Annotated in this window: 99 protein-coding genes, 1 tRNA gene, 1 rRNA gene and 1 pseudogene (1 of these 102 running past the window's edge); 60 read left to right on the top strand and 42 right to left on the bottom strand. The window is 67.5% G+C overall.

The annotated features are described in order from the left end of the window. Positions 1 to 370, top strand: the 3' end of a protein-coding gene (locus tag G3I17_RS31515; RefSeq protein WP_164601401.1) for an SDR family NAD(P)-dependent oxidoreductase. The gene continues 410 nt to the left of window position 1, outside the view; 370 of the gene's 780 nt are visible here — the last part of the coding sequence; its start codon lies beyond the left edge, outside the window; the stop codon is at positions 368 to 370. Positions 371 to 641: 271 nt separating this feature from the next. On the opposite strand, the gene G3I17_RS31510 is transcribed toward G3I17_RS31515, so the two are convergent. Both G3I17_RS31510 and G3I17_RS31505 read right to left on the bottom strand, forming a co-directional pair. Further along, positions 642 to 1,232: a hypothetical protein gene (locus G3I17_RS31510; RefSeq protein WP_164601399.1), complete on the bottom strand. Its 591-nt coding sequence runs from the start codon at positions 1,230 to 1,232 to the stop codon at positions 642 to 644. Positions 1,233 to 1,754: 522 nt separating this feature from the next. Continuing rightward, positions 1,755 to 2,699, bottom strand: coding sequence for an EamA family transporter (locus tag G3I17_RS31505; protein WP_164601397.1), 945 nt, complete (start codon positions 2,697 to 2,699; stop codon positions 1,755 to 1,757). 132 nt (positions 2,700 to 2,831) lie between these two features. Between G3I17_RS31505 and G3I17_RS31500 the strand changes: the two genes are divergently transcribed. The 5 genes from G3I17_RS31500 (at position 2,832) to G3I17_RS31480 (ending at position 8,935) form a co-directional block, all read left to right on the top strand. Continuing rightward, complete coding sequence (locus tag G3I17_RS31500; protein WP_164601395.1) at positions 2,832 to 4,136, top strand: phytase; 1,305 nt, start codon at positions 2,832 to 2,834, stop codon at positions 4,134 to 4,136. Between the two features lie 399 nt (positions 4,137 to 4,535). Continuing rightward, a complete protein-coding gene (gene pdhA / locus G3I17_RS31495) occupies positions 4,536 to 5,663 on the top strand; it encodes a pyruvate dehydrogenase (acetyl-transferring) E1 component subunit alpha (protein WP_343238483.1) in 1,128 nt (375 codons plus the stop codon). After that, a complete protein-coding gene (locus tag G3I17_RS31490; protein WP_203591026.1) occupies positions 5,663 to 6,640 on the top strand; it encodes an alpha-ketoacid dehydrogenase subunit beta in 978 nt (325 codons plus the stop codon). The genes pdhA and G3I17_RS31490 overlap by 1 nt, the downstream gene beginning before the upstream one ends. Beyond that, entirely contained in the window at positions 6,640 to 8,022 is a 1,383-nt protein-coding gene (locus tag G3I17_RS31485; RefSeq protein WP_164601389.1) for a dihydrolipoamide acetyltransferase family protein, read from the top strand. Before G3I17_RS31490 ends, G3I17_RS31485 begins: the two co-directional genes overlap by 1 nt. Before the next feature lie 262 nt (positions 8,023 to 8,284). Beyond that, positions 8,285 to 8,935, top strand: coding sequence for a DUF3558 domain-containing protein (locus tag G3I17_RS31480; protein WP_164601387.1), 651 nt, complete (start codon positions 8,285 to 8,287; stop codon positions 8,933 to 8,935). Between the two features lie 82 nt (positions 8,936 to 9,017). Here G3I17_RS31480 and G3I17_RS31475 read toward each other — a convergent pair whose 3' ends face one another. Then, positions 9,018 to 10,472 (bottom strand): S8 family serine peptidase, encoded by a 1,455-nt coding sequence (locus tag G3I17_RS31475; protein ID WP_164601385.1) that lies wholly within the window; start codon positions 10,470 to 10,472, stop codon positions 9,018 to 9,020. A gap of 372 nt (positions 10,473 to 10,844) precedes the next feature. Here G3I17_RS31475 and G3I17_RS31470 point away from each other — a divergent pair, with 372 nt between their 5' ends. The 4 genes from G3I17_RS31470 (at position 10,845) to G3I17_RS31455 (ending at position 14,739) form a co-directional block, all read left to right on the top strand. Continuing rightward, positions 10,845 to 11,480 carry a GntR family transcriptional regulator gene (locus G3I17_RS31470; protein WP_164601496.1) on the top strand — a complete coding sequence of 212 codons (636 nt, stop codon included), beginning with the start codon at positions 10,845 to 10,847 and terminating at the stop codon, positions 11,478 to 11,480. After that, complete coding sequence (locus G3I17_RS31465) at positions 11,477 to 12,820, top strand: MFS transporter (RefSeq protein ID WP_164601383.1); 1,344 nt, start codon at positions 11,477 to 11,479, stop codon at positions 12,818 to 12,820. Before G3I17_RS31470 ends, G3I17_RS31465 begins: the two co-directional genes overlap by 4 nt. Positions 12,821 to 12,922: 102 nt before the next feature. Continuing rightward, a complete protein-coding gene (locus G3I17_RS31460; protein ID WP_164601380.1) occupies positions 12,923 to 13,924 on the top strand; it encodes an ATP-binding cassette domain-containing protein in 1,002 nt (333 codons plus the stop codon). Continuing rightward, the gene (locus G3I17_RS31455; protein ID WP_164601378.1) at positions 13,921 to 14,739 is read left to right on the top strand and encodes an ABC transporter permease; all 819 of its coding nucleotides are present in this window, start codon (positions 13,921 to 13,923) and stop codon (positions 14,737 to 14,739) included. Before G3I17_RS31460 ends, G3I17_RS31455 begins: the two co-directional genes overlap by 4 nt. Positions 14,740 to 14,805: 66 nt before the next feature. On the opposite strand, the gene G3I17_RS31450 is transcribed toward G3I17_RS31455, so the two are convergent. Next, on the bottom strand, positions 14,806 to 15,990 hold the full coding sequence (locus G3I17_RS31450; protein WP_164601376.1) for a lipase family protein: 1,185 nt from the start codon (positions 15,988 to 15,990) through the stop codon (positions 14,806 to 14,808). Beyond that, complete coding sequence (locus G3I17_RS31445) at positions 15,987 to 17,567, bottom strand: AMP-binding protein (RefSeq protein WP_164601374.1); 1,581 nt, start codon at positions 17,565 to 17,567, stop codon at positions 15,987 to 15,989. Before G3I17_RS31445 ends, G3I17_RS31450 begins: the two co-directional genes overlap by 4 nt. A gap of 118 nt (positions 17,568 to 17,685) precedes the next feature. Between G3I17_RS31445 and G3I17_RS31440 the strand changes: the two genes are divergently transcribed. Continuing rightward, the gene (locus tag G3I17_RS31440; RefSeq protein WP_164601372.1) at positions 17,686 to 18,312 is read left to right on the top strand and encodes a TetR/AcrR family transcriptional regulator; all 627 of its coding nucleotides are present in this window, start codon (positions 17,686 to 17,688) and stop codon (positions 18,310 to 18,312) included. Here the strand turns inward: G3I17_RS31440 and G3I17_RS31435 are convergent. Beyond that, positions 18,295 to 21,669, bottom strand: a complete 3,375-nt coding sequence (locus G3I17_RS31435) for a BTAD domain-containing putative transcriptional regulator (RefSeq protein WP_164601370.1) — start codon at positions 21,667 to 21,669, stop codon at positions 18,295 to 18,297. The genes G3I17_RS31440 and G3I17_RS31435 overlap by 18 nt on opposite strands. Positions 21,670 to 21,753: 84 nt before the next feature. On the opposite strand from G3I17_RS31435, the gene G3I17_RS31430 reads away from it, so the two are divergent. Next, positions 21,754 to 23,097, top strand: a complete 1,344-nt coding sequence (locus tag G3I17_RS31430; protein ID WP_164601367.1) for a serine hydrolase domain-containing protein — start codon at positions 21,754 to 21,756, stop codon at positions 23,095 to 23,097. A gap of 183 nt (positions 23,098 to 23,280) precedes the next feature. Next, positions 23,281 to 24,003: an NYN domain-containing protein gene (locus G3I17_RS31425; RefSeq protein ID WP_164601365.1), complete on the top strand. Its 723-nt coding sequence runs from the start codon at positions 23,281 to 23,283 to the stop codon at positions 24,001 to 24,003. 140 nt (positions 24,004 to 24,143) lie between these two features. Here the strand turns inward: G3I17_RS31425 and G3I17_RS31420 are convergent. The 4 genes and pseudogenes from G3I17_RS31420 to G3I17_RS31405 form a co-directional block, all read right to left on the bottom strand. Beyond that, positions 24,144 to 24,485 (bottom strand): annotated as a pseudogene (locus G3I17_RS31420) (DUF664 domain-containing protein); the annotation flags it as partial. Between the two features lie 224 nt (positions 24,486 to 24,709). Further along, positions 24,710 to 26,254: a long-chain fatty acid--CoA ligase gene (locus G3I17_RS31415; RefSeq protein ID WP_164601363.1), complete on the bottom strand. Its 1,545-nt coding sequence runs from the start codon at positions 26,252 to 26,254 to the stop codon at positions 24,710 to 24,712. Between the two features lie 69 nt (positions 26,255 to 26,323). Further along, entirely contained in the window at positions 26,324 to 27,439 is a 1,116-nt protein-coding gene (locus G3I17_RS31410; protein WP_203591024.1) for a DUF5938 domain-containing protein, read from the bottom strand. Positions 27,440 to 27,441: 2 nt separating this feature from the next. Then, positions 27,442 to 28,245 (bottom strand): glucose 1-dehydrogenase, encoded by an 804-nt coding sequence (locus G3I17_RS31405; protein ID WP_164601358.1) that lies wholly within the window; start codon positions 28,243 to 28,245, stop codon positions 27,442 to 27,444. A 182-nt stretch (positions 28,246 to 28,427) separates the two neighbouring features. Between G3I17_RS31405 and G3I17_RS31400 the strand changes: the two genes are divergently transcribed. Continuing rightward, positions 28,428 to 29,048: a TetR/AcrR family transcriptional regulator gene (locus tag G3I17_RS31400; RefSeq protein WP_164601356.1), complete on the top strand. Its 621-nt coding sequence runs from the start codon at positions 28,428 to 28,430 to the stop codon at positions 29,046 to 29,048. Positions 29,049 to 29,246: 198 nt separating this feature from the next. Here the strand turns inward: G3I17_RS31400 and paaK are convergent, their stop codons facing one another. The 3 genes from paaK to paaI are packed head-to-tail and all read right to left on the bottom strand — an operon-like array spanning position 29,247 to position 32,234. Continuing rightward, positions 29,247 to 30,566 (bottom strand): phenylacetate--CoA ligase PaaK, encoded by a 1,320-nt coding sequence (gene paaK / locus G3I17_RS31395; protein ID WP_164601354.1) that lies wholly within the window; start codon positions 30,564 to 30,566, stop codon positions 29,247 to 29,249. 37 nt (positions 30,567 to 30,603) lie between these two features. Next, positions 30,604 to 31,809: a 3-oxoadipyl-CoA thiolase gene (gene pcaF / locus G3I17_RS31390; RefSeq protein WP_164601352.1), complete on the bottom strand. Its 1,206-nt coding sequence runs from the start codon at positions 31,807 to 31,809 to the stop codon at positions 30,604 to 30,606. Next, positions 31,806 to 32,234 carry a hydroxyphenylacetyl-CoA thioesterase PaaI gene (gene paaI / locus G3I17_RS31385; RefSeq protein ID WP_164601350.1) on the bottom strand — a complete coding sequence of 143 codons (429 nt, stop codon included), beginning with the start codon at positions 32,232 to 32,234 and terminating at the stop codon, positions 31,806 to 31,808. Before paaI ends, pcaF begins: the two co-directional genes overlap by 4 nt. Positions 32,235 to 32,307: 73 nt before the next feature. Between paaI and paaN the strand changes: the two genes are divergently transcribed. From paaN to G3I17_RS31340, 9 genes are all read left to right on the top strand, one after another. Further along, positions 32,308 to 33,978 carry a phenylacetic acid degradation protein PaaN gene (gene paaN / locus G3I17_RS31380; RefSeq protein ID WP_164601348.1) on the top strand — a complete coding sequence of 557 codons (1,671 nt, stop codon included), beginning with the start codon at positions 32,308 to 32,310 and terminating at the stop codon, positions 33,976 to 33,978. Further along, a complete protein-coding gene (locus G3I17_RS31375; RefSeq protein ID WP_164601346.1) occupies positions 33,971 to 35,362 on the top strand; it encodes a serine hydrolase in 1,392 nt (463 codons plus the stop codon). Before paaN ends, G3I17_RS31375 begins: the two co-directional genes overlap by 8 nt. Beyond that, positions 35,359 to 35,877 carry a flavin reductase gene (locus G3I17_RS31370; RefSeq protein WP_164601343.1) on the top strand — a complete coding sequence of 173 codons (519 nt, stop codon included), beginning with the start codon at positions 35,359 to 35,361 and terminating at the stop codon, positions 35,875 to 35,877. Before G3I17_RS31375 ends, G3I17_RS31370 begins: the two co-directional genes overlap by 4 nt. 22 nt (positions 35,878 to 35,899) lie before the next feature. Beyond that, a complete protein-coding gene (locus tag G3I17_RS31365; RefSeq protein WP_164601341.1) occupies positions 35,900 to 36,931 on the top strand; it encodes a zinc-dependent alcohol dehydrogenase family protein in 1,032 nt (343 codons plus the stop codon). Positions 36,932 to 37,127: 196 nt separating this feature from the next. Beyond that, positions 37,128 to 38,408, top strand: a complete 1,281-nt coding sequence (locus G3I17_RS31360; RefSeq protein WP_164601339.1) for an ABC transporter substrate-binding protein — start codon at positions 37,128 to 37,130, stop codon at positions 38,406 to 38,408. Positions 38,409 to 38,463: 55 nt separating this feature from the next. Continuing rightward, positions 38,464 to 39,363 (top strand): sugar ABC transporter permease, encoded by a 900-nt coding sequence (locus tag G3I17_RS31355; RefSeq protein ID WP_164601337.1) that lies wholly within the window; start codon positions 38,464 to 38,466, stop codon positions 39,361 to 39,363. Beyond that, entirely contained in the window at positions 39,360 to 40,265 is a 906-nt protein-coding gene (locus G3I17_RS31350) for a carbohydrate ABC transporter permease (protein WP_164601335.1), read from the top strand. The genes G3I17_RS31355 and G3I17_RS31350 overlap by 4 nt, the downstream gene beginning before the upstream one ends. A gap of 150 nt (positions 40,266 to 40,415) precedes the next feature. After that, positions 40,416 to 42,059: a hypothetical protein gene (locus tag G3I17_RS31345; protein WP_203591023.1), complete on the top strand. Its 1,644-nt coding sequence runs from the start codon at positions 40,416 to 40,418 to the stop codon at positions 42,057 to 42,059. A 261-nt stretch (positions 42,060 to 42,320) separates the two neighbouring features. Next, a complete protein-coding gene (locus G3I17_RS31340; protein WP_164601333.1) occupies positions 42,321 to 44,099 on the top strand; it encodes an NHL domain-containing thioredoxin family protein in 1,779 nt (592 codons plus the stop codon). A gap of 3 nt (positions 44,100 to 44,102) precedes the next feature. Here the strand turns inward: G3I17_RS31340 and G3I17_RS31335 are convergent, their stop codons facing one another. The 6 genes from G3I17_RS31335 to G3I17_RS31310 all read right to left on the bottom strand — a co-directional run bounded on the left by G3I17_RS31335 (position 44,103) and on the right by G3I17_RS31310 (position 50,618). Next, positions 44,103 to 44,351: a DUF6458 family protein gene (locus tag G3I17_RS31335; protein WP_164601331.1), complete on the bottom strand. Its 249-nt coding sequence runs from the start codon at positions 44,349 to 44,351 to the stop codon at positions 44,103 to 44,105. Between the two features lie 127 nt (positions 44,352 to 44,478). Continuing rightward, the gene (locus G3I17_RS31330) at positions 44,479 to 45,249 is read right to left on the bottom strand and encodes a DUF4097 family beta strand repeat-containing protein (RefSeq protein WP_203591022.1); all 771 of its coding nucleotides are present in this window, start codon (positions 45,247 to 45,249) and stop codon (positions 44,479 to 44,481) included. Positions 45,250 to 45,372: 123 nt separating this feature from the next. Further along, a complete protein-coding gene (locus tag G3I17_RS31325) occupies positions 45,373 to 46,617 on the bottom strand; it encodes a hypothetical protein (RefSeq protein WP_203591021.1) in 1,245 nt (414 codons plus the stop codon). A gap of 11 nt (positions 46,618 to 46,628) precedes the next feature. Then, a complete protein-coding gene (locus G3I17_RS31320) occupies positions 46,629 to 47,285 on the bottom strand; it encodes a hypothetical protein (RefSeq protein WP_164601329.1) in 657 nt (218 codons plus the stop codon). Next, on the bottom strand, positions 47,282 to 48,556 hold the full coding sequence (locus tag G3I17_RS31315; protein WP_164601327.1) for a hypothetical protein: 1,275 nt from the start codon (positions 48,554 to 48,556) through the stop codon (positions 47,282 to 47,284). Before G3I17_RS31315 ends, G3I17_RS31320 begins: the two co-directional genes overlap by 4 nt. Before the next feature lie 202 nt (positions 48,557 to 48,758). Continuing rightward, positions 48,759 to 50,618 (bottom strand): acyl-CoA dehydrogenase, encoded by a 1,860-nt coding sequence (locus G3I17_RS31310; RefSeq protein WP_164601325.1) that lies wholly within the window; start codon positions 50,616 to 50,618, stop codon positions 48,759 to 48,761. Between the two features lie 95 nt (positions 50,619 to 50,713). Between G3I17_RS31310 and G3I17_RS31305 the strand changes: the two genes are divergently transcribed. Continuing rightward, positions 50,714 to 51,235, top strand: a complete 522-nt coding sequence (locus G3I17_RS31305) for a histidine phosphatase family protein (protein WP_164601323.1) — start codon at positions 50,714 to 50,716, stop codon at positions 51,233 to 51,235. On the opposite strand, the gene G3I17_RS31300 is transcribed toward G3I17_RS31305, so the two are convergent. Continuing rightward, on the bottom strand, positions 51,232 to 52,158 hold the full coding sequence (locus G3I17_RS31300) for an endo-beta-N-acetylglucosaminidase H (RefSeq protein WP_164601321.1): 927 nt from the start codon (positions 52,156 to 52,158) through the stop codon (positions 51,232 to 51,234). The two genes, G3I17_RS31305 and G3I17_RS31300, sit on opposite strands and share 4 nt — an antisense overlap. Before the next feature lie 274 nt (positions 52,159 to 52,432). On the opposite strand from G3I17_RS31300, the gene G3I17_RS31295 reads away from it, so the two are divergent. From G3I17_RS31295 to G3I17_RS31285, 3 genes are read left to right on the top strand one after another with little or no spacing between them, the layout of a single operon-like run. Beyond that, positions 52,433 to 53,722, top strand: coding sequence for an MFS transporter (locus G3I17_RS31295; RefSeq protein WP_164601319.1), 1,290 nt, complete (start codon positions 52,433 to 52,435; stop codon positions 53,720 to 53,722). Between the two features lies 1 nt (position 53,723). Beyond that, entirely contained in the window at positions 53,724 to 54,890 is a 1,167-nt protein-coding gene (locus G3I17_RS31290) for an anhydro-N-acetylmuramic acid kinase (protein ID WP_164601316.1), read from the top strand. Between the two features lie 31 nt (positions 54,891 to 54,921). After that, positions 54,922 to 55,827, top strand: coding sequence for an alpha/beta hydrolase (locus G3I17_RS31285; protein ID WP_164601313.1), 906 nt, complete (start codon positions 54,922 to 54,924; stop codon positions 55,825 to 55,827). Here the strand turns inward: G3I17_RS31285 and G3I17_RS31280 are convergent. Then, positions 55,817 to 56,290 (bottom strand): AAA family ATPase, encoded by a 474-nt coding sequence (locus tag G3I17_RS31280; RefSeq protein WP_203591020.1) that lies wholly within the window; start codon positions 56,288 to 56,290, stop codon positions 55,817 to 55,819. The two genes, G3I17_RS31285 and G3I17_RS31280, sit on opposite strands and share 11 nt — an antisense overlap. 87 nt (positions 56,291 to 56,377) lie before the next feature. Between G3I17_RS31280 and G3I17_RS31275 the strand changes: the two genes are divergently transcribed. Beyond that, on the top strand, positions 56,378 to 57,424 hold the full coding sequence (locus G3I17_RS31275) for a MerR family transcriptional regulator (protein WP_164601312.1): 1,047 nt from the start codon (positions 56,378 to 56,380) through the stop codon (positions 57,422 to 57,424). 262 nt (positions 57,425 to 57,686) lie between these two features. Continuing rightward, entirely contained in the window at positions 57,687 to 58,004 is a 318-nt protein-coding gene (locus G3I17_RS31270) for a hypothetical protein (protein WP_164601310.1), read from the top strand. Between the two features lie 29 nt (positions 58,005 to 58,033). On the opposite strand, the gene G3I17_RS31265 is transcribed toward G3I17_RS31270, so the two are convergent. Beyond that, a complete protein-coding gene (locus G3I17_RS31265) occupies positions 58,034 to 58,621 on the bottom strand; it encodes a TetR/AcrR family transcriptional regulator (protein WP_164601307.1) in 588 nt (195 codons plus the stop codon). A gap of 183 nt (positions 58,622 to 58,804) precedes the next feature. Here G3I17_RS31265 and G3I17_RS31260 point away from each other — a divergent pair, with 183 nt between their 5' ends. After that, positions 58,805 to 60,472 carry a hypothetical protein gene (locus tag G3I17_RS31260; protein WP_164601304.1) on the top strand — a complete coding sequence of 556 codons (1,668 nt, stop codon included), beginning with the start codon at positions 58,805 to 58,807 and terminating at the stop codon, positions 60,470 to 60,472. A gap of 8 nt (positions 60,473 to 60,480) precedes the next feature. Here the strand turns inward: G3I17_RS31260 and G3I17_RS40110 are convergent, their stop codons facing one another. From G3I17_RS40110 to G3I17_RS31240, 4 genes are all read right to left on the bottom strand, one after another. Continuing rightward, positions 60,481 to 62,826: a nucleoside triphosphate pyrophosphohydrolase gene (locus G3I17_RS40110; protein ID WP_203591019.1), complete on the bottom strand. Its 2,346-nt coding sequence runs from the start codon at positions 62,824 to 62,826 to the stop codon at positions 60,481 to 60,483. 147 nt (positions 62,827 to 62,973) lie between these two features. Further along, on the bottom strand, positions 62,974 to 63,693 hold the full coding sequence (locus G3I17_RS31250) for a hypothetical protein (protein ID WP_164601302.1): 720 nt from the start codon (positions 63,691 to 63,693) through the stop codon (positions 62,974 to 62,976). Positions 63,694 to 63,696: 3 nt separating this feature from the next. Further along, positions 63,697 to 64,233, bottom strand: coding sequence for an HIT domain-containing protein (locus G3I17_RS31245; protein WP_164601300.1), 537 nt, complete (start codon positions 64,231 to 64,233; stop codon positions 63,697 to 63,699). A gap of 253 nt (positions 64,234 to 64,486) precedes the next feature. Continuing rightward, positions 64,487 to 66,964: a polysaccharide lyase family 8 super-sandwich domain-containing protein gene (locus G3I17_RS31240; RefSeq protein WP_164601298.1), complete on the bottom strand. Its 2,478-nt coding sequence runs from the start codon at positions 66,962 to 66,964 to the stop codon at positions 64,487 to 64,489. A gap of 124 nt (positions 66,965 to 67,088) precedes the next feature. On the opposite strand from G3I17_RS31240, the gene G3I17_RS31235 reads away from it, so the two are divergent. Continuing rightward, on the top strand, positions 67,089 to 67,775 hold the full coding sequence (locus tag G3I17_RS31235; protein WP_164601296.1) for an SDR family oxidoreductase: 687 nt from the start codon (positions 67,089 to 67,091) through the stop codon (positions 67,773 to 67,775). Positions 67,776 to 67,858: 83 nt separating this feature from the next. Continuing rightward, entirely contained in the window at positions 67,859 to 68,608 is a 750-nt protein-coding gene (locus tag G3I17_RS31230) for a DUF4097 family beta strand repeat-containing protein (RefSeq protein WP_164601294.1), read from the top strand. Here G3I17_RS31230 and G3I17_RS31225 read toward each other — a convergent pair. Next, on the bottom strand, positions 68,605 to 70,542 hold the full coding sequence (locus tag G3I17_RS31225) for a protein-arginine deiminase family protein (protein WP_164601292.1): 1,938 nt from the start codon (positions 70,540 to 70,542) through the stop codon (positions 68,605 to 68,607). The genes G3I17_RS31230 and G3I17_RS31225 overlap by 4 nt on opposite strands. Positions 70,543 to 70,739: 197 nt before the next feature. Between G3I17_RS31225 and G3I17_RS31220 the strand changes: the two genes are divergently transcribed. The 3 genes from G3I17_RS31220 (at position 70,740) to G3I17_RS31210 (ending at position 74,583) form a co-directional block, all read left to right on the top strand. Continuing rightward, positions 70,740 to 72,887 carry a (Fe-S)-binding protein gene (locus tag G3I17_RS31220; RefSeq protein WP_164601290.1) on the top strand — a complete coding sequence of 716 codons (2,148 nt, stop codon included), beginning with the start codon at positions 70,740 to 70,742 and terminating at the stop codon, positions 72,885 to 72,887. 90 nt (positions 72,888 to 72,977) lie between these two features. After that, complete coding sequence (locus G3I17_RS31215) at positions 72,978 to 73,805, top strand: hypothetical protein (RefSeq protein ID WP_164601288.1); 828 nt, start codon at positions 72,978 to 72,980, stop codon at positions 73,803 to 73,805. A 1-nt stretch (position 73,806) separates the two neighbouring features. Continuing rightward, the gene (locus tag G3I17_RS31210; RefSeq protein ID WP_164601285.1) at positions 73,807 to 74,583 is read left to right on the top strand and encodes a hypothetical protein; all 777 of its coding nucleotides are present in this window, start codon (positions 73,807 to 73,809) and stop codon (positions 74,581 to 74,583) included. 14 nt (positions 74,584 to 74,597) lie between these two features. Here the strand turns inward: G3I17_RS31210 and G3I17_RS31205 are convergent, their stop codons facing one another. Further along, positions 74,598 to 75,392: an SDR family oxidoreductase gene (locus tag G3I17_RS31205; protein WP_164601283.1), complete on the bottom strand. Its 795-nt coding sequence runs from the start codon at positions 75,390 to 75,392 to the stop codon at positions 74,598 to 74,600. A gap of 98 nt (positions 75,393 to 75,490) precedes the next feature. On the opposite strand from G3I17_RS31205, the gene G3I17_RS31200 reads away from it, so the two are divergent. The 4 genes from G3I17_RS31200 to G3I17_RS31185 all read left to right on the top strand — a co-directional run bounded on the left by G3I17_RS31200 (position 75,491) and on the right by G3I17_RS31185 (position 79,048). Then, positions 75,491 to 76,261 (top strand): hypothetical protein, encoded by a 771-nt coding sequence (locus G3I17_RS31200; RefSeq protein WP_164601281.1) that lies wholly within the window; start codon positions 75,491 to 75,493, stop codon positions 76,259 to 76,261. Beyond that, positions 76,258 to 77,085: a DUF4097 family beta strand repeat-containing protein gene (locus tag G3I17_RS31195; protein ID WP_164601279.1), complete on the top strand. Its 828-nt coding sequence runs from the start codon at positions 76,258 to 76,260 to the stop codon at positions 77,083 to 77,085. Before G3I17_RS31200 ends, G3I17_RS31195 begins: the two co-directional genes overlap by 4 nt. Before the next feature lie 65 nt (positions 77,086 to 77,150). Further along, on the top strand, positions 77,151 to 77,369 hold the full coding sequence (locus tag G3I17_RS31190) for a hypothetical protein (protein ID WP_164601277.1): 219 nt from the start codon (positions 77,151 to 77,153) through the stop codon (positions 77,367 to 77,369). Between the two features lie 122 nt (positions 77,370 to 77,491). Beyond that, a complete protein-coding gene (locus tag G3I17_RS31185) occupies positions 77,492 to 79,048 on the top strand; it encodes a hypothetical protein (RefSeq protein WP_164601275.1) in 1,557 nt (518 codons plus the stop codon). Positions 79,049 to 79,127: 79 nt separating this feature from the next. Here the strand turns inward: G3I17_RS31185 and dcd are convergent, their stop codons facing one another. After that, positions 79,128 to 79,703 (bottom strand): dCTP deaminase, encoded by a 576-nt coding sequence (gene dcd, locus G3I17_RS31180; protein ID WP_164601273.1) that lies wholly within the window; start codon positions 79,701 to 79,703, stop codon positions 79,128 to 79,130. A 159-nt stretch (positions 79,704 to 79,862) separates the two neighbouring features. Then, complete coding sequence (locus tag G3I17_RS41230; protein ID WP_164601271.1) at positions 79,863 to 80,303, bottom strand: MarR family transcriptional regulator; 441 nt, start codon at positions 80,301 to 80,303, stop codon at positions 79,863 to 79,865. A 235-nt stretch (positions 80,304 to 80,538) separates the two neighbouring features. Between G3I17_RS41230 and G3I17_RS31170 the strand changes: the two genes are divergently transcribed. Together G3I17_RS31170 and G3I17_RS31165 are read left to right on the top strand one after the other, a co-directional pair. Beyond that, positions 80,539 to 80,612 (top strand) — tRNA-Gly (locus G3I17_RS31170). A gap of 819 nt (positions 80,613 to 81,431) precedes the next feature. Beyond that, positions 81,432 to 82,577, top strand: coding sequence for a hypothetical protein (locus tag G3I17_RS31165; RefSeq protein ID WP_164601210.1), 1,146 nt, complete (start codon positions 81,432 to 81,434; stop codon positions 82,575 to 82,577). A gap of 80 nt (positions 82,578 to 82,657) precedes the next feature. On the opposite strand, the gene G3I17_RS31160 is transcribed toward G3I17_RS31165, so the two are convergent. Beyond that, positions 82,658 to 83,101 (bottom strand): GNAT family N-acetyltransferase, encoded by a 444-nt coding sequence (locus tag G3I17_RS31160; protein WP_164601269.1) that lies wholly within the window; start codon positions 83,099 to 83,101, stop codon positions 82,658 to 82,660. Positions 83,102 to 83,356: 255 nt separating this feature from the next. Here G3I17_RS31160 and G3I17_RS31155 point away from each other — a divergent pair, with 255 nt between their 5' ends. Then, positions 83,357 to 83,758 (top strand): hypothetical protein, encoded by a 402-nt coding sequence (locus G3I17_RS31155; protein WP_164601267.1) that lies wholly within the window; start codon positions 83,357 to 83,359, stop codon positions 83,756 to 83,758. A 590-nt stretch (positions 83,759 to 84,348) separates the two neighbouring features. On the opposite strand, the gene G3I17_RS31150 is transcribed toward G3I17_RS31155, so the two are convergent. Next, the gene (locus tag G3I17_RS31150) at positions 84,349 to 87,252 is read right to left on the bottom strand and encodes a M36 family metallopeptidase (protein ID WP_164601265.1); all 2,904 of its coding nucleotides are present in this window, start codon (positions 87,250 to 87,252) and stop codon (positions 84,349 to 84,351) included. A gap of 86 nt (positions 87,253 to 87,338) precedes the next feature. Next, entirely contained in the window at positions 87,339 to 88,340 is a 1,002-nt protein-coding gene (locus G3I17_RS31145; RefSeq protein ID WP_164601263.1) for a hypothetical protein, read from the bottom strand. Positions 88,341 to 88,576: 236 nt separating this feature from the next. Here G3I17_RS31145 and G3I17_RS31140 point away from each other — a divergent pair, with 236 nt between their 5' ends. Further along, positions 88,577 to 89,122, top strand: coding sequence for a hypothetical protein (locus tag G3I17_RS31140; RefSeq protein ID WP_164601261.1), 546 nt, complete (start codon positions 88,577 to 88,579; stop codon positions 89,120 to 89,122). A gap of 55 nt (positions 89,123 to 89,177) precedes the next feature. Here the strand turns inward: G3I17_RS31140 and G3I17_RS31135 are convergent, their stop codons facing one another. Further along, complete coding sequence (locus G3I17_RS31135) at positions 89,178 to 89,555, bottom strand: DUF779 domain-containing protein (protein WP_164601259.1); 378 nt, start codon at positions 89,553 to 89,555, stop codon at positions 89,178 to 89,180. Positions 89,556 to 89,560: 5 nt separating this feature from the next. Then, the gene (gene adh, locus G3I17_RS31130) at positions 89,561 to 91,084 is read right to left on the bottom strand and encodes an aldehyde dehydrogenase (RefSeq protein WP_164601257.1); all 1,524 of its coding nucleotides are present in this window, start codon (positions 91,082 to 91,084) and stop codon (positions 89,561 to 89,563) included. Between the two features lie 130 nt (positions 91,085 to 91,214). Between adh and G3I17_RS31125 the strand changes: the two genes are divergently transcribed. After that, positions 91,215 to 92,693 (top strand): helix-turn-helix domain-containing protein, encoded by a 1,479-nt coding sequence (locus G3I17_RS31125; RefSeq protein WP_164601255.1) that lies wholly within the window; start codon positions 91,215 to 91,217, stop codon positions 92,691 to 92,693. 175 nt (positions 92,694 to 92,868) lie between these two features. Here the strand turns inward: G3I17_RS31125 and G3I17_RS31120 are convergent, their stop codons facing one another. Further along, entirely contained in the window at positions 92,869 to 93,900 is a 1,032-nt protein-coding gene (locus tag G3I17_RS31120; RefSeq protein WP_164601253.1) for a LacI family DNA-binding transcriptional regulator, read from the bottom strand. A gap of 146 nt (positions 93,901 to 94,046) precedes the next feature. Here G3I17_RS31120 and G3I17_RS31115 point away from each other — a divergent pair, with 146 nt between their 5' ends. From G3I17_RS31115 to G3I17_RS31095, 5 genes are all read left to right on the top strand, one after another. Continuing rightward, positions 94,047 to 94,973, top strand: a complete 927-nt coding sequence (locus G3I17_RS31115; RefSeq protein ID WP_343238477.1) for an amidohydrolase family protein — start codon at positions 94,047 to 94,049, stop codon at positions 94,971 to 94,973. After that, the gene (locus tag G3I17_RS31110) at positions 94,970 to 95,533 is read left to right on the top strand and encodes a cysteine dioxygenase family protein (RefSeq protein ID WP_164601251.1); all 564 of its coding nucleotides are present in this window, start codon (positions 94,970 to 94,972) and stop codon (positions 95,531 to 95,533) included. The genes G3I17_RS31115 and G3I17_RS31110 overlap by 4 nt, the downstream gene beginning before the upstream one ends. A gap of 380 nt (positions 95,534 to 95,913) precedes the next feature. After that, positions 95,914 to 96,726, top strand: coding sequence for a class I SAM-dependent methyltransferase (locus G3I17_RS31105; RefSeq protein WP_164601249.1), 813 nt, complete (start codon positions 95,914 to 95,916; stop codon positions 96,724 to 96,726). After that, positions 96,719 to 97,282, top strand: coding sequence for a hypothetical protein (locus tag G3I17_RS31100; RefSeq protein WP_164601247.1), 564 nt, complete (start codon positions 96,719 to 96,721; stop codon positions 97,280 to 97,282). The genes G3I17_RS31105 and G3I17_RS31100 overlap by 8 nt, the downstream gene beginning before the upstream one ends. A 13-nt stretch (positions 97,283 to 97,295) precedes the next feature. Continuing rightward, positions 97,296 to 98,189, top strand: a complete 894-nt coding sequence (locus G3I17_RS31095; protein WP_164601245.1) for a MarR family winged helix-turn-helix transcriptional regulator — start codon at positions 97,296 to 97,298, stop codon at positions 98,187 to 98,189. Between the two features lie 42 nt (positions 98,190 to 98,231). On the opposite strand, the gene G3I17_RS31090 is transcribed toward G3I17_RS31095, so the two are convergent. Continuing rightward, positions 98,232 to 99,344, bottom strand: coding sequence for a TIGR03118 family protein (locus tag G3I17_RS31090; RefSeq protein ID WP_164601243.1), 1,113 nt, complete (start codon positions 99,342 to 99,344; stop codon positions 98,232 to 98,234). Between the two features lie 106 nt (positions 99,345 to 99,450). Continuing rightward, positions 99,451 to 100,089, bottom strand: coding sequence for a hypothetical protein (locus G3I17_RS31085; RefSeq protein ID WP_164601241.1), 639 nt, complete (start codon positions 100,087 to 100,089; stop codon positions 99,451 to 99,453). Positions 100,090 to 100,386: 297 nt separating this feature from the next. Between G3I17_RS31085 and kdpF the strand changes: the two genes are divergently transcribed. The 7 genes from kdpF to G3I17_RS31050 are packed head-to-tail and all read left to right on the top strand — an operon-like array spanning position 100,387 to position 109,208. Next, positions 100,387 to 100,476 (top strand): K(+)-transporting ATPase subunit F, encoded by a 90-nt coding sequence (gene kdpF / locus G3I17_RS42325; RefSeq protein WP_137256202.1) that lies wholly within the window; start codon positions 100,387 to 100,389, stop codon positions 100,474 to 100,476. Then, on the top strand, positions 100,476 to 102,137 hold the full coding sequence (kdpA, locus tag G3I17_RS31075; protein WP_164601239.1) for a potassium-transporting ATPase subunit KdpA: 1,662 nt from the start codon (positions 100,476 to 100,478) through the stop codon (positions 102,135 to 102,137). The genes kdpF and kdpA overlap by 1 nt, the downstream gene beginning before the upstream one ends. Before the next feature lie 5 nt (positions 102,138 to 102,142). Then, complete coding sequence (gene kdpB / locus G3I17_RS31070; protein WP_203591030.1) at positions 102,143 to 104,224, top strand: potassium-transporting ATPase subunit KdpB; 2,082 nt, start codon at positions 102,143 to 102,145, stop codon at positions 104,222 to 104,224. A gap of 15 nt (positions 104,225 to 104,239) precedes the next feature. Then, positions 104,240 to 104,887 (top strand): potassium-transporting ATPase subunit C, encoded by a 648-nt coding sequence (locus G3I17_RS31065; protein WP_164601235.1) that lies wholly within the window; start codon positions 104,240 to 104,242, stop codon positions 104,885 to 104,887. Positions 104,888 to 104,921: 34 nt separating this feature from the next. Next, positions 104,922 to 107,507: a DUF4118 domain-containing protein gene (locus tag G3I17_RS31060; protein ID WP_164601233.1), complete on the top strand. Its 2,586-nt coding sequence runs from the start codon at positions 104,922 to 104,924 to the stop codon at positions 107,505 to 107,507. After that, a complete protein-coding gene (locus tag G3I17_RS31055) occupies positions 107,504 to 108,181 on the top strand; it encodes a response regulator (RefSeq protein ID WP_164601231.1) in 678 nt (225 codons plus the stop codon). The genes G3I17_RS31060 and G3I17_RS31055 overlap by 4 nt, the downstream gene beginning before the upstream one ends. A gap of 10 nt (positions 108,182 to 108,191) precedes the next feature. Then, on the top strand, positions 108,192 to 109,208 hold the full coding sequence (locus G3I17_RS31050; RefSeq protein ID WP_164601229.1) for a magnesium and cobalt transport protein CorA: 1,017 nt from the start codon (positions 108,192 to 108,194) through the stop codon (positions 109,206 to 109,208). Here G3I17_RS31050 and G3I17_RS31045 read toward each other — a convergent pair. After that, the gene (locus G3I17_RS31045; RefSeq protein ID WP_164601227.1) at positions 109,205 to 110,089 is read right to left on the bottom strand and encodes an alpha/beta hydrolase; all 885 of its coding nucleotides are present in this window, start codon (positions 110,087 to 110,089) and stop codon (positions 109,205 to 109,207) included. The genes G3I17_RS31050 and G3I17_RS31045 overlap by 4 nt on opposite strands. Before the next feature lie 106 nt (positions 110,090 to 110,195). Here G3I17_RS31045 and G3I17_RS31040 point away from each other — a divergent pair, with 106 nt between their 5' ends. Continuing rightward, the gene (locus tag G3I17_RS31040; RefSeq protein ID WP_164601225.1) at positions 110,196 to 111,047 is read left to right on the top strand and encodes a hypothetical protein; all 852 of its coding nucleotides are present in this window, start codon (positions 110,196 to 110,198) and stop codon (positions 111,045 to 111,047) included. 10 nt (positions 111,048 to 111,057) lie between these two features. Here the strand turns inward: G3I17_RS31040 and G3I17_RS31035 are convergent, their stop codons facing one another. The 3 genes from G3I17_RS31035 to G3I17_RS31025 all read right to left on the bottom strand — a co-directional run bounded on the left by G3I17_RS31035 (position 111,058) and on the right by G3I17_RS31025 (position 114,071). Further along, positions 111,058 to 112,479: an aromatic amino acid lyase gene (locus tag G3I17_RS31035; RefSeq protein ID WP_203591016.1), complete on the bottom strand. Its 1,422-nt coding sequence runs from the start codon at positions 112,477 to 112,479 to the stop codon at positions 111,058 to 111,060. 237 nt (positions 112,480 to 112,716) lie between these two features. Beyond that, complete coding sequence (locus G3I17_RS31030) at positions 112,717 to 112,962, bottom strand: type B 50S ribosomal protein L31 (RefSeq protein WP_164601223.1); 246 nt, start codon at positions 112,960 to 112,962, stop codon at positions 112,717 to 112,719. Then, on the bottom strand, positions 112,959 to 114,071 hold the full coding sequence (locus G3I17_RS31025; protein ID WP_164601221.1) for a GTP-binding protein: 1,113 nt from the start codon (positions 114,069 to 114,071) through the stop codon (positions 112,959 to 112,961). Before G3I17_RS31025 ends, G3I17_RS31030 begins: the two co-directional genes overlap by 4 nt. Positions 114,072 to 114,204: 133 nt before the next feature. Here G3I17_RS31025 and rpmG point away from each other — a divergent pair, with 133 nt between their 5' ends. From rpmG to G3I17_RS31010, 3 genes are all read left to right on the top strand, one after another. Continuing rightward, the gene (gene rpmG, locus G3I17_RS31020; RefSeq protein WP_164601219.1) at positions 114,205 to 114,372 is read left to right on the top strand and encodes a 50S ribosomal protein L33; all 168 of its coding nucleotides are present in this window, start codon (positions 114,205 to 114,207) and stop codon (positions 114,370 to 114,372) included. Positions 114,373 to 114,379: 7 nt separating this feature from the next. Next, positions 114,380 to 114,685, top strand: coding sequence for a 30S ribosomal protein S14 (rpsN, locus tag G3I17_RS31015; RefSeq protein ID WP_164601217.1), 306 nt, complete (start codon positions 114,380 to 114,382; stop codon positions 114,683 to 114,685). Between the two features lie 572 nt (positions 114,686 to 115,257). After that, positions 115,258 to 115,343 (top strand): 16S ribosomal RNA (locus G3I17_RS31010); the annotation flags it as partial.

The raw sequence follows: 115,343 nt of genomic DNA, 5'->3' as shown, positions 1-115,343 counted from the left end.
TCCGGGCTGGTCGGCGTACAACGCGGGCAAGGCGGCTGTCGAGCACTGGGTGCGGTCGGTCGGGCTCGAGGAAGCCGCGCTGGACCAGGAGAGCGCCGACGCGGTGACCGGTGCGGCGCCGGGTGTGGCGGCCGGTGGCGTGCGGGGCTGCCGGGTGATCGCGGTGGCGCCGGGGGTGGTGGACACGGCGATGCAGGCGGAGATCCGGGCGGTGGACGAGCAGGACTTTCCCGCGGTCGAGAGGTTCCGGGAGCTCAAGCGCTCCGGCGGACTGATCACACCGGAGCAGGCAGCGGCCGGTTTGTGGGCCGTCATCGAGGCGAAGTACCCGACCGGCAGCATCCTCGACCTGCGCGATCTCCCCAGCTGACACAATCGCCCGGCCCCCGCTGGGACGGGGGCCGGGCGACCGGCGTCGTACGAAAGACCTGGCGCCGCGGGCCGCTGGAGCCATCCGCAGCCCCCGGGAGCCGGTGGCTCTCGAGACGGTGTTACTCACGAACATTTGTGCTCACTCACGAAGAAGCGGCATCGGGAAGTAGTGAGGCTTAGTTCCCGATGCCGCTTCGAGGTGTTACTACCGGGTGATCACCCCACCGAGGCGACCGGTCCGGTGTCCATCATCGCTGACCAGGGAGAGGTCAGTTGTCCTGCTCGGAGTCCTGCTCGCAGGTCTTCAGGATGTCCGTGGTGTTGTCGTCGTTGTCCAGGCCCAGGACACCGGCGATCGAGTTGACCGGCACGGCGCCGCCGATGACGTTGGCAGCAACGTCGTTGTGGCAGGCCTGGAACGGGCCGACGTTGTTGCGGGAGACCGACACGAGGCCGTCGTCGCCCACGCGGTACCACTTGCCACCGTGGTTGTTCTGCTTCGAGCCCTGCTCGCAGGTCTTGACGACAGTGGCCTGGTTGCCGTCGTTGAACAGACCAACGATGGCGACGACGTCACTGACCGGCACGGCGCCGCCGATGCCGTTGACCGCGGCGACGTTGTGGCAGGCCTGGAACGGGCCGACGTTGTTGTCGTCGACGTTCACCAGGCTGCCGTTGTCGCGGACGAAGTACCAGACCTTGCCGCCCTTGGAGTAGCCCTTGAGCGCCGAGGCGTCGGTGACACCGCCGGTGGCCTTGGTGTTGTCGTCGATCATGTTCGCGCTGACGACGGTGGCCAGGCCCAGCGTGGCAACGGTCGCCACTGCCGCTGCAGCGGCGATCTTGCGTGTTACCTGCATTATGCGAGGTTTCCTTTCGGGTATGACGGATTCGTCTTAGTGGGTAACGACGAGTGATGGGGTGGGTTACAGAATTCGTCGGCGGTTTTTTGGTTCAGGCGGGAATCCGTGGGTAACCCATACCAGGCGAATGATGGGTTGGTTGCCGCAGCAGGAATCTGTCTCTGACCAGGCAACTTGTCACCCAGGCGGCTCGCGCTCAGGGGAGCCGGAGGTGAGAACAATTCGTTTCGGCCAGTGCCGTAACCGATCGGCGGTTTCGTCGTTGTCTGATCGCGGGCGAACGATTGCTCGCGTTTCATGGGGTATTTTCGGCGGGCTCGGTGGCCGGCGAAATGGCATTACCATGACACGACGGATTGTCACGCACCATTGCCGGAGTTTCGCGCCGTGTTTTTTCGGGGCATGGCGCCGGCCTGGCAACACGGACCCGCTGCCGCGCGCATCGGCAGCGGTGGGAGACCCGGGCACCCCATGGGAGCCCGGGTCTTTCCCTTTCCAGGGGCCCGGCGTTCTGGCGGGCTAGACGGTCCGGCGGCGCTCGGCGCTGACGACCAGGGCGACGCCCACGACGACGACCGCGCCGCCGATCAGGATCTTGGCGGTGATGCGCTCGCTCAGGACCAGCCAGCCGAGCAGGACCGCGACCACCGGGTTCACGTAGGCATAGGTGCCGATCAGCGAGATCGGTGCGTTCGCCAGTAAGTAGGAGTAGGCCGTGTACGCGAGCAGCGAGCCGAAGACGACGAGGTAGGCGAGGGCGATCCAGCCCTTCGGCTCGATCGCGCCGAGGTGCAGACGGCCGGGCTCACCGCTCAGTACGCCGATCAGCACCATCGCGCTACCACCGACCAGCATCTCGTACAGAGTCGCCACCAGTGGGTCCTTGGGCAGCCCGAGTCGTGGCGAGAAGCGGGAGCCGATCGCCCAGCAGATCGTGCCGCCGACGAGGATCGCGACCGAGATCGGTTTCGCGCTCGTGTCGCCGCCGGATAGTGCGAGCAGGGCCGCGCCGGTGAAGCCGATCAGGACGCCGAGCCAGGTCAGCGGGCGCGGCCGCTCGCCGCTGCCGACGCGGAGCAGCATCAGCCACAGCGGTACTGCGGCGACCAGGAGTGAGCTCAGCCCGGACGGCACTGTCTTCTCCGCGACCGCGACAGCACCATTGCCCAAGGCAAGCAGTAGTAGCCCGACGACGCCGGCGCCGAGCAGTTCGCGGCCGGTGACCCGGAGGCGGCCGGTGCCCGACTTGAGCGCGAGGAACGCGGCCAGCAGGACGGCCGCGACCAGGAAGCGGGAGGCCATCCCGAGCATCGGCGGGATGTCGGCGTCGACGACGATCCGGATGGCGAGGTAGGTCGAGCCCCAGACGACGTAGACCACCGCGAGGGCCGACCAGATCATCGCCCCGGACGCCGGCTTGAGGGTGGCCTCAGGCGGTACTGCGGGCGCCGGTGCGATGGTCATCGCGATTTTCCTCCGATGTCATGGGTCAAATGCAAGAACGATCCTGACACTAGTCGCGCCCGGGTGCGGGCCACAAGAGACTCTTCACCTGGTGGTCGGCCACTGGACACCCGGGCCGGTGAGCCTGACCGCATGCGCATCCCACTCGCCGTTCTTCTGGCGGCCACAGCAGTAACAGCCCTCGCCTCGCCTCCGGCATCGGCACTGAAAGAAGAGTTAGTGGGGGTGCAGGCGAAAGAAGAGGTAGTGGGGGTGCGGGCGGTGGCCGAGACGGCGGCCAACTGGGATGACGAGGCCGGTGGGGACGCGAACGCCGACGACCCGGCGATCTGGGTCAACTCGGCGCGACCGGGGAAGAGCGTTGTGCTTGGGACGCTGAAAAACGGCGGGCTGACTGTTTTCGACCTGACCGGTCGGGAGCTGCAGCGGATCGCGACTCCGCCGGCGCCGGCTCCGGGGGACGAGGCCGGCCGGTTCAACAACGTTGACCTTGTTACTGGTGTCCTGGTCGGTGGAAAGCGGCAGGATCTGGCCGTCGTCACCGACCGTGGGCTGGACAAGCTCCGGGTGTACTCCGTCGACCAGCGTGGCGCCGACGCCAAGAACAAGGTGCTCACCGACGTCACCAGCCCCACCGCTCCTCTCGTCTTCAGCAAGAACTCCACGGAGGTCCAGGAGCAGCGCACGGCGTACGGCGTCGCCGCGCTCAACCTCGGCGGTCAGGCGTTCGTCGCCGTCAGTCGTCGCAGCGAGACCCGGATCGGGCTGTTCCGCCTGGTCGCCGACCGCGCGGGCAAGATCGGCTACCAGGCTGTGAAGCAGCTCGACCTGCCCTCAACCTTCCGGTTGTCGAACGGATCGACCTGGTCACCCTGTGAGGACCCGGGCGACCGCCCGCAGGTCGAGGGCATGGTCTTCGACCAGACGACGGGCACCCTGTACGCCGCGCAGGAGGACATCGGCGTTTGGACCATCCCGCTAAATGGCCGCAGTCCGCTGGTCGGCAAGCCGGCGCTGCTGGAGAAGACGCGCGAATTCGGCCAGCCCGGGGCGTACGACGAAGAGACCGAGGAGTGCGCGCCGACCGGCCCCGTCTCACCGGATGGCGGCAAGCACCTCAGCGCCGACGCCGAGGGCCTGACGATCGCCTACCGCGGTACCGCCAAGACCCTCTACGCGTCGAGCCAGGGCGACTCCACCTTCGCCGGCTACCGGATCACCGCGAAGGGCCTCGACTACCGCAATGGGTTCAAGATCGTCGACGGTCGCGCGGCGGACGGCGTACAGCACAGTGACGGCGCCGCGGTCACGACCAAGCCGCTCGGGCCGCTCTTCCCGCACGGCCTGCTCGCTGTCCATGACGGCGAGAACACCCCCGGTGACGGCGACCGCGAGGGGACCAACTTCAAACTGGTACGCCTGGAGCAGTTGCCCTGATCGACGTCGCTTTGTGACGTAGATCGCACGAAACCTCTCGGTACGGTGACAGTGGCGGGATTTAAGCCTGACAACGGTCAGAGATATGACCAGTGGCTGGACTGGTGTCTCAGCGCGAGACGCCTTTCGGTACCGCCGTACAAGTCGGCGTCCAGACAGTTAGCGCAACAGCAACCTGCTGGGTACGGTGTCCGGCAAGATGGGCAGTGATACCAGTGAGGAGGTTCACTGCCGAGCGGTGAGTACCACCCTGCATCAACCTGGATCCACGCGGTCCCGCCTGCGAAGCCTCACCCGGCTGGCTGGGCCGGGGCCCGTGCAACGTTGCGGTCGCGGCGATCCCGCGCTCGAACCCGAGGAGTGCATGTGAGTGAGTCGGTGCCGGGCCTTGCCCCGGAAGTGTTCGCGCCCGTCGAGGCGCCGGTCAGTCCCTCCCAGGCCTCCGAGGAGGTCGAGTTCGTCCAGTTGCTGACGCCTGAAGGTGAGCGCGTCGAGCACCCGGACTACTCGTTCGACCTCGACTACGAGGCGATCAAGGGCTTCTACCGGGACATGGTCATGGTCCGCCGGATCGATACCGAGGCGACCGCGCTACAACGTCAGGGCGAGCTGGGCCTGTGGGCCTCGCTGCTCGGCCAGGAAGCCGCCCAGATCGGCTCCGGCCGCGCGCTGAACACCAATGACATGGTCTTCCCGACCTACCGCGAGCACGGCGTGGCCTGGTGCAAGGGCGTCAACCCGCTGAACCTGCTCGGCCTGTTCCGCGGCGTCGACCAGGGCGCCTGGGACCCGCGCGACAACAACTTCCACCTCTACACGATCGTGATCGGCGCCCAGACGCTGCACGCGACCGGGTATGCGATGGGTCAGCAGCGCGACCACGCAGTCGGTGACGAGAACGGCGAGGCGACGATCGCGTACTTCGGCGACGGCGCCAGCAGCCAGGGCGACGTCAACGAGGCCTTCATCTACGCGTCGGTCTTCAACGCGCCGGTCGTCTTCTTCTGCCAGAACAACCAGTGGGCCATCTCGGAGCCGATCGACCGGCAGACCCGGATCCCGCTGTACCAGCGCGCGGCCGGCTTCGGTTTCCCCGGCGTCCGCGTCGACGGCAACGACGTACTGGCGACGTACGCCGTCACCCAGCAGGCGCTGAAGCGCGCTCGCGAGGGCAGCGGCCCGACCTTCGTCGAGGCCTACACCTACCGGATGGGCGCCCACACGACGTCGGACGACCCGACGAAGTACCGGCTGTCCGAGGACCTGGAGTACTGGAAGCTCAAGGACCCGATCGAGCGCGTGAAGGCCTACCTGGCTCGCTCTATCGGCGTCGAGCACGAGTTCTTCGACGAGATCGAGGCCGAGGCCGACCAGGTCGCCGCCACCCTGCGCGCGGGCTGCCTGGCGATGCCCGACCCGAAGATGACGGACTTCTTCCAGCACGCGTACGTCGAGCAGACGCCGCAGCTGGTCGAGCAGCAGGCGCAGTACTCGGCCTATGCCGCCTCTTTCGAAGGGGAGCAGTGATGACGAAGATCAGCCTCGGCAAGGGCATCAACATGGGCCTGCGGGCGGCCATGGAGGACGACCCCAAGGTCATCATCATGGGCGAGGACATCGGTAAGCTCGGCGGGGTTTTCCGGGTCACCGAAGGTCTGCAGAAGGACTTCGGCGAGGACCGGGTGATCGACACCCCGCTGGCCGAGTCCGGCATCATCGGGACCGCGGTCGGCCTGGCGCTGCGCGGCTACCGGCCGGTCTGCGAGATCCAGTTCGACGGGTTCGTCTTCCCGGCGTACGACCAGATCATCAACCAGGTCGCCAAGATGCACTACCGGTCGATGGGCAAGCTGAAGATGCCGATCGTGATCCGGATCCCGTTCGGCGGCGGCATCGGCGCGGTCGAGCACCACTCGGAGTCGCCGGAGACGCTGTTCGCGCACGTCGCCGGGCTCAAGGTGATCTCCTGCGGCGATCCGGTCGACGCGTACTGGATGATCCAGCAGGCGATCAAGTCGGACGATCCGATCGTCTTCTTCGAGCCGAAGCGGCGGTACCACGAGAAGGCCGAGCTCGACGAGAGCACCGGCCCGCAGCACCCGCTGTACAAGGCGAAGGTGGTCCGTGAGGGCACCGACGCAACGCTGTTCTGTTACGGCCCGATGGTGAAGACCTGCCTGCAGGCGGCCGAGGCCGCGGTCGAGGACGGCCGCAACCTGGAGGTCGTCGACCTGCGCTCGATCGCGCCGCTGGACCTGGCGACGATCTTCGCCTCGGTCAAGAAGACCCGGCGCGCGGTCGTCGTGCATGAAGCTCCGCTGTCGCTCGGTACCGGTTCTGAGCTGGCGGCCCGGGTGAGCGAGGAGTGCTTCTACCACCTGGAGGCGCCCGTACTGCGCGTCGCCGGATACGACACCCCCTACCCGCCGTCGCGGATGGAGGAGGAGTACCTGCCCGACCTGGACCGGGTGCTCGAGGGTGTCGACCGGGTGATGGGGTACTGATGGGGATCCAGCAGTTCCGCCTCCCTGATGTGGGCGAAGGCCTGGTCGAGGCCGAGATCGTCAGCTGGAAGGTCAAGGTCGGCGACACGGTCAAGCTGAACGACACCGTCGTCGAGATCGAGACCGCGAAGTCGCTGGTCGAGCTGCCTGTTCCGTTCGCGGGCGTCGTCACCGAACTCCTCGTCCCCGAGGGCGAGACGGTCGACGTCGGCACCCCGATCATCTCCGTCCAGACGGCAGACGAGGGCACCGGCGCGGAAGACCTGGTCCCGTCGATCCCCGACGAAGAAGCCATCGAGCCAGGCAAGATCGGCGGCGCAGCCCCCGGCGGCCGCACCGCCGTTCTGGTCGGCTACGGCCCGAAGACAACGGAAGCCAAACGCCGCCCCCGCAAGGGCGGCGCCCCGGCCGCAGCTGTCGTGGCGAGCCCCGCACCAGCCGCCCAGGCTATCCCTGCGGTCAGTGCTCCGGCTGCGCCTTCTGTTCCGGCCGAGGTTGCCGGAGGCAACGGGGTGAGTGTGCATGTGCTGGCTAAGCCGCCGGTGCGGAAGTTGGCTAAGGATCTTGGGATTGATCTGGCTGTTGTGACGGCGACCGGGCCGGGTGGAGTCATCACTCGTGGCGATGTGGAGAGCCACACGTCAGCTCCGGCAGCGGCTGTTGCTGCTCCTGTGGTGAGTGTGCAGGGGGACACCCGGATTCCGGTCAAGGGTGTGGTGAAGGTGATGGCTCAGGCGATGGTGAGTAGTGCGTTCACCGCACCGCATGTGACCGAGTGGATCACCGTCGATGTCAGCGCCACGATGGAGCTGGTCGAGCGGCTGAAGAAGGACAAGGCGTTCCGGGAGCTACGGGTCTCGCCGTTGCTGATCGTCGCCAAGGCGGTCACCCTGGCCGCCCGGCGGACGCCGATCATCAACGCGACCTGGGACGAGGCCAACCAGGAGATCGTGATCAAGGGCTCGGTCAACCTCGGGATCGCCGCGGCCACCCCGCGCGGGCTGATCGTGCCGAACATCAAGAACGCCGGCGCGCTTCCGCTGACCGATCTGTGCGCGGCGCTGAACAACCTGGTCGCGGTGGCTCGCGAGGGCAAGACCCAACCGGCCGACCAGGCCGGCGGCTCGTTCACGATCACCAACGTCGGCGTCTTCGGTATCGACGCCGGTACGCCGATCATCAATCCCGGCGAATCCGCGATCCTCGCCTTCGGTGCGGTCCGCAAGCAGCCGTGGGTGGTGGACGACGAGATCGTGCCGCGCTGGATCACCACGCTCGCGCTGTCCTTCGACCACCGGCTGATCGACGGCGAGAAGGGCTCCACCTTCCTCGCCGACGTCGCCGCCATCCTCGAGGATCCGGCCCGCGCGCTGATGTTCTGAGCCGGACGACCGGACGACCCAGGAGCGCCTTTCCTGGGTCGTCCGCTTTCGGACAGCTGGTTGTCGTCGCCACGCCCGAGGTGACCTGTACCTGAGCAGTCGTTGCCGATGGCCCGTTCTGCACGGGGGTCGATGCCGTCCGGGAGGATCTTGCTGCCCCATCGGGTCAGCTGGCGCGAGAACGCCGTTCGACGGCGTTCCGGGCGGCTAGCTTCGCTCTCGACTGTCCGTTCCGGGGCAGTGCTTCTCGAGGGAGATCGTGATGCTGACTGTTCACCGCGGGCGACTCGTCACCGTCGGCGCGAGCGTGCTGCTGGCCGGTGCGTTCGCGCTGACCGTCGCCGGGTGCGGCCCGGCCGATGCCGACAAGGCCGCCGCACCGCCGCCCACCACCCCGACCAGCCAGCCGTCGGACGACCCCGGTACGCCGACTGCGCAGCCGACCGAGCAGTCCTCGGGCGACCCGACCACCCCGACCCCGACCGGCGAGGCGGCCGGCGAGGCGGGTGACCTGCCGAACCCGTGTGAGGGGTTCACTGAGGCGGGCATCACCACCTGGACCGGCCTGCCGATCGCGCCGGACGAGGACGGCTTCCGGGGCGGACCCGATCCGTACGAACCCGGTGACACCCAGCGCGAGTGCGTCTACGGGCTCAAGGGCGGGCACTTCCTGGTGGGCGCTCAGCACACCAGTGCCGACGAGTTCTCCCCGCCCGGCGACGACGGCGAGCTGGTCGACGGGATCGGCGACCAGGCCTTCTTCATCAAGTCCAACAACGAGTTGCACGTCCGGAAGGGCGAGCTTGAGATCGTCGTGAACTTCACCAAGGATTCCAGCCCGTCCGGCGACCTGACCCTGATCCCGGTGCAGAAGACCATCGCCACCGCGATCCTGGAGAAGACCGGGGCCTGAGGCAACAAAAAGGAGAGAGGGGGTCCCGGGCGGGGGATCCCCTCTCTCTGTCTTTGCGGTCCTCAGTGGGGGACCGGTGGGATCAGTACTTCTTGACGCCGTCCAGCGCGTCGACGAGACCCTCACCGAAGAACGCGTTGTTCGCGGTGGTGCCGGTGCAGCGGGCGTCGACGACGGCCGGGCAGGCCTGGTCGTCGGCTTCGACGCGCAGGGCCTTCTCGATCTCGGCCGGCTTCAGCCACGGGCGGGACGACTTGATCAGCGCGGCCACACCGGCGACGTGCGGCGACGCCATCGACGTACCGCTCGCGATGCCGTACCTGTTCCCCGGCAGCGTGGACAGGATGCTGCTGCCCGGCGCGGCCACGTCGATCTTGTTCAGGCCGAAGTTGGAGAAGCCACTGCGAGCCTTGGTGTTGGTGGTGCTGGCGACCGTGATCACGCCCGGCAGTTCGGTCGGGATGTCCAGGCAGTCGTTGTTGATGGTCCGGGCGACCGGGGTGGTGTCGTTCGGGCTGGTGTTGTCGGTGGTCTTGTTCGCCAGGTCGTAGTTCGAGTTGCCGGCAGCCGCGACCGAGAGCACGCCCTTGCTGGTCGCGAACGCGACAGCCCGGCGGACTGCTTCCAGTACCGCGCCCTGGTCCGGGTCGTTCTTGCACCAGAAGGTGTACGGGTCGATGAAGTAGCTGTGGTTGGTGACGTCCATCTTGTGCTCGGCGGCCCAGACGAACCCACAGATCGAGTACTCCGGGTAGATGTAGCCGTCGTCGTTCACGACCTTCACCGACGCGATCCGGACGCCCGGGGCGACACCGACGATGCCGACGCCGTTGCGGGCGGCGGCGACGGTACCGGCCACGTGCGTGCCGTGCGTGCTGGTGGTCGGCCGCCACGCGCCGGGCGTGGTGTCCGGTACGCCGTTGTTGATGCAGTTGACCGAGTTGGCGGCGTCGAAGTTCGGCGCCAGGTCCGGGTGCGTGTCGTCGACGCCGGAGTCGTTGATGCCGACCAGAACGCGGTGGGTGCCGTCGGTGACCTTGTGGGCTTGGTCCGCCTTGATCTGGGCCATGTCCCACTGCTCGCCCTCACGCGGGTCGAGCACCGGGGTGGCCTCGCCGGCCTGCAGACCCTTGGGAGCGGCGTCCGCGGGCTTCGCGGCGCCGACCGGGCCCTCGGAGACGGCCGCGGTCCGGGTGGCGCCGACCGACTGGACGCTCTTGCCGTTCTTGCCGAGCTTCACGTCGGTACGGAAGGTGGTGCTGGTCGACTGGGCGATGATCACGCCGAGGTCTTCGTACGACTGGACGACGGTGCCGCCGGCCGCTTCGATCGCCTGCTCGGCCCGGTCGACGTGGATCGACACCGGCTTGGTGTTGACTACGTAGTTCATCAGGATCCCCGGCGCGGCCGCGACGGCGCCCGAGGCGGACGGAGAGACAGGTGTTGCGTGAGCAGCGGCGGTGCCGGCGCCGGCGAACGCCAGTGCAACGACAGCCAGGCCGGCGCTCAACCGACGGGTACGCGAGCGTGGGGTCAAGACAATCTCCTCATCAGGGGCGATCAGACGGGAACGCTGGCCGAACTCTAGAACGCATCGTGGCGCCACGGGCCGATCGACTCGGAAAGCACGGGAAACCCTGCGCTGGTCATTACCCAGTGTCCCTGTGCTCACTCTGTGTAGATCTCCATCCACAACGGCCCACATCTGTGGACCAACCTGTGGATAACTCGGTGGGAGGGAATCAATCGAGCGCTGGATTGTGTTGCGTGTAAGATAGATACAACAGAGATACGTGACGTAAGGGGTGTTGTGGGTAGCGGGGTGGCCGGCGAAGGTCCGGCGAGTGGGTTGGTACTGGGTGACGAGACAACGGAAATTGCACGGATAGTGGCGGACGCAGCGCCCGGGGTGGAGAAGATCCCCGCGGCGGAACGCGTCTACGCGTATGTGAAAGCGGCGATCCTCGACCGGGTCTATCCCGGTAACGAGTTGCTGACCGAGGGTGAGTTGGCGACCGCGGTCGGAGTCTCCCGTACTCCGGTCCGGGAGGCGCTGCTGCGGCTGGAGGAGTCCGGCCTGGTCAAGCTCTACCCGAAGAAGGGCGCGCTCGTCCTGCCGGTGCTGGCGCAGGAGGTCAACGACGTCCTGGAGGCGCGCGAGCTGATCGAGACGCACGCCGCGGCGAAGGTCTGGCCGCGCCGCAAACAGCTGGCCGAGAAGCTCGTCCCGCTGGTCCAGGAGATGCGCGCGCACCGCAAGGCCGGGGACGCGAAGAGCTTCCTGGTCGCCGACCGGGTCTTCCACGAGGCGATCGTCGGTGCCGCGGGCAACCAGATCCTCGCTAAGCTCTACAACAGCCTGCGCGACCGGCAGGTCCGGATGGGCGTGCCCGGGATCGAGATGCAGCCGGCCCGGATGGACAAGTCCATCGCCGCCCACCAGGAGATGATCGACGCCCTCGGTGGTACCAGCGCCAAGCGCTTCCGCGAGCTTGTGATCGACCACATCCACGTCGCCGCGACGGATCTGCGGGGCTGGCAGTGACCGAACTCGTCTTCCCCCTGGGCGGTCGGCGTGCCTGGGCGGTCTGGGCTACTGCTGTCCTTACCTACCTGGTCACCGTGCTGCACCGCGGCTCGATGAGCGTCGCCGGTCTGCAAGCGGCCGAGCGGTTCGACATCTCCGCGTCCGCGCTCGCCAGCTTCACCGTCGTCCAGCTGACCGTGTACGCCGCGATGCAGGTGCCGGTCGGCATTCTGCTGGACCGGTATGGCTCGAAGCGGCTGCTGATCGCCTCCTCGGGGCTGTTGTTCGCAGCGCAGGCGGCATTCAGCCTGGTCGACTCCTACCCGGCGGCGCTGGCCGCCCGGGCGGTGCTCGGCGTCGGCGACGCGCTCGTCTTCATCAGTGTGCTGCGGGTGGTGATGGCCTGGTTCCCCGCGCTCCGGCAGCCTGTGATGTCACAGGTGACCGGCATGCTGGGCGGGCTCGGCGCGATCGTGTCGACGGTGCCGATGGCGGCCGCGTTCCACGCGTTCGGCTGGACCCCCACTTTCGCCACCGCGAGCTTGCTCAGTCTGGTGGCCGGCCTGGCCGTCCTCTTCCTGCTGAAGGACAGCCCGTACGACGTGTCGCCGCATCGCGCGAAGCAGCCGATCGCCTTGGTCCGCCGGAATCTGCGGCGGGCCTGGAAGGAGCCAGGCACGCGCCTCGGGCTCTGGACGCACTTCACCACCAGCTTCTCGGGTGGCACGTTCGGTCTGCTCTGGGGGTACCCGTTCCTGGTCCAAGGGCAGGGCGTCGCGCCGACCACAGCCGCGGCGATGCTCATCCTGCCGGTGCTGGCGGGCTTCTGTTATGGCCCTCTGGTCGGCCGGTACGCCGCGAAGTTCCCGTACTACCGGTCCTGGATCGTGCTGGCCGTGATCGCCGGGTCGGTGCTGATGTGGACCATCGTACTGGCGTGGCCGGGCCGGGCTCCGATGCCGGTGCTGCTCCTGCTGATCGTCGTCCAGGCCGCCGGCGGTCCTGGGTCGATGCTGGGCCTGGACTACGCGCGGACCTTCAACCCGACGACCCGCTTCGGGGCGGCGAACGGGATGGTCAACACCGGTGGCTTCATCGCGATGCTGATCTGTATCGGGATGGTCGGGATCCTGCTGGACGCCTCGTCCGGTGGCGCCCCGCAGACGCTCGGTGACTTCAAGCTCGCGCTGGCCTTCCAGTACGTGCTGTGGACGATCGGAACGATCCAGATCCTGCGCTACCGCCGCCGTGCCCGGGCGACGCTGGCCCGGTACAACCCCGAGATCTACGAGGCGCTCCGGGCGAACCAGATCGTCCCGCTCAAGGCCGACACCGCGGAGTTCGCGAAGGTCAGCTGAGACAGCCTGGCACGGCCTGGCATGGGCTACCAGTCCAGTGCCAGGCTGGTGTCAGCGCTCGGGGGCACGGTTATCCCAGTAACAGTCATCTGGGAGGAACCAATGTCCACCACGAACCACGTCGCCATCTCGGCCGAGGGTCTGGTCAAGAAATACGGCAGCACCATCGCGCTGGACGGCGTGGACCTGAGCGTGCCGACCGGCACCGTGCTCGGGGTCCTCGGGCCGAACGGCGCCGGCAAGACCACCGCGGTCCGGATCCTCGGCACGCTGCTGCGCCCGGACGCCGGGCATGCCACCGTCGGCGGCTTCGACGTCGTCAAGGAGGCGCCGCGAGTCCGCGAGATCATCGGGCTGACCGGACAGTACGCCTCGGTCGACGAGGACATGTCCGGCCGCCGCAACCTGGTCATGATCGGCCGGCTGCTGGGGATGCCGGGGGCCCAGGCCAAGGCGCGGGCCGTCGAACTGCTGGAGCGCTTCGAGCTGTCCGACGCGGGGGATCGGATCGCCAAGACGTACTCCGGCGGTATGCGCCGGCGGCTCGACCTGGCCTCGAGCCTGGTCGGCAATCCGAGCATCCTCTACCTGGACGAGCCGACCACCGGCCTCGACCCGCACGCCCGCAACGGGGTGTGGGACACCATCCGCAACCTGGTGCTCGACGGGACGACGGTGCTGCTGACCACGCAGTACCTCGAAGAGGCCGATGCGCTGGCCGACTCGCTGCTGGTCTTCGACAAGGGCAAGGTCGTGGCCGAAGGCCGGCCGGCCGAGCTCAAGGCGCAGGCGGGCAAGCAGTCGCTCGACGTCCGGCCCGCCGAGCCGGGGCACCTCGAGCGCGTCGCCGCAATCGTCTCCGAAGCGGTCGGCACCCGGCCGACGGTCGACGTGGTCAACGCACTCGTGAGCGTGCCGGTCACGGACGGTTCGTCGATGCCCGTGGTGGTCCGTCGCCTCGACGAGGCCGGGATCGCGGTCACCGAACTGGCTCTGCGGCTGCCGAGTCTGGACGAGGTCTTCCTCGCGCTGACCGGCCACACAGCCGCTGTACAGGACACCGCCGGACAGGACTCCGTCGTACTGGAAGGAGCGGGCCGATGAGCACCGCCACACTCGAACCGGCGGCGGCCCACGCGGCCCGCCGCAACCGTCCGTTCGCCTGGGCGGAGCAGAGCCTGACGCTCGCCTGGCGCAACATCGTCCGGATCCGGCAGAACCCCGAAGCGCTGGCGGACGTGACGATCCAGCCGATCATCTTCCTGCTGCTGTTCCTGTTCGTCTTCGGCGGCGCGATCGCGGGGGGTGGCACCTGGCACGACTATCTGCCCTACCTGCTGCCGGGCGTGCTCGTGCAGTCGGTGGTGTTCTCGACGCTGGGGACCGGCGTCAGCCTGAACGAAGACTTCGCCAAGGGCGTCTTCGACCGGTTCCGCAGCCTGCCGATCGCCCGGGTGGCGCCGCTGATCGGGGCGGTGCTCGGTGATGCGGTGCGCTATCTGACCTCGATCGTGATCTTGATGACGGCCGGGTTCATCCTCGGCTTCCGGTTCGAGAACGGCGTCGGCAACGGGCTGCTCGCCTGCCTGGTGGTGCTGCTCTTCGCGCTCTCCCTGTGCTGGGTCTGGGTCTGGCTCGGACTGAAGCTGAAGACCGCGCAAGGTGTCCAGGGGATCGCCTTCCTGGTGATGTTCCCGCTGACCTTCGGCAGCAACATCTTCGTCAAGGCGGACACCCTGCCCGGTTTCCTGCAGGCCTGGACGAAGGTGAACCCGTTGACCTACCTGGTCGACACGATGCGCGGCCTGATGCTCGGCGGCGAGGTCCAGAAGCCGCTGCTGATCACGCTGGCCTGGATGGTCGGCCTGGTCGCGGTCTTCGCACCGATGGCCATCCGCGCCTACCGCCAGCGCACCTGAGCAAACAACGCTGAGTAGACAACGGACAGCCGGTGGAGCCCCCAGGGCCTCCACCGGCTGCATCGTTCAGCAGGTGCTCGGAGCCTTGAGGCCGAAGAATCGTGCACTCAGGTAGGCAACCGCTGCCGGAGCTCCGGTGACCGCCAGGACGTTGTGCTCGCTGGCGTGGTCGGTGTACATCGCGACCTTCGTGCCCTTGGCGCACCAGGCGTCGTTGAGGCTCTTGCCGACGGCCCAGGGGATGAGCTCGTCGAACTTCGAGTGGTACAGGTAGACCGGAGCCTTGGGTGCGTTGGCGCCCATCTTGTTGGTCGTCAGCACCTGCTGCGCGATCGGCTCGGCCAAGGGATCAGTGGAATCGCTGTACTGCTTGACGCTGTGGAACGCGTACAGCGCCTCCTCGACGACGCACAGATCGTCCATCGCCGCGATCAACTGCTGGCCCTTGGCATTGAAGATGCTCAGCAGTTCGGGGTACTCCCGGCTCACGCCGTTCGCCGCCGCGAGGAACAGCCCGGCGAACGGGCCGCCGTCCATCTGGCGTCCGGCCGCCGCCAGGTCGGCCGGAGTACCACCGGAGGCGACGCCCACCAGGTTCAGCTCAGGCGCGTACGTCGGTTGCAGCTCCGCCGCCCAGCCGGTCGCCAGGGCGCCGCCAGAGTAGCCCCAGATGCCAACCTTCGTCGTCGGGGTCAACCCGGCCTCGGGTGAAGCCAGCGTCGCCCGGATGCCGTCCAGTACTGCGTGCCCCTCCATCCGCCCGGCGCCATAGGCATCCCGGGGACCCTGGTAGTCCGTCACCACGACGGCCCAACCCTTGGCGACCCCGAGGGCCAGCAGCGGCAGCTCCTTCTCCAGCCCGGTCCGCAACGTGTACGACGGGTTGCACTGGTCGCCGAGCGAGTCGGTGGCCGGCTGGTACGACAACAACGGCCGCTGGCCCAGGTACGGGGTGAGTGGCACGATCACTGTGGAGATGACCGTCACCGGCCGGTTCTTCGAGTCCGCACTTCGTGACTGCAGCTGGAAAGCCTTGACTGGCAAGGGAATTCCGAGCCCGGTGACGGTGACCGGCCGCTTCTTCAGCACCGTGCCGGGCGGCTTGGACTCGTACCCAGGGGCGGCTTGGTAGAACGCGTCCTGGTCGGGCTCGGTGATAGCGGTCGCGACAGCTGACGCCGGTGGTGACATGGTCGCGAGCAGACCCAGTGAGACCGCGAGGGCGACGAGTACTTTCCTCTTGCGTTTCATGCGGTGTCCTTACCTTCGAGGTGGGGGCGGTAGACCTTGCCGGTGGCAGTGCGGGGGAGCTCATCGAGGAAAACGACGTCGCGGGGGACTTTGTAACGCGCCAGGTTCTCCCGGACGTGATTGCGGATCGTGTCGCTGTCGAGGGTCGCGCCGTCGGCCAGTACGACGTACAGGCGCAGGCGCTGGCCGAACTCCTCGTCGGGGACACCGAGCGACGCGACCTCCGCGACACCGGGCATCGCCTCGACCAGGTTCTCGACCTCGATCGGGAAGACGTTCTCGCCACCGGACACGATCATGTCGTCGTCGCGGCCGTCCACGAACAACCGGCCGCCGGCGTCGAGATGCCCGAGGTCGCCGGTGCTCAGCAGGCCGTCGATCGTGTCCTTTTGGCCGCCGCCGGAGTAGCCGGCGAAGCTGAGTCCGTTGCCGACGAAGATGCGCCCAGTGGTGCCGGGCTGCTCGACGAGTTGGTCGGCGTCGTCGTACAGGCGGACCTGGCAGCCGACCGGGGTGCGGCCCGCGGTGCCGGGTGCTGCCAGCCAGTCGTCGGGCATCGCGACGGTGGCGACGGCGCACTCGGTCGAGCCGTAGAGATTGTGCAGTACCGGGCCGAAGGTGGCCATCGTGCGGTTGCCCAGATCCATTGGCAGCAAGGCGCCTGCGCTCATGATCACCCGCAGGGAACTGGTGTCGTAGCGCTCCGGCTCGGCGGCCAGGATCCGTTGCAGCATGGTCGGTACGACGATCAGCGCGGTGGCCCGATGTTTCTGGACTCCTTCGAGCGTGGCTCGCGCGTCGAAGCGGCGGCGGACCACGATCGTCGAGCCGAGCGCGAGCGTCATGATGAACTGGGTGAGCCCGGTGCCGTGGAACGTCGGGGCCGCGATGAAGACGGTGTCGCCACGACGCAACGGCACCCGGTCGAGGAACTGCGCCGCCATCAACGGCGATCGCACCTGCCGGGGCGCGCCTTTCGGCGTACCGGTCGTGCCGCCGGTCAGCAACACCATGCCGGCCTGCTGCTTGGGCAACTTCAGTGGTCCGCCGTCGTTCGCGGCGATCATCGCTTCGAGGTCGCTTGAGGTACCCCAGGCAACAAACCGCCGGACAGCCGCCGGTACTGCGGACAAGAGGTCGTCGAACTCCTCGTCGTGGACGAGGGCCGAAACCCCTTCCCGGTGGGCGACATCGGCCAGCTGGACTCGGCTGAATCCCGTGTTCAGCAAGACGAGCCGGACCCCGAGCTTGCCGCAGGCAATCATCGAGTCGACGAAGCCGCGGTGGTCGCGGCAGAGCACACCGATCACCTGGCCCGGCTCGACTCCCGCCGCTGCCCAGCCGCGGGCCAGGGCGTTGGCGCGCTGGTCCAGCTCGCCGTACGTGAGCTCGCCCAGTTCGTCGATCAGGGCGAGATCTGTGGGATCGCGCCGGGCGGCGATGTGGGCGGCGCCGGCGATCGGCCCGAGCCGCCGCATCGCCAGCGAACTGGTCGCGGTGAGAACCGGATGGCTCAGATCGAGCAGCCCCGCACCGCGCAGGACCTGGACAGCACGCAGTTTGTCGGCCGGCCTCATCGGCGCCTCCAGGAAGTAAGTGAAAAGCAGTCTTTTCACTTAGGAACTGGTCAGTAATGTAGGACCGATCTGGCTAAGATGGCAAGAGTTCACGCACGGGGTATCGACAAGAGGTGCAATGAGCGAACCCTCCGCACGCCGTTACTCCGGCCGCTCCGTCGAGGAGTGGAAGGCGGCGCGCCGGGACCGTCTGCTGGACGCCGCGCTGGAGCTGTTCGGGACCGACGGCTACCCCGCGACCTCGGTGGAACGGCTGTGTGCACAGGCGAAAGTGTCGACCCGGCACTTCTACCACGAGTTCCAGAACAAGGAAGCCGTGCTGCTGGCCGTGCACGCCCAGGTGATCGAGTTGGCTGTCCGGAGTACCGGTGAGGCGCTCGCGGCGACCGCCGACTCGCCCGTCCGGGAGCGGATCGTGGCGGCCGTCGACGGCTATCTGCGCACCATCATGGCCGACCTGCGGCGGGCCCGGATCTCGTTCGTCGAGGTGGTCGGCGCCAGCCCCGCGGTGGAGGAGCAGCGGATCGCCTTCCGCGAGTTGCTGATCTCGAGCGTCGTCGGCGTCGGCGAGGTCGCGATCACCCGCAACGAGCTGACCCGCAAGGACTTCCGGTTCCTCGGCCTGTGTTTCATCGGCGCGGTCAACACGGTCGTCTACGACTGGATGCTGACCGACCCCAGGCCGCCGGAGCAGCAGGTCCAGACCGCGCTCCGCGACCTGGCCGTCTCACTCATGCTCAGCTGAGCCCGGCGTCCGCAAAGATCCCGTCGGGCCGGCTCCGATGCGGATCGAGCCCGTCGGCCGGCTCGAGCCGTCACGGCCCTGGATCAGGAGGCCGGCCAGACCCTGCGGATCGGCCAGGCCGAATCGTTTGCGGAGTTCCGCCGTCGCGTCCTCGCGGCCCAGCGCGGCGCCCGCCTCGTACGCGGTGGCGTAGCGCGCGTCGCCGAGTTCGGTGCGCAGCCGGTCGACGGTACGGCGTACGTCGGAATCCGGGACGGTCCGCATCCCGCGCATCGCGGCGGCGATGCCCAGGGTGCGGGCGGCGAGCTCGAGGTCGCCGGCCAGCAACTCCACCTCGGCGGCAGCCTCCACGACGCCAGAAGCCACCGGCATGTCGTCGGTGTTGAGCGCGAGGTCCACCGCGTGCTTGCTGTAGTCGCGGGCCTCGGCCAGCTCGCCCCGCGCGACAGCCACCCGGCCGAGGTGGCTGAGCACCACCGCCTGCCCGTGCGGCGCGATCCGCTCGGCCATCAGATCGAGCATCGCGTACGCCCGGTCGGCCAGCTCCTTGGCCTCGTCCAGCCGATCCTCGCGGCGGGCGAGCAGGGCGAGCCCGATCAGCGCCATCCCTTGCCCGCCACGGCTTCCTTGCTCCTCAGCGAGGTGTAGCGCCTGATGCAGATCGGTACGGGCGCCGTCGTGGTCACCGAGTTCGGCGCGGCTGAGGGCACTCTGGGCCAGCAGTTGCGAGACCCCTTCGGAGGTGCCGAGTTGCTCGATCAGGCCCAGTGCCTCGGTGATCGAGGTGAGCGCGCCGGCATGGTCGCCCTGACCGCTCTGGTAGCTGGCCAGCCCGCGCAGTGCGAGCGAGGTCCCCCACCGGTCGCCGAGGGAACGGAAACCGTCGAGCGCGGCCGCGAGGTCGACGGCCATTTCGTCGACCTGGCCCTCGTTCTCGCGGAACATCGCGGTCATCATCACGGCCATGTTCCGGGTCCACGGGTCCTCGTGGTGGCTGGCCGCCTCGAGCTCGCGGAAGCAGGTCGCCTTGTCCCGGCGGACCATCGCCCAGACGGCGTTCGTGAACCGGCCGACCCCCGACTCCGCGACGACGGCGTTCCGGCGGCTCAGCAACCGCACCTCGGCCAGACCACGGATCGCGCCACCGTACGACGCGGACGGATCCTCACCGTTCGACAAGGTGCCGAGCGAGTACATCATCAGCGTGCCTGCCCGCACCAACGGATCCGTCGGCCCCGGTACGGCGAGTGCCGCCTCGAACCAGGTGACCGCCTCGGCCGGGCGGCCGCGCATGTTCCAGTACTCGCCGAGTACCGAGACGAGCTCGAGCGCTGTCTGGGCGTCGCCCGCATCGACCGCGGTACGGAGTGCGTCGAGCAGGTTCTCGTTGTCCGCGTCGAAGCGGGCGATCCACTGCAGTTGCTCGCCGGTGTGCAGTTTGGGCTGGGCCTGGCGCAGCAGTTCGCTGAAGTAGGCCGTGTGGGCCTCGCGCACCTGGCCGAATTCGCCGGATGCCGTGAGCTGCTCGGCGCCGTACGCCTTGACTGTCTCCAGCATCCGGTAGCGGACGGACCGGTCGTCGGCAGCGGCGTCGACGAGCGATTTGTCGACCAGGGAAGCCAATACTCCGAGGACCGCCTCCGGTGGCAGGTCTGGTCCGCTGCAGACGTGCTCGGCAGCTTCGAGGGTCGCGCCGCCGGAGAAGAGCGACACCCGCCGGGCGACTGCCTGCTCGTCCGCGTCGAGCAGGTCCCAGCTCCACTCGACGACCGCGCGCAGCGTCTGGTGCCGGGGGAGCGCGGTCCTGGATCCGCTGGTCAGCAAGCGGAACCGGTCGGCGAGTCTCTCGACGATCTGCGGCGGGGTCAACGCCCTCAGGCGGGCGGCGGCCAGCTCGATCGCGAGAGGCATCCCGTCGAGCCGGCGGCAGATCTCCGCGATCGCCTGCCTGTTCGTGGCGGTGACGGCGAAGTCGGGACGGACCGCGCGGGCCCGGTCCACGAACAGCTGGACCGACGGGTACGCGTCGTCGACGCTGTCGATCGGCGGCAACCCCAGCGGGCCCACCGGATGCAGGTGCTCGCCGGGGATGCTCAGCGGCTCGCGGCTGGTGGTCAGCACGCGCAGCCGGGGGCAGGCGGCAAGCAGGGAGTCGACCAGGTCGGCGACCTCCTGGACGAGATGCTCACAGTTGTCCAGCACGAGCAGCACGCGACGACCCGCGACCACCTCGACGAGTCGCTGGGTGGCAGCGCGACTGCTCGGGAAGTGCTTCGGCGCGAGACCGAGCGGCAGATTGTCGACGTACTCGCTGGCGCCGAGCGCGCCGAGGATCGCGGGTGCCACGTCGGCCGCATCGGCGAGCGGGGCCAGCTCGACGAACCAGATGCCGTCGCCGGTCTGCTCGACCAGCGACCGGCCGGTCTCGGTGGCCAGCCGGGTCTTGCCGGCGCCACCCGGGCCGACCATGGTGACGAGTCGCGTGCCGTTGCTGAGCAGGCGGGCCAGCTCCGCCACGTCGTCCGCCCGGCCGACGAAGCTGGTCATCGGGGCTCGCAGGTTGTTCCGCGGCGCCGGCTCGCGGGCAGCCGGTACTACGGCGGCTGTGGCGACGGGGTCGATCGCGTCGCCGCGTAGTACGGACACATGGAGCTCGCGGAGCCGGGCGCCGGGGTCCGCGCCGAGCTCTTCGGCAAGGGTGGTGCGGACCCGCTCGTACGCCGCCAATGCCTCGGCTTGGCGGCCGTCGGCGTACAGGGCTCTGATCAGGAGTTCGTGGACGCGTTCGCGCAGTGGGTGGGTGGCGCTGAGGCGTTCGAGCTCGGGGGTCACCTCGCGGGCGTTGCCGCTGGCCACCGCGGCCTCGGCGAGATCCTCCGAGGCGCCCAGCTTCAGCTCCTCGAGACGGTCGGCCTCGATCGCGGCGAACGGGAGGTCGCGCAGATCGGCCAGCGCGTCACCGCGCCAGAGCCGCTCGGCCTGCGTGAGGAGCGCTTTGGCCTGGGCCGGATCGGTCGTGAGCAGGTCGCGGCCCCGGCGTACCAGCTCCTCGAACTGGAGCGCGTCGACGGACTCCGGCGAGATCGTCAGCGTGTAGCCGGCCGGGCCGGACTGGACCGAGATGCTCGACTCGGTCGCGGGCAGGCCGGCGCGCAGCCGCGAGACGAGGGACTGCAGAGCGTTCGCGCTGGGTGCCTCGGTGCCCCACAGACCGTCGACCAAGGTATCGATGCCGACCGGGCGGCCTGCGCTAAGCGCGAGCCTGGCGAGCAGTCCGCGCAGGCGGACTCCGCGGACGTCCAGCGGAGATCCGTCGGCCGCCCACATCGCGAGAGGTCCGAGCACCGCTATGCGCACGTTCCCACCTTCCCATAAGTGCCCGTCCACACCCCTGTCGTTTGTCACATCCGCTCAGACCTCGACATGCCTTACTGTCGATCGGTGACCGAGATCTCCGCTCAGACCCAGTCCGCGCTCAGCCGGATCGTCGCCGAACGCCAGGCCAAGGGGCGCGTCCCCGGACTCGTGGGGGCAGTCGCCCGCGACGGTGCGCTGGCCTGGTCCGAAGGGGCCGGCACGACCGACCTGGATCAGCCAGGCAGCGTGCCGACCGCCGATACCCAGTACCTGATCGCCTCGCACAGCAAGACGTTCACCGCGGTGGCGATCCTGGCGCTGCGCGACGAGGGCAAGCTCAGCCTCGACGACCAGCTCGACACTCTGCTGCCCGAGACCAAGCACGGTGGCGTCACCGTGCGGCAGATGCTCAGCCACGTCAGCGGTATGCAGCGCGAGCCGGTCGGCGACGTCTGGGACACGATGGCGTTCCCGAACCGCGAAGAGCTGCTCTCGGGCTGGAACGACGCCGAGCGGATCGGCAAACCGCATCACCGGTTCCACTACTCGAACCTGGTCTACTCGCTGCTCGGCGAGGTCATCGAGCGTCTTGACGGGCGCAGTTGGTACGAGTCGATCCAGGCGCGCATCCTGCGACCGCTGGAGATGGGCCGGACGACGGTCGGTTTCGACGGCGGGCCGGCGGCTCAGGGGTACTACGTACCGCCGTACACGGATGTGCCGGTGAAGGAGCCGGTGCTCGACATCGGCGCGATGAACGCGTGCGGTGGGCTCGCCAGTACTGCGGGGGACCTGGCCAAGTGGGCGATGTTCATCGCGAACCCGGTGGACGAGGTGCTCGCCGCGGACACCATCGAGGAGATGTGCCAGCCGCAGGTGATGGCGGACGAGCGCTGGGTGCTCGGTTTCGGTCTCGGCTTCATGCTGCTGCGGCTCGGTGATCGCGTCACGGTCGGCCACACGGGTGGCATGCCCGGCCACATCACCGGAACCTTCGTGCACCGCCCGTCGGGCACGGCCGGCATCGCGCTGATGAACGCCACCTCGGCCCCCGACCCGGCCGGCTTCGCCACCGACCTGTTGCTCAAGGTCCTCACCGACGAGCCGGCGAAGGCGTCGGTCTGGATCCCCGGCACCACCGTCCCCGACGACCTCACCGGCGTCCTCGGCACCTGGTTCTCCGAGGGCAGCCCCTTCGTCTTCTCAGTCCGCGAAGGCACCCTGCAAGCCGTAGCCCAAGGCGCCCCCGACTGGAAACCCCCAGCCATCTTCGAAAAAATCTCCACCGACCTCTACCGCACCACCTCAGGCCGCGAAGCAGGCGAACTCCTCCGCATCACCCGAGCCTCCGACGGCACCCCCACCACCCTCCACTGGTCCACCTACCTCTGCACCCGAGCCCCCCTCGCCTTCGGCGAGTGGCTCTGACTTTTGAACCCAGCGGTAGCCAACTGACCACGGTTGGCAGCGATCGTCGGTCGCGAGCTTCTCAGCGATCAGGCGCGAGGCCCCACTTCGGTGGGGCTTCTCCCTTTGTCGAGCTGTCGGGAGATGAGGCGGCAAAGCCGCCCAAACCGGTACGCAAAAAAGAACGGCCCCCAGAGGGGACCGTTGCAGCCGGGCGTACCGGCATTCGGTTTTCACCATACCACGCCGCGTACGCCATGTCCCGAACAGGAGATCCAAGGCGTGGGCACCGTCGCCGCTTACATAGATGGTTTCAACCTGTATTACGGCATGAAGAGCAAGTATGGCCGGAAGTACCTGTGGCTCGACCTGGTGAAGCTGGTACGCCAGCTCCGTCCCGAGGACGAACTGGTTCTGGTTCGCTACTTCACCACCATCGTCCGCGGCGAGCCGACGGCCGCTGCGAACCAGGTTCACTACCTGGACGCGCTGCAGGCGCACTCGGGAGACCTCCTCGACACTCACATCGGCTGGTTCAAGCGAGGGAGCCTGTCGCCGTGCAGGATCTGCGGTGAGCACTGGCAGTGCGAGTGCCCGCGGAGGCCACGGACCTTCGAAGAGAAGGAGACCGATGTAGCGCTGGCTGTGTCGATGGTCGAGGACACCGCCGCTCGCCTGGCGGACCGGACACTGCTCATCAGCGCGGATTCCGACTTCGCGCCCGCGGTGGCAGCGATCAAGCGGATGCGCCCCGGGCAGCCGGTCATCCTCGGAATGCCCGCAGGCAACATGCAGCCACACAAGCGCTTCGTTGACGTCGGACACTTCAACATCAACGAGACGCACCTGCGGCATTCGCAGTTGCCGGAGGAGGTTTTTGACCCGCTCAGGAAGACAAGTTGGCGCCGTCCGGAGAAGTGGATCTGAGCCTGATCGGGGTTGGTCCGGGCAACCTGAGGTTGCCCGGGCCAACGGGCTACTTGTCGTAGCTGGTGGTTCCGTCTATCAATTTCTCGGATGATGTCGAGGTGGCCGACGTGGCGGGCGGTTTCTTCGATCATGTGGCAGAGGATGTAGCGGGTGGAGGCGGCTCCGGTGTCGCGGAAGACGGCTTTTTCGACGTCGTCCAGGGAGACGCCGGCGACAATCTCGTTCGAGCGGGCGCACTCGGCGTCGTACTCGTCGAGGAGTTGGGTCAGCGGCACGTCGTCGACGAACATCTCGGCGTCGACGTGACCGTCCTCGGTCCACGGTGTCTGCCCGGTGTCGGGGACGCCGGCCAGGTTGAGGTGGAACCAGGAGTACTCGTTCCAGCGCAGGTGGGCCACCAATCCCGCCATCGTCATCAAGGGCGAGGTGGGTAGCATCACGCGATGCGCGTCGGCCTCGGTCAGGCCTTCGCATTTCATCCGGACGAAGGACCTCTGCAGGTCCAGCCAGCCGGTCAGTTGGGTCCGCTCGTCAGAGGTCAGCGGCGGACGGGATACCACGGTCATTGCAGCTCCAGAGGGTGAAACGGAGCTACCTGTCTCAGCCGCGGGTGCGTCGAGAAGGCAGCACGATGGGCGTACCAGACATCGCACTCACCTCCTCTCGCGTCAGCCCAGACCCTAGCGCCGACGCCGTGAGAGCACTACTCATTTAACAGGCGGGCCTTGACCTCGTTCTTCAGCACCTTGCCGACCTTCGAGCGCGGCAGGTCGCGCCAGACCTCCACCTGCTTCGGCGCCTTGACGCTGCCGAGCTTGCTCTTCACGTAGTTGCGGACCTCCGACTCGGTCACCGTGAGCCCGGGATGGAGCTGCAGTACGGCGGTCACCCGCTCGCCCCACTTCTCGTCGGGGAGACCGACGACCGCGCAGTCGCGGATCGCCGGGTACGTCATCAGCGCCTGCTCGACCTCTGCCGAGTACACGTTGAATCCGCCCGTGATGATCATGTCTTTCGCCCGATCCACTATGTAGAGGTAGTTGTCGTCGTCGAGGAACCCGATGTCACCGGTGTGGTGCCATCCGTACTGCGAAGCTGCGGCCGTCGCCTCGGCGTTGCGGTAGTAGCCGGCCATCACGAGCGACCCCCGGACGACGATCTCGCCGCGTTCCCCGGTCCCCAGCAGCCGCCCGTCGTCGGCCATGATCGCCACCTGCGTCAACGGCGACGGCCGCCCGGCCGACGCGAATCGCTCGACCGCCATCGACCCGTCAGCGTGGAAGTGGTCGGCCGGCGCCATCGTGGAGATCATCATCGGTGCCTCGCTCTGCCCGAAGAGTTGCGCCATCACCGGCCCGATCCGCGTCAGCGCCTCCTCCAGCCGGGCCGCCGACATGGGCGCCGCGCCGTACCAGAAGCACTGCAGTGAGCCGAGATCCGTGGTGGACAGCGAAGGATGCCCCAGCATCATGTAGATCAGTGTCGGCGGCAGGAACGTGTGCGTGACCCGATGCCGCTCGACCAGCCGCAGGAACTCGTCCAGGTCGGGCGCCGGCATGATCACGATCTCGCCGCCGAGCGTCAGTACTGGGAAGCACAGTACGCCTGCCGCGTGGGTGAGCGGCGCCAGCGCCAGGTAGACAGGACGCGAGGAGAACGGGTAGCTCATCAAGGTGATCGCCGACATCGTCTCCAGGTTGCGCTCGGTCAGCATCACCCCCTTCGGCCGCCCGGTCGTACCACCGGTGCCGACCAGCAGGGCGAGGTCGTCCAGCGGCTCCAAGGACCACGGCTCGGCCGGTACGCCGGTCAGCCACTCCGCCAGACTGATTGCCTCAGGCAATGAACCCTCGAGCGACTCCTCCAGACAGATGACCGTGGTCAGCTTGGGCAGCTCGGGGAGAATCTTCTGTACCAGCGGGAGAAACGCGCGCTGGAAGATCAGTGCCGAGCAGTCGAAGGCGTCGAGCAGGTCGCGATTCTCGGCGGCCTCGTTGCGCGGATTCACCGGGCACCAGATCGCGCCGGCCCGGGCGATCCCGAAGACGCAGGCGAACGAGATCGGGTTGTTCGCCGACAGGATCGCCACCTTGTCGCCCGGCAGCACGGCCGACCGGTGCAGGGCACGGCCGACCTGCCACGACAGTTGCTGCACCTCGCCGTAGCTGAGCGAAGTACCGTCCATCGTCAGGCAGGGTGCGTCGGCGCCGAGCGATGCGCCCTTGTCGAGATAGTCGTACAGCCTCACGCGAACTCCAGGTGGTACAGGTGCGGGGGGACCCTTGGGGGGTGAGAGTGGGGCCTCCCCCGCACCCGGTCAGTGATGGATGGTGACGACGGGCTCGAGGACCAGCCCGAAGCTCCGCAGTACGCCGAGCAGCTCGCGGTGCCCGAAGGCCTGGCAGGCCGAAGCCAGTCCGGCCCGACGCGGCGGTTGCTGCAGCAGCGAGTAGGCGGCGTACGCCTGCAGTGCGCCGGTCTGCTTGTAGTTGCTGTTGCCGTGGATGACGCAGTGCGCGCGTCCGAGCGGCCCGGAGGCGTGGACCGAGTCGAGGGACGTGTTGATCCGCGGGTTCTCGCGCGGCGGCATGCTCGCCTGGACCGACGCGGCGACCTCGGCCAGGGCAGCGTCCTGCTGCTCGACCGGGAGCGTCTTGATCTGCGACTCGACCATCTTCACGGCCTCGACCACACCCTGCATGACGGCCCGGTCGAAGACGCCGCCCGCGACCTTCACGTTGGCCACCCGCGGATCGCTCTTGAACCAGACCGGATGGCTCGTACCACCCCAGGGCAGCGCCAGTGCCGAAGCGTGCTGGCCAGGGACGTTCACCTCGAAGGTGGTGAGCGGGTCCCACTTCACCAGCTCGTTCTGCTCCAGGTAGTGCCAGTCAGCCTTGAGGATGGTGAAGATGGTCTGGGTCGATGCGTAGGTCGGGAATCCCTTCCACAGCACCAGGATGTCGAGGGTGTCGAGGCCTGGGGTCTCCAGACAGATGTTCGCGGCGATCTCACCGGTCGTGTACATCTGGGCGACACCCGGGGCGAGCAGCAGTCCCTCGGCGTTGAACTTGTCACCCCACCCGTTCTGCGCGTCCAGCAGCCAGTCCTGTTCACCAGTGGTGTCCAGGTAGTGGCAGCCGGCCGCCAGGCTCGCCTCGACGACCTCCGGCCCGTACTTGACGAACGGGCCGACCATGTTGCTGACCACCTTCGCGCCCCGGAAGAGATCCGTCAGTGCGCTCACCTCGTGCTCCACCTCGACGACCTCGTGGTCGACGGTGTCGATGCCCGGGACCTTGTCGAGTACTTCCTGGACGCGCTTCTTGTCCCGGCCGGCCGCGATGAACGGGACGTTGAACTCGCGCAGGTACTCGCAGACGAGTCGCCCGGTGTAACCCGAGGCGCCGTACACGACGACTGGTTTGCTCATCGTCACATCCCCATTCCGCCGTCGACCGGCAGGCCCGCGCCGGTGATGAACCGGGCCGCGTCCGAGGCCAGGAAGACGACCGCGTCGGCCATGTCGGCCACCTCGCCGAGCCGGCCCAGCGGGGTCAGCCCGATGACATCCCCGACAGCCGCCTCCGCGGACGGCCAGAGGCCGAGCGTGACCATGTCGGCCGCGAGCTTCATACCCATTGCGGTCGGCACCAGCCCGGGATACACGCAGTTCACCCGTACGCCGTACCCGAGCTTGCCGGCCTCCATCGCGGCCACCCGGGTCAGCCGGTCGACCGCGGACTTCGTCGCAGAGTACCCGGCGATACCGGGGAACGGGATCGTCGCCGCGACGCTGGAGATGTTGACCACCGAGCCACCAGTCCCGGCGGGTCCCTCCGGCCGCATCGCCCGGAACGCGTGTTTCACCCCCAGCGCGGTGCCGAGGACGTTGATCTCGAGCATCTTGCGGAGATCGGCCGGATCGAGGTCGACGACCAGACCGGACAGCTCGACGCCGGCGTTGTTGACCAGGATGTCGAGGCCGCCGAGCTCGGTGATCGTGGCGCTGATCGCCGCTTCCCAGTTCGCGTCGTCGGTCACGTCGAGGGGCACGAAGGCCGCGGTCGCGCCGCCGTCCTTCAGGGAGTCGGCGGTCGCCTTGCCGAGATCCTCCGCGATATCGGCGATCACGACCGACGCCCCGGCTCTGGCCAGGGCTTCGGCCATCCCGGCGCCGAGGCCCTGCGCGCCCCCGGTCACCAGGGCTTTACGTCCGGTCAGGTCGTACACGCTCATGAGGTCTCCCATCGCTCGGCTGCCTGCTGCGGAAGGGCCCGATCACCGGTGAGGTGCGGTGACCGGGCGATGAGCACAGCGTTACCAAATTCTGGACACTCGTCAAGACTTTCTTGGACACCTGTCAAGAAAATCTCCGATGCAGGTTAAACTTTCAGGAGATACCCCCCAGGAGGCAGACCGTGACCGAGGTGACGGACCGGATCTCGCGCCGCCAGGTGGACAAGTTCGCTGAGCGTCGCGCCCAGCTGGCGAGCTCCGCGCTGCGCACCCTGTCCGAGCTCGGCTATGCCCGGACGAGCCTGCGCGAGATCGCCCAGAACTCCGACTTCTCGCACGGCGTCCTGCACTACTACTTCCGCGACAAGGTCGAGCTGATCACGTACTGCGTGAAGCTCTACAAGGCCGAGTGCGTCACCCGGTACGACCAGATCGTCGCGACGGCCCGCGAGGCCGACCAGTTGCGCACCGACTTCGCGCAGGCGCTGGCCACCACTTGTGACGAGGACGGCTCGATGCACCGCCTCTGGTACGACCTGCGCAACCAGGCGCTCTTCGAGGAGAACTTCCGCGCGGACGTCCTGGAGATCGACAAGACCCTCGAGCTGATGATCTGGCGGATCGTGTCGACGTACGGCGAGCTGAGCGGTCGGCCGATCACCGTCTCCCCGTCGAACGCCTATGCCCTGTTCGACGGCCTCTTCCAGCAGGCGCTGCTCAGGAACCTGTCGGGCGAGCCCGGCGCCCTCGAGGACCTCCGCCAGGGCGTCGAGCTGACCCTCCCCAAACTGCTGATCGCCTAGCCCTCCCCCAAGCGTGTAGTCACCTCTACCCCTAACCGACTCATCATCGGTCCCTTGTGTCCCTCCACCGTTTTGCGTCCAGCTTGAGCATTGCGCGAGAGGAGGGACACAAGGGACCGATGATGAGTCGGCTGGGGTGAGGGTGAGCGGGGATGCGGGGGTTTTGGGGCGAGGGGGGGATGGGTGGATGGGGATGGGTTAGTGGGGGCGGTCGTCGCGGATTCGTTTGGCCTTGCCCAGGGAGCGTTCCAAGGCGTGCGGTGGGAGGACCTCCACGGCCGCGGTGACGCCTACTCGGTCTTTGATGCGGCGGGACAGGGCCAAAGCGGCGGACGCGTAGGACGAGACGGGGAGATCGGTGGCCGCCTCGACCTGGACGGTCAGTTCGTCGAGGCGGTTGGGGCGGGTGAGGATGCACAGGTAGTGCGGGGTGAGGCCGTCGACCAGCAGGAGCTGTTCCTCGACCTGGGTCGGGAAGACGTTCACGCCGCGGACGATCATCATGTCGTCGGTGCGGCCGGTGATCTTCTCCATCCGGCGCATCCCGGGCCGCGCAGTGCCGGGGAGCAGCCGGGTCAGGTCGCGGGTGCGATACCGAAGTACCGGGAAGGCCTGTTTGGTCAAGGTGGTGAAGACGAGCTCGCCGACCTCGCCGTCGGGCAGCACCTCGCCGGTGACCGGGTCGATGATCTCGGGGTAGAAGTGGTCCTCCCAGATGTGCAGGCCGTCCTTCGTCTCCACGCACTCCTGCGCGACGCCCGGCCCCATCACCTCCGACAGACCGTAGATGTCGACGGCGTGCATCCCCGTCTTGTTCTCCACCTCGGTGCGCATCTGCTCGGTCCACGGCTCCGCGCCGAAGATGCCGACCCGCAGCGTGGTTTCGTGCGGATCGATGCCGCGGGCAACCATCTCGTCGATGATCGAGAGGAAGTACGAGGGTGTGACCATGATGATCTCGGCGCCGAAGTCGCGGATCAGGTCGACCTGCCGCTCGGTCATCCCGCCGGAGATCGGTACGACGGTGCAGCCGAGCCGCTCGGCACCGTAGTGCGCGCCGAGACCCCCGGTGAAGAGGCCGTAGCCATAGGCGACATGGCAGACGTCACCGGCCCGCCCGCCGGCCGCGCGGATCGAGCGGGCGACCAGGTTCGCCCAGTTGTCGAGGTCGTCGCGGGTGTAGCCGACGACGGTCGGGCGGCCTGTCGTACCGGAGGAGGCGTGCACGCGCACGACCTCCTTGCGGGGTACCGCGAACATCCCGAACGGGTAGTTCTCCCGCAGGTCCTGCTTACCGGTGAAGGGCAGCCGGCTGAGGTCGGAGAAGTCCTGCAGGTCGCCGGGTTTGAAGCCCACGCCGTCCAGCGCCGCGCGGTAGTGCGGGACGTTCTCGTACGCCGCGCGCACGGTCGTCTGCAGGCCGGTCAGCTGCCGCGCCCGCAGTTCGTCGACGCCCAGCTTCTCGCCGTCGTCGAGCAGGTCGGCCGGGCAGGCCTCACCGAGAAATCTTTCGGTCATCACAGGACCTTCCAAAACCAAAGAAAAGAAGGGGTGGCTAGGGCCGGGCCAGCAGGGTCGCGATGCCCTGGCCGACTCCGATGCACATGGTGGCGAGCGCGTACCCGGCGTCGCGGTGGCGAAGCTCGAGGGCGGCGGTGAGGGCGAGACGCGCGCCGGACATGCCCAGGGGGTGACCCAGGGCGATGGCGCCGCCGTTCGGATTCACGTGCTCCGCGTCGTCGGGGAGACCGAGTTCACGCAGTACTGCGAGGGACTGGGCCGCGAAGGCCTCGTTGAGCTCGATCGCGCCCACCTCGGACAGGGCGACGCCGGCGCGAGCCAGTACCTTCCTGGTCGCGGGAACCGGACCGATGCCCATGATCCGCGGCGGTACCCCGGCTGCCGCCGTGGCGACGATCCGGGCCAGCGGGGTGACGCCGAGCCGCTCGACCGCCTCGCCGCTCATGACCAGCAGCGCGGCGGCGCCGTCGTTGACGCCCGACGCGTTGCCCGCGGTGACCGTTCCGGGATCCCGGAACGGAGTCTTCAACCCGGCCAGGGTCTCCAGCGACGTCTCGCGCGGATGCTCATCGACCTCCACGAGCGTCACCGCGCCACGCTTGCCGGGCACCTCCACGGCGACGATCTCTTCGGCCAGCCGCCCGTTCGCTGCCGCCTTGGCCGCACGCTGCTGACTGCGGAACGCGAAGAGATCCTGGTCCTCCCGCGACACCGAGAAGTCGGCGGCGACGTTCTCCGCGGTCTCGGGCATCGAGTCGATCCCGTACTGCTTCTTCAGCACCGGGTTGACGAACCGCCAGCCGATCGTGGTGTCGAAGATCTCCGCCTGCCGGGCGAACGCGCTCGTGGCCTTGGGCATCACGAACGGGGCCCGGGACATCGACTCGACGCCACCGGCCAGCACGATCTCGTTGTCACCAGCAATGATCGAGCGAGCGGCCGCGGCGACCGCGTCCAGCCCGGAGCCGCAGAGCCGGTTGATGGTCGAGCCCGGCACGCTGTCCGGCAGTCCGGCCAGCAGCAGCGCCATCCGGGCGACGTTGCGGTTGTCCTCGCCGGCCTGGTTCGCGCAGCCGAGGAAGACGTCGTCGATCGTCGCCGGGTCGAGGCTCGGGTGCCGGGCGAGCAGGTTGCGCAGCGCGTGCGCCGCGAGGTCGTCCGGGCGCACAGTGGCGAGCGCGCCGCCGTACCGGCCGATCGGGGTGCGGACGCCGTCCACCAGGTAGGCCACGCGGGTCATGAATCCTCCTTGACGATGGTGCCGGACAGCTGACGGCTCCGGCCGCGGAACTCGGCGATCACGTCGTCGCCGCGCCGGACCGTCACGTCGTAGATCCCGTTCTTCCCGTACTGCGTCCGCTGCCGCGCCTCGGCGGTCAGCAGGTCACCGCGCTGGGCGGGAGCGATGAAGACGATGTCGGCCGCCTGGGCGACGGTGACCTGGTTGCCCGAGTTGCAGGCGTAGGCGAAAGCGGAGTCGGCCAGCGCGAAGAGGAAGCCGCCGTGCGCGATGCCATGACTGTTCACCATGTCGTCGCGAACCTTCATCTCGAACACAGCGATGCCGTCGGACACCGAGGCGAGCCGCATCCCGAGGCCCACAACGGCCGCATCGTCGGCCCACATCGCTGCTGCGACCTTGGTCGCCAGTTCGTCGTTGCCCATTCGGTCACCCGGAAGTAGGGAGTGGTTGTGACACTCTAGCCCCGATCTGGTCAGGGACTGTAACATCTCAGACATGACTACTGACTGGCTGGCAGCCCACCGCGAACGGCTCGACGGCGCTCTTGGTGCGATCCGCAGCCGTGGCTACTACTCTGCCTTCCCGGAGTCGCCCAGCCCACGGGTCTACGGCGAGACGGCGGCCGAGGACGGCAAGGCCGCGTTCGAGGCGCACCGCGGTACGACGTACGCGCTCGAGACGCCAGGGGCCACCGGCACGGTCAGCTCCGAGGAGTCGCCGTACGGCGTCCCGCTGGACGTCCAGTACCCGCGAGCCACCGAGAGCGGCCTGGACGAGCTGATGGAGGCTGCCCGAAAGGGTCTGACCGACTGGCGAAAGGGCGGGATCGACGCCCGCACCGGCGTCACGCTGGAGATCCTCGACCGGCTGCACAAGCGCGTCTTCGAGCTGGCCAACGCGGTCCAGCACACCAGTGGCCAGGCGTTCGTGATGGCGTTCCAGGCCGGTGGCGCGCACGCGCTGGACCGGGCGCTGGAGGCGATCGCGTACTCCTACGAGGAGATGAGCCGCTACCCGGCGACCGCGATCTGGGAGAAGCCGGCCAAGGGCGACCCGATCCGGCTGGAGAAGAACTTCACCGTCACCGGCCGCGGCGTCGCGCTGGTGATCGGCTGCAACACGTTCCCGACCTGGAACTCCTGGCCCGGCCTGTTCGCCTCGCTCGTCACCGGCAACGCGGTCGTCGTCAAACCGCACCCGCTGGCCGTGCTGCCGCTCGCGATCACCGTCGAGGTGGCCCGCGAGGTGCTCGCCGAGGCCGGTTACGACCCGAACCTGGTCACCCTGGCCGCCGAGCACCCCGGTGACGGCCTGGCCAAGCCGCTCGCGCTGCGCCCCGAGGTCAAGGTCATCGACTTCACCGGCGGCACCGAGTTCGGTGACTGGCTGGAGCAGAACGCGACCCAGGCCGAGGTCTTCACCGAGAAGGCCGGCGTGAACGCGGTCATCATCGACTCGACCGACTCGTTCAAGGCGCTCTGCAACAACCTCGCCTTCACCCTCTCGCTGTACTCCGGCCAGATGTGCACCACCACCCAGAACCTGTTCGTCCCGGCCGACGGCATCGAGACCGACGAGGGGCACAAGTCCTTCGACGAGGTCGGCGCCGGCCTCGCGAACTCGATCAGCAAGCTGCTCGGCGACGACGCGCGCGCGGTCGAGCTGCTCGGCGGCATCGTGAACCGGGCCGTCGTCAACCGGCTCGACCTCGCCCCGGAGTACGGCGACGTCGTACTGGAGTCGCGGGCGATCACGCACCCGGCCTACGAGAACGCGGTCGTCCGCACCCCGCTGCTGGTCGCGATCGACGCGAAGAGCGAAGACGTCTACGGGAAGGAGTGCTTCGGGCCGGTGTCCTTCCTGGTCCGGACGAGTGGGACCGCGGAGTCGATCGAGCTGTTCCGGAGGACGGTCGAGGAGGGCGGCGCGATGACGGCCGGGGTGTACTCGACCGACGCGGCCGTGCTGGAAGAGGTCCGGGACGCGGCGCTCGACGTCGGGGTGGCCTTGTCGGAAAACCTGACCGGTCAGGTCTTCGTCAATCAATCGGCTGCTTTCAGCGACTTCCACGGCACCGGAGCGAACCCGGCCGCTAACGCCACGTACACGGACGGCGCCTACGTTGCGAGTCGCTTCCGCGTCATTCAGTCTAGGCGTCATGCCTGATGCCCCGGATGCCGAGAGTCTGAAGGAAGTACTCGCGTACTACGACCGCTGGCTGGCGTTCAACCAGCGCTATCAGCGGATACCTGGCGTTCAGGTTGCCGTTTTCGCGGAGGACGCGATCGCGTTCTCCGCGGCGTACGGGCAGGCCGACCTCGAGCAGGGGGTCGCGCTGACCCAGCAGCACCTGTTCCGGATCGCGTCGCACTCCAAGACGTTCACCTCGACCGCGCTGCTCCAGCTGGCCGAGCAGGGCAAGCTGCGGCTGGACGACAAGGTCTCGATGCACGTCACCGAGATCGTCGGTACGCCGCTGGGCGAGCGGACGATCCGGGATCTGCTCAGCCACGCGGGCGGCGTCATCCGGGACAGCGAAGAGGCCGATTTCTGGCAGCTCGAGACGGCCTTCCCGGATCGCGAGCAGCTGCTCCGGGTGGTCAAGGAGCCGGGCTCGGCGGTGTTGCCGGACAACGACCGCTTCAAGTACTCCAACATCGGCTTCGGCCTGCTCGGACTGGTGATCGAGGCAGTCGCCGGTACGTCGTACAACGCGTTCGTGCAGACCGCGATCGTCGACAAGCTCGGGCTAACCGGGCTCGGCCCGGAGCTCGACCCGAACCGCGCCGGCGAGTACGCGGTCGGCTACAGCTCCCTCGCGTACGCCGACCAGCGGGTGCCGATCGACCACATCGACACCGGTGCGCTCTCGTCGGCGACGGGCTTCTTCGGGACCGCCAGCGACGTGGTGAGCTACTGGTCGGCGCATCTGCCCGGCGACGACCGGTTGCTGACCGACGCGTCCAAGCGGCAGATGCAGCACCCGCTGTGGAAGACGGCCGAGGGCGACTGGCCGAAGTACGGGCTCGGCCTGATGGTGTCGAAGGTGGGCGAGCGGGAGCTGTTCGGGCACAGCGGCGGCTATCCGGGGCACATCACCTTGTCGCTGGTCGACGCCGAGCGCCGGATCGCGGTGGCGGTGCTGACGAACGCGATCGACGGCGCGGCGCGGCAGCTGACCGAGACTGCGTTCAAGCTGATCGAGCTGGCCTCCGCCAAGCCCCGCGGAGACGCGCAAGGCCTGGACCGCTTCACCGGTCGCTACGCGAACCTGTGGGGCGTGATGGACATCGTGCTGCTCGGCGGGCGGCTCTACGCGATCGACCCGAGTACGCCCGATCCGGCTGCGGACCCGACGATCCTCGAGCCCGACGGCGACGCTCTGCGGATCACCGGTGGTACCGGCTACGGGGCCTTCGGTGAGACCTACCGCTTCACCTTCGGCCCGGCCGGCGAGGTGGAGTCGGTGCGCGGTTCCAGCGGCCTGTCCCATCCGATCGACGGCTTCACGCTGCCCGACCGAGTGCGGGTGAGTAGCGTTCAGGCATGACCATTCACGGGGATCATCCGTTCCTGCCACCGGAGTCGGAGCGGAGCCCGGTACGACGGTTGCGCGGCCGGTTGCCGTCACCCGTCGGGTTGTGGACGACGCAGTACGAGGGGAAGCGGGCCGGGTTGACCGTCTCGTCGATGCTCGTCGCGGACGGCGAACCCGGGTTCGTGATCGGGCTGATCGACCCGGACTCGGACCTCTGGGAGACGTTGTGCAAGGCAAGGACCGCCGTGGTGAGCCTGCTCGGCAGCCCGCACCAGCAGCTCGCCGACGCCTTCGGGTACGTCGCACCGGCACCGGGCGGGCCGTTCCGGATGATGGACTGGACCGAGACGGAGTGGGGGCCGGCGCCCGTCGGGGTCACCACCTGGGCCGGCTGCCGCCTCGTCACGCCGGATCCGCCCGAGGTCGGCTGGGCGCTACAGGTCCAGCTGGAGATCGCCCACGTCGAGCTGGCGGCAGACGAGATCCCAGCCATCGTGCACCGCCGAGGCCGATACCTCGTTGTCTGAAGTCCGTGCTTAAAGTGAGGACATGCGAGCGACCACGATCCACGCGCCTTTCGACGTCCGGCTGAGTGAGGTGCCGGATCCGGTGATCGAGAAGCCGACGGATGCCGTCGTCAAGATCGTCGCGGGCTGTATCTGCGGGTCCGACCTGTGGCCGTACCGCGGCGAGAACAAGATCACCCCGGGCAGCCGGATCGGCCACGAGTACGTCGGCATCGTCCAGGAGGTCGGCGCGGAGGTCCGTACGGTGAAGCCGGGTGACTTCGTTGTCACCCCGTTCGTGGCCAGCGACGGCACCTGCCCGAACTGTCTGGCCGGGTACCAGACGGCCTGCCAGAACCTCGTCGGCATCGGTAGTGACAAGGCCGACGGCGGTCAGGGCGAGTTCGCGAAGGTGCCTTGGGCGGATGGCACGCTGGTGGCGACTCCCGGCGTACCAGATGACGCACTGGTCCCATCGTTGCTTACGTTGTCGGACGTGATGGGGACCGGCTGGCACGCGGCTCGGTGCGCCCGGGTGAAGGCCGGCGACACCGTCGTGGTGGTCGGCGACGGGGCGGTCGGGCTCTGCGGCGTACTGGCCGCTGCCCGGATGGGCGCTGAGCGGGTGATTGCGCTTTCCCGGCACGAATCGCGGCAGGAGATCGCCCGGCAGTTCGGCGCGACGCACATCATCCCGGAGCGCGGCGACGAGGCGAAGGCCGCCGTCCTGGAGTTGACCACAGGCGTAGGGGCGGACGCGGTGCTCGAATGTGTCGGTACCGACCAGTCGTTCCAGACCGCCTTCGACATCGCCAGGCCCGGCGCGACGGTCGGGTTCGTCGGCGTACCGCACGGAGTCGAGGTACCGGTCCGGACGATGTTCCGGAGCAACGTGGGGCTGTCCGGCGGGATGGCTCCGGCGCGTCAGTACCTGCCCGAACTGATGGCGGACGTACTGTCGGGAGCGATCAATCCGGGGCTGGTCTTCGATCTGGAGTTGCCGCTGGAGGATGTGGCCGAGGGCTACAAGCTGATGCATGAGCGACGCGCGATCAAGGTGTTGCTCAGGCCGTAACGCGCAGTACCACTACAGGTACTGGCCTTACAAGAGCGCTTTGTACGCGCTCTCACACCAGGTGTGCACGAGGGATCACGTCTGCGCAACGCGCTTGCGCGGAGCGTTGACACCCGACCGGCCCCGGCCCAGAGTTGGGCCGTCGAGGGGGCATTCGTTGTCAGACAGCTCCCTGAGCTGATCGGAGAGTGAAAAGATGCGTGGTGGTTGGAGCAAGACCCTCGCGGTGGTGGGTGCCGTGGGTCTTCTCGCGGTCAGTGCCTGCGGGAACAGCGACGACTCGGGCAGTGGTGGGGACGCGGCGGCCAACAAGGACGTGACCGTCTTCACCTGGTGGGCAGACGGTGGCGAGAAGGCCGGGCTTGACGGCCTGGTCTCGGTCTTCGCGACCGAGTGCAAGGACTACAAGTTCGTCAACTCCGCCGTCGCCGGTGGCGCGGGCTCGAACGCCAAGCAGGTGCTGGCGAACGACCTGCAGGCCAAGAAGCCGCCGTCGACCTTCCAGGCGCACGCCGGCGCCGAGCTGGGCGACTACATCAAGAACGCCCAGGTCGACGACGTCAGCGACCTCTACAAGGAGTTCGGCCTCGACAAGGCGTTCCCGCAGAGCCTGCTGGACAACCTGACCGTCGACGGCAAGATCTACTCGGTGCCGGCCAACGTGCACCGCGCCAACGTCGTCTGGGCCAGCCCGGCGGTACTGAAGAAGGCGAACATCGACGCCACCAAGGCTCCGGCCTCGGTCGACGCCTGGATCGCCGACATGGAGAAGCTGAAGCAGGCCGGAGTCAAGGCTCCGCTGGCCACCTCCAAGGGCTTCGCCGAAGAGATGGTGATGGAGGCCGTACTGCTGGCCGAGCTCGGTCCGGAGAAGTTCACCGGGCTGTGGAACGGCAAGACCGACATGGCCGGCGCCGACGTCACCGCCGCGCTGGAGAAGTTCAAGAAGGTGCTGACGTACAGCAACGCCGACCGCGAGGCCATCGACTGGCCGGACGCGCTGCAGTACGTGAACAAGGGCCAGTCGGCCTACACGCTGATGGGTGACTGGGTCGCCGCGCAGCAGCTGTCCGACAAGGTGCCGGACACGGCCTACACCTACTGGCCGTCGCCGGGAACCGAGGGCACTTTCCAGTTCCTCGCGGACTCCTTCACGCTGCCGACCGGTGGTCAGGACCCCGAGGGTGCGAAGTGCTGGCTGAAGACGGTCGGTAGCTCCGAGGGCCAGAAGGCCTTCAACACCAAGAAGGGCTCGATCCCGGCCCGTTCGGACGCGGTCGCGACCGACTACCCGAAGTACCAGCAGTCCGCGATGGCCGACTGGAAGTCCAAGACCATCGTGCCGTCCTGCGCGCACGGTGCAGCCTGCACGCTGGGCCAGAACGACAGCATCCTGTCGGCGATGGGTCAGTTCAGCAGTGGTCTGGATGTCGGAACGCTGCAGAAGTCACTCGTCACCGCGGCGAAGCCGAGCTGACCGAGCGGTGCTGTCCGAACCGAACCTGACTGATCTCGACCGGGAGTCCTGAGTCATGCACGGAAGAATCCGCACCTGGGGGCCAGGGGCGCTGGTGCTGCTGCCCACGGTGCTGTTGCTCGGGTACTTCGTCTACGGGCTGATCGCCTGGACGTTCAACACGTCGTTGACGGACAAGCACAACGCCCGCCCGGTGCCGACGAAACACGTCGGTTTCGAGAACTACGCCAACCTGTTCGGTGAGGACCGGTTCCTCAACTCGCTGAAGAACCTCGGCGTGCTCACGGTGGCCTTCATCGTGGGCACGCTGATCTTCGGCCTGCTCTGGGCGCTGCTACTGGAGAAGGGGGTCACCGGCGAAGGCATCTTCCGGTCGATCTTCCTGTTCCCGATGGCGATCTCGATGATCGCCTCCGGCGTCGTCTGGGGCTGGTTGCTGAACCCCTCGCAGGGTGACGACGCGCGCGGCCTCAACCGGCTGTTCGACATCCTGCACCTGAATTTCCTGGAGAATCCCTGGTGGACCGCGGGCAGCAGGTGGACGACGATGGCGTCCATCGCGTTACCCGCGGTCTGGCAGTTGTCCGGCTACATCATGGCGCTGTTCCTGGCCGGCTTCCGGGGCATCCCGGGCGAGCTGCGCGAGGCGGCCCGGGTGGACGGCGCCAGTGAGTTCAAGCTCTACCGGTACGTGCTGTTCCCGCAGTTGTCGCCGATCGCGCTGTCGGCGCTCATCATCCTGGGCCACATGTCGCTGAAACTGTTCGACCTGATCTACGCGATCACCGGGCCGAACCAGTTCCGCACCGAGGTGCCCTCGGTCTACATGTGGAACACGCTGCTCCGCAGTGACATGGCGAAGGCGGCCGCGATCGCGATCGTGCTGCTCGCCGTCGTCGCTGTCCTCGTCATCCCGTATGTCGCCTACACCGTTCGGCAGGAGAACGAAGAATGACCGTCGTGGATGCGTCCGCCGCCACCGGCAAGGCGGCCGCGGCGATCAGCAAGAAGCCGCCGCGCAGCACGATCGCCGACGGGTCGACCAGGAAGAGCAGGACTGTTCGCTACATCCTGCTGCTGTTGTTCCTGCTGTTCGTCCTGACGCCGGTGTACGTCGTGATCATCACCAGCTTCAAGACCTCCAGCGACACCACAGCCGCCGCGCAGTGGTCGCTGCCGGAGACCTGGACCGTCGAGCCTTGGCGCAAGGCCTGGGACGTCCTGCAGCCGTATATGGTCCGCTCGCTCTCGCTGGCGATCCCGGCCGCGATCATCGCGTCGCTGATCGGCTCGGCGAACGGCTTCGTGCTGGCCCGCTGGCGCTTCCCCGGGGCCAACCTGGTGTTCGCGTTCATCCTGTTCGGCATGTTCATCCCGTACCAGGCCGTGATGCTGCCGCTGCGGCAGACCTACCAGGACCTGGACGTCACCCGCGGGATCCCGACGCTGCTGATCACGCACGTCATCTACGGTCTCCCGATCTGCACGCTGATCTTCCGCAACTACTACGCCACGGTGATCCCGACCGAGATCATCGAGTCGGCCCGGGTGGACGGCGCCGGCCTGATCCAGACCTACATCCGGATCATCCTGCCGGTCTCGATCTCCGGTTTCGTCGTGACGCTGATCTGGCAGTTCACCTCGGTCTGGAACGACTTCCTGTTCGCGCTGTTCCTGACCCAGCAGAACAACGGCCCGGTCACCCTCGGCCTGGCGGCGCTGGCCGGTGGCCAGAAGGTCGACTACGCGGCCAGCATGGCCGGCGCCCTGATCACGTCGTTCCCGACGCTGCTGGTCTACGTCCTGCTCGGCCGCTGGTTCATCGGCGGCCTGATGGCCGGCGCGCTCAAAGGCTGATCACTGTCCAACATCTGCGGCCTGTGGCACCGGTACTTCGTACTGGAACCACAGGCCGTAGGCGTTTGACGACGGCGTGTCGAGGTGGCTATCCACAGGACGCGCGCACCGCCCTGCGGCAGATGGCCGGTCGGCGGTAATCTCGCCAGAGTGACCAAGTCACGAGGCCGGGACGGACGCGGCAGCCATTTACGGCTGGTCGGCGCCAGTTCGGGCCCGACCCCAGGGCAGCCGCCGGCGGGTGTCGTGGGGACAGACCTCGACACCACGCCGAGCGTCGCTGTGCTGGACACCCTGCAGGAGACGTTGCTGCTCGACCTAGCTGCGGCGCCACCCGCACTCCATCCGGTCATCGCCGAGGCGTCCGTCGCGCGGTCCGCCGCGCTGCTCGCCGACCAGCTCTGGCCGGCCGGGCAGCCCGACGAGATCGGCGAGGTCGAGCGGTTCTTCTGGGCCGACGCGGCTCGGGTGCTGGGGGAGAGGCGCGACCCGGATTCCTTTGTCCTGTTGACGAGTCTGGCCCGAACCGTCGGACCGGCCGGGCGCTTGCCGCTGCAGCGCGCGCACTTGTCGCGCGGCCGGGGGCAGTACGACGTACCGGACTGGGTGGCGCGGATCGCGGGCTTCCGGCTGACCAGCGCGATCGTGTCGGAGGACGTCACCGGCGACGGCCTGAGCGTGGTGCTCGACTACGACGACGAGCAGCATCCGCACACGGTGGTCGTCTTCGTGGACAACAACCTGGGCGCGATCGCCAAGGACGTTTTCGTCGGGCCACCGGTGGACCGGGTGGTCGAGGCGTACCAGCGTGGTGGGCGGGTGACCGTGCGGACGGTCCGGCCGGCGACCGCCGCGGGGATCATCCTGCAGGCGCTGGGCCAGACGCACGACCACGACGATCCGCCGGTGACCGAGGACTTCGAGTTCTTCTCGGGGTTGCTGGTGAATCGGCTGACCCAGTTGCCGGAGCGTCCGGTGCGACCGCCGGTGCGGGCGCAGCTGTCCGGGCGGCAGCGCGATCAGTTGGTCGACGAGTTCCTCGAATCGTCCTTCGCCGTTGGGATGCCGGATGACGCGGCCGACATCGCGCGGTTGTGGATCGACCATGCCGTCGACCGGACGGTGGGTGGCCCGCTGCGGGTGAGCGCAGTACTGGTGGAGCTTTTCCTGTCCTACTGGCTGCCGCGCAAGGTGCTTGCCGACAGCACCTACTTCGCCGCGGTGCCGTTGGTGATCAAGGCCTGGCTGGCTTTCGCGGGCGAGCGCACGTCGCTCGACCTGGACGCGATCGACGAGGCAGTCGACGCCGTCGACGTCTGGAAACCCGCGCTGGAGGCGGCCGCCCTAGCGGAGCCGATCGGCGCGAAATCAGGCGAGCGAGTTTTCCTGGACGACACCAGCGACGACCTGGAAGAGGCTTACCGCACCTTGGCCGGCCTCGGCTCACCCCCACGCCCCGATCTCCGCGGCCTGGACAAGTCGCAGGCGGCAACCCTCTCCGTCCTGGCCCCACACGCCTGGCTCCTGGCCGGCGAGACCCTGGGCACCGGCTACGCCGCCGAAGCCTTCGAAATCGCCGACCGCCTGGTCCGAGACGCCCCCGACCTCCTCACCAAGGCTCGCCTCTCCACCTGGCCCCGAGCCATCGTCTGGCTCCAAGCCCACCGCCACCGCCTGGTAGGCCCCGGCGAACCCCTGACCCCCTTGAGCCTGGCCGCCGAACTCTCCTCCTCAGCCCCCACCCTCCGCAAAACCGCCAAACTCCTCACGGACACCCTGATCCTGCCCCGCTGAATCGCGGCCGAAGGATGGTCCGCGGTCGGCTTAGCTCTCCTGTTGTCAGCGCAGGCACGGACCGCCAGGCCATCAATCGGGCCCATCCCGGCGTCAGCCCACGTCCGCCCCCGCTCGCCCGCGACGCTCCGTCGCCCTATTGATGGCCTGGCCGTCCGGGCCTGCGCTGACCGGCGACTGCCCGAGTGATCGCCGGAGTTGAATCGTCCACGGGGCAGTCCTCGGTCGAGTGGTGGTTGGGCCGGGGCGGACAATGGGGGTATGCATGTGCGCGCGCCGGAGCTCAAGGGTCGGGGATGGTTGAACACTGGGGGGCGGGAGTTGACACTCTCTGACCTCCGGGGTCGCTTCGTTTTGGTGGATTTTTGGACGTTTTGCTGCATTAACTGTCTGCACGTGCTGGATGAGGTGCGGCCGCTGGAGGAGAAGTACGGGGATGCGTTGGTGATTGTGGGGGTGCATTCGCCGAAGTTTGCGCATGAGGGGGAAGAGGCTGCTGTGAAGGCGGCTGTTGAGCGGTATGAGGTGGGGCATCCGGTGCTGGATGATCCGGAGTTGGTGACTTGGGAGAACTACACGGCTCGGGCCTGGCCGACGTTGGTGTTGGTGGATCCCAATGGGTACATCGTGGCGCAGTACTCGGGGGAAGGGCATGCGCATGCGCTGGATGCTCAGTTGGCCGAGTTGATTGCGGAGCACGAGAAGGCCGGGACGTTGACGCGGGGGAAGTCGCCGTATGTCGCGCCGGTGGCCGAGGCGGGGGAGCTGCGGTTCCCGGCCAAGGTTGTTGCCTTGGGCGACGGGTTTCTGGTGGCGGACGCGGGGAACCACAGCATCGTCGAGCTGGCGGCTGACGCGAGCACCGTGGTCAGGAGGATCGGCACTGGGAAGCGCGGCTTCAGCGATGGGGTGGAAGCCTCCTTCTCAGAGCCGAACGGGCTCACGGTGCTCCCGGCTGAGGTCGCCGAGAAGGTCGGGTACGACGTAGTTGTGGCCGATACCGTCAACCACGCGTTGCGCGGCATCAACCTGGGCAGCGGCGAGGTCAGCACGTTGGTTGGTACGGGTAAGCAGTGGATGGACGGCGACGGCACCGGCGTGCTGAGCTCGCCGTGGGATGTGGCCTGGTGGCAGGACAAGGTGTGGATCGCGATGGCCGGCGTCCACCAGCTCTGGACCTACGACCCATTCACGAAAACAACCGAGGTTGCCGCGGGTACCACCAACGAGGGCCTCAAAGACGGTGAGCCGAAGCAGGCCTGGTTCGCGCAGACGTCCGGGCTCGCGGTCGACGGTGAGCGGCTCTGGCTGGCCGACTCGGAGATCTCCGCGCTGCGCTGGATGGACACGGAGGTGCACACCGCGATCGGGACCGGGCTCTTCGACTTCGGTCTGCGCGACGGCAAGGCCGAGGAGGCACTGCTGCAGCACCCGCTCGGCGTGACCGTGCTGCCGGACGGCTCCATCGCGATCTCCGACACCTACAACGGCGCCGTACGCCGGTACGACCCGTCCAGCGGCCTGGTCGAGACGATGGCCACAGGTCTCGCCGAGCCCAGCGGAGCCGTTGTCGCGGGCAACGATCTCCTGGTGGTCGAGTCGGCGGCGCACCGGTTGACCCGGGTCCCGCTGGGCGCTTCGGCGAAGGCGGACGAGTTCAGCACCCGTACCCAGCGACCGCCGATGGAGATCGCGGGCGGCGAGGTGACCCTGGACGTGGTGTTCACGCCGCCGCCCGGTCAGAAGCTCGACAACCGGTACGGTCCGTCCACCCGGCTGCTCGTCTCATCCACGCCGGAAGGGTTGCTCAAGGAAGGCGCGGGCGACTCCACAGAGCTGGCCCGCCGGCTGGTCATCGACGAGCGCGTCGGCGACGGGGTGCTGCACGTCGCAGTACAGGCTGCTTCTTGTGACGACTCGGCGGCGGTCGAGTTCCCCGCCTGCCACATGCATCGGCAGGACTGGGGCGTGCCGGTCAAGGTCGTTGCCGGAGGCCCCGACCGACTCGAGCTGGTGCTGTCGGGAGCGACCGCTCCCTGAGCCCTACTCCTTGATGTCGCGGTGGTGCTCCTCGACGACCCGGTACTCCTCCTCGATCGCCGGGTCGAGGGCGTCGTTCGGGACGCGACGGCGCCGGTTCGTGATGTAGAAGGAGAGCACGATGCCGGCCAGCCCGGCGAGCATCAGGATGTAGCCGACCGCGGTCAGGTTGACGGCGGCCCAGCTGTCCCGGACAGCGAACGACAGGATCGCGCCCACCACCATCAGGAAGATCCCCACACCGATACTCATGCCGAGCCCTCCTCGCGTTCAACGGACACCTTCGACGCTACGCCCGCGCGAGCCGGGGGACAATCAACGGTGCATGTCGATCGGACCCCGGGTCGCCGGACACCTACGAAGTACCCGTTGATAAACGTCAGCGTGCGGCGAGCGTCACATCTCCGCTGACGGTGCTGGCGTCGATGGTGTGCCCGCCGTCCGGGTCGTTGCCGAGGCCGTTGTCGACCTCACCGCTGTGCGTCTTGGTCTGCACCTTGTAGCTGCCCGACGGCGCGGTCACCTCGACATCGCTGCTCGTCCCCTTGGCCCGGACGTCGACGGCTTCGTCGAGCTCGAGCTCCAGATCACCCGAGCTGGTCTCGACGTTCACCGGACCACCCTTGAGGTGCTTGGCCTCGATATCGCCCGAGTTCGCCTGGACCTCGAGCTTGCCGCTCAGCCGGTCGATCTCGACGTCACCCGAGGTGAGGTCGAGTTTCACGTCACCGGAGACGTCGGTCAGTGAGACCTTCCCCGACCGTGAGCCCACATCGACCCCGCCGGCCCCGGTCACGGACAGGTCGCCGCTGCCGTTGTCGCCGGTCACCTTGGTCCCGCGCGGCACGGTGACGACGAAGTCGGCCCGGCACTGCCAGCCGCAGTCGCCGTCGAGTTTCAGCGTCTCGCCGTCGACCTCGAACGCGTCACCGTGCTTGACCAGCCAGTACGAGCGCTTCTCCTCGACGGTTGTCTTGTCGACGTCGGCCACCTTGATGGTGACGTCGGCGTTCGGCGAGTCCAGCCGGACGACGGAGATCTTGTCGTTCACCACATGGGTGTCGTTCGCGTCCTTGTCCCCGAAGGTCCAGAACGCCATCCCTGCCCCTGCCACCAGCAGCAGCGCCCCGACCTGCCCGGTTGTCGCCATCTCAATCCCGCCTCGCCTAGTCCCCGCCCCGATTCCTGGCTCGACAGTAGGTCGGTACGGCGTGGCGCCGGATCAGGCAGAACCCCCAGAAACGCCCTGACGCACGGCTCAGGGACGGGCCGGTCAGGACCGGTACTCACCCCTGCTGACGGCACCCGCCAGGTCATCGCTCAGGGCACCGAAGAAGGTCCGCGCCCACAGGTCATCGCCATGCCAGTAGGGCCCGTCGTCGCCCGGCAACGAGGCCGGCGCCTGGCCGGCCTTCAACGCCCGGCGGCAGCCGGCACACAACGGCAAGGCCAGCGTGGTGCCATCGGACTCGACCTGGGTCGGCCGGCCAGAAGCCCTTCCGTGCAAGGGATTGAAGGCACACAACGCCGGTACTACGCCAGGCTTGCGCCCGGCCGCGAGCGCCTGCGCTACGTCGTACTCGCGTCGCCCGCGATCCAGCAGCACCATCGCGCCGACCACGTCGACCAGATCGCGCGAAGCGTCGAGCACCCGCCCCGCCGCATCGTGGCAGTCCAGCGCCGTCTGCTGATGCCGCAATCCCTCGCCGGCCACCGTCGGCAAGGCAGCCAGCTCCGATCCGAGCCGGGTGAGCTCCGCCGTCGTCTCCTTCGTCAGCCGTCGCCGGCGCTCCGCGGCCACGGTCGCGGCGACGTGGGGCGGAATGCTGAAGGCCTTCTCCTTCCGAGGACTGTCCGCAGAAGTGCGACGCCGCAGCCCGATCCAGAGGCCGAGGACGACCATCAGCGCGAGGACGGCCAAGACGATAGCGAGCGCGATCATCCCGCCGGACATGCCGCTCTCGTCGTCATCTCCAGCTGATCTGCGACCGCCACTGCCTTCGGTCGCGCGCGTCCGTTGCGGCAGCGCAGGACCGGCCAGTAGTTCATAGAACCGGGTCAGAACCTCCGTCGGCCCCGCGTCGTAGCCGGTGTCGTCGAGGGCGCGCTGGCGAGCCGGGATGAGTTTGTCCTCGTCGAGCTGCGGGAGGTCCTTCACGTCGTACCAGGGGAAGCGCCCACCACCGTCGACCACGACGTACAGGCCCGGTTTGCGCAGGGCGTCGGAGACGAGCGTGATGACGTTCGACTCCTCGCCCTGGAAGGCGTCGCTCGGGGTCAGCGGCAGGACGATTGTGTAGACCGGGTAGCCGAGAGCCTTCGCGTTGGCCCGTAGGTCGGTCCGCTTGGCCTCCGGCAGCGCAGGTGCGTAGATCGGGTCGACGTAGAGCGGGTCCTTGGTCAGCGCCGTGGCGATCTCCTTGGCCCGCTCGGCCGGTGTCTGACTCCCGGCCGCCGTGGCGGGCAACGGCGCCGCCGCGAGTAGTAGAGCCAGCAGAATCACAAGGCGCTTCACCACCGACAGACACTTCACAGCCGACCTCCACGTCGATGGGCGATCAGGGCCGCCAGTCCGAGTACTGGCGTGGCGAGGATCGCTCCGCCGAGGAGCCCGAGCGTCAGACCGCCCAGACTGTTGCCGATCGCCGACTTCGCCGTGAACCGGTTGTCCCGCTCGTAGCTCGGCTCGGATGTCGGTGGCCGCGCCGCGGTCCTGGCCGGCTTCTTCTCGTACCGGTCGTTGACCGTGGTCGCGTCCAGGTAGTCACCGACCTGCCCGGCCAAGCTCTCGTCCCTGGCCGCATACGTCGTACCGGGAGAACTCGCCGCGATCAGATGGGTCGCCCCGATCACCGTGGAGTCGTCCACCACGAGGTAGAGGCCCGGCTTCCCGTTGCTCACCGCCAGCCAGCCCGCCAACCGTACGGTGTCGCCCTTCTCCTGGAACCAGGCTCCCGTCGGCAGGACAGCGACGTACACCGGCACCTCCGCGGACGCGAGCCGCTCGACGACCCCCTTGGTGTCCATCGAGCCGTACTGCGGATCGACGTACAGAGGCGTGCTCTTCCAGGCGGCGACAGCAGCGGTCACCCGTAGATCAGTGGGCACCTCTGCTGCGGACGCAGGGACCACACTGGTGAAGAAGAGGAACAGGCCGGCCAGCACCAGCAGTAGGAGGCGTCTCACTGGTCGCCTCCGCGTTGCCGGCCAACTCGCTCGGCCAGGTCGTCCTCGAGAGCACCGAAGCCGGTAGCCATCAGCGGCTGCTCCTTCGGGTCCACAGTCCAATAGGGCACGGCCTTGCGGTCCAGCCGCAGTAGGCCGGACTTCTTCCACACCAGGAACCCCCGCGGAGTCTCCCCACGCTCCAGCACCTTCGCGCAGCTCCTGCAGGCCGGTACTTCGGTGTCGTCGGACCACGGGGCCTGGACGACTCCCGGCTCGTGCAGCGGGTTGAAGAAACACGGTGGCTGGACCGCGGCGCCACTGGCCGCCTCGTTGGCCTGCCGGGCCAGCACGAACGCTCCGGCGGGCGCGGTGAGGTCGTCGGAGTCGTCGGCCCGCAGAGTGCGGGCGGCCGTCAGCCGGGCGCTGGCGTCGTCGCGTTGATCCAGAAGTTCGGAGACGTTGCTGCGGGCAGTCTTGATCTTGGCCTCGAGGCGCTTGAGGCTCTTGTCCGCCTTGACGATCCACCGGTCCGCCTTGCCTCGGACGGACCACACGTTGACCGGGCCCGCGGCGCCACTTTGGGCGCGCTTGCGGGGAGTCGGTCGCTTTCCCCGATGGCGCAGGGTGATCACGATGACGAGGCAGAAACCGATCAGGCCGCCGGCGCCCATCCCGATGAACGCCGCCCGATCGCCCTTGTCCGTCGCCGACAGCTCGTCGCCATCGCGGTCGCGCTCCTTGGTCAGGTCAGCGGCCGGGACCGCCGGCAGCGCGCGTCCGTCGTACGCCGTCGCTGCCTGCTGGATCGTCCGTACGATGCGCGGCGCGGGCCGGTCGGTGACGATCTTGTTGTCCTGCTTGTCGTCGAGCTGCACCCCGACGAGTTCGCGGCCCTTCAGCCCGCCGGGCCGGATCAGGGTCTGGGTGCCGGACCAGTAGTCGTCCGACACGCTCCACACCAGGTAGAGCCCGGGCTGGCCGACGCGGGCCTGCAGCAGGGTGGGGAGATCCATCGACAACTGCCGCGTGTACGGGGTACGCGGCAGCAGTGCGATGTACACAGGGAAAGGGGCGGTGCGGGTGGCGGCGCGGATGCGGGCCAGCTCGGCCGCGGGGAAGCCCGGCCGCAACGCGTCGTACACGAAGACGCGATCGGTGCTCCAGCCGGCGGCGATCTGATCCGGCAGCTCGGGTAGTACAGGGGGTGCAGGCGTTGCGGCGGCGGGGGACGGGGCGAGGAACGCCAAGACAGCGACAAGTGCGCCGAGGCGGGGGATTCGGGCGGACATCGCGGTCAGCTTACGACGCCTTGAGAGGTCCACCTCTGCACTGACGCCACCGTGGCCGAACTGGTTCCAGAAGCCCCGGAAATGGCCGCGGCCCTGGCTCGGACAGGGGAGACCAGGCCAGGGTCGCGGTACTACAGGGCGAAACTCTTCCGTAGACCAATCCACCCGAACAGGGCAGATCGGCGGGCAGTCAGGGGCAGCTTCAGAAGGCCGACTCGGGCAGGTCCATCACGTCGAGGTCGGTCAGCTCGGCCTTGATCCGCTCGGCGCGGACCGTCGGCATCGTGGAGCGGACGAACCACTGCGCGGCGGCCAGCTTGCCGGTGTAGAAGTCCTGGTCGGCCGGCGACAGCTCGCCGCCCAGCTTCTCCAGCGCGACCTCGGCCTGCCGCAGCATCAGCCACGAGCAGACCACGTCGCCGAGCACGAAGAGCAGCCGCGAGGAGTTCAGGCCGACCTTGTAGATGTTGCGCGGGTCGCCGTTCTCGGCCTGCGGGTTGCTCGCCATCAGCGCCTGACCCATCACGCCGAGGATCTTCTGGGTGTCCTCGAGGCCCTTGGCGAGCAGCCCGCGCTCCTCCTTGAGCCGGCCGTTGCCCGCCTCGGAGGCGACGAACGCCTGGATCTGCTCGGACAGGTGGCCGAGTGCCTGGCCCTGGTCCTTGATGATCTTGCGGAAGAACAGGTCCTGGCCCTGGATCGCGGTGGTGCCCTCGTACAGGGTGTCGATCTTGGCGTCGCGGACGTACTGCTCGATCGGGTAGTCCTGCAGGAAGCCCGAACCACCGAAGGTCTGCAGCGACTCGGTGCCCAGCAGCGTCCAGGACTTCTCCGAGCCGTAGCCCTTCACCAGCGGCAGCAGCAGGTCGTTGACCGCCTCGGCCTCGGCGTCGTGCTCACCGGCGTACCGGGCCTGCTCCGCGCGGTCCTGGTACGTCGCGGTGAAGAGCACCAGCGCGCGCAGGGCCTCGGAGTACGACTTCTGGGTGAGCAGCGAGCGGCGTACGTCGGGGTGGTGGGTGATCGTGACGCGCGGGGCGTCCTTGGCCGGGTTGGTCAGGTCGGCGCCCTGGACCCGCGCCTTGGCGTACTCGAGGGCGTTCAGGTAGCCGGTCGAGAGGGTGGCGATCGCCTTGGTGCCGACCATCATCCGGGCGTACTCGATCACCTGGAACATCTGCGCGATGCCGTTGTGCACCTCGCCGAGCAGGTAGCCCTTGGCGGGGATGGTCTCGCCGAAGGTCAGCTCGCAGGTGGTGGAGACCTTGATGCCCATCTTCTTCTCGACGTTCGTGACGAAGGCGCCGTTGCGCTCACCGGTCAGCTCGCCGGTCTCCAGGTCGAAGTCGTACTTCGGCACGATGAACAGGCTGAGCCCCTTGGTGCCCGGACCGCCCGCGCCCTCGATGCCCTGCGGGCGGGCCAGCACCAGGTGCACGATGTTCTCGGTCATGTCGTGCTCGCCCGAGGTGATGAAGCGCTTGACGCCCTCGATGTGCCAGCTGCCGTCGTCCTGCAGGGTGGCCTTGGTGCGCCCGGCGCCGACGTCGGAGCCGGCGTCCGGCTCGGTCAGCACCATGGTCGCGCCCCAGCCGCGGTCGATGATGTGCTTGGCGATCAGCTTGTCGCGGTCGGTGCCGTTGCGCCAGAGCACGTGCGCGAAGTTCGGGCCGGCGGCGTAGATGTGCACGGCCGGGTTGGCGCCGAGCACCATCTCGGCGGCGGCCCAGCGCAGCGAGGGCGGCGTCGGCTGGCCACCGAGCTCCGGCGGCAGCTCGAGCTTGAACCACTCGGCGTCCATATAGGCGTGGTAGCTCTTCTTGAACGACTCCGGCATCCGCACCTCGTGCGTGGCGGGGTCGAAGACCGGCGGGTTGCGGTCGGCATCCTCGAACGACTCGGCGATCTCGTTCTTCGCCAGCCGGTCGATCTCCGACAGCACCTCGCGGGCGGTGTCGACGTCCATCTCGGCGTACGGGCCCTGGCCCAGCACCTCGCCGCGGCCGAGCACCTCGAGCAGGTTGAACTCGATATCCCGCAGATTCGACTTGTAGTGGCTCACAGGGTTCCCCTACCTCTTCGCTTCTTCGCTGTACTCGCGAGTAACTTGAGTATATACCCGCCAGTAACGAACGCAAAGCGGATTGGATGTGAGCCGTGACGGTGAAGCTGATCTACGAGACGCACGCGACCACGCTCGACAACGAGCAAGGGATCGCGACCGGCTGGCTGCCTGGCGAACTTTCAGCTGAAGGGCGCCGGCAGGCGGTCGAGCTGGGGGAACGGCACCGGGACGTCGATGTGGTGTTCAGCTCGGATCTGCGGCGGGCTGTGCAGACAGTCGAGCTCGCCGGGCCGGCGGTGCCGCATCTCCAGGATTGGCGGTTGCGGGAGTGCGACTACGGCGAGCTCAACGGGGCGTCGGCCGGTCAGCTTGGGCCGAGGCGGGCGCGGATCGATCTTCCGTTTCCCGGTGGGCAGAGCTATTCGGATGTACTGGCGCTGACCGAGTCGTTCCTCGCCGATGTCAGCCGCTGGTACGTCGGGCGGCGGGTGCTGGTCGTCGCGCATTCGGCGAATCGGTGGTGTCTGGACCATCTGCTGGGCAGCGGGCTGCCACTCGAAGAGTTGGTAGATGCGCCCTTCGAGTGGCAGTCAGGCTGGGAGTACGAGCTCTAGGGGGTGTAGACGGTATTGCTGCCGTAGAGCTTCTGGGTGATGGCGGACAGGTAGGTGGCGGTGTTGGACTCGGTGAGGTTGTAGGTGAGGAAGACGCCGTAGCCCTCGGACACCGTGCGCTGGGCGAGGCTCGTCGCGGTGCTCTGGCTCGTGGCGGTGTACGAAATGGCGGCGGGGGAGAGCTTGGACTTGGAGCTCGGGCCGCTCGGAACGCCCCAGCTGCCGTAGTACGGGTTCCAGGCGTAGTTGAAGGTCTCCCGGATGCTCTGGCTGCCGCTCACCAGCCGGTCGGATGCCGGACCGATGTCGTACAAGGTGATGAGCTTGTTCGGCAGCTTGGCGCGGAGTGCCTGGACCAGCCAGATGAACGAGTCTGCGTTCGGCTGGCCGGTGCCGTTGTTGCCGTACTCGACGTACTCGTCGTCGAAGTCGATGCCGTCCAGGGCGTAGCGGTTGACCGCGTCGGCCAGCTCGGTCGCGAACGCCTCGGCAGCCGCCTTGGTCGGGAAGTTGGCGAAGCCGGCACCCTGGTGGTTACCGAGGATCGACAGCAGAACCTTGATGCCTTTCTGCTGCAACGGGCGGACCTGGGTGGCGACGTTGTTCAGCACGTTCGTCACCTGAGGGTTGAAGAACAGATAGGCCTTCTTGGTCGTCGTGTTGTAGTTGATGTTCGCCGCGAAGATCACCGCGACGTCGATCACCTGCGCACCGCCGTTCGTCAGCGTGTACTTGCCGGCGCTCAGCATGCTGTGGTCGTTCACTTCGACGTAGGCGACCGTGACCGGACCGGTCTTGGCTGCCGCGCGGCAGTCACGCGCCGTCACGGCGTCGGCGGGCAGTGCCGCGCCGGTGGCGGCGACGGCACCCGTCGCGGCCAGGCCGGACAAGAGGGTTCTTCTGCTGATGTTTGCGGGACTCATCGACCAACTCCAGATCAAGAGGGCGGAAGATCGCTATACCGGTTAAGCGGCTGTTCCCGCCTGACTGAACAGGCGGGAACAGCCGAAGATAAACCGGTATAGCGATCGATCCTCGACCGGTCGGGACGTTGTGTCAAGGGATCGGAGCTGACAGTGACGACGGTCGCTCGGCGCAGCGGGGCGAGGCGGCTACTCGCGCGAATGGGAACTCATAGACGAAGATAGACCGGTTGGCGGGAGGAAAGTTTCGGGGGCGAGGTGAGAAGAGGAGCAGATGAGCACTGCTACGACAGTTGACGCCCGGCGGACCCGCAGGTCGCTGGTCGCCGGCACGGTCGGCAACTTCGTCGAATGGTACGAGTTCGGCGCCTATGGCTTCTTCGCGACGGTGATCGCGGCGAACTTCTTCAGCAGTACCTCGACCAGCGACTCCGAGAGCCTGATCAAGACCTACGCCTCGTTCGCGCTCGCGTTCTTCTTCCGCCCGATCGGCGCCGCGGTCTTCGGCCGGCTCGGCGACCGGATCGGCCGGCGTCCGACGCTGATCCTCGTACTGCTGCTGATGACGGCTTCAACCACGCTGATCGGCCTGCTGCCGACGTACGCGACCGTCGGGGCCGCGGCGCCGTGGCTGCTGACCTTGGTACGGGCGCTGCAGGGGTTGTCGGCCGGTGGCGAGTTCGGCGGAGCGGTGTCGATCATGACCGAGTTCGCGCCGAAGAATAAGCGCGGCCTGTACGGCGCCTGGCAGTCGTTCACCGTCGCGCTCGGGCTGCTCGTCGGTGCTGGGCTCGCGGCGGTCCTGGCGACCGTACTGAGCAAGGAGGCGCTGACCGACTGGGGCTGGCGGGTGCCGTTCCTGCTTGCGCTCCCGCTCGGCCTGGTCGCGCTGTGGTTGCGGCTCAGGCTGGAGGAGACGCCGAGTTTCGCCAAGGTCCAGCGGGAGGAGCAGCCGGCGGCTGACAGGGTTGAGGTGGCCAAGGCGATCGCGCTCGGCATCGGCCGGCTGATGGGCTGGTCCGCGGCCGGGTACACCTTCCTCGTCGTGATGCCGTCCTATCTGCAGGCGACGTTGCACGCGACCTTCCAGCAGGCGCTGGTGGCGACCGTGCTGGCCAACCTGGGGTTCGCCGTCTCGATCATGCCGGCCGGTTGGCTGAGTGACCGGATCGGGCGCCGCCCGGTGATGGCGACCGGCGCGGCGCTCGTCGTAGTACTGGCGTTCCCGCTGATGAATCTGCTGCAGGATGCGGAGAGCTCGAATGCGGCCAAGGGGGGCGCGGTCTTCGCGGCGGGACTCGTGGTCGGGTTGATGGCCGGGCCGGGACCGGCCATGCTGGCAGAGATGTTTCCCACCAGAGCCCGCTACACCGGCCTCGGGCTGGCCTACTCGCTGTCGAACGCCGTCTTCTCGGGTTCGGCCGGCCTGATCATCACGGAACTCATCAAGCGCACCAAGAACGTCGACATCCCGGCGTACTACGTGGTCGCCACCTGCGCCGTGTCGGTGGTCGCCCTGCTGACGCTGCGAGGCGACGACCACAAACGCGAGCTGCGGGACTGACGTGCGAGTCATCGGGCTGATGTCGGGTACGTCGTACGACGCGATCGATGCGGCGGCGGCCGATCTGCGGCTGGAGGACGGGCAGATCGTGCTCACTCCGCTGGGGATGCTGAGTCACGCCTATCCGGAGGCGTTGCGCGCCGAGTTGTCGAAATCCTTGCCTCCAGCAACTACTACGCTGGAGCAGGTCTGCCGGCTCGACACCGGGATCGGGCAGGCGTTCGCGGGTGTCGCCGAGCAGGCGGTCGAGCAGCTCTGCGGCGGGCACGCCGACCTGATCGTTTCGCATGGGCAGACTGTCTTCCACTGGGTCGACCAGGGGCAGGTGCACGGCACGCTGCAGCTCGGTCAGCCCGCATGGATCGCCGAGGCGACCGGTGTCGCGGTCGTCTCCGACCTGCGCTCTCGTGATGTCGCTGCCGGCGGTCAGGGTGCGCCGCTGGTCAGCCTGGTGGACGTCCTCTGGCTCCGTGGCCGCCCCGGTACGCCGGTCGCGCTCAACCTCGGCGGGATCGCCAACATCACCGTCGTGCCCGGAACGGCTGATCCGATCGCTTTCGACACCGGCCCGGCCAACGCGCTGGCGGACGCCGTCGTGCGTGACCTCACCGGCGGGCAGTCCACCTTCGACGCCGACGGGGTGATGGCCGGTCGGGGGCAGATCCATCCTGAGTTGTTCGAGAGGCTGCTGGCCGAGCCGTACTACGCGCGGGCGGCCCCCAAGAGCACCGGCAAGGAGCTGTTCCACCTCGGGTATCTCGCTGAGGCGATGACTGGGCTCCCGCAGCTCGCGCCGGATGACCTGGTGGCGACAGTGACTGCTCTGACGGCACGGACGGTGGCGGACGCAGTACACGCGTATGGCGGCACAGAGGTGATTGCGGCCGGCGGTGGGATCCGTAACCCGGTGTTGATGCATCTGCTGGCTGAGGAGCTGCGTGGGGTGCCACTGCGGAGTACTGACGACCTGGGGATGCCGTCAGCGGCCAAGGAGGCGTACGCGTTCGCAGTACTGGGGTTCCTGACAGTGAACGGGCTGGGCGGGACGGTGCCGAGCTGTACGGGCGCCCGGCACAGCAGCGTGCTCGGGTCGATCACGCCGGGGCTGGGGCAGTTGCCGGTATCGCCGCCGCCTCGGTGGGCACCGACGGCACTGCGGCTGGATTGATCTGACCCAGGGGCCGTGTGACCATCCAGCAGTGAGCAAGTCAGAGGAGATCGAGGTCGACGGCCGGCCGGCGCTGCTGACCGTGCCTACTGAGGTGCCGGTCCGGGCCGGGGTTGTCGCGCTGCACGGGTCCAGTAGCTCGGCGTACCGGCAGGCGATCTTCGAGCACCTCGCAGCGACGCTGGCGCCGTTGGGGGTCGCAGTACTGGCCTTCGAGCGGGCGCCGTGGCCGCACGACGACGTGGACATCCCGTACGCCGTCCAGGCCGAGGGTGCCGTGGCTGCGTTCAAGGAGCTGAAGGCGCACCACGACGTACCGGTTGGGTTCTGGGGTGTCAGCCAGGGCACGTGGGTGGCGGCGCTCGCTGCGCAGCAGTTGCCCGAGACGGCCTTTCTGCTGCTGCTCGGGTGCGCAGGGGTGAGCCCCGCCGAGCAGATGCGGCATGCGACGGCGCTGTCGGTCCGGCGGGCCGGGTACGACGAGGAGGCCGTCGCCGGGGCTCTGGAGATCCGTGACGTCGTGGCTGACCTACTGCGCGGCAAGGCGCGGGGTGAGGTGGCGCGGGACTCGGCGGAGCGGGTGGCCATGGATGAGCTGCTGCAGCGGCGGTCCGGCGAGTCGTGGTTCGACCTGGCCGGCATCCCGGTGGACCTGGGCGACGAGTTGCCCGTCTGGCACGAGATCGACTTCGCCTCGGAACCGCTCTACGCGACCGTGAACTGCCCCGTGCTGCTGATGCACGGTGAGGACGAGGCGAACCTGCCGGTACCGGAGACGCTGGAGGTCTGGCGACGGGCCGCGGCGGCCTCGGGGAACACCCAGGTCGAGAGCGTCCGGATCCCGGGCGTCGGTCACTGGCCCGGTACGCCGGATCGCTCGGTGGAGGGGATCAGCGAGGACTACGGCGCGATCCTGCGCGACTGGTTCACTCGTTGACCCAGGCAAGGATCAGCCGGGCCGACTCCTTGGGCGTGCCATCCCCCGGTACCGACCGGGGGACCAGCTTGCGCATCTCGGCCGCGTCCTCGAGCGCGTCGGCGATCTGCTCTGGCGACCAGCCGCGCTCGGCCAGGCGCTCGCGGCGCACTGCGTCGGGGCAGTCGAGATGCAGCCAACGGCCCTCGGGCAGCTCCGTAGGGACGCCAGGGGTGAGCAGCAGCACGGACGTGCCGGAGCGGCGGACGAGCTCGGTGATGCGCAACCACAACGCGTTGTACGCGGGCCAGGCCGGCGCGGCGGCCTTGTCGGCGATCGCGATGCCGAGCACCCGGCCCTCATGGTCGAGCAGCTCGTCCATATCCATCACGACAAGCTGCCCCGTGCGCAGTCGTAGCAGCTCGGGGACCACCGTCGACTTGCCCGCGCCTGGTGCGCCGGTCACCACGAACAACCTCGTCACGCCTCCATTTTCACCCGCCTCCATAAGCCTCGCTCCCGGGGGCGGCAGGTTGACCTTCGAGTTGGTCGAAGACCCAGGATCGGCAGCATGACAGACGAGCTGCTGACGATCAGCGCCTTCGCCCGGCAAGTCGGGCTGACCCCGAGCGCGCTGCGCTTCTACGACGACTGCGGACTGCTCCGCCCGGCCTCGGTGGACGAGCAGAACGGGTATCGCTACTACTCCCCGTCGCAGGGGGCGCGGGCCGCGTTGCTCCGCGATCTGCGCGAGATCGACCTGCCGCTGGCCGAAGTACGGGTGGTGCTCGATGAAGGCGCCGCGGCCGGGGTGGCCGTAGTACAGGCGCACTTGAAGACGGTTGAGGGCAAGGCAGAGGCGGCTCGGCGGGCGACCGCGCGGATCCTTGCGTCGCTGCCGGCAGTGCCCTACGAATGCGTGGTCACGCTGGGAGGCGCGGAGCTTGCGTCAGCGATCCGGCAGGTCGCTGCCGCGGCGGCCGCGAGTGATGAGATCCCGGCGCTCGCCTGCGTCTTCCTGGAGCTTGGCGAGGACGAGGTAGCCCTGGTGGCGACCGACCGGTACCGGCTGTCGGTGCGGAAGCTCCAGCCGGTCGGCTTTACCGGGTTCCCGCGCAATCTGCTGGTTCGCGCGTCAGAGCTGACGGCCTTGGCTCGCTGGGTCGGCGCTGCCGTTGAGGTGCGGTTGGAGACAGGGCCGGCCGGTACTGCGCTGGTCGTCGACGGCGAGTCCCGAGTGGTACCGGTGGTTGACGAGGAGTTCCCGGCGTACCAGTCGATCCTCGACGGACTGACTCCGCCGGTCTGCCGGATGGTCGTGGATCGGCAGCAGTTGCTGGCGGTGCTGACCGGCGAGACCGTTGCCCTCGACATCGATTCGGGACGGCTCGCGGTGACGGCGGTGGACTCCGGCGACGTACTCGGGGTGCTGGAGGGGATCGGGTCGGGTGCTGTGCAGCTCGGGTTCTCGGCGTCGCTGTTGGCGGCCGCGTTGAGCGTGAGTGTCGGGCCGGACGTCTTGCTGGAGCTGTGTGCCGTCGACCGGCCGGTAGTGGTTCGGTCGGCCGACCAGGGGACCTTCACCACGCTGGTGATGCCAACCCGCCTCGACGGGTGAACCTGGCCTGTGGCTGCAGTAGGCATCACTGGTCTCGCACTGTCGTCGACTGGTTACGCAGAGCCTGCTGGGCGGCGTCGCGAGTACCGGCCCGCGTGTCGCAGTACTGACTTGTGCGGCGGGCACTGCGCTCGCAGGAGCGACTCTGCTGAGTAGTCGAAGCGTCCGACAAGCACTTGTAGGAGTACCTTGAGACATCGGAGTAGTTGGCGCCTCAAGGTCGAGCGCGCCTTTGAGCCTCCGGTGTGACGAGGCGATGTAGATGTCGTTCCCCCTGTTCCTGCCGTCAACCCAGGTTCTGCCGCCAGTCCAGGCCCAGTCCGAACCGCTGCGGCTGAGACCATCCGACATCACACTGGGCGTCATCTTCGCCGAGCTGAACGCCGCCCGGTCGGCGAACCAGCTGGAGCGCGGCGCGCCCAGGATCGGAGCAGTCGGCGGACCGCGCGCCGACCGCCTGCTACAGAGCCTGGAGGCCTGCGCGGCCGCCCTGGCCGAGCGCAACCTGCCGATCCCACCGTCGATCCGCGACGAGCTCCGGCTCCGTCGCAGCCTTTACACTCCCCGCGGACGCGGCTAGCTCAGACCAGTACTCGCAGGAACATCGGCTTACTCCGTGAGGTAAGGCGAGAGCAGCTGGTCGAGCTGGTCGCGCAGGAAGTCGGTGAGGGAGCCCCAGCCGTTCACGGCCCAGACCTGCAAGGCCCCGTTGAAGCAGACCAGGGTGAGCCGGGCCAGAGCCGGTACGTCGGCGTCCGGCTTGAGTTCGCCGACCTGCTGAGCGGCCGTGAGCAACCGGGCGCAGCTGTCGACGATGGCGGCCGAGTGAGCCAGTGCGTGGGCGCGGAACTCCGGATCGGCGACGTCCAGCTGGACGAAGCCGAGGCCGTTGCCCAACTCCTCGCGGCGGTTGACGTGCGCCACGCTGGACAGGGCGAAATCGCGGAGGGCCGCCAGCGGTGAGGTGTTCCGCGACTCGGCCGCCGCGACGGCCAGCAGGACCAGCTGCGATGAGCGGGCGGCCGAGGCGAGCAGCAGGCCGCGCTTGGAGCCGAACCGCTGCATCAGGGTGGGTGGGGCCAGTCCGGCGCGGGCGCCGACCGCCGCCAGGGTCAGCTTGGCCGGGCCGAGTTCGGCCAGCACCTGGCGGGTCGCGTCCAGGATCGTGTCGTCGCTGATCAGGCGTGGTCTGGCCACGATCCTCCAAGGCTCGAGTTTGTGAATGGCCATTCGTTAACTCGTCAGACAGTAACTGATCGCTGCGGGATCAGTTATCGGATTACGACGGGTGGACGGCGAGGTCCTGCACGCCTCGCTATGGTCTGTACCGGTCGGCCCTCCGCCCAGGGCCGAAGTTGTCGTTCCAACGGGAGTACTTTCATGCGTTTCGCCCGCATCGCCTTCGGCTTGCTGCTGGCTCTGGTGGGATTGCTGGTCACCGTGGCGGGAGGCGCCGCCGCGTTCTGGCTGGTCGGTCCCGACAACACGGTCGACACCAGTGAGCAGTCGCTGTCCAGCCTCGGGCTGGCCGTGATGACCGCGCCGGATCTGATCGACCGGCACGGTCCGACCCTGCACGTCACCGCGTCGGCCGCCCAGCCGGTCTTCGTCGGCATCGGCCGCGACCTCGACGTGGCCAGCTACCTGAGCGGTTCGCAGTACACGCGCGTGGTCGGCTTCGAGCTGCCCTCGCGGTTCGACACCCAGCTGATGAAGGGCGGCCAGGCTCGGCTGACCCCGCCGGCCGGGCTGGACTGGTGGGTGGTCAAGGCAAGCGGCGCCGGCCACCAGTCGATCAGCTGGCCGATCGTCGACGGCCGGTACGACGTGGTGGTGATGAACGCCGACGGATCGCCCGGGGTGGACGCGAAGGCGACCTTCGGAATCGAGATCGAGGGCGCCTTCGGGACCTGCTTAATGGTGTTCGGCGGCGGGTTGCTGTTGCTGTTCGTCGGCCTGCTGCTGATGTTCGTCCGGCGCCGCCGGCAACCACTGCCGCCCGTGCCGGTGATCGCTCCGCTGCCCGCCGCAATGATGCCGTACAGCCCACCGCCGGCTTCGCGCCAGCCCAGCTCGGTCCGCCGAGCCGTCGGCGTCGCGTCCGTGGTGTTGCTGATGGCAACTGGTTGTGCGGCGGTACCGCCGAAGAACGTCAGCCAGGCAGTGGACCCCAAGCCCGCGGTGACCCTGGCCGATGGCCAGGCGGTCGTCGACAAGTACACCGAGGTCAGAGGCCGGGTGAACCAGGCTCGCGACGCCAAGCTGGCCGAGACGATCGAGACCGGCTCGCGGCTCGGGCAGACTCGCGCCGCCATGTTCATCGGCCGCAAGCTCGATCCCAGCGGCAAGGACACGGTCGCGGCCGACAGCTACACGGAGGTCGAGATCGGCGCGCCCGAGTTCTCGGCCTACCCGATGCGGTTCGTCAGCGCGGCGAAGCTGGCCACGGACCCGCTGCGGGGCCAGCTAGGCGTCTGGGAGCGACGCAACGCCGGGTCGCCGTGGCTGCTGAGCCGCGCCGTCTTCCCTCGGACGGAGGAGAACGTGCCGTCGATGGACGGTTTGCGGATGCCGGCCAGTGCCGACATGGCCAAGCTTCCACTGCTACCGCAGACGGCTGAGAACAACCTGGCGAAGTATCTGTCCGAGGGCCCGGCCTCCAAACAGGCGGCGCGTTTCGCAGGTTCGAAGGATCTCACCGAGTTGCTCGCCAACCGTGCGAAGGATGTCCGGGACCAGCCGAAGAAGGAGTACATCTCCACCGTCGCCGACACCTTCCGCCCGACCGGGCAGCCGACCACCTTCATCGCCGCGAACGGCGACGCGCTGGTCTTCCTCAATCTCACCGAGAGGTTCCTGCAGTTCGTCGAGCCCGGCAACTACGCCAACTGGACCAGCGGCGCGGTCTCGGCGTACAGCAAGAACGTCAAGTACTACCAAACCCTCTACCAGGACTACCTCCACGAAGTAGCCCTGGTCATCCCACCCACCGGCAAACCCCGCGTCCTCGCCATCCGCACCCAGGTAGTAGGCGGCGGCGGCAGTTGAGAACAGGCCTAGATTCCAGGAAGGGGGTACTGGCTTGAATCCAGGTCTCTTCGCCCCGCATCGAGGATCTCGAGCGCGATCGCGTCCTTCTCATAGGTCAGAAGGATGGTGATGTCCCTGAGATTCATTCGCCAAACTTGCGGTCGACCGGGCGGTGGCGGAACGTAGTTGAGTAGTAGACGGCCGGCCTCTTCGCGCACTGGGGTCGACTGCGAAGGCTCCGCGATGTCCTCAAGTCCAGGCAGAACGGGTGTTTGGGTCTCACTGGTTTGGGCTGAGGGTCGTTCTGGGAAAGGGGATGTTCGTACCAGCACGACTGATTCGTCGAAGCCGCCGCGGCGGCTTCGCTTCCGATCGACTGCCTCCTCGAGATCGGCGTCACTGATACCGAGGGTGGCTTGCAACGTGCGTAGGACCTCTATCAGGTCGGCGAGCTCGCCAAGTGAGTCGTCGATGGCGGTCGACCGGAGCAATTCGAGCGCCTCCTCCACCACCTTGGCTCGCAGAAGATTCTCCCGCTCGAGTTGGCCGGCCTGATATGTCACAGCTACCTCACCCGAAGCCGCGATGATGTCGGGGATGTTGTCGCGCACCAACTTGTTGTGCTGCGCACTGTTGCCCGTTGTCGTGTCCCGGCCGACGCAGAGCACGGAGACACCTCTGCGACGCAGAATGTAGTACGGATGGGCGAGAGGACTGCCTTCGATCTCGACGATGTAGCCCCTTGAGATCGCTAGGTCGCCAAGCACCTGGATGAACTCTTCGTTGCGTGCAAGGTCACCGTCGGGATGTACTCGCAGGATGCTTCCCGCAGGTGGGTTGATCTCAGCGAGCGCGCGCAGATCCGCCAAGTTCGGTGCCTTGTACCTCGGCGCGTTCTTGCCGACTGAAAGGATCGTCGCCTCGGGTGAAATTTCGTACGGTGTTGAGAACCAGGGCAGGCAGTCGGCGTCGGCGCCGTCGAGGATGCTGATGAACCACATCGTTGCGATCGCCTCTTCGCGGAGATCCGCCAAGGCACGGGCGCCCTCCGCGACGGTGCGGAGCTGCCCTTCGCTGATACTCGAGCGCCAGATCCATTCTGTCGGTGTCTCCCGGCTGGCCCACGAGCGGTCGCTGGCCACATCTATGAAGGTCGGTTTCGCGATGACTTGGCGGCGTATGTCACCCGTCGACACGTTGACCGACGAAGAGTCATGCGCGCACCAGTTCAGCCCGTCGACCAGCCCCCAAGTGCTGTCGATCTGTACTACTGAGTGTCCTGGCCGTGCATACGCCCAGGCGCAGGCTCTGGCGCGCAGGTACCGGTGCGCGATGAAGCCGATCTCACCTACAGTTACACGGGAATGAAGCAGCTTCCGTGTGGTTCGAACCAGAAAATCGCACAGCTGCTCCACATCTGCAACATTGTCAGTCTTGGGCAGGAACAGCTGGGCACGATCGGCGGTGCGAACATCGGTCCGAACGATGACGTCTCCGGTTGTCAGCAGCCGAATGTCTTCAAGAAGTGCCGGGGATACGTGCCCGTCGGCAAGTTCCTGGATGCTTCCAGCATCTTCCAGCAGGAACAGGCGTGGCACTGGAAGGCCTGCTTGGGCGAACTCCTGAACATTCCGTATCTTCGGCCAGACAGATGGCTGAGGCGGTTTGTGACCGGAGCCGGACTGAATATCCACTACGGACCAGATCGTCAGATCTTTCGGCCCGATCTGTACGCCGGTCCTAGGGGTCCATTGCTCGCCGGGCGGTGGAGCAGTCAGCGGGATGACCCGGTCTGCCTGAACGATCCACAAACGGCTTCCGTCCCATACCCACTCAAGGTGGTATCGATGGGGGTTGGACGACAGGCGGCGGCAGACCTCACGCAGTCGCACATCCAACGAGGTCAGGTTTGGGCACAACAACGGCCCGTCGGACGAGCGAGATGATCCCGATACGCCGAGCTGCCGCTCGTTGACCTCGGACCCGACCTGCTCCTGGAGGGTCCAGTTCCAGGCGGTCCTGCTGATCCGGTGCTCGTTGCTGAGGTGGCCGCTCATCAGGGCGTCGATCCGTGGCTGGAGCAGTAGAGCCATCGATGCTGGCGACTCCCCTGCTTCGATGGCCGACTGGTAGACGCTGCTCATCGCTGCTCGTACGGCCGCCGGCGAGGTCGGCGATGCCATCGAGGTGTATCTGCCGCGCTCGCTGAGATCCTCGCTGTCCGCGGAGGACCTGACCAGGATCTCCACGTCGCCGAAGAACTCGCTGACAGGTGTGAGTACCTGATTGGTGAACGCTTCATCCACGGTCGCAAATTGTTCCCCAGCGGATGTGGCGTCACCAAGCGACTTCCACGACGGGATGATCAGCATCTGCGGGTACCAGGCAGGAGGAAGTCGAAGCAGCCCAGCTCCTTTGCCGCCCGCCTCAGCCGTGTCCGCCATCCGAGCGCCCGGTAGGTGACCCGAAGGGGTCGACAAGATACGGCTCTGCTCTGGCACCCGCATACCCCTACTCGGTCAGCTAGGTTCGGTTGCTTCTTGCTCGTCGGGACCTGGGCGGCTAGCACGTCGCCCAGCTCGGCCAAGGTGGCCTTCGGCCATATCGGCGAGCTTACTGATCGTCTGATCGGAGAAATAGCCGACGAGAATAGCTACTCCCACTGCGCCGGTGTTCGTCCCTACCAAGTCGGCTCCGAAGATAGGGATGATCCGTGCGGCAGAAAGGACGACGACGGTCAGACCCACCCCGGCGGACAGCAGCGGCGTGAAAATTCGCCACAACCGACGGTCACGATTCCACAGACCTTTGGCGACCGAGTGATACATCCACTTCATTGCGAACAATGACCCACCAAGCATCCCGCCGAGCCAAGCCAGCAGCCAGTGCGAGAGCTTTGCCCACTCGGGCTCCGTCACACCGATCCAGTCTTGCGGCCAACCCGTGCCGGTGAGAGCCATGGCGATCAGAGTGAGGCAATGCACTACGAAGACGTAGCTGGCTTCGAACAGGATGGCCCTGCGTGCCTCGGGTTCCGGGTAGCGCGTTTGCCAGTCGCCTCGTTGGCGTCCGTCTGTCGGTTCCTTTGGTGCGAAACCGGGATCGTCGACGAGGACCCCGTCGCCGCCGGCGCCATCCTGACCACCTTCCAGATCGGAAGTAAGGTCAGGATGGGTGGGCGCCGTCTCTGGCTCGCCGGGCGACTCGGTGGGGTCACCCGGGGCGGTCGGCGGGGTCATCGGTCACACGAATTCAGCGCGAAGTCGCTCAACAGTCTCCGCGTACACGTCTTCTTGTTGATGAAGCTTCCAGTCCCACCGGTCGTGCCCTAGGTCCTTGGCGATCAGACGGCGGAAGAACTGACTGGGAATATCCTCACCAACCGAGACCAGTGCGTGATCGCTTTGGTCACTGAAGTACAGATAGTCGAGTCCGGCCTCGTGAGCAGCGGCCGCGTCCCACGGCCACTCGGCCTCCGTCCAACTGGGTTGGTAGCCGGTAGCGCTATCAATGCCGAGAAGTGCTGCGCGGGTCGGAACGATGTGGAGATGGGCATGGTCAACCCCGCAACCGGCGCTGCGCTTCTCCGTGGCGGGCCCGTGTTCGAACGAAACGGTAGGCCCGAACTGCTGTCGAACTTTGTCCCGTACAGTGCTCGTCGTAGCCATGAACTCGATCCGCTCAGATGCGGACAGTTCAGCCAAGGCAACAACATGTCGTGTCGGCACTACGAGGAGCCATCCCGCGACGAGCGATCCGACCGATGGCAGGATCTTCATGCTCGTTGTGGTGAAAATCGGCTCCTCAGTCAACTCGACTGTGCAGAACCGACACTTCTCTGTGTCGGTTCCTAGGCGACCCCCAGCCGCCACATTCGCTACCTTCATTTTCTCTCCATCTGTCCACTTCCAGGTTGATTTGTCGGACTCGTCCGACCAGTCAGATGCTAGTCGTCCGTGGCAACGATGGCGAGAACATTGGATTATAACACTGGCTGAAATGGACCTGCCGGGCCTATCTAGTCGACCTCAGTCACTCGAAGGTAGCCGTGAGGGTGCGGCCGCCGGTTTGGTGGGTTTTGAAGGTCAGGCGGGTGCCCGTCAGGGTGTGGCGTACTTCGATGGCGGGTTCTGCGGTGATGCTGGTCAGCCAGCGGCCCAGGACGTTGACGGTGATGGTGGGGCGGGTTGTGGTGGGGTCGGCGAGCGCGATGGTGGTGGTTTGGCCTCGGCGTTGGGTTAGGAAGGATGCGGGGCCGTCGATTGTGTAGTTGAGGACTTGGTGGCGGCCGGGGGTGAAGGTATTGGCGGCTGTCAGGTTTAGTGCGGGGTGGTGGATCGCCTGTAGTCGTGGGGTGTTGGAGAGCAGGTGGAGGCGGCCGCGGCGGTAGGTCTGGAGGGTGGCTTCGGTGGCGTTCGGGATCAGGGCGTAGGCGAGTGATGCGCGCGCGTGGGTCTCGTGGGTGAGGGTGAAGACCTGCTTGGCTACTTGGGTATCTGGGTTGGCGGTGCGGATTGCTCGGCGGCTGCGGGTTACCTGGGTCAGGTCTGCGGCTACCGGGGCTGGCTGGAGGAAGTAGTAGCCGACTGAAGCGCCGGTGGTGGTGTTGGCGTAGCGGAGCCAGGTGAGGTCGCCGGCGCCGGTCCACGGGCGACCGTTGCCTAGTACGCCGGTTAGTTGCACGGCGTCTGTGGGCGCGGCGATGCGCGCGTCGACCGTGGTCGTGACCGGGCGGTGCGCCTGGTCGCTGATGCCGGCGGCCAGTACGACGATCTCGTCGTCCAGGAGGAACCAGGACTTGGTCGACTCCGCATTGCGGTAGGTGACGAAGTCGGCCGGGAGTTGCGAGCGATCGGCATAGGTCTGGTCGCTCGACTGGATCCAGCCCGCGGCGCCATAGGGCCCGAGCGTGGCGCCGCCGGAGTACTGGTTCGTGCCGACGGGGAAGTAGACGTATTTGTTCTGCAATTCGGACGATGGGGTGAAGTCCGGCGGGCTGTCGTAGTACGCCGTCCCGTAGAGCTCCGGCACCGATTTGCGTTGTTCCAAAGGCGTTGTGACCCCGGCGAGCCTGTACGGCGACACGGTGGTCAAGTAGTCGACGCCGTACGCCCGTGTCTGGTCCTGGCCGCTCAGATACAGGTAGTACGCGCCGTCGCCCTGGAACCACGGCATCAGGTTCTCGCCACTCATGTACTCGTACTTGCTGATCCGCTCCGAGTTCCGAGCCAGCGCGAACGCATATCCCGGCCGCCGATGCACTGTCCGATCCATCGCGTTGAACGCGACCGAACTCGAAGCCGGGTTGAGATCCGCCGGCTTGATGTTGCCATCCGCAACGATATCGGCGAAGCGCGCGATGCTGACCGGTGAGACGAAGCTGTTCGGGTTCAGCGTCGGCCGCGCGGTGAACTTCACGTAGCTCCGGAGCTTGGCGGCATCCGAAGCGACCGCATAGTCGGCCAGGTCGACGATCGCCTCGACCACCACTGCGACGTCGTCGTACCCGGTCGCCGGCCGCGAGATCGCCCGCCCCTTGACGATCTCCATCATCCAGCCCTCGAAGATCAGCGGCGCGAACCCGTGCTCGACCCACCCCTGTACGACCTTCACCAGGTCGTCGCTCGACGCGTATCCGGTGCCGTCGAGCGTCTTCACCGTCTGGACGACGCGCGTCAATAGCCCTTTGCCATAAGAGCCCGTGTACGCGACCGAGTCATGCTGGATGAAGGATCCGTCCGCGTAGTACCCGTCGGTGACGCCGTGCTCGAGGTGGTACGGATCGATCGTGGCGAAGACAGTGAACTGGTCCTGCAGCGCCTTGCGGATCCGCGCGTCGTCGTCGAGCAGTGCGCCCTGGATGATCCGGTTCGTGGTGATGTCGGCGAGGTTCGCGCCGGTGTGGAAGCGCGAGTCGAGATCGACGTCACCGTCCTTGCCGTTGCGCAGATAGGCATCCATCGACGCGACGTACGTCGAGATCAGGTCGGCCGGCGCATCGAGCAACGCGAGCGTCCTCCCGGCGTACTGCGAGATGCCGATCTCCCAGGTGAACCAGTTGCCGTAGTACCCCTTCGCCTGGTCGCCGTAGTGGTTCGCGTGCAACCAGCGCAGCTCGTCGAGCACCCTCGCCTGTACTGCGAGGTTGCCCTGCAACTCGGAAGCCGGGCCGGGGCGCCGCGTGGCCAGCGCGATCTCGTAGAGGTGCTGGTACGACGCGCTGAGGTTGGGGTCGCTCGTACCGAGGGGGAGCCCGGCAAAGAGTTCGCCGGGTTGGGCACGATCGAGGGCGGCCAGCCAGGTGCGCGCGGTCTGGTCGATGGCGGCGAGTTTGGCCTTGACCTCGGCGCGCGCGTTCGATTCCGGCGTACCGGCGAAGATGGCGATCGTGTTGGCCAGCAGGCGGGCGGATTCTGCAGCGGGTGCCGCAGTGGCTGGTGCGGGGTTGACCGCGGTCAGCAGCGCGGCGGCGGGGACAAAAGACAGCAGGCGGCGACGGGTGATATCCACTGGTACTCCCGGGCGAAGGGGAAAAACCTCACGCCATAAGTCAATCAGTCGAAAGTTAGTTACCGCAATCGCTTGTCCCGCTATGCTTTAGATGAATCTTCAACTTCTAGAGAGGTGGTCCAGGGTGTCGTCAGTACTGATCGTCGGAGGAAGCGGTGGGCTAGGCCGGGAGATCGCCCGGTACTACGCGGGCAGGGGCGACTCCGTCGTCGTCACCAGCCGGTCGGCCGAGCGCGCGGAGCTCGCGGCCGGCGAGATCGGCGGGGACACCCGCGGGCTGGCCGTCAACCTGGCCGAGCCGGAGACGATCGAGAAGGCGCTCACGGAGGTCGGCGAACTCGACCACCTGGTGATCACCGCGATCGAGCAGTACGGCAACACGGTCAAGGACTTCAGCATCGCCGACGCCGTACGGGCCTCGACGGTCAAGCTGGTCGGCTACACGGAGGTCGCCCGGGTGCTGCACGAGCGCCTGCTGCCGGGCGCCTCGATCGTGCTGTTCGGCGGTCTGGGCAAGCTCCGCCCGTACCCGGGCTCGACGATGATCACCGCCACCAACGGCGCCGTCTCCGGTGTGATGCGCACCCTCGCCGTCGAGCTCGCCCCGATCCGCGTGAACGCGCTGCACCCCGGCGTAGTCGGCGACAGCCCGGCCTGGGCCGACCGCGACCAGTCGCTGGTCGCCGCCCGCACCCCGACCGGCCGAGCCGCCACCACAGCCGAGGTAGTAGACGCCACCGACTTCCTCCTCCGCAACGGCGCCGCCAACGCCATCGACCTCCACCTCGACGGCGGCATCCGCGTCGCCTGACGGCGTTTCTTCAGCTTGAGCTGCCCGCCTGACCGTGGCTGCCTTATCTTGAGGCTCGGTCCGGTGCAGGCGAGGAGGCGGCGATGCGACGTGGTTACGCGGTGGCCGTCGACGGCCCGATCACCATCGACGCCGGCCTGTTCGCGCAGGCCGGCTGGGTGAAGGTGCAGGTGCGGGATGACTGCACCCGGGCGATGGTCGGCGTCTCGACCACCGACGACGAAGGCCCTTCGGCCGCCGCGGTACAAGCCGCCATCGTCGAGCCCGGCCCAGCAGGCGAACTACTCATCACAGTCCACGGACGCAACGGCGCGACCCCGGTGGAGATCACCGTGGTCGCGCCACCCGGCAGCATCCTCAAAGCCCGCACCGACAGCGCCAGCATCGGCGCCATCGGCCTGGCCGAGGTCGAGCTCATCAGCAAGTCGGGTGACGTGTTCGTCCCGGAGGCCGGCCGGGTCTTCGCCGAGACAACCTCCGGCAAGGTGACGGTCCGGCAAGCGGCAGACATCACTGTCACCAGCCAGTCCGGCGCCATCTCGGTCGGGACCGGTCAGCGCGTCGCTGTCCGCACCGAGAGCGGCGGCATCTTCGTAGGTGCCAGCAGTGGTGAGGTGACCGCCAAATCGATCAGCGGCCACCTCACCATCCGGGACTTCCAGGGCGGCTCGATCCGGGCCGACACCACCAGCGGTGCCATCGCCATCCACGCCACCGCCAACGGCACCGTCCGGGCCGGCACTGTCTCAGGCGCCATCACCATCACCGCCGCCCCCGGCGTCAGCCTCGACCTCAAGACCTCAACCGCCACCGGCCAGGTGACAGCGCCCTAGTCCTTCTTCCACCAACCCGCTGTCGGGGTGGCGCGGAGGGTGTTGGTGGCGCAGTGGATTTCGCCTTCGGAGACGTGGACTGAGGTGAGGTCGTTGGCGTAGGTGACCTGGTAGCCGATCGAGGCGAAGGCCTTGTTGATGGCGGTGGCGAAGATGTCTTTGCCGTTCAGGGTCGGGCCGTAGGGCTTGGGGGCTACGTAGCGGCCGGCGTTGAGGACCAGGCCGTTGACGGTGCCGGGGATCTCGGCGACGGCGTCGCGCATCGCGTGCAGCTGGGCGACCAGCTTGTCCTTCTCGGGGCCGGCGGGCGTCGACCTGACCTGGGTCTCGAGCATGCCGTAGTCCAGTCCGCGGGCGGTGTAGAGCGCGGGGATCCGGACGATGTCTGCGTCGGTCAGGCCGGTCTTCTGCTTCAGCACCTCGAGGTTGGCCTGGATCTTCTCGGCCGCCCGCGTGTTGGTGCCGACGAACTGCTCGTCGGCCAGGAATTCGTTCGTCGTCCGCTGGTCGATGCGCTCGTCGTACGGCCACTCGAGTTTCGGCAGCCCGCCGTGCATGATCGCGCCACCCTGCCCAGCCGTCTGCACGCTCTTGAGCAGGTTCAGCCCGGCGGTCGGGTCGGCCACCACGGCCTTCCAGCCTCGCGGGCTTCCCGGCACCGGTACGAACTGCACGAACTCGTCGACGTGCCCGATCGACAGCCACGAGGTGTCGACGGCCACTGGGTCCTGCTTGCCCTGCGACCGCAGCAGCGTGACCATCTCTGCCGCCGGCCCGGTCTTGTGGTCGAGCCCGTCGCCCCCGATCACGATCTGACCGTTCGGGTGACCAGGAGTCGCCGGAATCGTCTCGAGGTTGCCCATCGAGTCATAACTCTCGTTCTCGAAGGGCTCCAGCACCGGTACGTGCTCGGTGTGCACCGCCGCGACGTCATGACCGGCCAGCTCGGTGAAGATCACCCGCGAGCCGACTCGGCGGCTGTCGTTCACCGACCCGAGCAGCACCTTCATGCTTTGCGGCTGCCCGCCCGGACCAGGGATCGACATGTACGCCGGCTCGAAGATGTCCTGGGTCCAGGTGTCGTTGCTCTGGTCGAGGATCTTCAGCGGGGCGCCCGAAGCCTTCGCCTGCTCGCGGACGATGCCTTGCCAGGCTTTCGTCTCGGGGTCGTCGCTGAGCGAGGAGAAGACCTGCTCGAGCCGCTGGGTGTTGAGCTGCGTCAGCACCGGCGCTTCCTTCAGCACCACGTGATCGGTCGCGGTCGCGCCACCCGCGGTCACGCTCAACGCGACGTCCGCCGTACCGTCCCAGACGGCTGAGTCGCGGATGATGTCGCGCCCCTCGATCCCCAGCTCGACCCCGTGCCGCAGCTCGGCAGCCGTCAGCCGCGTCGACGCATCGACAAGCTGCCAGCCCGACTCCCGCTTCAGGAACAGGTGCACATACCCAGCCGCCTTCCCCTGTACTGCGAGCTGCCCGGTGGCATCCTTCGGCGCCAGTGCCCAGGGCAGCGTGCGGATCCGGGCCAGGTCCTTCTCGTCCTGGACGCCGTTGACCACCGAGTCCGACGCGTCGTTGCAGGCAGCCAGCTCGCGGTCAGCGAGGTTCTGCTCCACCTGATGGGCCTTGACGAGCAGCTCGTACTCCTTCTGCGCCTCGTCCTTGTCCGGGCGCTTCGCCAGTTCGTCCTTCTTCTTGTAGAACTCCTGGTCGTTGGCCTCCTCGCGGGCGACCGCGGCGGCAGCGATCTTCTTGGCCGGCGCCTGGCATCGGCCGGCGTCGTCGTCGAGGTTGGCCAGGAACACGGCCGGATGACCGGCGAGCAGTCGCGCGTACGGCGTACCGGCGGCTGCGGCGGGCGCGACGGCCCCGCCGAGCACGCCGGCGGCCACGGCTCCCACCAGAAGCAGATTGCGGGTAACAGGCTTTCTCATCCGAACGGATCCTCCACAGCCGGGAACAGGTCGGTTCCCACCCTCCCCGGCCGATGTCGGCAACCTGTCAGGATCGTGTCCTTCTCCGGTCTCCGGGCCCGAAACACCGCCCGAAAAGTAGTGAGACGCAACACGCGGGGGGTGATGAGACCGACACCGACATGACTGCCCGGTAACCAACCAATAACATCGCTGGTATGCAGATCCTCGCCATCGTCGTCTCGCTCGCGATCGCCGCTGTCGGCGTCGCGTTGTTCGGCAAGACGATCGGGCACATCATCAGCGTGATCAAGCTCGGTCAGCCGGTCGCCCGGACCGACCAGCCGGGGCAGCGCACGGTGACGCTGGCGAAGGAGTCACTGCTGCACACCCGGATGCTGCAGTGGAGCCACATCGGCATCCTGCACTGGTTCGTCGCGTTCGGCTTCCTCGGGCTGTTCCTCAGCCTGGTGACCGCGTTCGGGCAGCTGTTCGACCCGCACTGGGTGCTGCCGGTCATCGGCCACTGGTTCGTCTTCGAGTGGGTCAGCGAGTTCCTCAGCTGGACCGGCCTGGTCGCGATCATCGGCCTGATGGCGATCCGGCTGCGCAACCTGCCGCGCGGCGAGAAGGGCCGCTACAGCCGGTTCTTCGGGTCGCGCGCCTGGCAGGCGTACTACGTCGAGTACACGATTCTCGGCGTGCTGGTCTGCATCCTGGCGCTGCGCGGGCTGGAGTACCAGCTGACCAGTGCCTCGAAATTCCACTTCCCGAGCACGTTCTTCATCGGGTCCGGCGTGTTCGGCGGACTGTCCGAGCACGGCCTGGAGAACGCGATCTACCTGGTCGCGATGGTCAAGATCCTGATCTCGTTCGCCTGGATGATCACCATCTCGCTGAACGCCACGATGGGCGTCGCCTGGCATCGGTTCACCGCCTGGCCGAACATCTGGTTCAAGCGCGAGGCCGACGGTGGTACGGCGCTCGGCGCGCTGCAGCCGATCATGGTCAAGGGCGAGCCGATCGACTTCGAGAACATCGAGGAGCTCGACGAGGACGCCGCGCTGGGCGTCGGCAAGATCGAGGACTTCACCTGGAAGGGCCTGCTCGACTTCACCACCTGTACCGAGTGCGGCCGCTGCCAGTCGCAGTGCCCGGCCTGGAACACCGAGAAGCCGTTGTCGCCCAAGCTGGTGATGATGAACCTGCGCGAGCACGCCTTCGCCAAAGCGCCGTACCTGCTGGCTTCCTCCGACGAGGAGCGCAAGTCGCTGCCGGAGCTGGTGCTGGCCGAGCAGGAGCGGCCGCTCGTCGGTCCCGCCGACGTCGCGGTGATCGACGAAGAAGCCTTGTGGGCCTGTACTTCGTGTGGCGCCTGCGTGCAGCAGTGCCCGGTCGACATCGAGCACGTGGACGCGATCATGGACATGCGCCGCTACCAGGTGCTGATCGAGTCGTCGTTCCCGTCCGAGCTCAACGGGCTGTTCAAGGGCCTGGAGAACAAGGGCAACCCGTGGAACATGAGCCCGTCCGGCCGGATGGACTGGGCCAAGGGCCTGCCGTTCGAGGTCAAGACGGTCGGCACCGACGTCGAGACGCTGGCCGAGGTCGAGTACCTGTTCTGGGTCGGTTGCGCGGGGGCGTACGAGGATCGCGCGAAGAAGACCACGCAGGCCGTCGCCGAGTTGCTGAACATCGCCGGGGTCTCGTTCGCGGTACTGGGTGACGGTGAGACCTGTACCGGTGACCCGGCGCGACGGGCGGGCAACGAGTTCGTCTTCCAGCAGCTGGCGATGCAGAACGCCGAGGTGTTCAAGGAGACCGGCGCGAAGAAGGTCGTCTCCACCTGCGCGCACTGCTTCAACACGCTGAAGAACGAGTACTCCCAGCTGGGCGTCGAGCTGGACGTCATCCACCACACGCAGCTGCTGAACCGGCTGGTCCGCGAGGGCAGGCTGACCCCGGTCGCCCCGGCCGACAGCTCGCTCAACGGGCAGAAGATCACCTACCACGACCCGTGCTACCTGGGCCGGCACAACCAGGTGTACGACGCCCCGCGCGAGCTGCTCGAGATCATCCCGGGCGCCGAGTTCGCCGAGATGCCGCGCAACCGGACGAAGTCGTTCTGCTGCGGTGCGGGTGGCGCGCAGATGTGGATGGAGGAGAAGACCGGCAGCCGGATCAACCTGAACCGGACCACCGAGGCGGTCGAGACCGGCGCCGACAAGATCGCCACCGGCTGCCCGTTCTGCCGGGTGATGCTGTCCGACGGCCTGACCGCCAAGCAGGCCGACGGCTCGGCCCGTGAGTCGATCGAGATCCAGGACGTCGCCCAGCTCCTGCTCGCCTCGGTCAAACGCGGCTGACGTTCACTGCAACTTCTTGCAACTTACCTTCCCAGTCAGCGGTTCTAGCCCATAGGATCCGCTGGTTGTTCCAATGGGGAGGGAAATAGCGTGAAGTTTCGTACTCGGGCGATGGCTGCGGCCATCGCCCTGCCGATGATTCTCGGTGTCGCGGCGTGTGGGGAGACGGACAAGGCCGGTGGCGGCGCCACCCAGTCCGCGCCGACTCAGACCACCAGCGCACCGGTGACCAGCAGCACACCGGAGGTCAGCACTCCGCTGCCGCCGACGGCCGAGGCGCCGCTCCGGCTGACCAATGCCAGCTTCATGCCGGCGCTGAAGGCGGGCACCGGCAAGGCGAAGTCCTTCAAGGCGACGGCCGTGATGACGGTCGGCAGCCAGAAGATCACCATGACGACGTCGCAGATCACCAGTCCGCTGGCGATGAAGCTGGACATGGTCGACCCGGCGGCCGGCACGATGCAGATGATTCTGGTCAAGTCCAACCTGTACCTGTCGATCCCGAAGCAGACCGGCGCCGGCAAGTACATCAAGCTGGATCTGAAGAACAGCAAGGACCCGCAGATCAAGTCCTTCGGCTCGCTCCTCGACAGCGCCGACCCGATGAAGTCCTACCAGGGCTGGGAGAAGGGCCTGCGCAGCGTCAAGTTCGTCAAGTCCGAGACGATCGGCGGCCAGAAGCTGGACCGGTACGACGTGACCGTCGACACCGCCGCGAGCCTGAAGGCCGCAGGCCAGCCGGTACCGAAGGGCGTGCCGAAGACGCTGGTCTACTCGGTCTGGATGGGCAGCGACAAGCTGATCTACCGGTTGACGTTCTCGATGGCCGGCGTCGAGATGCTGATGACGATGTCCGACTACAACAAGCCGATCTCGATCACGGCCCCGCCGGCGAACAAGATCATCGCAAAGCGCTGAGATGACGCTCCGTACGAGGGCGGTGGCGCTGGCCACCACCCTGCCTTTCCTGCTCGGGGTCGCGGGTTGTGCCGACGACGCGGCGGTCAAGCCTGAGGCTGGTACGAAGAAGCCGGTCGCGGCCGCGCCGGCGAAGGTCGCCAAGCCGCCTGCCCGGCTTACTACGAGCACGTTCGCGCCCGTGACGATCGCCGCCAACGCCAAGGTGAAGTCCTGGACCGGGGTGATGCGGATGAGCCTCAACGGTCAGCTGGTCACCGCGACGATCACGCAGACCTACAAGCCGGCCGCGATGCGGATGGACCTGAGCGGTCCGCAGTTCGGTGGCGCGGCCCACGCGATCCTGATCAACGGCGTCCTGTACCTTCACCTGCCGGTCCCTGCAGCGCGCGGGAAGTACCTGAAGGTCGACCCGAAGACCACCAAGGACCCGGCGGCTGCTGCCTTCGCGCAGTTGCTCGACAGTGCCGACCCGGCCAAGTCGGACAAGGCGATGCGCAAGGCCCTGGTCAAGGTGAAGTTCGTGGCCAGTGACACGATCGGCTTCCGCAAGGTGGACCGGTACGACCTCACGATGAACAACAAGGCCATGCTCCGGGCCCTCGGGATCAAGGCTCCGGCCGGGATGCCGAAGACGTCGGTCCAGTCGCTCTGGATCGGCGCCGACCGCCTCACCTACAAGTCGCTGTCCGGCGGCACCCAGGTCACCGTGACCGGTTACAACACGGTCGCACCGATCACGGCTCCGTCGGCAAGGATGATCATCAAGACGAGCTAGGGCGTGTCGCTCCACTAACGCAGATAGGACGCGCCGTTGAAGTCGAGGATGGCGCCGCTGGACCAGCCGGCTTCGGCCGACGCCAGCCAGTGGACGGCCGCTGCCACCTCTGGGGCGGTCGCCACCCGGTTGAACGGGCTCTGGGCGCGGACCGCGTCGCCGCCGGGGCTGTTCAGCCACTGGGTCGCCATGTCGGTGGCGATGAAGCCGGGCGCGATTGACGTCACGGTGATGTCATGTGGCGCCAACGCCACCGCCATCGACTGCCCGAAGGCGTGCAACCCCGCCTTGCTCGCCCCGTACGCCGGTACGTCCGGCTCGCCGCGATAGGCGCCCCGCGACCCGACGTTGACGATCGCGCCTCGCCTGACGCCATCGGCGGGCTCGACCTCGAGCATCTGCCGGGCCACGCACCAGGTCAGGTGTGCCGCCCCTTCCAGGTTGACGGCGAGCGTCCGTCGCCAGGCGGTCACCCAGTCGTCGTACGAGGTCTCCAGCAGTGGATGGCCGATCCGCCGCGACCCCGAGACCGGCTCGTCGACGAACAGCGCGGCGTTGTTCACCAGGACGTCGATCCGCCCGAGCGCCTTCGCCGATTCCTCAACCAGTAAAGGGATTTCGGCTGAGTCGCCGAGGTCGCCGGACAGTACCGAGTGTCCGTCGCCGGGGAGCTCGGCCAGTACTGCGTTCGCTTTGTCGACGGCACCTCGGCAATGCAGGACCACCCGGTCGCCGGCCGCTGCGAAGACCTTCGCGACCTCGGCTCCGACACCACGCGACGCTCCTGTGATGAGTACTCCTCTGGACACTTCGTACCCCTTTCCTCGACTGCCCCCATTCTGCCCTGACGCCGTGGTGACATCAGAAGGGGTTGACAGTGACGTCACTCTGACGTCAGTATTGCGTCATGGAACTTGATCACTATCTCGAATCGGTCCGCCGTAGCGTGGAGAACGCCACCGCGCTGGCCGACGACCAAACTCGCTCGGTGGCTCAGCGCCTCGGAGCAACGCTGGATGACGCGGGCCGGCTGGCCCTCATCTCAGCCCTGTCCGACGCCGCCGGTGAGATCAGCCGCGAGCTGTCGCCCGGATCGGTCGAGCTCCGGATGGCCGGTGGCCGTCCCGAGTTCGTCGTGACGCCGGCGCCGAGCCAGCTGACCGGCAACGATGACGACGACCTGGACGACGACGTCGAGCCGGCCGCCGAGGAGCTCGCCCTGGACGCCGACGAGCCGACCGCGCGGATCACGCTGCGGCTGCCGATGTCGGTGAAGAACAAGGTGGACGAGGCCGCGGCCGCCGAGGGCATCTCCTCGAACGCGTGGCTGATGCGCACCGTGATGACGTCGCTGGCCGGTCGCGGTGGCTACGGCCGACCGCCCGGCCCGCCGCGGCCGCCGCGGCCCGGCATCTTCGCGCCGAACGGCCCGCTCGGCCCCGACGGACCGCTCGGCCCCGAGGGCATCTTCGGAAAGGACGGCGTGTTCGGCCCCGAGGGAGTCTTCGGACCGGACGGCATGTTCGGCGACGGACGCCGGGGCGAGCGCGGTGAGCGTCGCGACGAGCGGGCTGAGCGTCGTGGTGAGCGCGAACGGGGCCGCGACCGCGGTCCCGACCATGGACAGCGCCGGGGTGGACGTGGCCCGGGCCAGCGGATGCAGGGGTGGGCACAGTGAGCTACAGCAGCCAGTTGATCGGCGAGCCCGGCGAGATCGACCGGGTCCGGATCGAGATCGGGTCGGGCCTGGTGGAGATCCTGCCCGCCGACGGCGACAAGACTCAGGCCACGATCGACGTCGACCACGGCGACGAGGGTGACGTGGTGTTCGAGCTGGTCAACGGCGAACTGATCGTCGACGGCCCGAAGAACGTCCGCCGCGGCCCGGAGATCCGGGTCCGGATCAGCACCCCGGCCGTCCTGAACGCCCGGATCAAGACCGGCTCCGGTGATATCACCGCGCGGATGCCGCTGGGCGAGGCCCGGCTGTCCACCGGTTCGGGTGAGATCCGCGTCCAGCGGGTCGAGGGCGACCTCGCGGCCATCACCGGCAGCGGCGATGTCCGGGTCGGGCACGCGGCGCAGGGAGTCCGGGCCAAGACCGGCTCCGGTGCCATCGACATCGGCGAGACGGTCGGAACGGCCGGTCTGTCGACGGGCTCCGGCGACGTCCGGGTCGGCGACGCGGCCGGGCCGACGACGGTCAAGGTCGGCTCGGGTGACATCACCATCGAGCGGATTCGGGATCACTCGGTCGCGACCTCCGGCTCCGGCGACGTCCGGGTCGAGTCCGCCGAAGGCCCCAGCGTCCGGGCCGAGACGGCTCGCGGCGACGTCCAGATCGGCGTACCGGACGGTGTGCCGACCTTCCTCGACCTCAAGACGGTCACCGGGCAGATCCGGTGCGAGCTCGAGCCCGGCGAGAAGCCGGCCGAGGGCGAGCACTCGCTGATGCTGCGGGCCCGCACCGTCTCCGGCGACATCACCGTCGTCCGGGTCTGAACCACCAGTACTTCGTACCGCCACCGCACTACTCGTCAACGGGGATCAGTGAGGGGAGAAAGCTCATGATCAGCGAACACCACGAGGTTGCCCGCTACCGGGTGGCCGAGCAGATCCGGGTGGCCGAGATGCGCGCCCGGCGCAACGAACAGCGCGACGCGTTGCGGGCCGACGGCAGCAACGGCGGCCCGAGGCACGAGCTGGCCGGTGTCCTGCGCCGGCTGGCCGACCGGCTCGAGCCGCAGCCGCGCCACCGCCGTACCGGCCTCTCGGTAGTGCGGTGAGATCGATGTCTTATCAGGCACTTTGCAGCTTGTTGCAACGGATCGGTCTGGTCACCACCCCGAACCGCTGACGCTGCTAAGTTGCTGGCGTTCAGCTGTGCTCGAGACTTGGGGAGAAACCGATGTTGCGTCCGTTGGTCGCCGTGACCGCCGCCGCTGTGCTGCTGGCCGGCTGCAGCGGGGGAGACGACAAGAAGTCCGACTCCCCGTCGGAAGGCGACAGCAAGAACTCGGCCTCGACGCCGACCCCGACCACCCCGGAGCTGCCCAGCTTCGACCCGCCGAAGGCCTTCAACGCGGTCGCCGCACTGCCCTACGCGCGGTCCGAGGGGTCGATCGGGCTCGACTACGCCGTGGCCGGCATGGTCGGCAAGGCGGCGCTCTACAGCAACGACACCGGGATGTTCGGTCGCTTGATCGACGGCTCGAGCACCTGGCAGGTGCCCGCCACGGACGTCAAGTCGACCAAGGTCGTCGACGTCCTGAAGCCGGTGGGTGTCCAGCTGGACGGCAAGGAAGTCATCGCCACCGGGTACATCCAGAGCGTCGAGGCGGGCGGCACGCAGAAGGCCCACGCTCAGGTCGCCTTCCAGTGGATCGATCCGGTCGAGGGCAAGCTGGTGTCCAGCGTCACCGTCGACCTCACCCCGGTGATCGGCCCCGGCAGTACCGTCAAGCGGCAGATGTCCTACGCCTACGACACCTCCACCGGACAGTACGTGGTCAGCATCGGCGTCTCGGGGGCGTCCATGTCCCAGCCCGCGAAGTACGACACCGTGGCCGTCTATGCGGATCCGGCGACCAAGAAGGGCGTCGTGATCCCGGCGGTCGAGGCCGCGGGCGTGCTCAACGGCACCGTCGTCGGCGCGACGGCGGATAAGGCCAAGGGGATGAAGGGCCTGTCGATGGTGATCGCCGACGGCAGCACCGGGGCGATCAAGAAGAGCATCCCGACGCCGACGATGACCAACCTCTCGGTGGAGGGGACCGGCGGCAAGCGCGCCTTCATCTCCGGCAGTGGTTACGTTCAGGACACCAAGTACGACCACCACTACCTGAACTCGATGTACGCCGTCGACATCGCCTCCGCGGAGGTGGTCGAGACGAAGATGCCGAACACCCCGGAGGGGATCGGGTTCGACTGCAAGTCCGACCACGTCACCGCCCTGGTCTGCAGCTTCAGCAGCATCAAGGGCGCCGACGGCAACGACATCGACGAGCTCGGCGCGTTCGACGACGCGACCGGCAAGAGGACCTGGAGCTACTCGGAGAAGACCGCCAGCCGGGTCGTCCCCGAAATCACTGCCTTCTACAACGGCTATCTGTACGGCAACGCGCAGTCGCAGCCCGCCGTGCTGGACGCGAAGACCGGACAGGACGTGCCGGTGCCCGCCGCGACACCAGGCGCTACGCCGACCGACGGCGGCTCGCCGACCCCCGGTGGTACGACGCCCACCAACGACTCCGGGCCGACCAGCGGTGCCCCGACCGACGGCCCCGGCAGCACGACGACCGGCGCCGGCGATCCGGGGACCTGGGGCGACACCTCGCTGATCTACGGCGACCCGAGGGCGCCGGAGGCAGTCTCGAAGTACGGCAGCACCTACCTGCTGTCTGGCGGCGGCAAGGCCCCCGTCCTCACCGAGAAGATCCTCGTGGTCCAGAAAGCGACCAGCTGACTCGCGACAGTTGACCCCGTAACGGGACGGGCGTTGTCGCCCAGGCGGGGCGGATGCCCCGCCTGAGGGCCCTGGGAGGTCAGATGCCGCCGCGGAGGAAGTTCTGGTACGAGCGGGACGGGGTCGGGCCGCGCTGGCCCTGGTACCGGGAGCCGTACTTCGCGGAGCCGTACGGGTGCTCGGCGGGGGAGGAGAGCCGGAAGAAACACAGCTGGCCGATCTTCATACCCGGCCAGAGCTTGATCGGCAGGGTCGCCACGTTCGACAGCTCCAGCGTCACGTGGCCGGAGAAGCCGGGATCGATGAACCCGGCGGTCGCGTGGGTGAGCAGGCCGAGCCGGCCCAGCGAGGACTTGCCCTCCACCCGCGCCGCGATGTCGTCCGGCAGTGTCACCCGCTCGAAAGTGGAGCCCAGGACGAACTCGCCGGGATGCAGGATGAACGGCTCATCCGGCTCGGGCTCGACCTCACGAGTCAGGTCGGGCTGTTCCTCGGCCGGATCGATGTGCGGGTAGCGATGGTTCTCGAACACCCGGAAGAATCGGTCCAGCCGTACGTCGACGCTGGACGGCTGCACCATCGCAGCATCGAACGGGTCAAGCCGGACCCGGTTCGCGTCGATTTCGGCCAAGATGTCACGGTCGGAGAGCAGCACGAACGCAACTTACCGCAGCGTGCTGCAACTCCACCTCTCTTGGTGCCTCGGGGCGCCGACGACTGCTCGGTGCCCGTCTCGCCGGACCTGGCCGCGTACTTGTTCCGGAGCCCTCAGCTCCCCGGACCGTCGACGCGGCTACGGGCCTTCGGCAACGGCTCAGTTGGCGAGCTTGTTGAACTTCGAGACCTGGCCGGCGAACGTCTTCACCTGGGCCGGCGACCAGTCCTTCAGCAGGTCCTCGATCACCTTGTGGCGCTTCTTGCGGGCCGCGGCGAGCTTGCGCTTGCCGTTCGCCGTCAGCGTCAGCAGCGTCGCGCGTGCGTCCGACTTGTCGGCGGCCCGCTTCAGCAGGCCTTCTTCCTCGAGTCGCGCGCAGGCCCGGCTGACCGGACCCTTGTCCACCTCGAGTGCCGCGACCAGGTCGGCCATCCGCACCGGTGCGAGCTCCTCGACGTGGTTCAGCAACGCGTACTGCGCCGGCTCCAGATCCGGATGCGCCTCGTCCGACAGCGTCCGCTGCAGACTGCGCAGCCGGCGAGCGAGCGTGACGAGCTCCTTCTCCAGGTTCTCCAGCGCGTCGTTAGTGTCAGTTGCCACCGTTCACCCCTTCTTTTTCAGTTGCCCCGCAACCAGCTTGTCCGGCCCCAGTCAGGACCGCATCCTCACGTTGCGTCGAATGTTGCCCCCGGCAACGCGTTCTAATCTGCCAGAAGATGACCGGCCTGCCCAGTCCTGGGCGCGCCCTTTGTGGAAAACTGCCCGATAACCCCCTGTGCAAACCGCCCAGCCGACCAGGTATGATCCTCTGAGTCCGCCGGTGATCGGCGGCCCCGCGGGTGTAGTTCAATGGCAGAACATCAGCTTCCCAAGCTGACAGTGCGAGTTCGATTCTCGTCACCCGCTCCATTGTCTGAACATGGCAAAAGCCCAGGTCAGGGGGATGTTCCCGGACCTGGGCTTTCTGTTTGCCACCTCGTCACCGCGGGTAGCGTGCCATTAACTCGCCATTAGCTCACTCTCGCCGGTACGCCCGCCGCCTCATCGTCGCCGTCCGGATCATCAGCACCGTCGACGTGCTCTGCGCTGCGCCTGCCATCGATGCCAGGTGAAGCCTCCAACTCGCCCGGCCGACCATTCAAACTCTGCATAGCCCTGGCCTTGGTTGCCTTCCCGTCCTTCTTCTTGGCCTTCCGCTCCTTCTTGTTGGCCCCATCCGTGCCATCAGATCATTGGTCGTCGCCCTACTCCCGGCCGCCAGCATGTTGCCCGTGTGCCGGAGATCGTGGAAGTGCAGATTCGGTACGCCGATGCTCACCACCGCCCGCCAGGTCGTGAGCTTGTTGAAGCTAGAGCGACGGATCGGCAGCCCAGACACCAGCGAGAACAGCAATGCATCCGGCGCCGATGCACAGTGCTCATCAAGGTGAGCACGAAGCAGAGTGACCAGAGCAATCGGGATGGCGACAGTGCGAACGCCGGCGCGAGACTTCGGCGTGCCGAGGTGAGACCTTCTCCCCGTACTTCGAGGTACTGCTGTCGGACGCGAACGCTCGCCCTGTCGACGTCGATGTCCTGCCGCTGAAGTGTGGTGATCTCCGAAAGGGTCGTTCGTCTGCTGGCCCGACGGCCGTCTGAGGCGTAGCCGAGGAGGGACTGGCGATGAGCGGTGGATTCGCGTAGACCCGATACGGTCTGGAGCGTCACTCCGACCCTCGGGAGGACTTTGTGACGCGGCTCCCAATTCTCGAAAGCACTGTCAAGCAGCTCTACGGCACGGCCACCACGTGCGCGCATCCTGAGTGCGATGAAAAGCTGCTCAGGTGGGTTGATGCTCTCCGCACGCCCGTGTTGAACTCGCGCATCGCACACATCTGCGCTGCCTCGGCGCTGGGTCCTCGCTACGACCAAGCCATGACGGACGAGGATCGTAGAGCGTTCGGCAACCTAATCCTCCTCTGCCTGCCGCACGCTGAAGAGGTCGATCTGAAGGCACTCGCTGCCGTCTACCCGGTGGAGACCCTTCGCCGTTGGAAGGCCGTCCAGCTCCAAGCCCCCCCAGCCAAATCTCCTGAGCTGCCTGAAGGCCTGCTCGAACGCGCCGTGCTCCTATCCATGGGAGACGTCCTGATGGACTTTCGCGACGCAACGATCGATCTCGGTGGTAAGGCTGCCTTAGCGCCCGGCGCGGGTGGCTCGGGTGGTGGAGCTATCGGACCGGGCGCGAGGGGAGGCGACGGAGGGCCCGGCGGCGGCCATCACACATTCGCGGTGACGGGCCTACAAGTGCTTGGCGAGGTTCCGATTGAGATTGGTCAGGGAGGTCGGTTTGGGGTTGACGGCTTGCCCGGCGAAGCCGGAGGACACACACGCTTTGGTGCTGTCATCACACCCGGCGGCGGTCGCGATACGCATTCGCCGTTCCCCGAGGCCCTCGCCGAGATCGTGACGACCTCGGTCTCTTCAGCTCTGTTCGCCAACTATGCCGAGATGAACAACGGTCTCAGTTACCTCATTGGTGCAGGCTGGTCCTCGTACGAGGTTGTCGAACTCCCGGGCCCCTTCCGCGCCGCTCTGTGGGTCTGGGTCGATGTGTCTTGGACCGACATCGAACCTGGAACAGAGATTCCCATCGAGCTGATCGTCGAGTTGATCACCCCCAGCAAGACAGCGACGTTCAGCAAGAAGGCCGCCACGATCGTCGCTCCGCCCGAACGTGACGGGTTCGATCGGGCGACGTTCGGGTTCTCTGTGGTTGGCACCCTTCATGACGCAGGCCTGCACGTACTCGATCTCTCGTGCAACACCGGGGCTCGCCTTGGCCAGTACCTCAAGGTCGTCACCAAACCTTCGCCTGAAGGACCAACTACATGACGCTGCCGAGTTGACCTCTTAAGACCTCCGATGGGTTCTAGGTGTCAAGTTGCAGGCTGTCGATCCCGAGCTGGCGAGAGTTAGTGAACCAATGAGGGGTCTGTGGAGCGGCGCATGAGCAGCGAGCTGCCGACCTGGTCGGTGAATCCCCAGCGGCTGTAGAAGGGAACGAGTTCGGGCTGGCAGACCAGTTCGATGCTCCGCACCTGTGACAGTTGGGGATTCTGGACGATGGCATCCAGCAACACGGCGCCGTAGCCTGATCCCCGTAGCGCTGGCGCAACGACGACGTCTAGCACCAGCGCGACGTGGGCGTAGTCCGTCAGAACTCGAGCGAAGCCGACGATCTCGCCGTGCGAAGAATCGACCAGGACCACAACGATGTCCGATTCTCGCAGAATCAATCTGGTCTCTTCGATTGTCCGATTGGCCATCCACCACGTGGAGCCAAACAGCTCCATCAGTCCGGCTAGGTGCTGTTCATCGACCTCGTGGCGGATGCGGACTTTCTCGTTACTGTTCATGCTTTAGTTTCGCGACGCGCCGGGGTCACGGGTTGTTGCTCAGGCCGCGGCTGTTTTGGGCATGGAGCCGACTCCGAAGGCACGTTCGGGTCGGAGGGCAGGGCTGCTGCCGTTGTGTCACCAGTTCCATGAAGCCACGAGGGCTAGCCCGGGATTGCCCGTCCGGGAGGTTGCATGTTGTTGCAATGCGCTCCGGGCGTGGCGCGGCGGCTCCCGGGCTAGCGTTGTTTTGCTGTGTTCTAGCAGGAACACGAAATGTCTGACCATGAGAGCGAGTATGAAATGTTTCGTCGGGTTGGATTCGCCGCCGCTGTTCTTTTCCTGGCGGTTACTGGTTCGGTCGTCACGGCTGGAACCAGTCAGGCTGCGAGGTTGATCGGTGGGCACTACGGAAGTGCTAACAGTTGCTACAACGTGATCAACAACAGCGCTGACCTCAAAGCGCACAAATCATTCTGTTCGAACACTGATGGCGCTTGGCAGATTTGGCAGTGGTTGGTCGGCGAGCAGGCCAAATTCTATGGCGGTCAGTACGGGAGACTGGATGGCTGCTACAACGGAATCTACGTGACTACAGAACTGAAAGAAGGACAGGCGTTCTGCAATGTCGGCTCCGACGGGGTTTACCACATCTACCAGTGGGGCGTTGTCGGCTAATTCTTGATCCGGTCTGCTGTGGGGCTCCTGCATGCGCGGGAGCCGCACAGTCTTCTGTAGTGCTGCCCTGCTCACCCCGTCGGCGCCGCGGCACGCTGGGAACCGTCACCAACCTGCCGACGAGCACGTTAGCGCCGGCCAGGAGCGAGCCCGGTCCGTGCCCTCTTCGTGCCCGATCAGATGGACAAGCTCGGGCAATGCAGGTAAACGGCGGTAAGTCGCATCCAGAAACGCACTACACTCACGCCTGGCTGAGCGGGGAGAGCGATGACAAGTCTGTTCCCAAGCTGACCGTGCGAGTTCGATTCTCGTCACCCGCTCCAGTCCGACCCCAGGCCGATGGCCTGGGGTTTTTCGCTGTCCGGGGAGTTTCAGATCCGGGGGACGTGGGTAGTACCGGCGTCCGCGGGCGAGATGGTTGCTTGGTCAGTGGCGGCATTCCCATTTCAAATAGCCCCTCATTTGTCCTTGCAAACCAGGGGTGACAACCATTCCACACCGATGCAACTGCGAGAGGTCGAGGCGCCGGGAAAGCCGGAAGGCCGGCCGAGTAGGTACTCGGCCGGCCCTCTTGGGTGGTGCTCAGGTGGTTACTTGGTGCCGTAGACCTGGATCTCGGTCATGTCGGTGAACTGGCAGCCGCCGAAGCCGCCGTTCGGGCAGTTCGTGGCGAAGTCCGGGACCTGCGGGCTCAGCATCACGAACCGGACGAACTTCACGCCGGTGGTGTTGGCGGTCGGCGTGACCTCGTTGTACTTGCCCCGGTTCGCGGCGGTGAATTCACCCTCCTGGGCGGTGGCCCAGGTGGTGCCGTCGACGGACGTCTCGATCCGGTACTTGCCGGTCGAGGCGCTGCCCGGGTCGTTACAGGTGTTGGACGGGTCGATCGAGAACTTGGAGATGTTCACGGCAGCCGGCAACGCGATGTCGATGTTCTTCGGGATCATCACGTTGGTCGGGGTCCCGGCGTTGTCGCCGGTGGTGCTGCCCCAGCCGGTGCCCTGGCTGGAGTCGATCGCGTACTGCGGACCACACTGCGGCGAGAAGTCCGGACCGGTGAACGCCGCCACCGAACCGCCGCCGGACGCTGCCGCCCAGTTGCGCCGCGGTGCGAAGTTGGCAGTGGTGCCGCCGGCCTTGACCGCCAGCGCGTTGCCCAGGACCTCGTAGCCCGCGCCCGAGACGACGAACTTGCCGTAGGTGCCCGGCAGGACGTTGTTGATCGTGTACTTGCCTCCTGCGCCGGTCACGGCGGAGTAGTCACCCGCGTAGCCGGAGGCGTGACCGCCGATGAAGACGAGCGCGCCAGGCACCGGGGCGCCGGTGTCCTTGTCGGTCACAGCGCCGGAGATGCTCGTGGTGGCACCGGTCGGCGGGATGTGGAAGTCCTCGACCGGGTGCGAGTCGCCACCGTCGAGAGCGCCGGCGAACCAGCCCATGCCACGGTTGGCGAAGACCTGCCAGATGATCTTGGCGTTCTTGCCGCCGCTGGCGACCAGGTCGGCCTGGACGATCGCGTTGCGCATGTCCAGCATCGTCGGGTCGGCGGTGGACAGCTCCATCGCGCGGGTGATGATGCTCAGCGCGTAGGTCCGGCCGAAGCGCTCACGTAGGTCCCACAGCGTCTGGGCCCAGACCTCACCGGAGGCGTGCACCTCCGGCGTACCGCCGATGGTCGGGAAGTCGCCGTAGGTGTAGCCACCGATCGAGTCGTCGATACCGACGCAGTTCGGGCTGACCGCCTTCACGCGGCAGTCATTGGCCTGGGTGCGGATGCTGCCGCCACCGGTGACGTACTTGCCCTCGAGCACCTCGCCGGGGGCCTTGGTGTCCTTTTCCAGACCGTGCGAGACCAGGTAGTCGAGCGCGTAGAAGTCGCTCCACGCCTCACCCATCGAGCCGGCCTGGATGCTGTTCAGCGTCGAGTTGCCGGTGGCGTCGACGACCAGACGGTTCGACAGACCGTGGGTGTACTCGTGGTACAGGATGTCGGCCGCGTTGGAGGAGCTGGTGGCGACGGTGGTGTCGTCACCGGCCGCGCCGAACAGGTACATCTGCATGACCGGCGGGGTGCCGTCCGGCGGGGTGTTCATGTTCGCGTTGTTGACGTGGTTGGCGTCCGGGCCGCCGTCCGCACCGGTGGCCGCGCCGTCCAGCGCGTTCAGCTGTACCGGGTCGCCGCCGGCGGCGTCGAAGCTACCGGCCGCCGGGGTGAAGCTGATCGGCGGCTTGGCCAGCCAGTCGTGGAAGTTGCTGGCCAGGTAGAAGCCGTTGGTGACGTCCTGGTTCATGTTGGTCTTCCAGGAGTCCGGCGTGGCCGGGTCCCAGGAGCAGAGCGCGGTCGCCGTGCAGAGCGCGTTCGACTGGAACGGGACGAGCTTGTACTCCGAGCCCGTCTTCGTCCCCGGCACCTTGACGGTCTCGCCGGCGTTCGGCTCGCCGTCGTCGTTGACATCGGCGAAGGCCTGGACCGAGGTGCCCTCGAGGAGCGTCTTCGCGCCCTTCTTCAGCCACTTGTTGTAGATCAGGTTCTCGGTGCGCTGCGTGCCACCCTTGGCGGCACCCGGGTAGTTGTCGGTCACCAGTGCGTCGCCGGCGCCTTCGCTGACCAGGTCGCGGCGGTACAGCAGGCCACCGGTCTGGGCGTCGATGACGTGGCTGTAGCTCTTCGAGCCACCGGCCTGGACGTAGGTCAGCCAGCTTTTGCGCAGCCCGTCGGCGGTGTTGAACCAGACCGGCTTGACGGTGTCGCCATTGCTGTACTTGGTGACGGCTCCGGACTTCGTCGCGGTGGCCGAGGCAACCTTGCCGTCGACGTCCTCGGCGGCCGCGGACCGGGCCGCGCCGGCGCTCAGGGAGGGAGCGGCCGAGCGGGCCTCCGCCTTCGCGACCAGGCCGGCGATCGGCGCGCCGAGCAGCGAGATCAACTCGCCCTTCTTGGTCACGTTGGCCTTCAGGCCGTTGCTGAACACCTCGATGCCGTCGACCTCCTGGACCCAGGAGATGTGGTGGGTGCCGAGGTCGTCGACGTAGTCCTTGCGCAGCTTGAGGGTGCCGAGGTCGGACTCCGACAGTTTGAAGACCTCCGGGTGCGCCTTGACGTAGCTCAGCGCGATCTCGGTCGCCTTCTTGCTGCTCGCGGCGGTGAGGAAGCCGTTGAGCTTGGTCACCTGCTCAGGGGTGCCGGTGTTGGGGTCGACCGACACCACACCCTGGCTGCCCAGCGAGTTCCGGAACTTCTCCGACGCCACGGTCTCCTTGCCGACTGCCTTGGCGGCGCGGGCGTAGTCCGTGCGGGCGCTCGGGGTACGGGCGTCGTAGTTGCCCTTACGTTCCTTCGACTCGATCGACTTGGTGCTCTCGCCTGAGGCCTTCGGGTCCGGGTTGGCGCTGGTGGCTGCCACCGCGCCACCGCCGGCTGTTACAGCCAGGACTGTGGTGGCGCCGACGGCAGTGACTGCCAGGAGCCCCCGTCCCTTGCCAGAAACATTCACAACAACGCTCCAGAGAAAGTTTCGCGGCTCGCCTCCACGACCCGTCCGGGCAGACCTTAAGCCTGCTGAATCGACGCGGGGAAGGGTTATCCCCGGAATGACGCTGAAGCGAGGGTTGTCCTTCGTGCACGGAGCAGTACCAGCAGCGACAGCACGAGGGTCGCGGTGAGCAACGATCCGGCTGCAAAGAGTGTCGAGCGCCCTGGATGGACAAGGGACTCGCCGCGTTGCGCCTGCCAGATGGCCAGCCAGATCAGCCCGCCGTATGACGCGGCGGCGATCCACACCAGGGCGGTCCGTGGGCCCTCTGGGCGTAGTACCGGGAACCGGCGGGCGAGCAGAACGAGGCCGAGGGCAACCAATGGGATCAGCTGCAGCGCGTGGATGCCGAGGAAGTGCCCGACCCGCAGATCGCCGCCTTCGGTGCTCCAGCCGGTGATCGGCATCCCCGGGCCGCCGTCTTCGACGCCGACCGAGTGCGCGCCGAAGAAGTCCTCCCGGCCGGTCTCCGCGAGTGCCTTCTCCTGGGTCGGCGTGGTGCGGAACATCAGGGTGCCGGCCAGCATGCCGATCAGGCTGGTACCGAGCGCGAGCCGGATACTCCAGCGCAGCGCCTTGTCACCCGGCTTGTCGAAGAGCAGCTGAACGGCGATCACGAAGATCGCGAACCAGATCACGTAGACCGTCTGCGCCATCAGGTCGTGCATCAGGGTGTCGGTCGGGGTGGACTGGTTGAAGTGCAGCTGGCGGCCGCGCACCACGACTTGGCCGGTGATGATCACCATCTCGGCCGCCATCCCCGCGGCGGCCGCGGTACCCATCCACCAGCCGAGCCGGCGGGCCTTGGTCTGCAAGGACAGCAACCAGGCCAGCGTCAGGCTGTACGCCGCGAAGCTCATCGCGAACTTGAGCGGCTTCATCCAGATCGGATGACCGAGCAGCTGCCGATCGTCGAACAACGCCCCCACGATGCCGACCACGACCATCACAGCTAGCGCGATCGACACCGCCACCAAGGGCCGGTGCAGCCGCTGCGGCCGCCCCGGCAACGCCGGTACTACGGTTCGGATTTCCCCCACAGTTGTCATACATCGATCTTCGGCAGCCCACTGGATTGACACAGGGGCAGCAAACCCCCAACCGATGGTGGTGCTGGACCTACCCTGAGCTCAACCCTCAGTGAGGTTCCCGGGCGAGTTCAGGGTCCAGCGCCCCAGCAGCGTGGCCATCACCAGACTCATCATGGCCACTCCGAGTGTGGCCTGCGAGACCTGACGGCGAAAACCCGTGGTGGAGATACCGGCCTCACGCCTAGCGTCGACCCATGTCCCTGATCGACCAGGCCCGGTCCTTGCAGACCGAAGCACACGAACTCCTGGAACGGCTCGAACTGGAGCGGGCGTTTCCGTCCTTCGATCCACCCCAGCTGATCGGCAGCGCGCGGTCGGGGCTGATGGTGCTGCGGGATATCGACGTTATGTTCACAGCGCCGGATGCCGCCGTGAGCGCGGTACTGGCGGGGCTTGCCGACATCGCCCAGCGGGTCGAGTTGCAGTCCGTGGACTTCCGTGACGAACGCGAGGATCGCCGGCCCACCCCACAGTTGACGGACGAGAGGTTCTACGCAGTGCTCCAGCACGCCGGCTGGAAGATCGAACTGACCATCTGGCTGCACGCCGTCGAACGGCCGCATGTCGCCGATGCGCTGCGCGTCCAGGCATCGAAGGATGAGGAGAAGGAAGCGATCCTCCAGCTCAAGAGCAGCTATCCCGGCTACCCCGAGGTCGTCGGCGGGTCCGACATCTATCCCGCCGTACTTGACCACGGCGTCCGTAGTACCGAGGAACTCGCCGCGTATCTGGACAACTGAGAGTGCCGGCCGTCCGGCAACGCCACCGGGCGGCCGGCACTCGTTCGAGGGTGGGTCAGAGGAGGCCGAGGGCTTCGGACTCCTGGTCGCTGAAGAGGCGGGAGCGGATCAGGAAGCGGACGCCTTCGGGGGCCTCCACCGAGAAGCCGCTGCCGCGGCCTTTGACGACGTCGACGGTGAGGTGGGTGTGCTTCCAGTACTCGTACTGGTTCTTCGACATCCAGAACGAGATCGGCCGGGCTAGCCCGGCGACGGCCAGATCGCCCAGCTGGATGTCCGCGTTGCCGGTTTTGAACTCGCCGTCCGGGTAGCACATCGGGGAGCTGCCGTCGCAGCAGCCGCCGGACTGATGGAACATCAGCGGGCCATGGATCTCGGTGAGACGGCGGAGCAACTCCGCCGCCTCCTCCGTGTAGGAAACCCTGTCGACCATGGGGGTTAGAAGAAGCCGAGCTTGTCGGGCGAGTAGCTGACCAGCAGGTTCTTGGTCTGCTGGTAGTGATCGAGCATCATCTTGTGGTTCTCGCGCCCGATCCCGGAGTTCTTGTACCCGCCGAAGGCCGCGTGCGCCGGGTAGGCGTGGTAGCAGTTCGTCCAGACCCGGCCGGCCTGGATCTCGCGGCCCGCCCGGTACGCCGTGTTCATGTCGCGCGTCCAGACCCCGGCGCCCAGCCCGTAGAGGGTGTCGTTGGCGGTCTTGATCGCGTCGGCGTAGTCGTCGAACTTGGCCACCGAGACGACCGGGCCGAAGATCTCCTCCTGGAAGATCCGCATCTTGTTGTCGCCCTCGAAGATCGTCGGCTGGATGTAGTAGCCACCGCTCAGGTCGCCGTCGAGCTCGGCCTTCTCGCCGCCGGTGATCACCTTGGCGCCCTCGGCCTTGCCGATGTCGATGTACGACAGGATCTTCTCGTACTGGTCGTTGCTGGCCTGTGCGCCCATCATCGTGTCGGTGTCCAGCGGGTTGCCCTGCTTGACCGCCTCGGTCCGCGCCTTCGCATCCGACAGGAACGAGTCGTAGATACCGGCCTGGATCAGCGCGCGGGACGGGCAGGTGCAGACCTCGCCCTGGTTCAGCGCGAACATCGTGAAGCCCTCGAGTGCCTTGTCGTAGAAGGCGTCGTTGCTGGCCGCGACGTCGTCGAAGAAGATGTTCGGGCTCTTGCCACCGAGCTCCAGCGTCACCGGGATGATGTTCTCCGAGGCGTACTGCATGATCAGCCGGCCGGTCGTGGTCTCACCAGTGAACGCGACCTTGGCGACTCTGTTGCTAGAGGCAAGCGGTTTGCCGGCCTCGACGCCGAACCCGTTGACGATGTTCAGCACACCCGGCGGGATCAGGTCGGCGATCAGCTCCATCAGCACGTGGATGGAGGCCGGCGTCTGCTCGGCCGGCTTCAGTACGACGGCGTTGCCGGCCGCGAGCGCGGGCGCCAGCTTCCAGGTCGCCATCAGGATCGGGAAGTTCCACGGGATGATCTGGGCGACCACGCCGAGCGGCTCGTGGAAGTGGTAGGCGACGGTGTCCTCGTCGACCTGCGAGAGCGAGCCCTCCTGCGCGCGCAGCGCGCCGGCGAAGTACCGGAAGTGGTCGACCGCCAGCGGCATGTCCGCGGCCAGCGTCTCGCGGACCGCCTTGCCGTTGTCCCAGGTCTCGGCGACGGCGAGCAGTTCGAGGTTGTCCTCGATCGTGTCCGCGATCTTGTTCAGGATGTTCGCGCGCTCCGCCGCCGACGTCCGGCCCCAGCCCGGCGCCGCCCCGTGGGCGGCGTCGAGGGCGGCCTCGACGTCGTCGGCGGTGCCCCGCGCGATCTCGGTGAAGTTCTCACCGGTCACCGGAGTCGGATTCTCGAAATACCCGCCCTTGGCCGGCGGTACCCACTCGCCGCCGATGAAGTGGTCGTAGCGCGACTTGAACTCGATCGGGGAGCCGTCGCTGCCTGGAGCTGCATAGATCGTCATTGGTCCTCCTGCAGAAAAGAGCGTTGAATCGCAACGTAGGCCGCCGGACGTTGCATCGACGTTGCATGCCGGCTCACTCTCGATGCCGGCCCGCTCTTGAATGCGTGCACGTTCCGAGTGAGGCTGGAGCGTGGACGCACCGGAGCAGGCGCGCCGGCTCAGTGAGCTGTACGACGAGGTGCTCGGTGGAGGCCGTGTGCCCGGTGTCCCGCGCCCGCTGGAACCGAGGCGGCTGGAGCCCAGGCCGTTGGTCGCCGAGTCCTGGCAACGATCGCTGGCGGCGTCGGTGGACCCCGAGCTCGACGGACCGCCACTGGTCCTGGCGGCCGAGCTGTTGGAGTCCCTTCGCGAAGCACACCCGTTGCGCGCGGTGCTGCCGATTCTCCGGGCGACTCTGACGAGCATCGCGGACGAGGCCTCCCACATCATGATCGTCACCGACGCCCAGGGGCTGATCCTCTGGCGCGAGGGCGCGGCCGACGTCCGCCGGCAAGCGGACCGGATCGCGCTGACCGAGGGCGCGGTGTGGTCCGAGGCCGCGATCGGTACCAACGGCATGGGTACTGCGCTGGCCGCCGACCAGCCCGTCCAGATCCACTCGGCCGAACACCTGGTCCGCCGGATCCACGCCTGGACCTGTGCCGCGGCGCCGGTGCACGACCCCGACACCGGCAAGGTGATCGGCGCCGTCGACGTCAGCGGTCCGCTGCGTACGGTCCACCCCGCGATGATGGCGCTGGTGACCGCGGCCGCCCAACTCGCCGAAGGGCAGCTCCGGGTCCGGATGGCCACTGCCGACGAGACCCTTCGCGCCCGCAACATGCGTCACCTGATCGCGCTGGGAGATGCTCCCGGCGCCCTGCTCACCCCGACCGGCCGGGTGCTCGCCGTCCAGCCGCTCGCCTGGCTGCCTGATCGCCTGGACGTCTCGACAGGCGCCTCTCGGATCGAGCTCGGCGACGGCCGCGAAGCCGTGGTCGAGCAGCTGGACGAGGGCTATCTATTACGCATTCCAGGCCCGGTACGCCGTCGCCGCCCGCTGCTGCGACTGAAGCTCCTGGGCTCGGGCCAGCCGGTTGCGACCGTCGGCACCCGGGAGATCGCGTTGACGTTGCGCCGGGCCGAGGTGCTCGCGTTGCTGCTTCTGCACCCCACTGGGCTCACGGCCGAGCAATTGATGCTGCAGCTGTACGGCGACGAGGGCAACCCGGCGACGGTCCGAGCGGAGATGCACCGGCTGCGGAACCTGCTCGGCGAAGGTGTACTCGACACGAAGCCGTACCGAATCGTCGCTGATGTGTCGGGCGACGTCACCGACGTACAGGTCGCTCTGCGGCGCGGTGATCTGGCTGAAGCTGTCGAGCTGTACTCCGGCCCGCTGCTCGGGCGGTCGGATGCACCGGCGCTGCGGGTGGAGCGAGCTGAGCTCGACGCGACGCTGCGCCGCGCGGTACTGGACTCGCCCGATGCCGACCTGCTCTGGCGGTTCGCGCAGACGTCCACGGGAGCCGAGGACCTCGAGGTCTTCGAGGTTCTCGACCGGCAACTGCCCCCGGCCGACCATCGCCGTCCCGCGGTCGCGGCCCGCCTGGATCGGCTGGTCGGCTAGCGCCGTCTCGCCGTGGCTCGTGCCGGTTCCACATGATGGACAGTGGAATTTAAGTGCACTGAACTAGTCTAGTTTCGGTCGCGTGGCCGTCGTGGGTGACTCAGCGTCGCCGTCACGCCCCAGTTCACCATGTCAGCAGTTGAGTCGCGCTACCGGCGCCCAGGCACCGCTATCGCTAACTCAACTGCTGACATGGCGAACTAGCGGGCGGGGCGGCGACCGAGCCGCGCTCGATCAGGGTCGGCTCGACCGTCGTGCGGCGGACCCGGCGGTTGGTGTCGACGGCCGACGTGACCCGGCTCACCACGTCGGCGACCAGGTCGTCGAGCGGCCAGTGGAACGTGGACAGCGGCGGGCTGAGCAGCTGGGACATCGGCTGGTCGTCGTACCCGAGCAGGGACAGCTCGTCGGGGACGACGATGCCGAGCTCCTTACATGCGGCGTACACGCCGAAGGCCATCGAGTCGGCGAGCGCCAGGATGCCGGTCGGCGGGTGATCCGAGGTCAGCAGCTCGCGGGCGACCTTGGCGGCGCCGCCCAGGTCGTGCGGGCAGGGGACGATCCGCACCTTCAGCTTCAGCCCGAACGCGATCCGCTGGGCGATCTCCTCGGCCGGCCGCTCCACCTCGAACCGGCGCGACGGGCTCAGCACGGCGACGTTGCGGTGACCCGCGTCGGCCAGCCGGCGCAGCGCAGTACTGACTCCGGTCTCGTTGTCGAACAGCACCTCGGACTTCGCCTTGGCGGCCGGCAGCGCGTCGCCGATCGCGATCACCGGCGCCTGCTGGGCGATCTTGGCCCAGCCCTTGGCGCCCGGATCGATCGGGATCACCACGATCGCGTCGGCGCGATGGTCGACCAGGTGCTGGGCGAGCTGGAGCTGCCGGTCGGCGTCACCGGCCGAGTCGATGATCCAGGCGTTCCGGTCCGGGGCGAGCAGCTCGCGGCCGAGCGCGGCGGCCAGGCGTTGCTGCCAGAGGTCTTCGAGCGAGGCGCACAGGACGCCGACCGAACCGCTCCGGCCGGAGGCGAGCGCGCGGGCCACGGGGTCGGCCTGGTACCCGAGACGCTCGGCGGCTTCCCGCACCCGCTGCTGCGTCTCCGGCGTTCCTTGCAGACCTCGCAGCGCGTAGGAAACGGCCGCCATCGAGAGGCCGGTCTCCGCTGCGATGTCCTTGAGGGTCGGCCTGCGGCCTGTTCCGGACATGTGATCGACCCTAGGGCACGGCGGGGACAAAAACCTTCCGGCGGATGGACTCTGCTGGGCCGGCGCTTGACAGATCGGGCTTTGAAGCGCTTCACTACGGGTGTCTTGAAGCGCTTCAAAGTCAACCTGGTGAGGGAGGTGAGCTCGTGAGTGCCCGTGCTGCCGACATCATCGACGTGCACCAGCACCTCTGGCCGGCCGAGTTCGTCGACCGGCTCCGGGCTCGCACCGAGCCGCCGTACCTGGATGGCTGGACGCTGCACACGACCGGCGAGGCGCCGTACGAGGTGGACCCGGCGGCCCATGAGGCCGACAAGCGCGTCGCCGCGGAACTCGACGCCGGGACCTCGCTGGTCGGCTTGTCATTGTCTTCGCCGCTCGGGATCGAGCACCTCGGTGATACAGCGTTGCTGGATGCCTGGCACGCCGGCGCTGCTTCGTTGCCTGCGCCCTTCAAAGCCTGGGCCGCCGTAAACCTGCTGGAGCCGGACCTTGCCGGGCTGGAAAGCCTTCTGGGTAACGGTTTCTTGGGCCTGCAGCTGCCCGCCCAAGCGATCGGTACTCCGACCGGCTGGGCTGCTGTCGGCTCACTGCTTGCGCTCGCCGAGCGGTTGAACAAGGCGATCCTCGTCCACCCCGGGACGCCTCTGCCGCCTGGTGAAGAGCTGCCCGGCTGGTGGCCGCCAGTGGTCGACTACACCGCCCAACTGCAGGCCGCTTGGTGGGCCTGGCATGCCTTTGGCGGGCGTACGTCGTACCCGAAGCTGAGGCTCTGCTTCGTCGCGGCGGCCGGCCTGGCCCCCGTGCACCACGAGCGGCTCGCTGCCCGCGGCGGCCGCCTCGGCACCATCGACCCCAACCTGTACGTCGACACCTCGAGCTACGGCCCGCAAGGGATCGACGCTGTCGCCCGGGTCCTCGGCATCGACCAGGTCGTGCACGGCACCGACCGGCCGTACGCCGGGACCGTCGACCTACGACAAGGCGACGCCGCGACCGCGGTGATCCGCCACGACAACCCGCACCGGCTCCTGTACGGACCGGTGCCACCTCCTGAGAGGGGAGTGCAGTGACTGCTCAGCCCGTTTCCGACGCACCCGTCGTACCCGCGCGCCAGGCCAGCCGGCTCGTGGAGCTCAACGACTGTCTGTCGCTCGACAACCTTCCGGGACGTGATCTCACCCCCGACGAGCTGGCCGAGCTGGCCGGCGGTCTGGCCGCCCAGCCGCACCTGTGGGAGGACAAGGTCGCGTACAGCGACGAGGAGCGCGTCTTCGCCTCGCTGCACCGCGACGCCAACGTCGACGTCTGGCTGATCTGCTGGACCCCGGTCAACGACACCGGCTGGCACGACCACGACGTCTCCTCGGGTGCCGTCGCGGTGGCCCGCGGCAAGCTCGTCGAGCACAACCTCGCCATCGGCACCGAACCGATCGAGACCGAGATCGAGGCCGGCGACGTCTACGGCTTCGGCCCCGACCACATCCACCGCGTCGTCGGCTCGGACAAGGGCAGCGTCACCGTCCACGCCTACAGCCCGCCGCTGTGGCGCATGGGCCAGTACTCGGTCAAGGAAGGCGTCCTCCGCCGAGTCTCCGTCTCCTACGCCGACGAACTCCGCCCACTGGACTGACCACGGAACACAAGCCCAAGAACAAGCACACCATCAAACCAAAGAACAAAGGCGAGAACAGCTAGCCAGTTCCGGCACCCCGGGTCTGCCGTGACGCTCCGCCAGCCCAAAACCCGAACGCTCCCTCGCTGACCTTCAGTGAGGGAGCGTTTGCGTTCAGCCGAAGCCGCTTTCGCCACGCGACCGGCGGAAGAAGCGTCCTCGACGGGGTTTCGAAGCCGGGATGGCCTTGTTTATCAGGGATCCACGAATGGCAGGAACTGGCCGGGCTGTCCACGGCAGAGGCGAGGTTGTGGATGGACGGGGAGGTTCGATCTGCCCCAGGTTGCCCCGGGAAATGGCCTGTGGTGGGTGGCGTGGGGTCAGCAGAATCCGGTGGTATGACGCCTCAGGTTGATGTTGATATGCACTACACCTCTCTGCATGACGAGGAGGTTCGGCTCAGTTCTACTTTGCGTGGGCGGTTCGAGTTGGCGCGGATGCAGCACTTGCTGACGCAGTACTTACCGGAGGCGCCTGCTGAGGTGGCGGATATCGGTGGGGGGCCGGGGGCTCACGCGTGCTGGTTGAAGGAACGCGGGTACTCGGTGGAGTTGCTGGACCCGGTCGACCGGCATGTCGAGCAGGCGACGGCGGCGGGGATCAGCGCGGTACAAGGGGATGCGCGGCGGTTGCCGTGGGAGAACGAGCACTTCGACGCGGCGTTGCTGGCCGGGCCGATGTATCACCTGACCGAGGCGGCGGATCGGCGGCTCGCGTTGCGGGAGGCGATCCGGGTGGTGAAGCCAGGTGGGTTCCTCGCCGTGGTGGCGATCAACAGGGCGGCGAATCTGATCGGGTCGACGATCGCCAACACGTTGCTGACCCGGCAGCAGGTGGTGACGGACATTCTCGAGACCGGGTACAGCCCGGACAACGAGCGGATGGCGGAGACGGTCTACCACACCACCACACAGTTGAGAACCGAGCTGACCAACGTGGGGCTGCGATCCGTCACGATCCACGGGCTGACCGGGCCGGGCGGCTGGCTGACCGTCGCGATCGACCGGTACTTCGGTGAGATCGAGTTGCCCGACGTGCTCTGCCGGCCGGAGCCGATGGAGACCGCGCTGGAGTGTTCGCGGCTCGCCGACCGCCATCCGGAGCTCACACCGTCGAGCTCACTCCTCTTCGCGGTCGGCCAGTGTGTTTGACCGCAGACGCCGGCAGAAGCTCCACGAAGAGGCGATCCGGTACGCCGCCAACGGCTGGCCGGTTGCCCCGCTCGCGGTACCTCACCGAGGTGGCTGTCCGTGCGGCAAGAGCTGCCTGGATCCACACCTCGTCGGCGAGGTGGTCCGCGATGGCGTCCACGCTGCCCGGGTCTGGCCCGAACCGGCCCGTCGTGGCCGGGCTCAGTCGGCCGGAGACACCACTGGGTGGGGGATTGCTCTGGTGACGGAGTGGTTCGACGCGATGGAGCTGCCGCCGCAGTACGGGGCTGTCCTGCATCACCAGCTGAAGGAGAGTTGTCCGACGGCGATGGCTCCGGCCCAGCGGCGGTGGTTGTTCTTTGTGGTGCAGGGATCGGTGCCGCGGGAGCAAGTGGTGGAGGCCGGCGGCGTACTGCGATCCGGCGCAGCAGGCTGGGTGCCCGCGCCCGGGACGTGGATGGAGGACACCGGGCGGATCCGCTGGCTCGTGCATCCGTATCTGACCGAGTGGCGGCCGTACCAGCGACGCGACCCGATCGACCTGATATTTCTCTGACTATAGTCAGCGAATGAGCATCGCCGACGTCAGGAGATTCAACCGGACCGTGACCCAGCGGATCGGCGCGCTCAGTGACACCTACATGGCGCGCGACCGGCCGCTGGGACAGGCGCGGGTGCTCTGGGAGATCGGGCCGGACGGCTGCGACGTGCGGTCGCTGCGGTCGCGGCTCGATCTCGACTCCGGGTACCTGAGCCGCCTGCTCCGGATCCTCGAAGGCGACGGCCTGGTGAAGGTCGAGCAGAGCGGCGACGACGGCCGGGTCCGGATCGCACGGCTCACCGGCAGAGGACTGACCGAGCGCGAGGTCCTGGATCGCCGCTCCGACGACCTCGCCGCGTCGATCCTCGAACCGCTCGGCGAATCACAGCGCGCCCGGCTGATCACCGCGATGGGTGAGGTCGAGCGCCTGCTGATCGCCTCGACGGTCACCGTCGGCGTCGTCGATCCACGGCAGCAGGACGCGCGGTACTGCCTGCAGGCGTACTTCGATGAGCTGGCCGGCCGCTTCGACGGCGGGTTCGACCATGCGCGCAGCATCTCGGCCGGTGCCGACGAGCTCACGCCTCCGGCCGGCCTGCTCCTGGTCGCGACGTTGCACTCGGAGCCGGTCGGCTGCGGTGCCCTCAAGCTCCACGACGACGCACCGGCCGAGGTCAAACGTATGTGGGTCTCGCCCGACGTCCGCGGCCTCGGACTCGGCCGCCGCCTGCTGACCGAGCTCGAGAAACAAGCGACCGCGCACGGCTCCACCACACTCCGGCTGGAAACGAACGGCAACCTCACCGAGGCCATCGCCCTCTACCGAGCCACCGGCTACACCGAAGTACCGGCCTTCAACGACGAGCCTTATGCCCACCACTGGTTCGAAAAGCGGCTCACCACCGAAGCTGAAAGGGGCTGAGGATCCCCCTGGCATCCTCAGCCCTTTCCCTTCAATCGGGTGTTACTTGCGGAGTACGCCGAGCAGCCCGTGCGTCTCGTCCGCGATCCCGGCGGAGAACCAGATCGCGTCCGTACCACCGGTGGTGGCCGTGCCGCTGGTCAGCGCCCACAGACCCGGGATGACCACTGTCCGGCCGGTCGCGGCGTCGCGCACCTGACCCGCGACCTTGTGCTGGAAGCGGCCGTGGTTCTTCTGCTCCACGATGTTGATCCGGCCGTCGCCGAAGTTGCCGACGAGCAGCGCGCCGGCCTGCTTACCCCACGAAGCGGGCGCGAGCGCGAGACCCCACGGCGCGTTCAGCGAGTCGTGCGAGACGATCCGGTCGACCAGCTTGCCGTCCACCGAGTACTCGTCGACGAAGCCGAGGCCCTTGCCGCTGGCGTTGCGGCCGGTCGCCGGGTCGACCTTCGCGTAGGCGACGAAGATCCGGCCGTTCAGCGTCTGCACGTTGAACGGGTGGTACCCCTTCGGCAGGTTCTTGTCCTTGAACGCCCACGCGGGCTGCGGGACCTGGACGAAGGCGTTGTCGAAGACGTCGATCGAGCCCTGCGCGAAGTTGGCGGCGTACAGCTGGTCGCCCTTCGTCGCGGTCGCGATGGCCAGGCCGGTGTAGACCGCGCCGGGCACGGTCGCCTTGATCTGAGCGGCGCCGATCAGCGGCGTCGCGGGCGGTCCCCAAGCGGCGATCTGGCCGGTCAGGGTGGAGAAGATGAACCGGGCCGGCGCGCTGGCGGTGCCGTTGGTCAGGACGAAGCCGGTACCAGCGTTGGCGACCTGGCCGGTCGGGGCCGGGACGTTGACGCGCACGGTCGGCACCTTGGTGGCGGTGGTCGCGCCGGCGGCCGAGGAGTACAGCGTCGAGGTCGACGTGCCCTGGTTGGACACCCACAACGGTGAGGTTGCGCCGAGGGCGAGGCCCCACGGGTTGACCAGGTCGGGATCGACCAGCGCGGCCTTGCCCGGTACGTCGGAGACCAGGTTCACCTGGTGGACGGCAAGGTTGTTCCGCGAGTCGTGACCGTAGGGGACGTGCGCGCTGGCAGCGCTGGGCGCGACCAGCGCCAACCCGCCGAGGACGGCGGTGGCACTGGCCAGCTTGAAGCGAAGCGACATGACACTTTCCTGTCGGTTGGGAAGTCGAATACCACCCACACGGCCCAAAACTCAGACCGGTTCAACTTCCCAACCGACAAAAAAGCAAAAGCAGAAAGCTGGCGAATCAGGCCCAGGTCTCCGCGTGGGTGATCGCACCGTTCGGGGCGCCCAGCTCGGTCAGCACGTCCTCGGCATCGGCCTCGAGCGGCTCGAAGGGCCATTCCGGTACGACGTACGCGCGGGCGCCGGCGACCAGATCCACGCCCGGGAGCTCGAACCACGCCTCGCCGACCTCGCGGCTGATCTCGTAGATGGCCTGCTCGGCGGTCTCGACCGGCTCGCGCTCGCCGGACTCGTCCAGCTCGGCGGGGTGCCGCTCCTGCGCGGACTTGCCGGCCTCCAGCAGGGCGTCCAGGTCGACCACCCGCAGGTCGAACCGCGACACCACGCTGATCACCTGGTCGCGCTCCTCGGCCTCCTCGTCGTCCTCGTCCTCGCCGACCTCGTCGTCGAGCAGCAGCGGCGCGGTCCCGGTGTGCTCGAAGACGGCGTCGTTCCAGCCCTCGACGAGCTCCTCCAGCGCGGAGTTCTGCTCGTAGAGGGCGTTCTGGTCCTCGTCACCGGTCATCGCCAGCAGGGCCTCGGTGTGGGCCTGCAGGCGTTCGGCCAGCTGGCGGCTGGCCTCGGCCAGCGCCTTGCGGCTCTCCTCGGAGAAGAACTGCTCCCCGGTGGCGGAGAACTCCTGGTTGTCCACTTCAGTCACTGCGGTCTTCCCTAACTCTGGTCGGGGCTGCTCATTGCCAGGCGTAAGTATGCGCACTCGGAGCGACAGCACGAAGTCGAGTCCATGAACGGTACCTGTGAGAGACCTGTGAGAGCTCCACGAGCGGGTGTGAGAGCCCTGTGAGAAGACTCCTGACAGCGCAGTCAGCGCAGTTCAGTGAGCTCATGAGTACTTTTGCCGAGAGGTGGGGACGGCCGTGAAGGACGTGCTGTACCTGGCCCTGTGTGTAGCGACGTTCGCGACCATCTGGTTCGCACTGCGGGGGGTGGAGAAACTGTGAGCGCCGAGAACATCGCCGGCCTCGTGGTGGCCGCGGCCCTGGTCCTCTACCTGATCGCCGCCCTGATCTTCCCCGAGAGGTTCTGATGTCCGACACCGCCGCCGGCCTGCTCCAGGTCGGCCTGCTGGTCGCGCTCCTGGCCGCCGTGTACCGCCCGCTGGGTGGCTACATGGCCCGGGTCTACACGTCCGACAAGGACGTCCGGATCGAGCGCGTCACCTACAAACTGCTGGGAGTCGACTCCAAGGCCGACCAGACGTGGGCCGTCTACGCGCGCTCGCTGCTGGCATTCTCGGCAGTCGGTGTGATTCTCCTGTACGCCGTACAGCGGCTGCAGCACTATCTGCCGCTCTCGCTGGGCCTGCCGAACGTCGAGCCGGGACTGGCCTTCAACACGGCCGCGTCGTTCGTGTCGAACACGAACTGGCAGTCCTATTCACCCGAGGTCACGATGGGCCACCTGGTCCAGTTCGCCGGCCTCGCGGTGCAGAACTTCCTCTCGGCCGCCGTCGGCATCACCGTCGTGATCGCGCTGATCCGCGGCTTCGCGCGGTCGAAGACGGACCGGCTGGGCAACTTCTGGGTCGACCTGACCCGTACGGTCGTCCGGGTCCTGCTGCCGATCGCCGTGATCGGCACCCTCGCGCTGGTCGCGATGGGCGTCGTCCAGAACTTCTCCGGCGGTCACGAGGTGACCTCGGTGGTAGGCCAGACCCAGCACCTGCCGGGCGGCCCGGTCGCGAGCCAGGAAATCATCAAGGAACTCGGCACCAACGGTGGCGGCTTCTACAACGCGAACTCCGGCCACCCGTTCGAGAACCCGAACGGCCTGTCCAACCTGTTCGAGATCTTCCTGCTGCTGGTGATCCCGGTCGCGCTGACCCGCACCTTCGGCCTGATGGTCAAGGACAAGCGCCAGGGCTACGCGATCCTCGGCGTGATGGGCACGCTGTGGGCCGCGTTCACCTTCTCCGCGACCTTCTTCGAGAACCAGGGCGCCGGTACTGCAACGCAAGCGGCCGGAGCCGCGATGGAGGGCAAGGAGACCCGCTTCGGCGAATGGGCCTCGGCACTCTTCGCGAGCTCGACGACCGGTACGTCGACCGGTGCGGTCAACGCCGCGCACGACTCGTTCACCCCACTGGGCGGCGGTACGGCCCTCTTCCACATGATGCTGGGCGAAGTCAGTCCGGGCGGAACCGGTACGGGCCTGTACGGCATGCTCGTGCTCGCGGTGCTGGCCGTCTTCGTCGCCGGACTGATGGTCGGCCGGACGCCGGAGTACCTGAAGAAGAAGATCACCGCGCGCGAGATGAAGCTCGTCTCGCTCTACATCCTTGCCACCCCGAGCCTGGTGCTCGTCGGATCGGCGATCGCGATGGGACTGGCCACGGCCAGAGCGTCGATCTTCAACACCGACAGTCCACACGGGTTCTCCGAGGTGCTCTACGCGTTCACCTCGGCCGGTAACAACAACGGCAGCGCGTTCGGTGGTATCAGCGCCAACATTCCCTTCTACAACACGGCGCTGGGCCTGGTGATGCTGCTCGGCCGGTTCGTGCCGATCGTCATCGTGCTCGCGCTGGCCGGCTCGTTCGCCCGGCAGCAGCCGGTGCCCGTCAACGAGGGCACGCTGCCGACCCACAAGGCCCTGTTCGTGACGCTGCTCGTCGGCGTTGTGCTGATCGTCACCGGCCTGACCTACTTCCCTGCACTGACTCTAGGACCCCTCGCGGAGGGACTGTGACCACCCTGACCAGGCCGCCGGCACCCAAGCCCAAGGCGGCCGTAATCTCCAAAAAGGCAGCGTCGGGTCTGTTCGACCCGAAGATGCTGCTGACCTCGCTGCCGGACGCGCTGCGCAAGCTCGATCCGCGGGTGATGGCGAAGAACCCGGTGATGTTCGTGGTCGAGGTCGGCGCCGTCGCGTCGACGATCCTCGCCTTCACCGACTCCACCGTGTTCGTCTGGTGGATCGTGGTCTGGCTGTGGCTGACCGTGCTGTTCGCCAACCTGGCCGAAGCGGTCGCCGAAGGACGCGGCAAGGCCCAGGCGGCCACCCTGCGCCGGGCGAAGACCGAGACGACCGCGCGCAAGCTGTCCGCGGACAAGCTCAGCGAGCAGGAGGTACCGGCTGCTTCGCTGCAGCTCGGTGACCTCGTGGTCGTCGAGGCCGGCCAGATCATCCCCGGCGACGGGGACGTGGTCGAAGGCGTCGCGAGCGTGGACGAATCGGCCATCACCGGTGAGTCGGCTCCCGTGATCCGGGAGTCCGGCGGCGACCGGAGCGCTGTCACGGGCGGTACGAAGGTGCTGTCGGATCGGATCGTCGTGAAGATCACCACCAAACCAGGTGAGAGCTTCATCGACCGGATGATCGCGCTGGTCGAGGGCGCCTCGCGGCAGAAGACGCCGAACGAGATCGCGCTGAACATCCTGCTCGCCAGCCTGACCATCGTGTTCTTGATGGCTACGGTGACGCTGCCGTCGTTCGCCAACTACGCGGGCACCGAGCTGAGCATCGTCGTCCTGGTCGCCCTGCTCGTCTGTCTGATCCCGACCACCATCGGCGCGCTGCTGTCCGCGATCGGTATCGCCGGGATGGACCGGCTGGTCCAGCGCAATGTGCTGGCGATGTCCGGCCGCGCGGTCGAGGCTGCCGGTGACGTGAACACGCTGCTGCTCGACAAGACCGGCACGATCACGCTGGGCAACCGGCAGGCGTCCGAGTTCATCCCGCTCGCCGGGGTCAGCGAGACCGAGCTGGCCGACGCGGCCCAGCTGTCCAGCCTGGCCGACGAGACGCCCGAGGGCCGTTCGATCGTCGTGCTCGCCAAAACGAAGTACGAGCTGCGGGAGCGGCACACCGGCGAGCTGCCGCACGCCACGTTCATCGAGTTCACCGCGCAGACGCGGATGAGCGGCGTCGACGTGGACGGCCGGCAGATCCGCAAGGGCGCGGCCGGCGCGATCACCGCCTGGATCCACGACCAGGGCGGCACAGTAGTGGCCGAGCTCGGTGAGATCGTCGACGGCATCTCGGCCTCCGGCGGCACCCCGCTGGTCGTTGCCATCAGCAAGGACAATGTCGCCCGCGCGCTGGGGGTCATCCACCTCAAGGACGTCGTCAAGGAAGGGATGCGCGAGCGCTTCGACCAGATGCGCGCGATGGGCATCCGGACCGTGATGATCACCGGTGACAACCGGCTGACGGCGAAGGCGATCGCCGAGGAGGCCGGGGTCGACGACTTCCTGGCTGAGGCGACGCCCGAAGACAAGATGGCGCTGATCAAGAAGGAGCAGGAGGGTGGCCGGCTGGTCGCGATGACCGGTGACGGCACCAACGACGCTCCGGCGCTCGCGCAGGCCGACGTCGGCGTCGCGATGAACAGCGGCACGTCGGCGGCCAAAGAGGCCGGCAACATGGTCGACCTCGACTCCAACCCGACCAAGCTGATCGAGATCGTCGAGATCGGCAAGCAGTTGCTGATCACCCGCGGCTCGCTGACCACGTTCTCGATCGCGAACGACGTGGCCAAGTACTTCGCGATCCTGCCGGCCCTGTTCGCGACGGCCTACCCGGGCCTGGACAAGCTCAACATCATGCGGCTGGACTCGGCCGAGTCGGCGATCCTGTCCGCGGTCATCTTCAACGCGCTGGTGATCATCGCGCTGGTCCCGCTGGCGCTGCGCGGCGTGCAGTACAAGCCGTCCTCCGCGTCGGCGATGCTGCGCCGCAACCTGCTGATCTACGGCGTCGGCGGGCTGATCAGCCCGTTCATCGGCATCAAACTCATCGACCTGCTGATCTCGCTCATCCCGGGCATCGGCTGAGAAGGATAGAAAACAATGTCCAGCAGACTTCCCGCGACGTTTCGTCAGTTCGGGGTCGCAACGCGGGCGATCGCAGTGTTCACCATCGGCCTGGGGGTGATCTACCCGCTGGCGATGACGGGTGCCGCCCAGGCGCTCTTCCACGACAACGCGAACGGCTCGGTGATCCAGGTCAACGGCAAGGACGTCGCCTCCGACCTGATCGGCCAGGCGTACACCAAGCAGGCGACCAAGGACGGCAAGCCCGAGGTCGATGCCGAGGGCGCACCGGTGATGGAGGCCGACCCGCTGTGGTTCCAGACCAGGCCATCGGCGGTCGACTACGACGCGGCGGGTAGCGCCGCCTCGCAGTACGGGCCGAACAACAAGGACCTGGAAGGTCTGATCGCTGAGCGTCGCAAGACTGTCGCAGAGCTCGAAGGTGTCGACCAGTCACAGGTCCCGCCGGACGCCCTGACCGCCAGCGGCAGCGGTCTCGACCCGCAGATCAGCCCGGCCTACGCCGCGCTGCAAGTGAACCGGGTTGCCCGGGAGCGCGGCCTGGAGGTGGCCAAGGTGCAACAGTTGGTCAAGGACAACACGAAGGGGCGCACGCTCGGCTTCCTCGGGGAGCCGACGGTCAACGTGGTCACCCTGAACGCCGACCTGGCCGCCCAGAAGTAGCCAACTGAGACGATGGCCAGATGAAAGTGCACCAGTGAGTAGAAGCGGCCGCGGGCACCTGAGGGTCTACTTGGGTGCCGCGCCCGGTGTCGGCAAGACCTACAAGATGCTGGGTGAGGCGCAGCGGCGGCGGGAGCGCGGCACGGACGTGGTGGTCGGCTACGTCGAGACCCATGGCCGGGAGCACACCGCCGCCATGCTCGACGGGCTCGAGGTGGTGCCGCGCAAGATCATCGACTACCGCGGCGCCAGCTTCACCGAGATGGACCTGGACGCGGTCCTGGCCCGCCGGCCCGAGGTCGCGATCGTCGACGAGCTCGCCCACAGCAACGTGCCGGGCAGCCGGAACGCGAAGCGCTGGGAGGACATCGACGCATTGCTGACCGCCGGGATCGACGTGATCTCGGCGGTCAACATCCAGCACCTGGAGTCGATCAACGACGTCGTCGAGAAGATCACCGGAGTACCGCAGCAGGAGACGGTCCCTGACCGGGTGGTCCGGGCCGCGGACCAGATCGAGCTCGTCGACATGACGCCGGAGGCGCTGCGCCGCCGGATGGCGCACGGCAACGTCTACGCGGCCGACAAGATCGATGCTGCCCTGGGCAACTACTTCCGGGTCGGCAATCTGTCCGCCCTGCGCGAACTTGCGCTGCTCTGGCTCGCCGACCGCGTCGACGCGGGCCTGCAGCAGTACCGTTCCCAGCATGACATCGACTCCACCTGGGAGGCGCGCGAACGGGTTGTCGTCGCGCTCACCGGCGGACCTGAAGGCGAGACCCTGATCCGGCGTGCCGCCCGCATCGCCGCCCGCTCCTCCGGAGGGGATCTGCTCGCCGTCCACATCACCCGGTCAGACGGACTGACCGGCGCCAACCCGACCGCCCTGGCTCAGCAACGCGCGCTGGTCGAGAGTCTCGGTGGTACCTATCACCAGGTCGTCGGCGACGACATCCCGGACGCGCTGCTGTCCTTCGCCCGCGCCGAGAACGCCACCCAGCTGGTGCTCGGCGGCAGTCGCCGCTCGCGGCTGAGCGCGCTGCTCACCGGTCCCGGCATCGGGTCCAGCTCGATCCGCGACTCCGGTGACATCGACGTCCACATCGTCACGCACTCCGAGATGGGGCGCGGCCGGTTGCCCCGGATGCACGGCAGTCTGTCGCGCCGGCGGTTGATCTACGGGTTCGCGCTGGCCGTCGTGCTGCCGCCGCTGCTCGCGTTGCTGCTCGGGCTCGGTGGCGACACGCTCAACCTGACCAGCAACGTGCTCGCCTTCCTCTTCGCGGTCGTCGTGGTCGCCCTGGTCGGTGGACTGTGGCCGGCCATGCTGACCGCGGTCGCGGGGACGCTGGTGCTCAACTGGTTCTTCACCCCACCGACGCGGTCCTTCACGATCACGGAGCCGAACAACGCGCTCGCGCTGGGCATCTTCGTGCTTATCGCGGCGCTCGTGTCATCGGTGGTCGACCGGGCGGCCCGGCGTACGCGCCAGGCCGCGCGGTCGGCAGCCGAGTCTGAGACGCTGGCGACCCTGGCAGGCTCCGTACTCCGTGGCGAGACCGCCCTGCCCGCGTTGCTCGAGCGGGTCCGCGAGGCGTTCGGGATGACGAGCGCGTGCCTGATGGAACGCGTCGACACCGACGAGCTGACCGAGACCTGGCGACCCCTCGCCTCAGCCGGTACGCCGACCTGCCGGCGGCCGGAGGATGGCGACGCGGAGATCCCCGGTCGCGACGACCTGGTGCTCGTCCTGCAAGGCCGCTCCCTGGCCGCCGACGAGCGCCGCCTGGTCGGAGCCTTCGCGGCCCATGCGGCGGCGCTGGTCGACAAGGCCCGACTGAGCGAGGCAGCCGCCGAAGCCAAGCCGCTCGCCGAGGCCGACAAGCTCCGTACCGCGCTCCTTCGCGCGGTCGGCCACGACCTGCGTTCCCCGCTCGCCTCGGCCAAGGCCTCCGTGACCAGCCTGCGCAGTTCGGACGTCGACTGGACCGAAGGCGAGCGAGACGAGTTGCTGGCGACGGCCGACGAGTCCCTCGACCGGCTGACGCGACTCGTGGACAACCTGCTCGACCTGAGCCGCCTGCAGGCCGGAGTACTACCGGTCTTTCCGCGGCCGATGGCCCTCGACGAGGTGATGCCGGGTGCGCTGGCCGAGCTTGGCGAGGGCAACGGCGACGTCACCGTGGACATCCCGCACACGCTGCCGCTGGTCGAGGCTGACCCAGCGCTCCTGGAGCGCGTGATCGCGAACCTGCTCGCCAACGCGGTCCGCTACTCGCCGGCCGGGCGGCCGCCGCTGCTGACCGGGAGCGCACTCGGCGACGTCGTCGAAGTACGGGTGATCGATCGCGGGCCGGGCATTCCACGCGACGAGCGGGACCGGATGTTCGCGCCGTTCCAGCGGCTGGGCGACACCGACAACACGACCGGCGTCGGGCTCGGGCTCGCGCTGGCGCGGGGGCTGGCCGAGGCGATGCACGGATCGCTGCAACCGGAGGACACCCCGGGCGGTGGGCTGACCATGGTCGTTTCGTTGCCGGCCGCAACCTTGACGCCGGGCGACGCGCCGGTACCGGGCAGCCGGGAGCGATCCGCGTCCGGACCGGAGGGGCAGGCATGACCAGAGTCCTCGTGGTCGACGATGAACCGCAGATCGTGCGGGCGTTGCAGATCAACCTGAAGGCCCGGCGGTACGAGGTGCACGTCGCGGGCAGTGGGACGGCGGCGCTCAAGGTGGCGGCGCAGTACCCGCCTGACCTGGTCATTCTCGACCTCGGGCTGCCCGACTTCGACGGGGTCGACGTGATCCGCGGGCTGCGCGGCTGGACCGAGGCGCCGATCCTGGTGCTGTCCGGGCGTACGGACAGTACGGACAAGGTCGAGGCGCTCGACGCGGGCGCGGACGACTACGTGACCAAGCCGTTCGGCATCGACGAGCTGCTGGCGCGGATGCGGGCGGTACTGCGGCGCAGCAACCTCGCGCAGGACCAGCCGATCGTGACGGTCGGCGGCGCCCAGGTGGATCTGTCGGCGAAGCGAGTAACACTGGAGTCAGGAGAGGACGTTCGCCTGACGCCGACCGAGTGGCACCTGCTGGAGGTGCTGATCCGGCACCCCGGCAAGCTCATGTCGCAGCGCCAGCTGCTCACCGAGGTCTGGGGCCCGGGCTACGAGACGGCGAGCGGCAACCTGCGCTTCTACATGGGCCAGCTCCGCCGAAAACTCGAAGCCGACCCGGCCAGACCCGTTCACCTACTGACAGAACCCGGAATGGGTTACCGCTTCGAACCCTGAGGGAGGGCTGATGGCGATCGTCGACAACGCCGTCTATGTCGACGGGAAGCGTGCCTGTGAGCCGGACACCCTCGACGAGACCTACGAGCTGCTGCGCGACCGGCACGGGATGGGCTGGATCGGGCTCTACCGGCCGGATCCGCTCGAGATGGAGTCCGTCGCCGAGGAGTTCGGCATCCACCGGCTCGCCGTCAACGACACGATCTCCGCTCACCAGCGCCCCAAGCTGGAGCGCTACGGCGACGTGCTTTTCACCGTACTGCGCTCTGCCCGCTACCGCGACGACGTCGAGCGGGTGGAGTTCGGGGAGCTGCACGTCTTCACCGGCAAGGATTTCGTCGTCACCGTCCGGCATGCCGAGTCGCCGGATCTCGGGCTCGTCCGCAAGCGGCTGGAGGAGTCGCCCGAGCTGCTGAAGCTGGGTCCCGAAGCGGTGCTCTACGCGATCCTCGACCAGGTGGTCGACGAGTACGAGCCGGTGATCGCCGGGCTGCAGGGCGATATCGACGAGATCGAGGACCAGGTCTTCGGCTCCGACCCGGAGGTGTCGCGGCGGATCTACGAGCTGCTCCGCGAGGTGGTCAAGTTCATCCGCGCGACCCAGTCGCTGCCGGGGATGATCGCGGATCTGCGGTCGGGCTTCGAGAAGTACGGCATCGACGCGGAGCTGCAGCGCTACCTGCGCGACGTCGCGGACCACGTCGAGCGGGTGGTGGACCAGGCGGCCGGCTTCAAGGTGCTGCTGATCAACCTGATCGGCGTGAACGCGACGATGGTCGGGCAGCGGCAGAACGAGGAGACCCGGCGGCTGTCGGAGCTGAGCCTGCGGCAGAACGAGGAGGTCAAGCGGATCTCCTCGTGGGCCGCGATCCTGTTCGCCCCGACCCTGGTCGGCACCGTCTACGGAATGAACTTCACCCACATGCCGGAACTGCACTGGCGAGTGGGATACCCCTTCGCCATGCTGCTGATGCTCCTGGTCGGCGTCGTCCTGCACACCTTGTTCAAACGCCGCGGCTGGCTCTAACCCCGCGCCAGCAGCTCATCCAGGATGTCCGCTTCCTTCTTGTACGGCTCGAAGTGGCCGGCGGCAAGCTCCTTCATGGTTGCTGTAGGCAACTTGTTGACGAGGCGCTCGGCAGCGGAGAACGGGCAGTTGCGGTCGGTACTGCCGTGCCACCAGGTCAGGTCGGTCTTGATCGCGGTCAGGTCGATGTCGGTCCACTCGCCGCCCAGCGCGAGCATCTCGTCGAACCAGCCGTCCATGCCCTGGGCGAACGCCTCCACCGTCGCGCGCTCCTGACCGGCCCGCCAGGCCGGGTCGCTCATCACCGCGAGGTCGGACGGCGGGGCCGTCGCCATCGCGGCATCCAGCGGGGCCAGCGGCGCCGTCTTGACCACCTCGTAGGCTCCGGCGAGCTGCTCACGCAGGGCTTGCTCGTTCCCGTCCCGGGCGGCGCGGAAGGCTGTCGTGTTGAACGGGATCATCTGGTCGTACTCGTCGTCCTCCAGCGGCGGGAACCCGACGGCGATCGTCGCCGCGATCACCCGGTCCGGGTGATGCGCCGCGAAGGCCAGCACATGCGGTGCGCCGCCGCTGCCACCGTTCAGATAGACCCGGTCCAGCCCGAGGTGGTCCAGGATCGCCGCCAGATCGTCCGAGTGCTCCCGGAACTTCCGCCCGGGCAGCCGGCTCGAGTTCCCGAACCCGGGCCGCTCGGTGCTGATCATCTGGAGTCCGCGGTCGACCCAGATCGACCGGTCGGCCCGCACACTCCACCGAGATCCGGGAGTCCCGGGCAGCCGCAGTACCGGCGTACCGGTTCCGGTTCGCGTCCAGGCGACGGTCCGCCCGTCCGGACGAACCAGGCTCTCATCAGCAACATCGGCGTACAGGTCGTCGGTCATGGCGCAGATCATGCCCACCCGAGGGTCGCGATATCTAGGCCCGGAGCTGTGGTGAATGTCTGATTCGTTCAAGACGTAGGTGCGCTCGACCCGGCAGGGTGGGGTCATGGAGATCTTCGAGGCTGCACGGGAGTTCGTCCGGACCGAGGCGCGGGTAGTGGAGCGCCGGCTGTTCGCGACGGTGTTCGAAAGGGCCGATCCGGCCGGCGTGGTCGATGCGTTGCGTGGCTACCAGAACGCGGATGGCGGGTTCGGGCACGGGCTGGAGCCGGACAAGCGGTGTCCGGACAGCACCGCGCTCGACGTGGAGACGGCGTTCGACGTCCTGCTCGCCGCCGGGGCACGAGACGACGACCTGGTACTCCGCGCCTGCGGCTGGCTGCAGTCGGTCGCGACGCCGGAGGGCGCCGTTTCGCTCGCATCGCCGGTGATCGAGGGCTACCCGCGAGCCGAGCACATGACCGAGTGGACCTACGTCCCCGGGCTCAACCCGACCGCCGGGCTGGTCGGCCGGTTACAGACGATGGGTTTCGAGCACCCATGGCGTGACCAGGCCGCCGCCTGGTGCGCCGACGCACTGAGCAAGGGCTTCCCGGACGACGCACACGGGATGCACGAGACGCTGGAGTATCTCGAGCACACCGACGCACCCGACGTCGCCAAAGTGCGCGAGTGGTTGCCGAAGCTGGCGCACTATCGCGCGGACGCCGCCGATCCGTCGTACGGCGTGACGCCGTTGCACTTCGCGCCCACTCCGGACAGCTTCTGGCGGCAACTTTTCGACGACTCGCAGCTCGAGGCCCACCTCGACCGCCTCGTCGCCGACCAGCAGCCCGACGGCGGCTGGGCGATCACCTGGGAACCGCCGGGCACCGCCGCGACCCTCGAATACCGCGGCATCGTGACGATCCAGGCTCTCCGCACTCTGAAGGCCTACGGTCGCCTGCCGCTCAGCTGACCGGACTCTGTCAGCCGGCTTCGGCGGGGTGTTCGACCTGGCGGTCGCCCCATTGGGTCAGCAGGCCCCGGGCGATCTCCAGGTCGTCTCGCAGGGAGCGGTCGGTCAGTACGTCGGGGAGCGCGGCCAGCGCATCGGCGAGCCACGGTCCGATCGCGGCCGGCGCAAGCTTCTCCGGCTCCAGACCGGCCAGCCGAACAGCCCGTACCGCGGTCACCAGCTCGCACGCCAGGACGTCTCGCAACGCATCCAGCAACGACCCGGTCAGTACTGCGGCCTGCGGCGCGAAGCTCGCGTGGTGCTCGGCGCCCCGGGAGAGGGTCGCCGTGCCGAGCGTGGCCGGCTGAGCCGTCGAACGAACCGAGGCGAGCGCGTCGTGGGCGACGTACTCGATCATCATCACGCCCGAGCTCGCCTCCGAACCGCTGGCCAGGAAGCGGCTCAGGCCGGTGAAATCGGGGTCGACCAGGTTCGCCACCCGGGAGGTCGACAGCGTCGCGACCGAGTGCAGGCTGAGCCGGAGCGAGTCGAGCGCGAGCGCGATCGGCATCGCGTGCCAGTTGCCGTTGTGCAGCACGGTGTCGCCGGCCACCAGCGGGTTCTCCGCCGAGGCGTTGATATCGATCGCCAGCGCGTTGCCCAAGGCGTCGACATGATCGACGGCCGGGCCGAGCACCTGGGCGAACGCGCGCAGGCCGAACGGATCCTGAACCCGGGCCGGCGCGATCGGCAGATCGTCGAGCAACCCACGCATCCGGCGGGCGACCCGGACCTGGCCGGGTTGGGGACGGGCCGCGTGCACGCGTTCGTCGTACACCTCGGCATTGCCGCGCAGCGCGACGTGGGAGAGCCCGCCGACGAGCGGTACGACGTTGATCAGGGTGGCGGCCTCGACATAGGCCAGGCAGCACTCGGCCAGCGTGATCGCGTTGCTCGACAGCAGCGGGAGCGCGCTGGTGCCGTCGATGACTTCGCCGAGCGCCAGCCCGAGCTCGGCCAGCGCACCGAGATCGCCGGTCCCGATCGCGCCACCGCGATGCAGGTCGGGCAGGTCATCTTCGTTGAGCAGGGCAACGATCGCGTCGGCGACCTGGGGGTCGAGCCCGGATCCCCCCGACGCCAGCTGGTTGACCCGGATCAGCAATCCGAGCCGCACCACGTCCTTCGGGTACGTCGTCGTACCGGTGGTCGAGTGCGACGCGAGCAACCGGGCGCCGTGCTCCGGGTCGGAGGTCAGCACGTCACGGTTGGCGCCGACGCCGGTCGTCCGGCCATAGACCGGCCGGTGCAACGCGATCTCGGCGACGGCGGCGGACGAGGCCGCCATCCGTTCGCGAGCTGCCGTGCCCAGGCGGATCGGCGTACGCCGCTGCCCGAGCGACACCGCGTCCAGCGGCTTCAGGCCCATCCCGACGATCTCAACCGGCTCCACCCGCCCAGTGTGAGCCTCACCCGCTACTGCGCGTAGTACCGCCGCCCCACCCCCGTCTCGAATCCGAGACATGCCGACTCTGTGCACCGGCTGGCGTTCTACTCGCGAGTTGGATCACGGGGGTAACCCGCCGCGGGCCTCTTCATCCCTCCGGAAGAAGCCGGCCCCGCACTTGCCGGCCTGCGGGTACGCAAAAGCCCGCCGATCCGGGGATCGGCGGGCTGGGGAGTGCGGGGGTCAGACCTTGCCGTAGCGCTTCTTGAACTTCTCGACGCGGCCCTGGGTGTCCATCACGCGCTGCTGACCCGTGTAGAACGGGTGGCTGGCGGACGAGATCTCGACGTCGACGACCGGGTAGGTGTTCCCGTCGTGCCACTCGATCGTCTCGTTGCTCTCGCGCGTCGAGCCGGTCAGGAAGCTGAAGTTGCCGGACTTGTCACGGAACACGACCCGGCGGTAGTCGGGGTGAATGTCAGCCTTCATGCTGCTGTACTTCCTTCCAGATAAGGGGCGAACGGGTCAATCAGTTGCTGGTCCGATTCACCCGTACGAAGGACACAACCATCGAGCAGTCGCTCTAATTCCCAGATGTCCAGACCGATCCCGGTGATCGACAGGTATGACCCGCGGTCGCCATGCTCGGGGTGCCACTCCAGCGCCGACCGGGCCTGATGGCTCTGGCCGACCTCGGACCAGCGCTCCGCCGGCAGGTCGGCGAGCCAGCGCCCGAGGACGCCGAGGGAGATGTTCGTACCGAAGCTGTCCCACCCGAGCCGCGAGCGGGGCTGCGACGCGAGCCAGACCGTTCCCTTGCCGCGCACCGAGGTCGCGACCAGGTCCTCGAGCGCGTCGTACAACCGCTCCGGATGGAACGGCCGCTCCGACTGCCAGACCAGCGTCTGCACCCGCTCGCCACTCTGCAGCGGCGCACTGATCGACCCGGGCTCGACCCGCGCCTCGGCGGCGTCAGGATCATGCAGCTGTACTCCGAGCATCGCCGCCGCTGCTGACGCGGGGCGGATCAGTACCTGTGGGTTCAGCGCGCTTGCCAAGGCCTCGACCGAGTCGTCGGGCTCACTCAGGATCACCGCGTTGGAGTACTCGACCTGGCGGATCAGCACCTCCGCGATGGCCCGGCCGTCCTCGGCCGCGGTCGGGATGCCCCGATCGTGGATCAGAGCCTCGCCGCTCACGTCTTCGGTGAAGGTGTCCGTGTCCAGCACGGTCAGTACCGCCTGTACTCGGAGTTCGTCGCAGGCATCGCGGGCGATCTCCTCGGCCAGCGCCTGGGTGTCCCCGGCGCCGGGGACCGAGACGATCGCCGCTTCGTACTTCTCCGCGGCCGCGATGCTCACCAGCAGGGGGACGAGGGAGCCACGCATTGCGCAGGACACGCACGGGTGGCCCATCCGGATCACTTCGTGGTCGATCACACCGCTCAGAGTCCGGGCGATCCGGAGTACGGAGCCCCCGGCCAGGCCGGTGAGGTCGTACTCGACGAGCACGGTCGAACGGCCCGCGGCCAGCAGTTCGCCCGCCACCACGGCCCGGATCGGCTCGTCGACACCCGTCAGCAGGGTCACCGGTAGCATCTGGACTCCCGTCTTATTGAAAACGATAACCAGTACAACGTACACTCCGGGCAACGGGAATGTCAGCCCCGGTGGTGGGTGTTCAACGCTACAGAGTTCAACGGCACCGGGAGGTGCCCGGAAGGAAGGTCTGATGGCCAAGCACAACGACGTCCGCCCGATCGTCAAGCTGCGGAGCACCGCGGGGACCGGCTTCACCTATGTCACCCGGAAGAACCGCCGCAACGACCCGGATCGACTCGTCATGCGCAAGTACGACCCGAAGGTGCGCCAGCACGTCGACTTCCGCGAAGAGCGGTAGGCGGCCGGTGGCGAAGACGAGCAAGATCGCGAAGAACGAGCAGCGCAAGCGCACGGTCGCCCTGTACGCCGAGCGCCGCGCGGAGCTGAAGCGGATCATCGCCGACCCGGCGTCGAGTTTCGACGAGCGCGGCGCCGCGCAGCTGAGGCTGCAGAAGTTGCCGCGGGACGCGAGCCCGATCCGGGTCCGCAACCGCGATGTGGCCGACGGCCGGCCGCGGGGCTTCCTCCGCAAGGCCGGGATCTCCCGAGTCCGGTTCCGCACGATGGCCCACCGTGGGGAACTGCCCGGGATCACCAAATCGTCTTGGTGATTCCACTGAGTGCGACGCCCCTGCCGGGGTCAGGTGGTCCCGGCAGGGGCGTCGTCACGGGGCCGTAGGTACCCCTGGTCAAAAGCACTCCCAGGAGCGTGTATTGTTCATCTTGTTGGAGCGAGTGCGGGACGCGAAAGCGGCCGGTCGCTCCGAACTCCCAGTAGGGTCCTCGAGCTGAAACACGCTTCGTGCGGGTTTCAGTCACTGAGTCTTGCCGGGTGACTGGATCGAAAAGCGCCGATTTGACTGGCACTGAACGAAACAGTAATGTTTGGCGGGTTGCCCCGGAGCTTGGTTCGGAAGAATCTAAGCGCGGTGTGCGTCCGATTCTTGAGAACTCAACAGCGTGCCGAAAGTCAATGCCGAAATTTAGCATTAACCCGTTTCACGGCATTGGATGATCTTGTCCACCCCTGGTCCTTCATGGATTTTGGGTGCTGGGTTGTCTGTGTTTGTGTTCGGATTCCTTTGAGAAATAATGATTCAAGTCAGTTTGATTGTTTCTGAGATATCAAAGGATCACTCAAAGTTTGTCTGTTATCCATCTTCGGGTGGTTGGCATATAGAATTCAACGGAGAGTTTGATCCTGGCTCAGGACGAACGCTGGCGGCGTGCTTAACACATGCAAGTCGAGCGGTAAGGCCCCTTCGGGGG

This window comes from Streptomyces sp. SID13031 (assembly GCF_010548305.1).
Taxonomy (GTDB): Bacteria; Actinomycetota; Actinomycetes; order Propionibacteriales; family Kribbellaceae; genus Kribbella.
The sequence above is the reverse complement of the archived record's forward strand: the minus strand, read 5'-3'. Positions and strand labels throughout refer to the sequence as shown.

Coding starts and splice junctions, on each gene's coding strand:
- G3I17_RS31510 (WP_164601399.1), bottom strand. CDS start 1,232: ATGCAGGTAACACGCAAGATCGCCGCTGCAGCGGCAGTGGCGACCGTT.
- G3I17_RS31505 (WP_164601397.1), bottom strand. CDS start 2,699: ATGACCATCGCACCGGCGCCCGCAGTACCGCCTGAGGCCACCCTCAAG.
- G3I17_RS31500 (WP_164601395.1), top strand. CDS start 2,832: ATGCGCATCCCACTCGCCGTTCTTCTGGCGGCCACAGCAGTAACAGCC.
- G3I17_RS31490 (WP_203591026.1), top strand. CDS start 5,663: ATGACGAAGATCAGCCTCGGCAAGGGCATCAACATGGGCCTGCGGGCG.
- G3I17_RS31485 (WP_164601389.1), top strand. CDS start 6,640: ATGGGGATCCAGCAGTTCCGCCTCCCTGATGTGGGCGAAGGCCTGGTC.
- G3I17_RS31480 (WP_164601387.1), top strand. CDS start 8,285: ATGCTGACTGTTCACCGCGGGCGACTCGTCACCGTCGGCGCGAGCGTG.
- G3I17_RS31460 (WP_164601380.1), top strand. CDS start 12,923: ATGTCCACCACGAACCACGTCGCCATCTCGGCCGAGGGTCTGGTCAAG.
- G3I17_RS31455 (WP_164601378.1), top strand. CDS start 13,921: ATGAGCACCGCCACACTCGAACCGGCGGCGGCCCACGCGGCCCGCCGC.
- G3I17_RS31450 (WP_164601376.1), bottom strand. CDS start 15,990: ATGAAACGCAAGAGGAAAGTACTCGTCGCCCTCGCGGTCTCACTGGGT.
- G3I17_RS31445 (WP_164601374.1), bottom strand. CDS start 17,567: ATGAGGCCGGCCGACAAACTGCGTGCTGTCCAGGTCCTGCGCGGTGCG.
- G3I17_RS31440 (WP_164601372.1), top strand. CDS start 17,686: ATGAGCGAACCCTCCGCACGCCGTTACTCCGGCCGCTCCGTCGAGGAG.
- G3I17_RS31410 (WP_203591024.1), bottom strand. CDS start 27,439: ATGAGCAAACCAGTCGTCGTGTACGGCGCCTCGGGTTACACCGGGCGA.
- G3I17_RS31405 (WP_164601358.1), bottom strand. CDS start 28,245: ATGAGCGTGTACGACCTGACCGGACGTAAAGCCCTGGTGACCGGGGGC.
- paaK (WP_164601354.1), bottom strand. CDS start 30,566: ATGACCGAAAGATTTCTCGGTGAGGCCTGCCCGGCCGACCTGCTCGAC.
- pcaF (WP_164601352.1), bottom strand. CDS start 31,809: ATGACCCGCGTGGCCTACCTGGTGGACGGCGTCCGCACCCCGATCGGC.
- paaI (WP_164601350.1), bottom strand. CDS start 32,234: ATGGGCAACGACGAACTGGCGACCAAGGTCGCAGCAGCGATGTGGGCC.
- paaN (WP_164601348.1), top strand. CDS start 32,308: ATGACTACTGACTGGCTGGCAGCCCACCGCGAACGGCTCGACGGCGCT.
- G3I17_RS31375 (WP_164601346.1), top strand. CDS start 33,971: ATGCCTGATGCCCCGGATGCCGAGAGTCTGAAGGAAGTACTCGCGTAC.
- G3I17_RS31370 (WP_164601343.1), top strand. CDS start 35,359: ATGACCATTCACGGGGATCATCCGTTCCTGCCACCGGAGTCGGAGCGG.
- G3I17_RS31365 (WP_164601341.1), top strand. CDS start 35,900: ATGCGAGCGACCACGATCCACGCGCCTTTCGACGTCCGGCTGAGTGAG.
- G3I17_RS31360 (WP_164601339.1), top strand. CDS start 37,128: ATGCGTGGTGGTTGGAGCAAGACCCTCGCGGTGGTGGGTGCCGTGGGT.
- G3I17_RS31355 (WP_164601337.1), top strand. CDS start 38,464: ATGCACGGAAGAATCCGCACCTGGGGGCCAGGGGCGCTGGTGCTGCTG.
- G3I17_RS31350 (WP_164601335.1), top strand. CDS start 39,360: ATGACCGTCGTGGATGCGTCCGCCGCCACCGGCAAGGCGGCCGCGGCG.
- G3I17_RS31340 (WP_164601333.1), top strand. CDS start 42,321: ATGCATGTGCGCGCGCCGGAGCTCAAGGGTCGGGGATGGTTGAACACT.
- G3I17_RS31335 (WP_164601331.1), bottom strand. CDS start 44,351: ATGAGTATCGGTGTGGGGATCTTCCTGATGGTGGTGGGCGCGATCCTG.
- G3I17_RS31330 (WP_203591022.1), bottom strand. CDS start 45,249: ATGGCGACAACCGGGCAGGTCGGGGCGCTGCTGCTGGTGGCAGGGGCA.
- G3I17_RS31315 (WP_164601327.1), bottom strand. CDS start 48,556: ATGTCCGCCCGAATCCCCCGCCTCGGCGCACTTGTCGCTGTCTTGGCG.
- G3I17_RS31300 (WP_164601321.1), bottom strand. CDS start 52,158: ATGAGTCCCGCAAACATCAGCAGAAGAACCCTCTTGTCCGGCCTGGCC.
- G3I17_RS31295 (WP_164601319.1), top strand. CDS start 52,433: ATGAGCACTGCTACGACAGTTGACGCCCGGCGGACCCGCAGGTCGCTG.
- G3I17_RS31275 (WP_164601312.1), top strand. CDS start 56,378: ATGACAGACGAGCTGCTGACGATCAGCGCCTTCGCCCGGCAAGTCGGG.
- G3I17_RS31270 (WP_164601310.1), top strand. CDS start 57,687: ATGTCGTTCCCCCTGTTCCTGCCGTCAACCCAGGTTCTGCCGCCAGTC.
- G3I17_RS31260 (WP_164601304.1), top strand. CDS start 58,805: ATGCGTTTCGCCCGCATCGCCTTCGGCTTGCTGCTGGCTCTGGTGGGA.
- G3I17_RS40110 (WP_203591019.1), bottom strand. CDS start 62,826: ATGCTGATCATCCCGTCGTGGAAGTCGCTTGGTGACGCCACATCCGCT.
- G3I17_RS31250 (WP_164601302.1), bottom strand. CDS start 63,693: ATGACCCCGCCGACCGCCCCGGGTGACCCCACCGAGTCGCCCGGCGAG.
- G3I17_RS31245 (WP_164601300.1), bottom strand. CDS start 64,233: ATGAAGATCCTGCCATCGGTCGGATCGCTCGTCGCGGGATGGCTCCTC.
- G3I17_RS31230 (WP_164601294.1), top strand. CDS start 67,859: ATGCGACGTGGTTACGCGGTGGCCGTCGACGGCCCGATCACCATCGAC.
- G3I17_RS31225 (WP_164601292.1), bottom strand. CDS start 70,542: ATGAGAAAGCCTGTTACCCGCAATCTGCTTCTGGTGGGAGCCGTGGCC.
- G3I17_RS31220 (WP_164601290.1), top strand. CDS start 70,740: ATGCAGATCCTCGCCATCGTCGTCTCGCTCGCGATCGCCGCTGTCGGC.
- G3I17_RS31210 (WP_164601285.1), top strand. CDS start 73,807: ATGACGCTCCGTACGAGGGCGGTGGCGCTGGCCACCACCCTGCCTTTC.
- G3I17_RS31200 (WP_164601281.1), top strand. CDS start 75,491: ATGGAACTTGATCACTATCTCGAATCGGTCCGCCGTAGCGTGGAGAAC.
- G3I17_RS31190 (WP_164601277.1), top strand. CDS start 77,151: ATGATCAGCGAACACCACGAGGTTGCCCGCTACCGGGTGGCCGAGCAG.
- G3I17_RS31185 (WP_164601275.1), top strand. CDS start 77,492: ATGTTGCGTCCGTTGGTCGCCGTGACCGCCGCCGCTGTGCTGCTGGCC.
- G3I17_RS31160 (WP_164601269.1), bottom strand. CDS start 83,101: ATGAACAGTAACGAGAAAGTCCGCATCCGCCACGAGGTCGATGAACAG.
- G3I17_RS31155 (WP_164601267.1), top strand. CDS start 83,357: ATGTCTGACCATGAGAGCGAGTATGAAATGTTTCGTCGGGTTGGATTC.
- G3I17_RS31145 (WP_164601263.1), bottom strand. CDS start 88,340: ATGACAACTGTGGGGGAAATCCGAACCGTAGTACCGGCGTTGCCGGGG.
- G3I17_RS31140 (WP_164601261.1), top strand. CDS start 88,577: ATGTCCCTGATCGACCAGGCCCGGTCCTTGCAGACCGAAGCACACGAA.
- G3I17_RS31135 (WP_164601259.1), bottom strand. CDS start 89,555: ATGGTCGACAGGGTTTCCTACACGGAGGAGGCGGCGGAGTTGCTCCGC.
- adh (WP_164601257.1), bottom strand. CDS start 91,084: ATGACGATCTATGCAGCTCCAGGCAGCGACGGCTCCCCGATCGAGTTC.
- G3I17_RS31120 (WP_164601253.1), bottom strand. CDS start 93,900: ATGTCCGGAACAGGCCGCAGGCCGACCCTCAAGGACATCGCAGCGGAG.
- G3I17_RS31105 (WP_164601249.1), top strand. CDS start 95,914: ATGACGCCTCAGGTTGATGTTGATATGCACTACACCTCTCTGCATGAC.
- G3I17_RS31095 (WP_164601245.1), top strand. CDS start 97,296: ATGAGCATCGCCGACGTCAGGAGATTCAACCGGACCGTGACCCAGCGG.
- G3I17_RS31090 (WP_164601243.1), bottom strand. CDS start 99,344: ATGTCGCTTCGCTTCAAGCTGGCCAGTGCCACCGCCGTCCTCGGCGGG.
- kdpA (WP_164601239.1), top strand. CDS start 100,476: ATGTCCGACACCGCCGCCGGCCTGCTCCAGGTCGGCCTGCTGGTCGCG.
- G3I17_RS31065 (WP_164601235.1), top strand. CDS start 104,240: ATGTCCAGCAGACTTCCCGCGACGTTTCGTCAGTTCGGGGTCGCAACG.
- G3I17_RS31055 (WP_164601231.1), top strand. CDS start 107,504: ATGACCAGAGTCCTCGTGGTCGACGATGAACCGCAGATCGTGCGGGCG.
- G3I17_RS31050 (WP_164601229.1), top strand. CDS start 108,192: ATGGCGATCGTCGACAACGCCGTCTATGTCGACGGGAAGCGTGCCTGT.
- G3I17_RS31045 (WP_164601227.1), bottom strand. CDS start 110,089: ATGACCGACGACCTGTACGCCGATGTTGCTGATGAGAGCCTGGTTCGT.
- G3I17_RS31040 (WP_164601225.1), top strand. CDS start 110,196: ATGGAGATCTTCGAGGCTGCACGGGAGTTCGTCCGGACCGAGGCGCGG.
- G3I17_RS31030 (WP_164601223.1), bottom strand. CDS start 112,962: ATGAAGGCTGACATTCACCCCGACTACCGCCGGGTCGTGTTCCGTGAC.
- G3I17_RS31025 (WP_164601221.1), bottom strand. CDS start 114,071: ATGCTACCGGTGACCCTGCTGACGGGTGTCGACGAGCCGATCCGGGCC.
- rpmG (WP_164601219.1), top strand. CDS start 114,205: ATGGCCAAGCACAACGACGTCCGCCCGATCGTCAAGCTGCGGAGCACC.